Origin of the sequence: Exiguobacterium artemiae, assembly GCF_033342815.1 — a bacterium.
GTDB classification, from domain to species: Bacteria; Bacillota; Bacilli; order Exiguobacteriales; family Exiguobacteriaceae; genus Exiguobacterium_A; species Exiguobacterium_A artemiae_A.
Genome location: NZ_JAWPEN010000004.1, coordinates 56,736 through 172,078 on the forward strand (window position 1 = coordinate 56,736; position 115,343 = coordinate 172,078).

Genomic DNA, 115,343 nt, shown 5'->3' on the forward strand with positions numbered 1-115,343 from the left:
ATAAGCATGCCAATACACCACTTTACGTACACGTCGAAACGACGAACGGGGCATATGCAACACACCAGGATCCGACATTCCACAGTGCCGGCATGTTTTTCCGTAATGCCGAGATTACGTATGAACTTGGACTGATCACCGGAAACGGTCCTTACCGGATCGGTCTGAAACTGGCCCACGGCTGGTTGTATGGTGAAGGATTAACTGATTATGAATTTGCAGGCGATCAATTGTTGATTGCCGGACACGACGTTGAAGGACGCCTTGCGATTGCCTTCGAACTCAGTCCGACTCCATTCGCGCAAGGCGCAGAGGAGGTAGAATAATGGCGTACAACGAACAAGATCATCTTCTCGTCATCTTCCCTCACCCGGATGATGAAGCGTTCAGCTCGGCTGGAACGATTATTGAACATGCAGAGAATCGTGGACCTGTCACGTATGCCTGCCTGACACTCGGTGAAATGGGACGCAACATGGGACGTCCTGTCTTTACGAATCGTGAAGAGCTCGCGACGATCCGCAAACGCGAACTGATTGCCGCTTCGGAAAAGATGAAGATCTCCGACTTACAAATGTGGGGACTTCGCGACAAGACGGTCGAATTCGAAGACGAAGCAATGCTTGCTGAGCGGATCGGCGAATTGATTGCGAAAACACAACCGACACGTGTGATTTCGTTTTATCCTGGTTACGCCGTCCATCCGGATCACGAAGCAACAGCCCGTGCCGTCGTCCGGGCACTTCGCGCGATTGACGAAAACGAGCGGCCTGAATTTTTAGCTGTCGCCTTCGCTAACAATACGCGTGACGAACTCGGTGAAGGAACGTTTGTCCATGATGTCAGCGCCTATACCGATCAAAAAATCGCTGCCCTTCAGGCACATGCTTCCCAAACCGGCGGCTTAATGAAAGTCATCTCGGAAGACTCGAATATCCGTGATCTGCTCGTCAAAGAGCGGTATTATCATTATCCGTTATGATTCTTTTCACCCTTGAGCGCACTGTCGTTCAAGGGTGCTTTTTTTTGTCTCGTGAAATCCTTGATTGTCAGTCGACTTTTAACCCGCCTTCTGCTAGTGTGAATAGTTGAGACTGTGTCTCCGGAGTTCGTAACCTCCTCCGTCACAAAAACTAGGAATGGAAGTGTATCCAATGAAAAATGAACGTGCTCTTGTCGTCTTCAGTGGCGGTCAAGATTCGACGACCTGTCTGTTTCAGGCACTCGCCGACTATTCAGAAGTTGAAGTCGTTACCTTCAACTACGGACAACGTCATGCCGCAGAACTCGATGTCGCTCGCGAAATCGCATCTGAACTCGGTGTGAAGCATCATGAACTCGATCTCTCACTCCTCAGTCAATTGACAAGCAACTCTTTGACTGACCACTCACAATCGATCACGACAAACGAAGACGGGCTTCCTTCTACCTTTGTAGACGGCCGAAATCACCTGTTTCTGTCCTTCGCCGCCGTCCTCGCTAAAGGACGCGGCATCCGCCATATCATTACCGGTGTATGCGAAACAGACTTTTCCGGTTATCCCGATTGCCGTGATTCCTTCATCAAGTCACTGAATGTGACGCTTAACCTCGCGATGGACTATCCATTCGTGATTCATACTCCGCTCATGTGGCTCGACAAAAAAGAGACCTGGGCATTAGCTGATTCGCTCGGCGCGTTTGATTTTGTCCGCGAACGGACATTAACGTGTTACAACGGAATCATTGGAGATGGCTGTGGCGATTGCCCGGCTTGCGAATTACGGAAAAAAGGCTTAGATGCCTACATCGAGGAGGTCCAACACACATGAAATTCAACTACGAAGCACCCGAAACAGTCGAGCGCCCGACCGGCGACTCGCTTATTTATACAAAATCACGTGTCATGATCGTCAAAAAATTGACGTTTGATGCGGCGCATCACCTGTATGACTATGATGGCAAGTGCCGCGCCCTGCACGGCCATACGTATCACGTCGATCTCGGCATCAGCGGATTCCTGGATCACCGCGGTATGACACTCGACTTTGGCGATTTGAAGAAAATTTTCAAAGAGCATCTCGAACCGTTACTCGATCACCGTTACTTGAATGAGTCGCTTCCTTACATGAATACGACGGCTGAAAACATGTCGGCCTGGATTTTTGAAACACTCGGCAAACACTTGCCGGATGAACGCGGTCTTCGTGTCGAGTTCGTCAAACTGTATGAAACACCGACTGCTTTTGCAGAAGTCCGCCGCGAATGGATGCTTGAGTCATGAGTCAATTGAAGAAAATACCAAAGATTCCGGTTCTTGAAATCTTTGGTCCGACCTTTCAAGGAGAAGGACGTTCAATCGGCCAAAAAACGATGTTCGTCCGGACCGGCGGCTGCGATTATTCCTGCGCTTGGTGTGACTCGGCATTTACTTGGGACGGATCGGAGAAGCCGGATTTACTGACAGCAGATGAAATCCTGGTACAACTCGATGCCCTCGGTTCATACGGGCATGTCACGATTTCCGGTGGTAATCCGTTGTTGCACGCCTCGATTGGAACCCTCGTCGATGCGCTGAAGAGCCGCGGCATCACGATGTCGGTCGAAACACAAGGTTCTTACTGGCAGAACTGGGTTCTTGATATTGAAGACGTCACCATCAGTCCGAAACCGCCGTCAAGCGGAATGACCGTTGACTATGACCGTCTCGATGTCTTTTTCAAGCGGTTGCCGGAGCAGCAACGGGCTGTGAAGATCGTCATCTTTGATGAGGCCGATCTTGATTTTGCCGCTGCCATCTCTGACCGCTATGCCTTACAAACGCTGTACCTGTCACTCGGTAATCCGGATCCTGCGGAAGAAGGCACGATTGCTCCACGGATGTTATCTGATTTAAAAACTTTATGGGAACGCGTTGCAGCTGACGAACGATTTAATCACGCACGTGTCCTTCCACAACTACATGCCCTCGTTTTCGCAAACGACCGCGGCGTTTAAGGAGATTAATTATGCGTCCAGAAGATTTAAACGATTTGTCCTTACTTGGTCAAAAGTCGGTTCCTTATATTTTTGAATATCAGCCGGAAGTGCTCGAAGCCTTCCCGAACCGTCATCCTGAAAATGATTACTTCGTTAAATTCAATGCCCCTGAATTTACAAGTCTTTGCCCGATTACGAATCAACCGGATTTTGCGACGATCTATATCTCGTATATCCCGGATGAAAAATTAGTCGAATCCAAATCACTAAAACTTTACCTGTTCAGTTTCCGCAATCACGGTGACTTCCATGAAAACTGTATCAATGTCATTGGAAAAGATCTCGTCAAACTGATGGAGCCCCGTTACCTTGAAGTATGGGGAAAATTCACACCACGCGGCGGAATTTCGATTGATCCGTATTACAACTACGGCAAACCGGGTACGAAATATGAACAGATGGCAGAACACCGTCTCTTCAATCACGATTTATATCCAGAAACAATCGATAACCGCTAATGCCAAAAATCCTCTTCCATCTGTTGGTGGAAGAGGATTTTTTTCTTGTTAACTGGATGGTAAATCGATGATTTTTTGATCTTCTTCCTGTTGAAGAATCATTTGCGCCGGCCAAATGTCACGCAGTAAATGTTCGTACGGAACACCCAGAACCCTTGCCAACCGTTCAATCATCGAAAAGGATGGATGGGCCAGGCTTCGTTCAATCCGATTCATCATTTCCGATGTCGTGTCCGTCAGCTCGGCAAGCTGTTCGAGCTCTATGCCCTGCCGGTTCCGTAACGTTCGAATTCGTTCTCCATAGTTTGTCAGAGGACCAATCGATTCACTCATGATTTCGTCTCCTTTTTCCAAGCACCTGACGCTCCGCTTTCGTTCCTGTTAACTTATTCCCGATTTTCATTTTTCAACACTCCTTCCATTTATAATATTCATTATCTGAAATATAATTTCAAAAAAATCATAAAAAAGAACTAGCTTTTTAAAAAGTTATCGCTTACAATTTTAGGTGCAAGCGGTTGCATTAATCGCTTACATTTTTTGCACTGATTATACAGATAACAGATACATAGAGGAGTGAGACCACATGAAAAACAAGATTTCATTTGATTTCTGGCAAAAGCTAGGAAAAGCGTTAATGGTAGTCATCGCAGTCATGCCAGCTGCCGGAATCATGATCTCGATCGGGAAGTTGATCGGGATGTACGGTGGCGACATCGTATTGATGCAAACGGTTGCAAGAATCGTTGAAGATTTAGGTTGGGCCATCATTACTAACCTCCACGTCCTGTTCGCCGTTGCCATCGGTGGATCGTGGGCAAAAGAACGGGCCGGCGGTGCATTCGCCGCATTGCTTGCATTTATTTTGGTCAACCGTGTTACAGGTGCCATCTTCGGCGTCAATTCGGCGATGCTGGCGGATCCAAAAGCAACTGTCACATCTTTACTTGGTTCTGATTTAATCGTGAAAGATTATTTCACTTCTGTCCTTGGTGCTCCGGCGCTCAATATGGGCGTATTCGTCGGAATCATCTCCGGTTTCCTCGGAGCCGTACTCTTCAATAAATTTTATAACTTCAGCAAGCTCCCTGATGCACTTGCTTTCTTCAACGGTAAACGGTTTGTACCATTCGTCGTCATCGGCGGGTCTGTCGTTGCTGCGTTCGTTTTATCACTCGTTTGGCCGTTCGTTCAGGGATTACTCAATGACTTCGGACGCTGGATTGCGACGTCACGTGATACGGCACCGATCCTTGCTCCGTTTGTCTACGGAACACTGGAACGTCTGCTCTTACCGTTTGGTCTTCACCACATGCTGACGGTTCCGATGAACTATACGGAGCTCGGAGGAACGTATAAGATTTTAACAGGTGCGGCCCAAGGTTCGACCGTCGCAGGTCAAGATCCGTTATGGCTCGCCTGGATTACCGATCTCGTTAACCTAAAACAAGCCGGTAACACACAAGGATACAACGATTTGATCAACAGTGTCGTCCCGGCACGTTTTAAAGAAGGACAAGTCGTTACTTCTCTTGCTTCACTGATTGGTGTCGCGGTTGCCATGTACATGTCAGTTGATGAAGACAAAAAGAAAGCTTATAAACCGGTCTTCCTATCTGCCGGTCTTGCCGTTTTCTTAACAGGTGTCACAGAGCCGATCGAATTCATGTTCATGTTCATCGCACCTGTCCTTTACGTCGTCTATGCTGTCTTAACAGGTGTTGCCTTTGCGTTAGCTGACGTCATGCATCTTCGGATCCATGCGTTCGGAGCGATTGAATTGCTGACACGGATTCCGCTGATTGCAAAAGCGGGACTGATCGGTGACTTGATCCGCTTTATAGGTGTCTGTATCTTCTTCTTCTTCTTGAACTTCTTTACATTCCGTTTTGTTATTAAAAAGTTCAATTATGCAACACCAGGCCGTAACGGAAACTACTTGGATGATGTCGTCGTTTCGGACAATACTCAAGCTGCGAATGAAGCGGCCGTAACAACCGATCAGTCACAAGCATCACGGATTATCGGATTACTCGGTGGTCAATCGAACATCGAGGAAGTCGATGCTTGTATGACACGTTTACGTGTCACGGTCAAAGATCCAAGCCTCGTCGCTCCGGAATCGGATTGGAAATCCAACGGTGCACTGGGGTTGATCCTAAAAAATAATGGCGTGCAAGCCATTTACGGTCCTAAAGCAGATGTCTTAAAATCAGATATCCAAGATCGAATCGGCGCATAAACCAGATGATTTAGGGTAAATAAGAAAAGGTGAAGCTCTTCTTGAGTTTCACCTTTCTTTATTGAAAAACAGGAGGATCAACCCATGCGATTACTCACATTAAACTGCCATTCTTGGCAAGAAGCTGATCAACTCGAGAAACTTGATCAAATCGTCACGCAAATCATTCAACAGGATTATGATGTCATCGCCTTACAGGAAGTCAGTCAACTGATGGACACGCCTGTTCTGTATGACAATATCCGTGAAGATAATTTTGTCTATCTGATTCAACAAGCTTTGGCTAAACAAGGTTTCGATTATTCGTTTGTCTGGGACTTCTCGCATATCGGATACGATGCGTATGAAGAAGGTCTTGCCCTCTTGACGAAACATCCCATTTTAAAATCGGACAGTTATTACATCAGCCGCAGTCAGGATACGATGGACTGGAAGTCCCGCAAAATCGTCCGGGCGACGATTGATCTCGACGGGACACCAATCACCTTTAATTCCTGCCATCTCGGCTGGTGGGAAGATGCGGATGAGCCGTTCAGCGAACAGTTCAACAATCTGATTGCCCGCATGGATCCTTTGGAATGGACGATGTTCATGGGAGACTTCAACAATGATGCATTGGAACGTGAGACCGGTTATGACTATATGATGCAACGCGGCCTTCATGATGTCTTTTTGCTGGCACAGGAAACCGTCGGCATCGAGACGGTCGAAGGAAAAATCGATGGTTGGGAAGAAAATCAAAAAGGATTACGTCTCGACTTGGTCTTATCGAATCGAAAAATTGATGTCGATCGTGTCGGAGTCGTCTTTGACGGTGTTTTCGCACCGGTCGTTTCGGACCACTTCGGAGTCGAAGTCGATATCTCGATTCAAAAAGAACCCATTTAACGGTTGACAACGCTTTCTTTTCTTTTTATGATGAGAACAACAAGTCAATAGTGCGGATTGTGACAGTACGGCTGGCAAGACCGATTCAGCATCTCGTTCGTGGAGATGCTGTTCGGTCTTGCCTTTTTTTGTGCCTTGTTTGCCGCACGCCTTTCCTAAAGGAGGAACTCAAGATGGATTACAAACAAACTGCAGCCCGTGTCCTTGAACTCGTCGGAGATCGGGAAAACATCATTACCGCCGCCCATTGCGCGACACGCCTTCGTCTTGTCTTACACGATGAATCGAAAGTCGATCAAGCTGCACTCGAAGATTTAGACGGTGTCAGCGGTGCATTTTCAAGTTCCGGTCAATACCAAATCATCTTCGGAACCGGCACGGTCAACAAAGTTTTCGCTGAATTCGCCCCGCTTGCCGGTGTGAAACTGGACGGTGAAGAACCGCTTGATGTCAAAAAAGCCGCTTCGCAAAAATTAAATCCGTTTGCCCGTCTCGCCCGCTCCTTATCAAATGTCTTTGTACCGTTGATTCCGGCCATCGTCGCTGCCGGTCTGTTAATGGGACTGCTCGGCATGATCAAAGCCTTCGGTTGGGTGAGTGGTGACTCGGCCATCGTTCAACTGCTCGATATGTTCTCGTCCTCTGCCTTCATCATCTTACCGATTCTGATCGGTTTCTCGGCGGCCCGTGAATTCGGAGCGAATCCGTACCTCGGTGCCGTCATCGGTGGAATCATGACCCATCCGTCGTTGTTGAATCCATGGACACTCGGAAACAGCGAACCGGAAGTGATGCATTTCCTCGGCATGAACATTGAATTGATCGGCTATCAAGGAACGGTCTTCCCAGTCCTCCTGACAGTTTGGGTCATGGCAAAAATCGAACAGCAGGTCCGCAAACGGACACCGGAAACACTCGATCTTCTCGTCACACCGTTCGTAACGATTCTCGTAACGGGATTCCTCGCTCTGATCGTCATCGGGCCGATTGGAACGTTGCTCGGAAAAGGGATCTCATTTGTACTCGTCTTCTTCTATGAGCAATTCTCGGTCGTCGCCGGTCTCCTGTTCGGCGGTCTGTACTCAACAATCGTCATTACGGGGATGCACCACAGTTTCCATGCGATTGAAGCAGGACTCCTTGCCGACAAGAGTATCGGTAAAAACTTCTTGCTCCCGATCTGGTCGATGGCGAACGTCGCTCAAGGCGGAGCCGGTCTTGCCGTTTACTTCATGACGAAAAACGTTAAACTCAAAGCACTCGCTCTCCCATCTGCATTTTCCGCGTTTCTCGGAATCACGGAACCGGTCATCTACGGGGTCAATCTCCGACTCGGTAAACCGTTTATCGGTGGCGCAATCGGCGGTGCAATCGGCGGTGGATACGTCGTCTTGACGCAAGTCGCAGCGAACGCTTACGGATTAACGGGTATTCCGATGATTGCCATCGTTGCGCCGCTTGGGGCTTCGAATTTGATCAACTACCTCGTTGGTTTTGCGATTGCTGTCGCAACAGCTTTCGTTTCTACCGTCATCTTGATGCGTCTCGATGCACGCAAACAAAAACAGACGGATTTGGCTGCTTAATTAAAAAATGCGACCCCTTGAGAATCCTCTTCGGGTCGCATTTGTCAGTTTTCCTAGATTGCCGATAACCCGTATAATGGAAGTAGAAAGGAGGTAGTCAGACTGATCATTCATAAAGTACTCAATAACAATGCTATTGTCACAAAGGAACAAGGTCAGGAACGGATCATCATGGGACCGGGCATTGCTTTCGGCAAGAAAAAGAAGGATCCTGTTGATCCGACGAAAATCGAAAAAATGTTCATCCCGTCTTTTGAGAATGCTGAACAGTTCAAGGAAATCCTGACGACGACACCACTCGATATCATCGATTTGTCGGAACAGATTATTTCTTATGCAGAAGGCGAACTGAAAACACCTTTTCATGACTACATTCATGTCAGTCTGACCGATCACCTCGCCCATGCCGTCCGTCTGGCCCGGGAACAACTGGTCGTCCACAACCGGTTGGCGGAAGAAATCCGGTTGCTGTATACTGCCGAATATCAGATTGGCGAATGGGCCGTCGCCCATATCGAACAAAAGTTAGCTGTTTCCTTACCAAAAGAAGAAGCCGCGAACATCGCGCTCCACTTGTATAATGCGCGTCAACGGCATCCCAACATGGCAACCGCCCTGCAAACGGCGACGTTACTAAACGAGTTGCGGGAACAAATCGAAGCCTTTTTCGATCAGACGATCGAAACGACGTCGATGACCTATTACCGGTTCTTCACCCATATGAAACTCGTCTTAGCCCGGATCGAACAAGGGCAAACGTTGCATGATATGGATGATGTCATCTTGTCTGCCGTAAAAACGCGGTATACGGACGCCTTCCGCTGTGCGGAAAATATGGCTGCCTGGTTGGAACAGGAACTGCAGACGACTGTGCCGCAATCCGAAGTTGGCTATATGGCCCTTCATGTAGAACGGATCCGGCCAGATTTTGAAAGGGGTAAATCACATGAAAATTTATAGTCTTGGTGAAGCACTGATCGATTTAATTCCACTCGATGCCGATAATGTAACATTCCAAAAAAACCCGGGTGGTGCTCCGGCCAATGTCGCCGTCGGATTAGCGCGGCTCGGTGCCGACAGTTATTTCCTCGGGTCCGTCGGTGACGATTCGATGGGACACTTTTTGAAAGATACACTCCACCATTACGGTGTGAAGACGGATCACCTCGTCTTTGATCCGGAGCATAAAACCGGCCTTGTCCTTGTCACGAATGCCGCCGACGGTGAACGGTCGTTTGAATTCATCAACAGTTACCGGGCAGATATGAGTTTTCATGAAAAAGATATTCCGGATTCCCTTGCAGAAGCGGATCTCCTGCACATCGGATCGATCTCCTTGATTTCCGGAGATGCGGTCGAAGCAACACGGCGGGCGATTGAAGTCGCAAAGTCGAATAATGTCCCCATCTCTTACGATCCAAACTTACGTGAATCGTTATGGTCGGACTTAGATGCCGCCCGTTCCACGATTCGTTCCGTCTTACCGGATGCTCAAATCGTGAAACTGGCGGAGGAAGAACTGACCTTTTTAACGGGACAGACGAATCTGGATGAAGGAGCTGCCGAGTTGCTCGCAGAATATCCGATCCGTTTGCTCGCTGTGACACGCGGCGCAGAAGGTTCTCTGATTTATACCGACCGCTCGATGGCTGAAATTCAGGCGATTTCGGTGGATGCAATCGATACGACGGGCGCAGGCGACGCCTTCATGTCCGGTCTCCTGCATCAATGCGCCATCCGCTCGTTTTCGTTTGACTGGGATGAAACAGAATTACAGGATATCGGTCGATTTGCTGCGATTTCCGGAGGACTGGCGGCATCCGTCAAAGGCGCCATGGCCGCCTTGCCGACGCTTGACGAGGTTTCACGACGGTTGACGTAACATATATGAGAAGACATCAAACCCGCTCCCCTGTCCAATCAGACAGAAGAGCGGGTCTTTTTTTACTGTGCAGATATGAATTCCCGGATCACCTTCAACGTTTCATCCTGTTGTGCTTTTGACGTCAACGGACTGTCATTGTCTCCTTTTTGTTTTCCATACATCCCGAAGTTTGCATGGTTCCCGTCTTTGATCAAATGAAAGACCGCATCGGAGCGGACATCCTGTTTGCTGTCCTCAATATCCTTGACCGGTAACACCCCATCCCGTCCACCGTAAACGGTTAGCGATGGGGTATCGATGGCATCAATCGGATAAGAAGCCAAAAAAATCATGCCTTTGATTTTCGGACTGTCTTCCAAAATCGTTGAGGCTGCGCTTCCGCCTAACGAATGTCCGATCAAATACCAACGTTTGATTTTCGGATGATCTTCGATGATCGATAATCCTTTTTTAGAGTCAAGCAGCGCAATATTAAAAGGTAATTTCGGAAGCGCTACGTAATATCCTTCTTTCGCTAATTGATGACCGAGATAACTGTACGCGGCAGGATCCACTTTTGCACCTTGATAAAAAATGAACCCTGTTTCACTCGTATCATCTCCGAATTGATAACCTTGTCCGACCGGTTCACCGAGATATTGCTGCGCTTCTTTTGTTGGATTGTAATCAAATTGAGCCCAAATCATGAATGCTGCAACTAAAATCCCTACCAGAATCAGTAAACTGATGCTGATTCGTTTTAACCATCTTTTCATATTCATCCCTCCTCTTTTATGATACCCAATCTAATGTGCAAAATCACATATGAAAGCATTGTTTTGAATTTTCAGTTAATGTAAGCGTATCTATCTCTTTTTCAATATTTGGTTTAAGATTAAAAAAGCATCCGTTATTCGAAAGGGGAATCATTTGTTTTGCCACGTACTGTTGTCTCCACGATTCAGTGGTTTTTGTTTATTATTTGTACTAACATTGCCCCGCCACTTGCGATTGCCGCCTCATTTGAACTATCAAGTGCAGATACCCTCGCTTTCCTCTCTCGTTGTTTATTCGTTTTTGCAATTTTGAGTCTTGTTCAGGTTTTATTCGGTCATCGTCTGCCGATCATGGAAGGGCCTGCCGGTATTTGGTGGGGAGTATTCGCTCTTTATTCTTCCATCGGGATCACATTGTACGGCAGTTACTCCAATACGTTACAGTCTCTTGGTTTTCTCCTGATCTTAAGCGGGATTATCTGCATCATCCTGACCCTGACCGGGGTACTTCGCCGCCTCGTTCCTTTGTTCACACCACAGGTCATCGGTGTTTACATGTTACTGTTATCGGCTCAATTATCCGGTTCGGTCATGAAAGGACTGCTGAATATCGAAGATGGAAAGATTCAGGTGCTTCCTGCCGTCATTTCTGTCTTAACGGTCATCATCTCACTCTACTTGGAACGCAGCGACCGGTTACGTCAGTATGCTTTATTGATCACCCTGCTCGTCGGTTGGAGCATGTTTGCTTTAATCGGTCGTGCCGAGATGCCGACATTTGACGGTCCATTCTTCACCTTCCCTGATTTGATGCCGTTCGGTGGCATTCATCTCGATTGGAGTTTGCTTCCGACAGCCCTGATCATCTCGTTATTACTGATGACAAACGTCTTGGCGAACATCAAAGTCATTGAACGAATCATCAGCGCAAAACGTGGAGAGAAGGTCAAAGGACAAGTGGCGACTGCCGGTGTGACTGCCGGAATCGGACAGATCTTCGCAGGAATGTTCGGAACAGTTGGTCCTGTTGCGATTTCCGGGACAGCCGGTTTCATCGCCTCAACAGATAATACGGACCGCAAAGCCTTTGCGATCGCGAACGTTGTTTGTCTGTTCCTCAGCATCGTCACACCGTTCGTCGGACTGATTGCTAAAATCCCGGTCGCTGTCGGATACGCGATGGTCGCTCCGATCGTTGCCGGTATGGCCATCATCGGTGTGACGGAAGCTTCACGGGAATTGAACCGTCAGACCGCGATGATTACGGTCGGCTTACCGGTTCTCGTCGGAATCGGTGCCCTGCTCCTTCCGAAAGGCGCCACTTCCGATTTACCTCCGCTCGTCACGACATTGATGTCGAACGGTCTCGTACTCGGAACACTCGTCGCCCTGCTTGCTGAATCACTGCGTCATATCCGAACGAATGATTAAAAAAAAGACAGCTGATTTTGGAAGGAGTTCTTCCAAATCAGCTGTCTTTTTCGTGGATATTTCTTAACGAATACCACGCATATATTTCTGAAGTTTTGGTGCGAATGCAAACAGGATAATCCCGAGAACGATCGCAACGAGTCCGGTAATTCCGAAGTACGCCACTTCAGTATCCGCTCCGTAATATTTTACGATTTGAGCGTTGACGGCTTGTCCGGTCGCATTCGTCAAGAACCACAGACTCATTGTCTGTGCCGAGAAAGCAGCCGGTGCCAATTTCGTTGTCGCTGATAATCCGACCGGTGATAAGAACAACTCACCGATGACAACGAGGAAGAAGCTGAGCGCAAGCCAGAGTGGGCTGACCGTCGTATCCGTTCCAAACAATAAGCCGGGTAACATCATGACGATGAACGACAAGCCGGCAAAGACTAAACCAAACGAAAACTTCTGCATCGTCGTCGGCTGACGATCGCCGAGCTTCACCCAAAAGCTTGCAAATACAGGTGCGAGGACGATGATGAACAATGGATTCAATGACTGGAAGAAGGCCGGTTCCAGACCAAAGCCGAGGAACGAAAGATTTGTCCGTTCATCTGCAAAAATCGAAAGCACGTACGAACCCTGTTCCTGAATCGCCCAAAATACTGCAGCAGCAATGAAGAGCGGGATGTACGCAAGCAGACGCGAACGTTCGTCATCCGTAATCTTCGGACTCCGCAGCATAAAGGTGAAGTAAGCAATCGGAATCAAAATTCCAAGGAATGTGACCATGAGTGTAAAGCGGCTGATCGTCAAAAGTCCTGTCAGCGATGCAATCGTACCAAGAACCGCAAGTGCGATAATGACAACCGCTGCAATCGTAAAGAACCGTTTCCGTTCGTTTCCTTCAAGCGGATTCAAGACGTATGTTCCCGCTTGTCCCAGGTTCTTTTTCTTCGTCAAGACGAAGACGATCAGACCTAAGAACATTCCGATTGCGGCAAGTGCAAAACCAGCGTGGTATCCGGCTGAGTCTGATACTTTACCAACAATCAATGGTGCGAGAAATGCACCGGCATTGATCCCCATGTAGAAGATACTGAATCCAGCGTCACGACGGTTATCCGTTTTGCTGTAAAGATCACCGACGATGTTCGAAACGTTTGGTTTCAAGAACCCTGTTCCGATGACGATCAGTCCCATCGAGATGAACAATGCCGTGATTCCGGCCGGTAACGCGAGGACGATGTGTCCGAGCATGATGAGCACGCCGCCGTAGAAAACCGTCCGGGAAGTTCCGAGCAGTCGGTCAGCGACCCAACCACCGATGATTCCGGACATGTAAACCAGTGATCCGTAAACCGCCATGATCGATGCAGCTGTCGGTTTGTCGATTCCAAGACCACCGTTGGCAACTGAATCATACATGTAGAAGATAAGGATGGCACGCATCCCGTAGTAGGAGAACCGCTCCCAAAACTCAGTAAAGAATAACGTGAACAGTCCTTTTGGATTTCCAAAGAATCCTTTTTGCGGAACAGTCTTGTAGACCTGATCGCGATCAAACTCTGCCATATGAACGGCTCCTTTCGTCTACCCTCGATCTGTGTACGTTGTCCAATCTTTTTCCCGCTTTCCCCAAACGATAAGCATGAACGAACCAATTGAACGCAAATACACTGTTTTGCCTGAATTGTCTCACTTCTTTTTTTGTTTATGAGACAGCACTATATCATTCAACCGTAAATCATTTGATGAGTCAAATATTAATTTCCGCCCATAAAAAAAAGAGTGACACGAAAAATTCGTTCACTCAGGTCTGCATCTCTTTTGATTCCACAATCGTCACGCCCGGTGGTTCATGCAAGGTATGATGAATCATCGCCTGTGCGACCTTTGCCGCTTCAATCGGTGCATACGGACTGCGCCGCAACAAGGGGCGTAATACGGTCGACACCCGGGCCGCCGCCTGTTCGCCGAAACGGAACTCGTCCCGCTCTCCTAATAACAATGAAGGTCGGAAGATCAGCAAGGCATCATAGCCGAGCACACGTAATCCGTTTTCCGCATCGCCTTTCACACGGTTATAAAATGTTTTCGCATTCGGATGGGCACCGAGTGCTGAAATCAAGGCGAATCGAGTGGCTCCGAGATCAAGCAATTCCCGCCCTGCCTCGATCGGATACGTGTAATCCACGAGACGAAACGCTTCCTGGGATCCGGCCTGTTTAATCGTCGTCCCCAGCGCACAGTAGACGTGGTCGACTTCCGGTAATTCGATTTCCGTCACATGATCAAAATCAATCACCCATTCTTCGAGTTTCTGATGAAATCGATTCATCGGACGACGTACGAGAACATGTACTTCCTGATACGCATCATGCGCCAATAGTTGATCGACCAGCTCCTGCCCCACTAAGCCGGTCGCGCCTAAAATAGCTGCTTTCATCATCCATCCTCCTCTTGATTTTCACGTTGCCCGATCGGTAAGAAATAGGATCGATTTCCCGTGATCCGTTCACCTGCCCGCACTCCGACAGCACTCGGTCGCCCGCCAAGCACAAACACACCAAACATGTATGCGACTTCTGTTTCATCTTCTAATGGCCACATCGGTAATTCCTGATACCGCTGATACACGGCCGACTGATTACTGAATGAACGTTGTTCGTTGCTAAACAGAACCGTTCCGTCCCCTTGACGGACGGTCACGGTATCCCCTTCCCGTCCAAAAATCGGTTTTTCGACGAAAGCTTGATGCTGACGTAAAAACGGCTCCGGACTCAAATAGGTCGGCAGGAAGTACTCCTCAATGACCTCATGATCGCGCCCGGTCAAATAAGGATGATTCGTTTCATGTAACAGCCAAATCAATGCCAGGACCGACTTCGCCTGCATCAAGAAAGCCGATGGTGGATTAATGATTTCAAGCAGCCCCATCTCGACGAGCTGAAGCAATAAACGTCCGAGCTCTGTTCCGTCTTCATCACGGTCGAGTAAAGCCATCTCGATCGGAAACGTCTGCCTGTAAAGAATATCGATTCGTCGTCCCTGCTGGTCATACAATCCATCTTCTGCTCGTATCTCAAGTTCGTCAAGAGGACAGTATGTAGCACCGGCAACAAATTGTTGCAGATACTCTGTCGTCCACCGGTCTTCGATGTTGTCTCCGTGTGAAGTAAACACGACATGCGGATTTTCGAGATGGATCCGGTGGCTTGCCGCCTTCACCGCACGATCAACGCTGTCCGCCAACTGTTTCGCCTGCCCGTCATTGTACGATCCCAATCCCACTTTCCGTGCAATCCGGTCGTTGACTTCAAAACATTCCTTGATGAACGTCGGCGTATCCGCATTCCATTCCATGACCGATATCCGATTGCCTGTGACAATGAAATCAAAACGGCTGATGACCGATAAAGGCCGCATCGTCTGCAACCGTAAAAAGGACAGGGCAGCTTTCGGAAAACCGAGTTCAATCAATCCGTCGTCATCCATCGTCCAAAGAATCGGAATCACTTTTTCAAAGATGGTATAGGCTTCCCGAGCCGCCATGCGCAAGGCTTCGATCGTTTCTTTCGGAACAGGCATCACTTCTGCCAAGGCATACGTTTCACCGTCGAGCACATCCCAAAAAGCGTCAATATCCCCGTAGAGTTCCTGCCGTGTCCTCATCCGCCGAAGAAGCCGGACGACGATCCCGTCCCAAATCCTTTCGTCTTGCTGTTATAACTTTTGACGTCTTTTGACCGGGGTGTATACCCTTTCGTCCGCATCGCACTATGCATCAAGGCACGTGAAGCAAAATAACTTCCTCCCCAGTAAAAGAACCCGGAGTGTGTCGAACTTGAATCATCGCAATACCAAACACCTTCATCATTATCATATTCATAATCGTCACAATCCGGATCATCCGGACGCTCCGCTTTTGCATTATCCGATCCACACCCGCTGAGCGTCGTTCCGACCAACAATGTAGCTGCAAGTGTCGCCTGTTTCATCCAACTCACATCGCATACCCCTTTCATCACAATTTGTTATTCTAAGTATACGCTTTTTCCAGCAAAAAAGTTTCTAAGTCGTTCCGGAACTTTTTTCGTTAATGCCAGTAGAATAACGAAGAAGACTTGAGGAGGAATTCAAATGTCACTTGCCTATTATGTCGAAGATCAAAATGAATTTAAATCCATTTATCAATACAGCCGTTTCGCCATTGACCCGGAAGAAATCATTGCGCATCAACTCTGCGAATTCCATATCATCGAAGGGCACTTATACGAGTTGCGGTCCAATGAAATGGACGGGGAATATGACCAGTTGATTGTCGATCATGTCGAGGCTTCCCCCCGTGATCCGGCGGACCGTGTCTATCCGCCGCACCAGATTCATCTCGAGTTCCGGCGCTTCCAGGCAGGCGGTTCACATCCCGTCATCAAGACAGTGACAGTCCCGAATCATATTCAGGCCATGCGCTTTTTGGTCAAAGATAAACTGAGTGTACCGGATCACGGGGTCTTTGAGCGGGACAGCTGTGAAGTCGATTTAGACCGAAACTGTTACGTGATTTATTTAGGTGAAGAAATCATTTAATGAAAGAATTAAGTATAGTTCGTTTTCAAGACACGTTTTTTTTGGCATACTAGAGGATAAGAACGAATTAATCGAGGTGAACACACATGAGCGAACAACCAAAAAAATTGTCTCTTCAAGAAGCAATGATTGAACAATTAAAAGCAAAAAAACAATCACAGACAAAACGTCCGACCGGTTTGCGCGGAACAGAAACAAAACAAATGACAAGCCAAAAAACGAAAAAAACGAACAACCAGAAAAAACGGACAGGCGTCTAATTGAATTCGTGAAATAAGGGAGTAACTATGAGTATTTTAACGGTATCAAACTTAAGCCATGGTTTTGGCGATCGTGCGATTTTCGAAGATGTCTCGTTCCGTCTGTTAAAAGGGGAACACATCGGTCTCGTCGGAGCGAACGGCGAAGGAAAATCGACGTTCATGAACATCATTACTTCGCAGCTTGAACCAGACGAAGGAAAAGTCGAATGGGCAAAACACGTTCGGGTCGGCTATCTGGATCAGCACGCTGTTCTTTCCAAAGGACTCACGATTCGTGATGCCTTAAAGGGAGCATTCCAATACTTGTTCGACATCGAGCAGGAAATCAATGATCTGTATACAAAAATGGGTGAAGTCGAACCAGACGAACTCGAAAAAATGTTAGAAGAAGTCGGGGTCTTACAAGACATCTTGACGAACAATGATTTTTATACGATTGATGCGAAAGTCGAAGAAATTGCACGCGGTCTAGGTCTTGATGAGATCGGTCTCGATCGTGATGTCCAGGAACTGAGCGGCGGACAGCGGACAAAAATCCTGCTCGCGAAACTGTTGCTCGAAAAACCAGACATCCTGTTACTCGATGAGCCGACCAACTACTTGGATGTGCAACATATCGAATGGTTGAAACGTTACCTCAATGATTACGAAAATGCGTTCATCTTGATTTCACACGACATTCCATTCTTGAATAGTGTCATCAACTTGATTTACCATATGGAAAACCAAGGACTCAATCGTTACGTCGGTGATTACGACAACTTCCTGACTGTCCATGAGGCGAAGAAGAAGCAACATGAGTCGGCCTTCAAACGTCAACAGCAGGAAATTTCCGAGCTGAAAGACTTCGTCGCCCGAAATAAGGCCCGTGTCTCGACACGGAACATGGCGATGTCGCGTCAGAAGAAACTCGATAAGATGGATGTCATCGAACTCGCGCAGGAACGTCCGAAACCTGAGTTTCATTTCCAGACAGCCCGGACACCAAGTAAGTTGATGTTCGAAGCGAAAGGACTTGTCATCGGTTACGATGAGCCGCTTTCCCGTCCGCTTGACTTGATGATCGAGCGCGGTCAAAAAATCGCGTTGCACGGAGCGAACGGTATCGGGAAGTCGACTTTGCTGAAAAGTCTGCTCGGAGAGATTCCTTCGGTTTCCGGTACAGTCGAACGCGGGGAAAATCTTCACATCGGCTACTTCGAACAGGAAATTAAAGAAAAAAATTCGAATACGTGTATCGAAGAGATCTGGGGCACATTTCCTTCTCTGACACAGCAACAGGTCCGGGCCATGCTCGCGAAATGCGGTCTGATGACGAAACACATCGAATCGAAAATCGAAGTGCTCAGTGGTGGGGAAAAGGCGAAAGTCCGTCTTTGTAAATTGATGAACACGGAATCCAACATTCTGGTTCTCGATGAGCCGACTAACCACTTGGACGTCGAAGCAAAAGAAGAACTCAAACGGGCTCTTCAGGAGTACAAAGGAACGGTTCTGTTGATTTCACACGAACCTGAATTTTACGAAGCCGTCGCAACGGATTTATGGAATTGTGAATCGTGGACGACAAAAGTGTTCTAAAGTTAAACACCATCTGACGGAAGGTCGGGACTCGATTTTTAGATCGAGTCCCGCGTTCCGTCTTTTTTTGTGTTCTCATTTAATTCATAGACTTAATCATTGCCTTGTTCAACGATTTGTATCAAACTAAATGGCAGATGCAACTTTTTCTGAAGGAGTGGATGTCATGGAAACGATTACTAAAAAAGCCAACTTATCATTACTCGAACTTCCGAGCGGTGGAGAGGAGTCGTTATTTTGCCGGCTTTATTCCCCGGCACTTGCCGCTCCCGCTCCACTCATCGTTCTGTTCCATGGATTCCCCGGAAAACAATTAAACATGGACTGGGCGGTTCAATTACAAAACCTCGGCTTTCATGTCCTTGTGACGTCTTACCGCGGAACGATCGGCAGTCCGGGAGCATTTCGTTTCCAACATGTCCTTGAAGATGCGACTGCCATCATGCAACATGTCATTTCTCCCGCCTTTACGCAAGCACACGATATCTCAGCCGATCAGATTTCAATCGTCGGCCACAGTATGGGCGGCTTTGCCGGACTCCACGCATTCGTCGATGTTCCGGACATTGCGCATTACATTGGAATCTCTCCATTCAACTTCGGTTTGATCGGTCAACTGGTACTCTCTTATCCGGAACATGAAGAGGCGTTACAAGATGTCTTGAGCCGTGGTGCCACGTTCCTGTCGCACACGGACGGTGCTACGTTACTCGATGAATTAAAACAACATCATGCCCAGTGGAACCTGTTATCACTGAAAGAACAACTCGGAACACGTTCAGCCCTGCTTGTCACGTCGGAGCGGGATGAAACGTCCATCAAATCACTTCACCATGACTTGCTTCAGGATGCGAGCGCCTTTGAACAAATCATCGTCGACAGTGACCACAACTATATCGACAATCGGGAAGAGGCCTTTGAGGCCTGGACGACCTGGTTAAGACAACGTTAAAAAACAAGCATCCTCATTTCACGAATGAGGATGCTTGTTTTTTAGGTGCTGCCGTTTTTGGCCGGATTTGCATCCGGTACAAAATCAGTGTGAACAGTGTCAGTGTCGAACAGGCGTACCAGATGGTCGTAAAGAGTGTTCCGGTATCCGTTCCGATGAAGATGCCATGAAGCGTCATCAAGAGCCAGGCCGGAAGGACAAGCCAGTGCGTTAATTTCCATAATGTCTTTCCGAGCGTCTCTTTCAAGAAATCGGAAGTCACCAAAACAAATCCGAACAGGTAGAGGCTGATCGTTCCAAATGCATTCCAAAGCGGCTCATATGAGGCTGTTCCCGGAACCAGAATCTCCAGTAAGCTCAGAGGGGCATACGTATCGACAATGATCAATGTCGCATGAAGTACAATCGCCAGTAAGCCGGCCCAGCCACTGTACAGATGAATGTTGTGCAAACGGGCTTTTTGTTTTTTTAAGGCCGGGAACGAACCGAGTAAACCGGCTAATACCGATAATGTCAAAAAGAAATGTCCGGTCAGTCCGCTCAAACGAATCATCGTCCATGTTGAAAATAACCATTTCATCCAGTCCATATGGCTTGTCCTCCTTTCTCTTCCGCAACCATTTTTCCGGATGCATCCATCAACAACAGCCGCCCGTTCGGAAACCATTTGAACAGTTTGTCCTGTCGTTCGGCTTCTGTCATCTGAAAAGCCAGTTTCGTCATTACTTCTGCCTCATAGAGCTGTGGAGCGGATGCCGTGACTTGGACGAACCGGCTTTCAATCGGGCGCCCTGTCTTGCCGCTTAATAAATGGTGATTCGTTCTCTCGCCGACTTTCCAGGAACGATACAGCCGGCTTGAGGTCGCTACCGCCCCTTGCCGTAAACGGACTTCCGCAATTTCCGCTTCCGTTCCGGGATCCGTAATGGCAATTTTCCACGGCTCACCATCGGACCAGGCGATGACATCCCCGCCCGCTTCAATTAACCCGCGCGGCTGATTCTTACGTAAACGCTGGGCAACCATCATCGCAGCCGCTCCTTTGCCGATTCCACCTAAGTCAATCGTTCCTCCCCCGACCCGGGTCACTTCGCATCCCTCCACTAAAAATGGACTGATTTCAGGCGGCAGATTCATTTCTGATTCAACCGCCCGGCGGAAGGGAAATGATCGGTCGTAACCGTTTGCGCGTTGCTGATCGAGTAAGAAGGGAGAAAAATAATGTTCAGTCTGTTCAAAATAACGGATTGCCCGCTGCAACAGTCGTGCAAGCGGTAACGATACTGTCAGCGTCTGCCCAATCAGCAGTTGATTCAACTGACTGACTTCGCTGGACGAACTGAATCGTGACCATTGCCGGTCCACATAATGAAAGAACTGCTCGATGTCCTGCCATTCCTTTTCTTCAATCCTTTGGTTCGTGATAAAACGAATGTTATTATGCATTGAATAGAGTTGCCGCTCCATTTCGTTTCACCTCCTATTTCGAATGACTGGACTGGCCGTCACTTCCGCCGCTCGGTTGATTAAATCCGGAAGAATCGTTGCTTTGCCAATTGCCGTCATCACCGTCATCCTCTTCGTTGTAATATCCGTTTTCATCATCCGACTCTCCCCATTCATCGTCATCACCGTTAGACGGTTGGCTCGGGATTGTCGTCTCGTTTGAATAAGAATCTCCCGTGTTGACGGTATTCGCTGGCTGATCATTTGTCGCAACGGTCAACTGACCAATCGCAAGCCCTAAAAAGACACTGCTGCTCAGTCCCACAATCCATTTCGCGAACGGTTTCGGTTTCACATTTTTCCTCTCCTCTCGTTTCCTGTTATCTTTACTGTATCGATAAAAACTGACAACTAGCTGATGACAACTGTGGGATAATAAGAAAAAACAAACCGGGAGGAACAAGGATGCGGATTTTGATTGCAGAAGATGACAAGCGGCTTGCCAAAATGTTGCGGCTCCATTTGGAACGTGCCGGCTATCAGGTCGATGTGGCTCATGACGGACTCGAAGCCATCGAGCAATGCCAGACTTTTCGTTATGATTTATTGGTCCTCGACTGGATGATGCCACATAAAAGCGGGATTGAAGTGGCGACTGAATTACGTGGGGAACGTTTCGAAGGCGGGATTCTGATGCTGACGGCTCGTGATACGGAAATCGATTTGGTACACGGACTGGACAGCGGTGCCGATGATTATCTCGTGAAACCCTTTCAGGCAAACGAACTGTTAGCACGCCTCCGCGCCTTGAGCCGGCGTCAGAAAAAGGCATTCGTCTCGACTGTTTCGTATCAAGAACTTGAACTTGATATCGCGACTCAGACGATTTCCTATGCCGGTCAGTTACTTGAGCTGACGCGCCGTGAATTCGAATTTCTATCGCTGTTGCTCCGCCGCCCGGAACAGGTCATGGGACGAGAGCTGATCATTGAAGTCGTCTGGGGAATCGGCGCAGATATCACCGATAATGCCCTCGATGCACTCGTTCGGCTCGTCCGGAAAAAGCTCGATGCTGCCGGTGCACCGGCTTTGATTCAAACGGTCCGCGGATTCGGTTATCGGCTCGGAGGTCCTCATGCTTGAAACCATTCGAAAACGGCTGACGCTACTATTCAGCGGAACGTTTTTACTGTTGTTGATTCTGATTTTAGTCGGGGTGTACTTCACGACAGCCCGGCTGCTCGATCAAACGGAGCTGAACCAATTAAAGTCGGTCTCCGACCGTGATCTGTTTGAACGGATTGAACATGGAGAAGACCGGCTAATCCGCAATCCGATTTACTTTCAGATTATGAATCCGGACGGATCAGTCCGCTACACGTCGCTTCCTGACGACTTACCGGCGAAGACCCTTCAACGCTTTATGACATCGGACGAAGAAACTCAAAAAATCGAATTCGACGACCGGCATTATCTGCTTTATCAACGGGATAATGATGAACAGGGAATAATTGTTCTGATGAAAGACATCTCTGCCACACAGGATACACTCCAGCGCCTGATCGCCATGTTAGCCGGTATCACGATTCTGTCGACCCTCGTCTTGATGGGTCTCAGTTATGTATTAGCCGGCCGTTCCGTCGTTCCGGTCCAGCAAGCATTTGACCGGCAACGCCGGTTTACATCGGACGCTTCCCATGAATTGCGGACGCCGCTGACGATTTTATACAGCGGCATCGAGTTACTCGAGACCGAGCCGCTCAGTACGGAAGGAAAAACCATCTTATCGGATTTAAAGGCAGAGACAGCCTCGATGCAGTATTTAGTTTCTGATTTACTGTTATTGGCCCGTGAAGGTCAACCCGGTTCGATGAGCCCCGTCGATTTAAGTACGCTCGTCACACAGACTTCTGAACGGTTTAAACATACGTTGGTCGAAAGGACATTGTCTTTATCTGTCGCGCCGAATCTGTTGATCAAGGGCGATCCTAACCAGTTGATCCGTCTGTTGACGATCTTTCTAGAAAATGCTGCTGCCTACAGCGATGCTAATATTGAAGTTTACCTGCAACAGACGTCAACCGATGTTCGATTAACCATCGCTGATCACGGAATCGGCATTCCACCGGAAAATTACGATAAGATATTTGAACGGTTCTTCCGCGGTGACCACTCTCGCCATGGTACCGGAACCGGGCTCGGGCTCGCCATCGCCAAATCGATTGCCGATGCACATCAAGCCACTATCTTTGTTGAATCCACACCCGAAACCGGAACACGCTTCACGATTCTTTTTCCAATTTCTTAATGACCGTCAGCTAACTGTCAGATAACCCGGTTAAAGTAACAGTATGTTCCATTACTTATCAAGGAGGTTATCTTATGTTAGGTGGCGTACCGCTTCATCCCCTGCTCGTTCATGCACCGATTGCTCTTTTACTGTTCGCAACACTCTTATTACTGTTCAGTTTCAAATGGGTCCAGTTAAAATTATTTGTCCTCATCACGTTATTTGCCGGTCTGCTGTCCGGCGTCGCAGCGTATTTATCGGGTGACGGGGCAGAAGAATATGCAGAAACCAATCTGAGCAGTGCAACACACGCGGCCATCTCGAATCATGAAAATTTCGCCTTGTTCAGCCTCGTTGCCTTTGGAATTGCCTTTGTCCTCCTGTTGCTCGGCTACCGTTCCAACAAAAAAACAATGCTTATGCTAAGCCTGCTCGTCGCAATCGTCGGAAGCGGTTTACTCGCTTATACCGGTCATCTCGGCGGACAAATGGTATACGCCAAATAAAAAATCCCCTTTCCTCCAAGATCCATGGAGAAAAGGGGATTTTCACTTACTTACTTATTTATGATGATCACGGCCCGGACGGCGGTTGCTCGAGCGGCGTGTGTTACCGCGGCCTTCCGCCGGTTTTTTCGTTCCTTTGCTTTGATCGTGTTGTGCACGAATCATTTCATCCGAAAGTTCGACGACAATCGGTGTCACTTCGACACCCAGTTCGCGTTCCATATCACGGAAACTGCGGCCGTCGCGTGGGGTAACGATTGAAATCGCTACGCCGTCGTTTCCGGCACGGCCTGTCCGGCCGATCCGGTGAACGTAACTTTCGGCATCATCCGGTAAATCGTAGTTGAAGACGTGTGTGACACCCGTCACGTCAAGACCACGTGACGCGACGTCCGTCGCAATCAGGAATGGTGTTTTTCCTTGATAGAACTTCGCCATCGCCTTTTCACGTTTCCCTTGTGTCAATCCGCCGTGCAATTCATCCGTCGCATATCCCTGCATCTGTAACTCTTCGTTCAGCTTACTGACGCGGCGTTGTGTCCGGCAGAAGATGATTGCGGCATACGGACGCATCTCGTCAAGCATCGTCCGGAGTGTCGCTTGTTTCCGGCGATCCGTCGTTTCGACGACGAACTGCTCGATGGCATCGACTGTTACTTTTTCAGCCTCGACTTGGACTTCAATCGGATCACGCAAATACGTTTTCGCGAGTTGCTCGACTTTTTCCGGCATCGTTGCTGATAACATGACGAACTGACGATCAACCGGTGCTGCTGCGATGATATCTTCGATTTCCGGTAAGAATCCGATTTGTAGCATCTGATCCGCTTCATCCAGGACAAGCGTCTTCAATTCACTCAAATCAAGTGTTCCCCGACCGACGTGATCCAAAATCCGACCCGGTGTCCCGATGATGATTTGTGGCATGCGGCCAAGACGTTGAATTTGTTTAAAGACATCCTGTCCACCGTACACAGCAAGCGCACGGATATCTTCCATGTTCCGGATTAACTTGTGTGTTTCATCTGCAATCTGACGCGCGAGTTCACGTGTCGGTGCGACGATCAACGCTTGGACCGTTTTGCTTTCTAAATCGATTTGTTCGAGAATCGGCAGAAGAAACGCCAGTGTCTTCCCTGTACCGGTTTGCGCTTTTCCTATTAAATCACGACCGGCGAGCAAATGCGGAATCGCCTGCTCCTGAATCGGCGTCGGTTGTTTAATGCCTTGTTTTTGTAATTTCTTGATCCATTGTTCTTGAATGTGTAGTGCTTCAAATGTTGACATAGTATCCTCCTAAAAATTATCCACAGAAAAAAGCTGTGGATAACCTGCTTCGAATCGACAAAAACAGTTATCCACAGCCGTGCTTTTTCTAGTATACACAATTTACGCGTTTGTTGCTTCCTGTTTTAACTTTCGATCGAGTACAAATGTCCCAAATGGAATGAACGAAGCAATAAAGGCGATCCCTGCTTTTACAAACGACCAACGATATTTAAATTTAACGACAGCAAGCCATAACGCATACATGACGAACAAGACACCATGCATAGCTCCGACGACGGAAACGGCTTCCGGAATGCCTGCCATATATTTTAACGGCATGGCAATCAACAGTAAGACTAAAAATGAAATACCTTCTAAAATCGCAATCAATCGAAATTGACCTAACGTAGTTCCTAACATCCCGTCACTCCTTTTTTCTGGTTCCTGTCTTTAGTATACGGGACGCCCGTCAGTCTGTGACCTGTGTCACAGGATTGTCAGATTTCGAGTGGGCGAAGACGGGCTTCAATCTCTTGGCGCTTTGGCTCAAGGAACGGTGGAAGTGCCAATGTCTCTCCGAGCGTTTCGACTGATTCATCGGTTGCAAATCCCGGCGTATCCGTCGATAACTCGAACAAAATATGATTCGGTTCGCGGAAATAAAGTGCTTGGAAATAATGACGGTCGACTTTCCCTGAGTTTGGCAGACGATACTCGTTCAGCCGTTTTACCCATAAGTCATACTCTTCGCTGTTCGGAACACGGAAGGCCACATGATGAACACCGCCGCGACCGAGACGTTCCCGGTCGAGATCCGGTCGCGCCTCGAGGTGCACTTCTGCCCCGATTCCGCCTTGCCCCGTCGAATAGACATCAATCTCCGCAAAGTCACCGGCAAGAGACGGATAACTGCCGATTTTCTTAAAGCCGAGGACTTCCGTTAAGACGAGGGCTGTCGGTTCCGGATCATTGACTGTCAACGTCACGGCGCCTAAGCCGACAATCGCATGTTCAGCTGGAATCTCATCGTGTTTCCACGGGACGCCACCTGCGACACCTTGTTCCCCGTTCTCTGCGACGAGAATCAAGCGGGTTCCCTCCTGATCACGAAACGCCAGTGTCTGACGTCCGGCCCGTTCAACAATCGCATCATGGTCGACGCCTTGTTGCGCAAAACGCTTTGCCCAAAACGTCAGGGAGTCTGTCGTTTTGACGCGAAGTGATGTCGACGAGATACTCGATGCGCCCGGGACACCGGTTCCTAAGTGCGGAATATCAAAAAACGTCAAATCTGTTCCCGGATTTCCTTCTGCATCCCCGTAAAACAAATGATAAGACGTCGTATCATCCTGATTGACGGTTTTCTTGATCAGACGCATCCCAAGAACTTGTGTATAGAATTGATAGTTCCGTTCTGCCATTCCTGTTAAAATGGATACATGATGAATGCCGAGTAATTCCATATGTGCCACGTCCTTTTCTGAATGAATAGTTGGTACCGTCAGTATATCTCACATATATCTTGAATTCAAGATATTAACTCATTAAAAAAATCGCCCCTTCGAAAAAGGACGATTGAAAAGTTGAGATTAGAGTTTTACGACGTTAGCAGCTTGTGCTCCACGTGCGCCTTCAGTGATTTCGAATTCAACTTCTTGACCTTCGTCAAGTGATTTGAAACCTTCACCAGTGATTGCTGAGAAATGTACGAATACGTCTTCTCCGCCTTCAACTTCGATGAAACCGAAACCTTTTTCTGCGTTAAACCATTTTACTTTACCTGTGTTCATGGGAACAACCTCCAAAAATAAATTACTTAATACATATGCCTCGCATATGAAAGAAATTCATTATTGTCCCGAAATACATGGAGCGACGAAAAGATTGTTCGTGACGCAATGTGAATCAGTAGTGACAATAACAATATTAAGCTAACGTCAGTATAAAATGATTGCGCTTTAAAAGTCAAGTTGTCTGACCAATAAATTTCCAATTGATTCCACTTTTCAAGCAAAAAAGCAGGTTCGGAATGATCCGAACCTGCTTCTGTTTATTAACGGTGGATCCAGACAGCTCCAGCAGAGTTATCTTTCGCTTCACCGATGACTTGAATTTTAAGACCATTGTTCGGGAGCAGTTTTCCTGCATCCGGAATCAATTGATTGATATACGATTTAGAATCATCAAACTTCGTCACACCTGCAAGTCCTTTGTAATCGTAAAGACCACGTGATGGCGAATCGATGAGCCATGCTGGTGCTTTATCGAAGCTGAAAGCCGCATCCGCGATTTGATAACGTGTGCTTCCTGCAACGACTGGTTTCCCTTTCAGAGTTCCGACGATTGCTTCAGGGTGCGAATCGACGACACCGAGGAATCCTTCACCTGGGTGAACGCCAACCCAGTTGTCCGTGAAGCTGCTGTCAGCATACCAAACGACAAGACCTGTGTTGTATTTCACGCCACGTGCATACTCAAGCGCTTTATCTGATCCTGCATAGTTCCGCCACTCGAGGTAGTATGCGTTATCCGCATAGCTGAAACCGTCCGAAGCAACGAAGCCATCTAATTTGAATTTCGGAGTACCTTCTGCATCGTCTTCAAAGACAACTTTTCCGTCGACTGTCAATTTCGCGTTATCCAGTGCGAATCCGTCGAGGGCAAGACCGGCATCCCCTGTGTAGTCGAATGTCAATGTGACCTTTTTACCAGCAAATTCGCTGAGGTCATATGATTTGTCGACCCATGCACCTTTTGAAGACTCAGCGCGTTGATCGCCGTCTGTATCTTCATCACCGATGACATCGATAACTTTTGAGACGCCGCCAGCTGTCGCTGTGACTTTCAAGAAGTCATAATCGAATTCGACATCAAAGTACGCTTTGTAATCGAACTTCGCTGATGTCGCAGCCGTCAAATCGAATTCCGGAGATGTCATTGACGTGTGGAGATCATTTCCTTTTGTGCTGTAGTAATATTTTTTACCGAAAGCCGGTGCGATGCCTTTAACCGGTTTTTTCGGAAGATTAACTTTGATGATGCCAGGGTTTTTCGATTTCGTTACACTTTGGTCAAGGTACGAAGCCGTTCCTGCTTTTGAAAGTGAATCAAAGTCAACGTTTTGGATGTTGGCCCAGTTCCCGCCCATGACGTTTTGGAAGAACTCTTTGTTTTGTGGTGAGAAGCTTGTCGGTTCTGCTCCGGCAATGTTCCCGTTCCAGCTACCGCCGCTCATGATCGACCATGAAGCAACCGGCTCTCCTTGACCTGTGTACTGTGTATCATACTCATCCGGAAGTCCAAGATCGTGTCCGAATTCGTGTGCGAAGACGCCGACTGCGCCGTCTTCCGGTTGAACTGTGTAATCGAAGGCTGCCATCTTGCCGCCCCAGTTTGTAGAATTTGAAGTTGTGTTTGCAATAGGGTAAACACCATCAAGCGTCCAACGGTGTGACCAGATTGCGTCGTCGCCGAGCGTACCGCCGCCTGCTTCTTGTCCTGTTCCGGCATGAAGAATCATCAAGTGATCAACAAGACCGTCCGGCTCATTCAGGTTGCCGTCACCGTCCAGATCGTACTGATCGAATTGATCGTACTCTGCCAGGTTAATGCCGGATTTTACTGCTGCATTCAATGAATCTTTAACAAGACCACGTGGTCCTTTTGCGCCCGGAAGGTTATCGTTGCCGCCTTTCGGATTGTCTGAACCATAATCTTTTGCCGTACCCGGTACTGTTAACCAGTTCGACACTTTCCCATCGACAGAATAGCTGCCGCCGGATTGTTCTTCATAATATTGTTTAAACGTTTTGACCTTATCACCGTTGAACAGTTCGAATTCCTTATCCCCGAACATCAAGTCTTGATAATGTTTTTGGTTGAAGTCTTTCGAATACATGTAGCCCGGCTCTTGGACGACATTGTTGTGTTTAAAATCACTGTATTCAACGAGCAAGACCAGTACTTTATCCGTCCGAGTAGAACCGTTGTAAGCTGCTTGTTTGGCTTTATCGACTTTGACAAACCCATCTTTTTTACCTTTTTTGTAGTTATTGTGATTTTTAGCGAGTTGTTTCGCTAATTGATCTTTTTGTTTCGTTAAGAAATCTTTTGTTTTCTGATCGAATTTTGCTTCTTTTTCCGACTCATGATCATGATTGGCTTCCGGTTTCCCGTTCGCCTTTTTATCAAGATACTTTTGAACGGCTTTTTGTTTTTCAGCTGCAGATGCAGCTTTTGAGACGACCCCACGCTTTTCGAGCACTTTTAATAACCGATCCTGATCGACCGTGTTTAAATCCATCGGTGCACCAGCGACTGCTTTTTCAGCAGCTTCAACAGATTTTACCTTCCCACCAGGTAAAACTGGACCAACGGCAAATGCAGCTGCCGTGATTCCGGATAAGACCGCTAAGCTAAGCTGTTTCTTTTTTCCCACGTGAACTGACCCCCTATGTAGTAGTGAAAAGCATGACTGAGATAACTTTTCTGAATATTCAAATCATATATTGTTTTAGTTGCTTAATCAATTACTTTTAGAACAATTAGTTCTTTATAACTATACCTATTTTTGGAATTTAGTTCATTTTTACGGAAATCGACCGATATTAATAATAAACGTTCATTAATCCTTATCCTCATTTTTTAAAAGTGAGAAGATTGTTGATTCCTTCTCGCGATACGCTACATACATGATCCAATCCTAAAGGAGGCACCTTATGACACCTCTCCAAAAATTCGAACGGCAACTTTTGAAGAACTACTTAATCGGATCCTTTGTCGCTGTTTTCGGCGTCGGCTGTTTGTTCATTTTCGAAACACTGACTTTCGACGTACGGGAACGCGCGATCTTGCTGGCAATCATGACCCTCTCGGTTGTGTTAATGTTCAGCTTTGAATACATGGTCTACCGAAAACATATGCGACCGCTCTATCAATTCTTTCAAACACCTGTACCAAGTCAGGAGCAGCTTGCTGCGGCGTTTCGGACAACTCATCGTTTTCCGTTACTGACCATTAAACGGATCCTCGGACCGCATTTCCTGGGATTGTCGATTCCTTCATCTTCCTTAACGGCACTCGCCATTCATTTCGACTGGCTCGAAATGCCCTATTACCTGATCGGTCTTGCTTGTTTTGGTGCCGTTCTCGTCGCCATTCTCCATGCGCTGATCGAATTTTTCCTGACGTATCGTGTGACGGAATCCATGTTGGCGGAACTAACCGTTCAATCTCAAACATACGGGGATGGTGCGCTCACATTAACGAAAAAAGACTTCATTAGTCTGCGCCAAAAAATGTTGATCAGCACACTGATCATCGGTGTGTTCCCGATCCTGTTATTCGTCCTTGCTTCTGCTGTCCAGCTGACAGAAAACGAAAGCCTGCGTTCTTACTGGAGTTGGTCGACGTTAATTTTAATCGTCATTCTTTGTCTCGCGACATTTTGCAGTTTGCTTCTATATGAAAATATTCAAAAACCGATTCTGGCTTTACAAGAAGGAGTCGCGCAGATTGAATCAGGCCAATTGAATACGATTGACAACCCTTTTTCCGATGAGTTCTCTCAACTCGTAGGCGGCTTCAATTTGATGGTCGAAGGGATTCAAGGGCGCGATCAGGAAAATGAGCAGTTGCTCGACAGCCTGTTTACTTTGTTTGCTGCAACACTCGATGCCCGGGATCCCTATACCGCCGGACATTCCTTACGTGTTGCGGAATATTCGGTTGAGATTGCCCGGGCCGCCGGCTTGGCCGACGATCAAGTCGAGCTGTTGCGTAAATCTGCTCTTTTACACGACATTGGAAAAATCGGAATCCGGGATGATGTTCTCTTGAAGGAAGGACGCTTAACTGGTGAGGAATTCGATAAAATCAAACAACACCCCGTCATCGGCGTGCATATTTTATCGCAAGTTCATCTCCCGGAGAAGTTACAACCGATTCTTCCTGGGGTAAAGTACCATCACGAGCGTTACGATGGGAAAGGTTATCCAGAAGGTTTGGCGGGAGAATCGATTCCTGTCTTCGGACGGATCATGGCGATTGCTGATGCCTATGACGCGATGACATCCGATCGACCTTACCGGAAAGGAATGCCCGTTGCGAAAGCACTCGCCATTTTGGAAGAAGGCCGCGGGACACAATGGGATGCTTCTTTCACACAATTGTTCCTTGATTTGAAGAGACCTTCCGTCATCACTGCCTCTTGACTCTCATGAAAGGAGTTTCTTATGCATCCTAAAATTGTCGATCGCCACGAATTGTATGTTGTCGGACTTGGCTTGACGTGCGAAGAAAATGAATTGCATACCCTGATGCCGGAACTGTGGCGCGAGTTTTCACGCCGTTCGCATGAGATTCCTGCTGAACCCGGAAGTTATCCACTCGATTTGTCACTTGGACAACGCGGAACCAAACATATGCAGTGTATCGGTCTTCCTGTCGCGTCACTTGACCAGATTCCTAAAGGGATGAAAGGACATCATATTCCTCCGGCCCGTTATATTTTCTGGAAACATGAAGGTCCCGATATTGAGATTTGGAAATCGTTTGAAAAGATGCAACGCTTTGCGCAGAAGCAAGGTATTACACTGGATCCACTGAATTTTAAAATTGACGAGACACGTGACAATACACATCATCTCTATCAACGCATCCTTTAAAACCGCTTTCTAGAGCGGTTTTTTTGCTGTTTTGTTCAATTCCCTTAGGTGACTTAACTATTCAGTCCGGGTATTAAGTACTATATTCAGAAAATTCTAATTAATGCAAACGGCTTATTCTCGTTTCATCCTTTCTTTGGCATAGTTAGACTCAACCCAAACAAGGAGGCGATTTATTTTGAAAAAGTTTCTCGCTACATCGCTTGTCGCAAGTGTACTTGTCGTTCCTACAGTCGTCGGAGCAGAAGGTCTTCAAACTGGTAAACTGACGAAAGCTTCATCAGCACCAGCTGCATCAATCGTTAAAGAGTACGTGAACAAAAAAGGTGATTTCTCTGTCCAGGATGTTCAAAAAGATGGATCATCTAACATCGTACGTCTCCAACAAGAAGTGGATGGCGTCCCGGTCTTCGGTAGTGTCGTCGTCGGTAACGTTGCGAAAGACGGTACTTTGAAAGCAGTCGTCAATGATGCAATCAACGTCAAAGGGAAACCTGGCCTCGCTAAAAAAGCATCACTTTCTGAGAAAAAAGCAGTTAAACTTTATCAAAAAGCCATCAAGGCAACAGAATTCGAAGTAGCTCCTAAAGCAGAACTCGTCATCTATCCAGTTAAAGACGATGCGGTCTATGCTTACAAAGTTACATCTACTGTCCTCGCCGGCAAAGAGCCGTCACGCTGGACTTACTTCATCGATGCCAATTCAGGTAAAGTGCTTAATAAATATGACCAACTCGCTCATGCAAAACCAGTCAACACTGTTACCGGAACGACTTCTGTCGGTACAGGTACGACGGTCCTCGGAACGACTGCCACTTTCAACACAGTGAAGAGCGGTTCTTACTACTACTTACAAGATTCGACACGCGGTAAAGGCATCTACACATACGATGCGAAAAATCGTAACACGCTTCCAGGTTCGCTTTGGGCGGATCTCGATAACCAATTCAATACAACATATGATCGTGCCGCTGTCAGCGCGCAAGTTAACGCCGTGAAGACATATGACTTCTACAAAAACACTTACGGCCGCAACAGTTATGACAATGCAGGTGCTGCACTTAACTCTTCTGTCCACTATTCAACAAGCTACAACAATGCGTTCTGGGATGGAACGAAGATGGTCTATGGGGATGGAGACGGTTCAACATTCACGTACCTCTCTGGCGCACTTGACGTCGTTGCGCACGAATTGACGCATGCCGTCACAGAGTACACGGCTGGACTCGTCTACCAAAATGAATCGGGTGCCATCAACGAAGCGGTTTCCGATATCATGGGAACAGTTGCTGAGTACTCAGTCGGATCGAACTTCGACTGGCTCGTAGGAGAAGACATCTATACACCTGGTGTCAGCGGTGACGCACTCCGTTCAATGTCTAACCCGGCTGCTTACGGCGATCCGGACCACTACTCAAAACGCTACACAGGTACACAGGATAACGGTGGTGTCCACACGAACTCAGGTATCGTCAACAAAGCCGCTTACCTCCTCGGTAACGGTGGAACACACACTGGTGTCACAGTCACTGGTGTCGGCGTACCGAAACTCGGCGCAATCTACTACCGTGCCCTCAGCGTTTACTTGACTCCGAACTCGAACTTCAGCTCGCTTCGCGCAGCAGTCGTTCAATCGGCGAAAGACCTTTACGGTTCAACAAGTGCAGAAGCAACAGCAGCAGCGAAATCATTTGATGCTGTTGGCGTCTACTAAGAAAACTTCCTCCCAAGGATTTTCGACCTCCCGAGTCTATCGCTCGGGAGGTTTTTTTGGTCAAAAAAAAACGATCTGTCAACGACAGACCGTTCCGGTTTACTTCCCAGGATCACGTGCGAGACGAAGTCGCGTTGATCCGTTGTCCGGGAAAGCTTTCAGTTGCAGTTTTTCACCTTGGTACCATGTTCCGTAACTCGTTTCAACGACCGGTTGACCTAAGGCCGACAGACCGGAAGCCGATGCATTCGTCCAGTCGATTGCTTCGACGATTCCGTCGGAGACGACAAGCAGATAACCCGCATTTGAGAAGTGATACGTGTTGACGGCGTCTTTTTGTGTATTTCCAAGCTTACCGTACTTCGCTTCAAATTTTTCAAGCGGTTGCCCGAGGTATTGTTCCGGCTTCTCGATCGGTTGATTGGCAACGGCTTGGGATAACGTCTCAAGCAAGGTCTTGTCTTTGACTGACGACGGAACATCCATCCGGACATCTGTTTCCGGAATATAACCTTCGACCGCATCATTCAATTTTAAGTGAACCATCCCGTTTTCCGCATCTACAATTTCATAGACATCCCCTAAATCAGCTTTGTAAATCACACTGCTCCTGTTGGCATCTTGATAGACATCCGCAAAAGGACGTGTGACCCATGCAGCTTGGCTGATTTCCGGTTTATCCGCTTTTTTCTTCGGTTTCTTTTCTTTTTTCTTTTGCTCGTTCGACGCTGATTTTTTCGTATCTTTCTTGTCTTTCTCTTGCTCGCTTCCGACCGCTTTAGGGGACTCGACGGTCGACGTCGCTTGGCTGGCATCATTCGTCGACACCATGTAACCCCATCCTCCGACAATCAGCACGGTTGCCAAAATACCACCAAGCGCAACGCTCCGGCGATTCCGTTTTTGCTTACGGCGCTCTTTCCGGGATAACCGGTCCTGTTCCTTCTGTTGTTCATTTTGACTCATCTATTGTTCCTCCTGAATTGATCGCGACACTTTTTTAATCACTATACCACCGAATCCTGTACCGACAGTGGTTAAATTTCGATGACAGTTCTGCCTTGGTGGGTTCCGTCAAGAAGTGACGCGACGACGTCTGAAATCTCCCGTAGACTTTTCGTCTCCACCCGTTCACGAATCGGCAGTTTCCAGTCATTCGTCAGTTGATGCCACAGTCGAACCCGTTCAGCAATCGGAAGTTGAACAGCATCAATTCCGATCAAGCGAACCCCCCGTAGGATAAACGGATATACAGTTAACGTCATTTCAGCCCCGCCGACGTTGCCGCATGTCGTGACGACGCCCCCGTATTGAACATAACGAATGATGGAGGCAAGTAACGGTCCTCCGACCGTATCGATGATTCCGGCGTACGTCCCTTTTTTCAGCGGGCGGGTCGTCTCATCCAAAAACGATTGACGGGATAACACTTCCGTCACACCTTCCTGTTTCAACCGGTCGGCTTCCGCTTCTTTTCCGGTAACCGCATGAACGGTGAATCCGAGTTTCAACAGAAGCATAACTGCAGTACTGCCGACTCCCCCCGTTGCACCGGTCACGAGAACCGGTCCGTGTTCCGGCTTGACCCGCTGCATCAGTTCGTCAACCGACTGGGTGGCTGTTAATCCTGCTGTCCCGTAAGCCATCGCTTCAAAAGTCGTGACTCCATTCGGCAACGGTGTGATCCAGTCTCCCGGAACGCGTATGTACTCTTGAAAACCACCGGACGTATTCATGCCAAAATCAAAACCGTTGACGACAACCGCCTCGCCTTCTTGAAACCGCGGATCGGTCGACGTGACGATATGACCGGCTGCATCGACTCCCGGCGTATGCGGATATTCTTTCGTCACTCCGTGGTTCCCGGAAACCGACAGCGCATCTTTATAGTTGATGCAGGAATAGTCGACGCGAATCAAAACCTCCCCTTCCGGTAAATCGGCAATGTGCTTCGTTTCGAGTGCTCCCATAAATTCCCCGTCCTGTTCCCGAACGACGAATGCTTTAAATGTCTCTTTCATCTTCCAGTCCTCCTTCATGAATGACTTCCAGTAAGTTATACCCAAACACTGTCCCGGGCATACCTGTTCTGATTGGATGGCTATAAAAAAACCATGAATGCCGAAGCACTCACGGTTTTTGGCGTCTGACGAAAGGAAACTGGTTTTCCGCAGGTAGTCACGAGTGACAGGTAAACATGTCATCGGTCCGTGGTCATGGGTGTGCCGTGGCCGTCGAGATTCCCGATTGGAAGAGGTTTGTGTCAAAGCGCCGTCCTTGATCAGGAGTCTCACCTGATCAAGGCTTACATATAACGTGTCCCGTCAAAATCAATCTCTGTCCGGTAATTGGCGGCATTGATTGCATTGGAAACCCGGTGCGCCGAGCGCTCGATTTCCTGCGCTTTGATCCGGTACGCATCCGGATCATACAAGGCATGCCGGATGACCGTCGTTCCTTCGAATCCATACTGGAATTCGCGTTTCGGACGGGCCGCAAGTTCCTGGAACTGAGTTGCTTTCGCCCGGAGCTGCGTCGCCAGTTCAATCGCTTCCACGAGCGGCATTTCACCTTCCGTCGTCTCGATCATCGTCGACAAGTTCGCTGCGTACACTAACCGGTCGAGTGTCCGCATATCCCGTCGGACTTCATCCATCGCTGACTCGACATCCAGTAATGTACGGTCTTGACCAGTCGGCAAAGCCTCACCTTTTTCAAGATCAACAAATGCAATCCGGTCCACTTCTTCGACCAGCTGTTCGAGCTGTTTCCGTAAGATACTTTTCAGTTTCACAGCATCTGCTAAGTACATCTCTTCAGTCCCCCCGTTTCTTGATACCGTTCTTCTAACCAGTACGCCTTACCGGTCGGAAAAGTTTCACTTCAATTGTCCGAGATAAGCGGAAAAGTCTTGCTCGATGTCGGTCAGTACCGTTTTTGTCACATCAGGCGATTGGTTCGGATCATAGCGGACCGTCTCGTACAGCTGTTGCAATTCAGGTGACGGCTGAAAACCGATTCGGGCAAACCATTCCCGGAACGACTCCGTTTCCCGGCGTTTCAGTTTTTGCGGGAGGTGACGATTAAACAGGACAACCTGTTGCCGGACCTGTTCGACCGGTAAAGGCGGCAGTTCGTCTTCTAGATTCACTTCTGCGGAATGTTTTTTGGTTCGAACTGGACGCGGGATTCCCTCATCTTCAGTAGAGTCCCACTTCTTCCGTTTCCGGAAACGCCGGCCGATCAGAATCAGTAAGATCACCCCGGCAAGACCAGTTGCGACCAGCAGATACGGAAAACCGCTCTCGTCTTCTTCGCCTTGACCTTTTGAGAATGGATGAAATCCTAGTAAAATGATCTTTTCTTTCCTTGGCTTTCCGCCCTTTCCTTTTTCATCTGTTTTATATCCATATCCGACTTTTCCAGGCAATAGTTCCTTTTTCTTAAACAAGTACGACCACCAAAACGTCAACGGTTCAGATTCACAGTTGCTTACACAACTCGGCTGCTGACCGCCACCCGGAAACACTTCGACTTTTTGCACAGCACTGTACCCTGCCTCAGCCAACGGTTTGATAATACCCAGTCCTAAAATGACCATACCTATCAAAATAAGCAATCGACTTCGAAAACGCATGTCCTCACCTCGTTAATGTCATTTTTATCCATTATATACGAGTCCAACCCTAATTATCGGAATTTTTTGTTTTTTACAGAAAAGAGCTTGAATCCAGAGTGGGACGGGAAAAGGAAAGAAGTGATTTTTAGAGAGGGGTTTCAAGTATGTTGAACTTAGATCATACACATGATCCATATCAAAACGGACAATTGATTGCAGAATATACAGAAACAAAATCAAATCAAGAGGCCGTCTTCCGGGCGGAGCAATTGATGAAAGACAGTTCATTCGTCGCGCCGCGCCGCACACCTCATCCGAGCCGGTATCTCCGGTCCTTGATTTCGCCGCTCTTTTTGACGGATCGGGATAAACATATCCTTCCGTTGACAAAAGCGTTCGTCAGTGAACAGGATGAAATCCGGCCCAGCTGGTTCGGACGGCTGACGTATGAATTCGAGCAATTGATCAGTAACGTCGAAAAAGTCGATGTCAAGGACTATGGGGCGGTCGGTGACGGCGTGACCGACGATACGCTCGCTTTTAAGGAAGCACTCGCGGACGGACACCGCCAAGTTCATGTCCCGACCGGCACGTATCTCGTCCGCGGCATCCGCCTGCCGAGTTATACGATTTTGACCGGGGACGGAAAAGGACAGACGATTTTAAAACTGCATGACGCGGCACCGAAAGGACGCCGTTTGATTACGAATCAAAATTACTTACTCGGTAACCATCACCTGCTCGTCGAACGGATGACGCTGGATTGGAACATCGAGCGGATCGGCGACGCCAAAAAAAGTAGCACGTGGGGCAATCATTCGAGTTGCTTGACCTATGCGCACGTGACGTACGGGTGGGTCTTTGACGTCGATGCGGTCAATCCGGGACTACACTGCTTTGATATTTCAACTCCGTACTACAACTATAACGGTGACGGGGCACGGGCCAATCTCAGCAGTTCGTTCATCTGGTTCGACGGTCTGACGGGATCCGGATTTGGTGACGACGGGATTACGACCCATCACAGTGACCATCTGTTCATCTCGAACTGTTTCATGCATGACCCGAGCGGTCGTGCCCATGCAGCCGGCTTCTCGAACTCAAACGGGATTGAGATTGATGACGGTTCCCGGGATGTCTGGTTATTTAACAATGCGACGACCCGCTGCTTCGGCGGTCTTGAAATCAAGGCGCACGCGACGTCATCTGCCGCATCGACCGTTAAAATCGTCGGGCATCTGTCTGTCGATGATCACCGGTCATTTAACTTCCGTCATATCGGTCATCATCAAGCGACGGATCCGACGTCCCAAACGGCATACAACATCATTGCGACCCGGCTGATTGCCCAGACACCGCAATATACGCCGCTGTATCAAAACTCGAAGCCACGGGCTCTTATCGTCTCTGCCTATCGAAATGTCGTCATTCACGATTTCACGGTCCTCGGTGATCCGTATTATGATTATCAGGAACAGCCGGTCATCGGGATTCAATACAAAGCCCGAAACGTCACATTGAGTCAGGTCAAGATGAGCGGCTTCCGTCAGGCAAAAACGGATATCCAGATCTTCGGCGGAGACAACCGGGCAGAAGACGTCCGGCTGATTGATGTCCGGATTGAAGATTCGGCCAAACACGGCATCACGATCGGTCCGAACATCGAGCGGATCCGTCTGGCGAATGTCGCCATTAAAGGGGACGGAACAGTCGGTCTGAACGCCAAATCCGAGCCGGAACTGGAACGGTTTATTGCGACCGGCTACAAAGTACCGGTCCGGACGCATGCTACATCAGGCTAATCCACTAAAATAAGGCTGCTTCGACAAAAGTCGAAACAGCCTTATTTTCATTGTGCCCGAAGATAGGCAAGAACGCGTGTATCAATCGACCGATCCGTCTGTTCCCGCATCTCGAAGTTTTCCGTATGCAGATACGTCCGGAACGCTTCCGCAAACGAGCCGCGGTACCCGAGTTCAAGCAGCTTATCCATCAACTCCGATTCGAGCGCATCATCAATCGGTTTGATTTCTTCCGGCTTACTTGGTTGTAAATAGAGTGTATGCAACTGATAAATCCGTTCCAGTTCCTGGATCGGACTCGCGTGATCATCGACGCGCAGATCAATGTAACGATCATTAAATCCACCGTAACCGCCACCTTCTTTGACGACTAACAGTGCTGCCGACTGCATGCCCCGCGAGTCTCCGCCTGCCGCCTGCCCGGCTGCGAGCGCGCGCAGTAACCGTTCTGCGAGCGGTCCTTCCGTCGTCTCGAACACCCGGGCCATCTCCTTGACCGTATTCCCATCAACCAGGATATTTCCCTGTGCCGCAAAGTGCTTTCCCGCGATACCGCCGGCCCAGTCGTTGCATCCGTCACCTGTGAACGTCGCGCTCTTACCCGATGCATCCACGATTCCGACTTGGCGATCGGCCCGTCCTTCATCCGCTTCCGTCAAGCGTTTCAATACTTCGTCCGCCGACTTACCTTCTTCAATCATTCGCAACCCTTCCGGTCCATAGGCTGTATTCGCAAACGATTGTGTCGCAATTGCGCCAACACCGGCTTTCGCAAACGGTACGGCACTGCCAACTGCTAAAAATTTAGATTGAACCGCTACACCCCAAGCCTGTTCTTTTTCACAATACCCAACGATTGAATATGTCATCTGTCTAAAATCCCCCTTGATTGTCATACGTATCCGTTCGTCGTAGGAATTCCCGTTTCCTGCATGTGAAAAACCTTCCGTTCATTTCGAACGAAAGGTTTAAAACGTACTTATTGAATTCCGAGGACGACTGCAAGCAGTAATGCACCACATGCCAGGACAATCCAGATCGCAAACAGTTTCCAGACGAATCGTAACCATTTTTCGTACGGAATACCCGCAATCGCCAGGAACGCCATCAAGTGCGCACTCGTTGGGAAAATCATATTCGTCAAACCGTCACCGTACTGAAAAGCGAGTACTGCGACTTGCCGCTCAATACCGAGCAAGTCAGCAAGCGGCGCCATGATAGGCATCGTCGTTGCCGCCTGACCGCTTCCGGACGGGATAAAGAAGTTCGTAATCAACTGGACGACGTACATCCCGATTACGGCAAGGGACGTCGGTAACTGACCAACGGCATTCGACAAACCGTAAATCACGGTATCAATGACCCGCCCATCTTCTAAAATGACGACGATTGCCCGGGCAAAACCGACGATCAAGGCACCAAACGTAACGGCCTTGGCTCCGTCGATTAAACTTTCGAATGTCCGATTGACGCCCATCGTCACGATTCCTGCGAGTAAGCCGATAATCAGGAACGAAGCCGTCAGTTCCGTCAAATACCAACCCCACTCAAAGATACCGATGACGTTTAGGGTGATTCCGCCAACAAGCACAACCAAAACAAACAGGTGTTTTTTCGAAAATCGAGAAAAAGTTGTTGCTGTCTCTTCTTTTCGATGTTTCTCCAGATCATGTACCAGACTCTGTTCCGGATTTTTTTTGACCTTTTGTGCATAGTTCATGACATACAGAATCGTCACGACCAAAAAGACAAGATAAACTGCCGTCCGGTAACCGAGTCCACTGAACAGCGGCACTTCCGCAATTGACTGCGCGACGCCGACCGTAAATGGGTTCAGCATACCTCCGGCAAAACCGACGGCGGCTCCGAGACTGACAATCGCCGCACCCGTCATCGCATCGTAACCAAGGGCACGTGCCAACATGATGCCGATCGGGACGAAGATAATGGTTTCTTCCGCCATTCCGATTGTCGCACCGGCAACGGAAAAGACGAACATCGTCATCGGGATCATGATATGCCCTTTTTGACCGAACCGATTAATTAATTGATTGATGCCGGATTCAATCGCGCCCGTTTGCCGGATGATTCCAAACACACCACCGACCAAAAAGATGTAAAAGATAATGGCGGCACCTGCCTCCATCCCTTTTGGAATGGCTTCAAACAAACCGAAGAAATTGACGGGTGCAGATTCAACTGCACGATACGTCCCATCAATGACGACCGTTTGTCCGTCCTGCTTTTCGCGGTCAAACTGACCGGCCGGTAATGTATACGTCAAGATGACTGCAATCAGTAAAATTCCCATGATAATCGCGTACGTGTGAGGCATCTTGAAGAAGGAGCGCTCCGAAGCATCTGCCTGTGGTTTTCGTTCATTCATCCATTTGCCTCCTGACATACCTTTAATTTTTTAAGTCTCTTCAAAGATAATGCCCTATTTATGGAAAAAATAACAGTCTATTTCGTCATTTAATTTTTTTGTAATATATTAAATCAATGAGAAAAACAAAAAAACCCGACCGCAGTCAGGTTTTTCGGATGTAATTTACGCGTTAAATGATTGAACATCAAGCGGTTTCGCAAGCGCTGTTTGTGCAAATGCCACGAACTGCCCGAAATGTGCGCTCGTGTTATGGGATTCGATTGCTGCCTGATCTTCCCATTTTTCAATCATCATGAAGACATTTTCATCTTCCGTGCTTTGGAACAGGTCATAGCTGATATTGCCCGCTTCCAAGCGTGATCCTTCGATCAACGTTTTAGTAGCTTCTAAAAACTCTTGACGTTTTACTGGTTGTACTTCTAATTTTGCTTCAATGGCGATCATTGGAAAGCCTCCTCTAAAATTTCATTAACTCAAGTATCGTAGCACCTTCCTTTCCCATTCTCCATTAAGATGCTTGGACGATTAAGGAAGTTATATTTCGGGTAAAAAAATGTATCATTTTTACATCAGAGAGGAGTTCATTTTATGAACGTCGAGACTTTTTATTTTGAGGATGACGGCGAAATCCCCAACAATCCTAATTTACCTGTACTTATTTATCGACATGTTTTTGAAGATCCTTCTTCTATTGAAGAGACGTTTCATACCCACAACTGGCAGAACAGCTGGGTGGACGGGATTTTTGATTTTCACCATTATCACAGTGTCGCCCACGAAGTCATCGGTATTCTCGAAGGACATGCGAGCATTCAATTAGGCGGACCGCTCGGAAAAACCTTTACGTTGACGGCCGGCGATGTCGTTATCCTTCCTGCCGGTACGGGCCACAGGGCTTTACACACAAGCCGGAAGTTTCAAGTCGTTGGTGCCTATCCTAAGGGACAGGACTACGATACCTTAACCGGTGATCCGTGTGAACGACCGGATAACCTGAAGCGGATTGCCCAGGTTGAACGTCCCGAGACAGATCCTGTTTATGGCCAACATGGACCGTTACTCGAGCACTGGTAATGGCGTCTGCTTTCCTTTAATCGGAAAGCAGACGTTTTTTTCTGTTACATCAGTGGTAAACCCTACTATTGTGCTTTTTAAAGGAGGAATTGAGATGAATGAGACAGAACGGACCGTCATACTGGCGGCACTGAAACAAAAGACCGTCACGCTTCCGGATCAGACACATGTCCGGGCACTTGGTCAAGGAACATGGCGGATGGGAGAAGATCAAAGTAAACGCCAAGCTGAAATCGAAGCGTTGCATGTCGGACTCGACAGTGGGATGGAATTGATCGATACAGCGGAAATGTACGGGGAAGGAGCTTCCGAACAACTGATTCGCGAGGTACTGAAAGAACGGCGTGACGATGTGTTTCTCGTCTCGAAAGTCTACCCGCATAATGCCGGTGGCGAAAAATTACGGGCTGCATGCGAACAGTCGCTCAAAAATCTCGGAACGGATTACCTTGATCTCTACCTCTTGCACTGGCGCGGCAGCATTCCGCTTCAGGAAACGGTCGACGGGCTCGAGCAGTTAAAAGCAGAAGGTAAAATCCGTCGCTGGGGAGTCTCAAACTTTGACGTCTCCGATATGAAGGAACTGTTGTCACTTCGTAACGGCGACCAGTGTGCCGTCAACCAGGTGCTGTATCATCTCGGTTCACGCGGCATCGAATACGAATTGATGCCGCTGTTAAAACAACACGGAATTCCTGTCATGGCGTACTGCCCGCTCGCGGAAGGCGGCGATTTACGGGAACAACTGCTGGATCATCCGACCGTCGAACGTCTTGCAGAAGAACACGGTGTCAAACCGGCACAAATTCTACTGGCCTGGGCGATTCGCAGCGGCGATGTCATCGCGATCCCGAAAGCCGGACAGGCTAAGCATGTCGAAGAAAACGGAAAAGCAGCGCTAGTTGAGTTAACGGACGAAGAATATGCAGCGCTCGATGAAGCATTCCCGGCACCCACTAAAAAAGAACCACTTGATATCGTTTAAGGAGGAACAGTCATGAACAAATCAGTCAAACTTGGAAAATCCAATTTAACGGTCAATCCAATCGGTCTCGGAACGAATGCGGTCGGTGGACACAACCTGTACCCGAACCTCGATGAGCAAGCCGGTCGTGATCTCGTCCGTGTCGCTTTGATGAACGGCATTAACTTCCTCGACACGGCTTATATTTATGGTCCGGAACGTTCGGAAGAATTGGTCGGCGAAGTGTGGAGCGAAACCGTGGAACGTGAAGAAGTCATTCTCGCGACAAAAGGAGCCCACCAACTGGTTGACGGAAAAGTTGTCATGAACAACTCACCCGAATTTTTGAAACAAGCGGTCGAAGACAGTCTGAAACGTCTGCGGACAGATTACATCGATTTGTATTACATTCACTTCCCGGATGAAGATACACCAAAAGATGAAGCCGTCGCGGCGCTTGCTGAGCTGAAAGCAGAAGGGAAAATCCGGGCAATCGGTGTCTCAAACTTCTCGCTCGAGCAATTAAAAGAAGCCAATAAGGACGGTCATGTCGACGTCTATCAAGGCGAGTACAATCTATTTAAACGTGACGCCGAAAAAGAGATTTTACCGTATATCCGCGAACATGGCATTTCATTCGTACCGTACTTCCCGCTTGCTGCCGGTCTGCTTGCCGGAAAATATGATGCCGAAACGAAATTTGATGATCTTCGGAAAAATGATCCACTGTTCCAGGAAGATGTCTTTAAAGATAATCTGGCAAAAGTCGACTTGTTGCGCCCGATTGCAGAGGCAAAAGATGCCGAAGTCGCGCATATCGTCCTCGCCTGGTATTTGGCACAGGACGGCATCGATGCCATCATTCCGGGGGCGAAACGGGCCGAACAGGTCACGGATACAATCCGGACACTCGATGTCGAACTAACGGAAGACGAAATTCGTCAAATCGATCAAATCTTCAGCTGAGACCAAAACACCACGCCAGAAGGACATGGCGTGGTGTTGCTTTGAGCAGATTAAGCGAAAATCTTCGGGAAGGCTCGTATGATAAAGAAACAGGAGGCGATTACTATGAAACATCATTTTCACCTGACAGCGGACTGGCCCGGCAACCGCAATGACGTCGGACAAATCGAGACCGGCGAATTAAAAACGAAGATTTCGATTCCGGACGCAATGGACGGTCCCGGTGTCGGTACCAATCCGGACGAAATGTTACTTGGCGCGGCAGCAACCTGTTACATCATCACACTTGCTGCGATGCTGGAACGGAATGACATTCCGAAAGTGTCACTGACGATGGAATCGGAAGGAATCGTCGACGTCACGAACGGTGTCTTTACGTATGATGCGATCGTTCACCGCCCGACACTGATTCTGCCGGCAGAGACCACCGAAGCGAACCTGACAAAAGCACGCCGTCTGGCTGAAAAAGCAGAAGGATCGTGTATGATTACGCGGGCATTGGCCGGTAATGTGAAGGTTTCGTTAGAGGCGGTCGTGGAGTTGGAAGCCTGAGGATTCTTTTCGATGTATGCTGATACAGTACGACTTCATTTCTTTATTGAAATGAGGTCTTTTACTTTTGATTAGATTCTTGCTGCACAATTTTCAGTTCCTTCGTATACTGAACTTAGTTTGGAATTTACTGGAGGTCATCAGATGTCATCGTTTCAAGAAAAATTACGCAGTCAAAACACTGAATCTCATCCTTTTGAAAAAAGCTCTCCGATTCAACCGGCAGATTATACCGCCGAATTACTGACACACTTAAATGAGCTCTTCTATAAATCGATTGTTGAACTTCAACGCAATCAACTGACCGGGGAAATGATTGAAACCACAAACCGTTGGCTCTCTGCATTAGATGAGCCGCTTTTGGTTGCGCCCTTGCATCGTGAATTAACATCTCCTACTACGACATCTGTATATTATGAAAAATCATTAAGAGCATGGGATTTAATTGCACCGGGACAGGAAAATCAGGAAAAACTGTTGCATCACTTGATCGATGAATTATCAACAGCCCAATCCGCCGACTGGATGGTCAGCTTTACACGCCATTCCGGGATTCAGGCATTGGTCCCCTCACTTCAAGAAGCGGAACGCATCCAAAAACCGATTCGTATTTTAACTTCATTTTATATGAACATTACAGAAGCCAAGGCATTGCGTACCCTGATGCAATTTAAAAATATCGAGATTAAAATTTACGAACCGATTAAAAAAAATCAGGCTTTCCATCCAAAAGCTTACTTATTTACGCGGGAAACTAATTTACATAGTGCGATTATCGGTTCATCCAATTTATCAAAGTCTGCTTTAACCAACGGACTGGAGTGGAATGTTCGAATTCCCCATTCTCCTCTCACGTCTTTAGTTTCTCAAGCGCAAACTCTTTTTAATAATCTCTGGAGCAGTAACGAAGCCATTCCCTGCACTTCAGCAATTTTAGATCAATATGAACAACACCATTTAGACTCTCCGAAAATCAAACAGTTTATCGTCAATGACCGCGTTGCAGAACCGCTTGTTGAATACGAAGTAATTCAGCCAAATGAGATGCAGCTTCCGGCTTTGGAACAATTACACCGTTTACGGTTAAAACAACAAACAAAAGCCATGGTCATCGCAGCAACGGGAACAGGAAAAACTTATTTGGCTGCCTTTGATGTGAAACAGTTTGATGCCAAACGTGTTCTATTCGTTGCCCATCGTGGAAAACTGTTATCTCAAGCTGAAGAAACATTCAAAAAGATTTTCACAGATGGCGATGCTACTTTTGGTCGTTATCAAGCAAATCAAAAAGATCTTGATAAACAATTTATCTTTGCGACAATCCAAACGTTTTCAAAAGAAATTCATTTGGAGCAGTTCGATCCAAACACATTTGATTACATCATCATTGATGAGTTCCATCATGCCGCTTCAGAATCGTATCAAAAAATTCTCAACTACTTTACACCGCAGTTTTTACTCGGAATTACGGCAACGCCGGAACGAATGGACGGTCTCAACATCTTTAAGTTGGTCGACCACAATATCGCGTATGAAATTCGATTATATGATGCTCTGGCCCAAGACTTATTAACACCGTTCCATTACTTTGGTATTCAAGATGATGAAGCGATTGATTATGAAGCCATTCCACAAAAAAACGGGTTATACATTGAAAAAGATTTAGTGGAAGCACTCGAACGTTCATCTCGAACAGAGTATATTCTTGAGATGATGACTAAGTTTGGTCACAGCGGCGCAAATCAAGTTGGTCTTGGTTTTTGTGTCAATATTGATCATGCCGAATACATGGCTGCTGAGTTTAACAAGCACCAGATCGAGTCATTGGCTATCACAAGTAAACAAACGGAAGCAGAACGGGAATACGCCATTCAACGGCTGGAAGATGACCGGGATCCGCTATCGTTTATCTTTACCGTTGATCTTTTCAATGAAGGTGTCGATATCCCTAAAATCAACGTCATGCTGTTTTTACGTCCTACGGAATCGCCGACGATTTTTATCCAGCAACTCGGTCGCGGTCTACGGAAACATGAATCAAAAGAGTACGTCACCATTTTAGACTTTATCGGCAACAGTCAACGCGCTTTTGTGGCACCGCTTGTGTTATCCGGCCAACAATCTTTCCATTCGATTGACCGTTATCATGTCGCAAACGCGGTTCAAAACCATTTCCCGATTTTGCCTGAAGGTTCCTTGGCAATTTTGGATCGTGTGACAGAGTCCTTTATCATTGAACAAATGAAAAAAATCGAGTTTTCGGCCAGTAAACAGTTACGTGAAAGCTACCAGCGTCTGATAACTATGATTGGCGACACGCCATCACTAAACGATTTGGTGACACATCCGGATGCACCGGCCATTGAAACGATTATTCAACAATGGAAAAGTGTCCTGCGATTAAAACAACTGGAAAAAGTAGCAACCGATGAAGAAGTGGCTTTGTTGCTTAATCCGGATACACGACGTGTTCTTCAACATATCGAAAGTTGGTTCCCGATCCGCGAACCGTTCAGCTTATTGATGATTCAATTGTTGCTCACCCAGCAAAGCATTTCCGCTGATGATGTCATTCAATCGACCGCAACCCGCTTTGCCGTTTCACCGGAAGCCTCAACACATCGTTTGCCTTTGATTCAGCATTTGTTTAATCGCTGGTCTACTTCTTTAAAACACGATCGGATTATTTTGCTCGTTGAATCTGCCGCTAGTGAATATGCCTTCTCGGAAGAGATGACCCGGGTTTTAGCATCGTCACCAGAGTTAGTCGACTATTTGCAGGAGCTGATTCAAGCTGGTCTCCACTCATTTGAGCAACTTTCCGGAGGCGAAAACTGGTTGACTAGCTCTCAATCGCTGATTTCGAGAATGACATACAGTCGTTCTGTCATCCAACGATTATTACAATCTCCAAGCCAGGAAGGCTCATGGCGTGAAGGAGTCGCACAAGCCGGAGACGATTATGTATTATTCGTGAATTTACACAAAAATGAATCGATTGAAGATCAGTTGAATTATCAAGACTACTTTATTGATAAAGATCATTTCCATTGGCAATCCCAAAGTATTGCTACAGCTAACGGAAAAGCAGGAGAGTTGTACCGCCACCACGAAGCACGCGGAATCAAGATTCATCTGTTTATCCGCAAGGCTGAAAAAGAACAAGGCCGGTCCTTACCGTTTACGTACTTCGGTGAACTGATTCATAAACACAGTCACGGATCTAAACCGATTAATGTTGAATGGATTTTAAAAGAACCTTTAACTAGCGAAGAATTTATTTCGTGGAAAAAGCTTTCATAATTTTTTCAACAGCTGGCACATCAGCCGGCGCCCAGTTCAAAGAATTTAACTGTTTGACGGGTACCCAGCGTAATTCGGCATGTTCCAGTGCTTCCGGTGCACCCGATACAATCCTTGATTGAAAAGTCGATAACTCAACAATCACTTTTTCATATTCATACCGTGTCGTTTCAATGTGATTGCCTACTTGAATCGTACAATTTAACTCTTCCTGAATTTCGCGGTAAAGAGACTCTTCAGGACGTTCACCCGGTTCGATTTTTCCACCCGGAAACTCCCAAAGGTTCGGTAATGACATGACAGGACTGCGAAGAGCACACAGAATTTCGTTTTTTGAATTAGTCACTACTGCACCTACAACGGAAATTGTCTTTTTTGACATGCTGTTCATCCTCTCTTTAATCAATCATTTATGTCTATCCTAAACTACAACTCGTGAAAAAGGATCACTTCTTTCATGCGACTCCTACAGGAAAAAGCGCAGGAATCTGCGCTGTCAGAGACAAATAAGACCCGATTCTCGATTCCATGGAATCGAGAATTCTGGCTTATGTCTCGCCTGAGGAAAGCGCATGGAAAAGAAGCGATTCTTTTTTTACAAAAGTTATCCACACACTAACAGCTATTTGGGTCAATCTTTTTTTATTCAAATTATCCACATGTGGATAACTTTCCATATGCTATACTTTTACTACTTATCCACAATTAGAAATGAGGAAATCGTGTGCCACGTGAAATCTATCCGGTTGTCGTCAAAGCGACAGCCATCGAACAAATCAAAGACGGACAACCGCTTCTGTATAAAGAACTGTTCCAAAAGACCAACCATCTTAAAGAAGCCGGTGCCTTGCTCCGGTTGACAACAGAAGATAAAGAATACCTTGCGACGGGTTATTTTGGCAAGCAGGAAAAAGGGATCGGTTGGTTACTGACGACTGATGAACTGCAAGACATCGACGAAACCTTCTTCAAAGAAAAAATCGAGGTTGCCCTCGATCGTCGAAATGATTTTTTTGAGAGTGATTTGATTGATACGTTCCGGGTCTTTAACGGTTCAGGAGACGGAATCGGCGGCCTGACAATCGATTGTTTTGATCACCATTATCTGATTACGTTTGAAAACGAAGGGATCTATTCTTTTAAATCTGATATCATGTCTGCCCTTGAATCCCTTATTCATTTTAAGAGTATTTACGAAAAACGGGCTTTCCAGATTGATGGACAACCCGTCAAAGGCGACGATTTCTTAGCCGGTGAACGCGGTGATTTCCCGGAAGTCCTGCAGGAAAACGGAATCCCTCTGCTGTACCATTTGGATGCCGGTATGCGCACCGGACTCGATATCCAGCAGCGCCAGCTCCGTTCGATCGTCAAAGAACATGCCGCAGACCGATGTGTCCTAAATCTGTTTTCTGATACCGGTACGTTGACCGCCTCGGCGTTGCTCGGTGGTGCGACTGAAACAACGAGTGTCGATTTCTCGACCCGGAGCCGTAATAAGACAATCGAACAACTCGAGCTACATCAACTCGATCCCGCAACACAGACCATTCTCGTGCAGGACGCGTTTGACTATATCGATCAAGCCGACAAAAAAACACGCTTTGATTTCGTCATCGTGCATCCGCCGACATTCGTCAAAACACAAGCCCGTCATTTCCGGGCAGAAGTCGATTTAACTGCTTTGATTCAACAAACGATCCACATGACACATCGCGGCGGTTTATTGCTGATTACGACAGACTGTCCCTTATTCGACCAAGCCCGCTTTATGAAGATGGTCGATCAAGCATTTAAAAAGTTACGTCAAACGTATGAAATCGTTTGGGAAAGCACTCCTTTAGAAGACTTCCCGGAACATGCTTCTTTAAAAGAAGTAGCTTCAAAATCCGTCTTGGTCCGGCGTAAATAATCATATAATTAACAATTCTGCTGATGAAAAAACCATCAGCAGAATTTTTTTGGGATTAAAAGGAAAAGTAAAATGAATATCGAATCATTATTCTTAGGAAAATGAGCTTCCCTTTAAAGGACACTTATCTTTCCGAAATGTGACCGCTGATCAAAGGTTTGATAGGCCGCATTCAATGCATCAAGCTGACGCGGCACCTGCTCTTCGATCACAAGATCGATGACTCCATCCGCGACGAGTTGTGCGACTTCCGCCAGATGCTGCTGTTGACGTACCATTTCTTCCTTTTTCCCTTTCAGTAATGGAAGAGCAACAAAGACGGCTTCGAGCGTCAGTGCTTTACTGTGCATCGGTGTCAAATCCTGTGTCGTCCGGGTGGCGATTGAAATAATTTTCCCGCGTTCCTTCGCCAGGATGAACGACTCCTGCAAATGACCTCCGCCGACGGTATCAACGATGACATCGAATCCATCATGACCAAGACGCGCTAATAATTGTTCGGCTGACTCATCCCGGTACCGGTGCGGGCGAATACCGTGTTCTTCTAACCACGTTGCCTTCTCATCACTTGAAGCACTCGCTGTCACGTCACATCCATAATGTTTAGCCAATTGTCCGACAAGGTGACCGACTCCCCCCGTCCCACCTGCTACATACAAGCGCATCCCCGGATGAACGGCTGCCCGCTCCTTCAACACTTCCATTGCTGTCAGACTGATGACCGGCAGACAACCTGCTGTAGCAATGTCCAGATTCTCCGGTCTGAGTACAGCCATCTGTTCCGGAACCAACATTTGATCTGCCAGTGCTCCGGACCGGTTACCGAGTCCGCCGCCAAATGCGATGACGTGATCGCCGATAGAAAAAGACGTCACACTCTCTCCGATTTCAATGATCGTCCCCGTCACATCTCCCTGGAGAATTCCAGTTACAGGAGCTGCCGCCACATGACCAAAAAACATTTTGGTATCCAGTGGATTCAAGCTCGTTCCTTCCACGATAATTTTCAAATCATATTTTCCTAATTGTTCGAGTGTGACGTCTTTTTCTGTTAACGCAGCGTCTTTTCCATACTGTTCCACGACATATGCTTTCATAAAAAATCCCCCTTTTTTCAAATCAGCTTATCTTGTTTCAGAATACTCTAACATTCCTACTTCATGCTATGATGAAGCTACCTTAACTCAGAAAGGACGTTTTTGCTTTGAAACATGATTTGATTCGTCGCTTGACTACATATGCGAAAATCGATACACAGTCTGACTATGCCAGTACGACCGTCCCGACAACCGACGGACAATGGACACTCGCCCGTCTGCTTGTTGAAGAACTGAAGGAAATCGGCATGAGTGATGTGACCGTCGATGAAAACGGATATGTCATGGCGACTCTTCCTGCCAATACCGATGCGGACATTCCGACAATCGGATTTTTAGCCCACCTGGATACGGCGACTGATTTCACGGGAACAAACGTTAATCCGCAAATCGTTGAAGGATATGACGGGGAAGACCTGGTGCTTAACCCAACGATTCCTGTCATCCTGTCCCCAAAGGATTTTCCGGCACTAAAAAACTATGTCGGGCATACGTTGATGACGACAGATGGTACGACATTGCTCGGCGCAGACAATAAGGCCGGTATCGCCGAAATCATGACTGCGATGCATCATCTCCTCACGCACCCGGAAATCAAACATGGTCGGATTCGTGTCGCTTTCACACCTGATGAAGAAATCGGACGCGGTCCGCATCATTTTGACGTCGCTGCTTTTGATGCGAAATTTGCATATACGGTTGACGGCGGTCCGCTCGGTGAACTTGAATATGAAAGTTTCAACGCAGCTGCTGCAGAAATCGTCTTCCACGGAACAAACGTCCATCCGGGTACGGCGAAAGACAAGATGGTCAACTCGCAAAAACATGCGATGGCTTTCCAGAACCGGTTACCGGGCGATGAAGCCCCTGAATTTACTGACGGTTTCGAAGGATTCTTCCATTTGATTTCGTTTGATGGTTCAGTTGAAAAAACGACCGTCCATTACATCATCCGCGATTTCGACCGCACGAAGTTCGAAGCCCGGAAACACTTTTTGACGGCTTTGGTCGAAGAATGGAACAAGAAATACGGGGCAGGCAGCGTCGAAATCAAACTGAACGATCAATATTACAACATGCGCGAGAAAATCGAGCCGCATATGGAAATCGTTGATATCGCACATGCTGCGATGGAATCACTCAGTATTACACCGATCATTAAGCCGATTCGCGGTGGTACGGACGGTTCGCAACTGTCGTACATGGGACTCCCGACACCGAACATCTTCACAGGTGGCGAAAACTACCACGGGAAGTTTGAATTCATCTCTGTCGACAACATGGTCAAAGCGACAGAAGTCGTAGTAGCGATTGCCGAGCGATTTGCTCAGTCAGCAAAATAAGACGGTATAACGAAAGCAGATTCTCGACATGAGAATCTGCTTTTGTTGTGCTCCATATTTTTTTGTTCAGACGATAGATAAACTTTATTAAAAAATTACAGTTCACTTATTTTTCTTCTGTTGTTGTTTGTTGATCCGGAATCGGTAATTGGACCATACTGCCTGATCCGCTGACCAACGGTGATTTTCCGTCCCACTTCTTGACGGCTTCGTACTGAATCATCTCTTCGGTTAATGTTTTCTGTAATTCTTTTTGGGCTTTCGCCAGCCCCTGCGCTTCGATTAAACGCGCATCCGCTGCTCCCTTTGCTTCTACGCGCAGGCGTTCTGCTTCTGCTTTCGCAATCGCAAGATCCGTCTTCTTTTTGTCGAGCTCTTGTGACGCTTTGACACGCGCATCAATCGCTTCCTGCGTTTTAGCATCCGGTTTCGGTGCTCCAAGTGCCACGTCTTCGATGATGAAACCAATCTTTTTGACGTCTTCGGCAAACTGTGTCTGAATGTTCGTCGAAACCGTTCCCGATTGCTCCCCGAATAACTCAAGGACGGTGACTTTCGAAATCTGTTCACGGGACGCATCATAAAGGCGTTGTTTTAAGTAACCGGCTGCAATCTCATCAATTTCAATCGGACCAAATTTATTAAAAACTTCCGTCACCTGATCTGGTGAGACCGAAAAACTGTACGTAAAGTCGACGACGATATTTTTCCCGTCCTTTGTTGCCAGTGTCATATTGTCGAGCGATTTCGTCTGTGTCCGGATTGGATACTCGGTGACACGTGTGATCGGCGACACGATGTGCCATCCTTGCGACAGGGTCTCGTCCTGGACACCGCTTGACGGTTTATAGACGACCCCGACCTGTCCGGGTTCGATTTGTTCGACGATGAATGGTGTCATCGCAAGAAGTGCGACGACGATTACACCTGCGATGATCATCGACGGCCTGATACGTTTTTTCGGTTTGATTTCTCTCATTTTGAGTCTCCTTTATCAATTTTATCTTGGATATACTTATACAGTTCAATGGCCAGCAAGACGATCAGTGCAAAAAATAATAACGTAAAAAGTGTTGCCACGCCGTCCTCCTCCTTCATGAATGTTCTACCTACTCTTACGCTTCCTGTTGGAAAATGTTTCATTTTGTTTAAAACCACGGTTGCTAAATTTTGCAATCCGGTCTAAGATGTAAAGAACTTTGTCCTTGAAACGAGACGTATCATTTTGTGGTACACTCGTAACAGCACATCACACACTAGAAACGAGGGTTCATCTCTATATGATTACAGTACAAAACGTCGGTCTCCGCTTTGCGGACCGTAAATTATTCGAAGACGTCAACATCAAGTTCACACCGGGCAACTGCTACGGTCTCATCGGTGCAAATGGTGCCGGTAAATCAACATTCCTTAAAATTCTTGCCGGTGATATCGAAGCCCAGCAAGGAGACGTCATCATCACGCCGGGCGAACGCCTTGGTGTCCTTCGCCAGAACCACTATGAATATGAAGAGTTCCAAGTCATCGAAACCGTCATGATGGGTCATAAGCGTCTTTATGAAGTCATGAAAGAAAAAGATGCTATCTATATGAAAGAAAACTTCTCGGACGAAGACGGCATGCGTGCTGCCGAGCTCGAAGGTGAGTTCGCAGAAATGAACGGATGGGAAGCGGAGTCGGAAGCAGCGATGCTTTTGCAAGGTCTCGGTATTAAAGAGAATCTGCATACGAAAACAATGGCTGAACTGACAGGCGGAGAGAAAGTTAAAGTCTTGCTTGCCCAAGCATTGTTCGGTAAACCAGACATTCTGTTGCTCGATGAGCCTACCAACGGTCTTGACCTAAAAGCCGTTAAATGGCTTGAAGAATTCTTGATCGGGTTTGAAAATACGGTCATCGTCATTTCCCACGACCGTCACTTCCTCAACAACGTTTGTACGCATATGGCCGATCTCGATTACGGGAAAATCCAACTGTATATCGGAAATTATGATTTCTGGTACGAATCAAGTCAGCTTGCTTCACGTATGGCAGGCGACCAAAACAAGAAAAAAGAAGAAAAAATCAAAGAACTTCAAGCCTTCATCGCCCGTTTCAGCTCGAACGCTTCCAAAGCGAAACAAGCAACATCACGGAAAAAGTTGCTTGATAAAATCACACTTGATGACATCCGTCCGTCTTCACGCCGTTATCCGTTCGTCGGCTTCACGCCGGAACGTGAAATCGGAAACGATCTGTTGATCGTCGACGGCATTTCGAAAACAATCGATGGTGTCAAAGTTCTTGATAATGTCCGTTTCTCGTTAAACAAAACGGATAAAGCCGTCTTCATCAGCCAAAATGACATCGCGATCACGACACTCTTCAAAATCCTGATGGGTGAGATGGAAGCGGACAGCGGAACATTCAAATGGGGCGTCACGACATCACAGTCGTACCTACCAAAAGATAACTCTGCTTTCTTCGAAGGCTCGGATAAAACGATTCTCGATTGGTTGCGCCAGTATTCGCCGGCCGATGAGAGCGATACGTTCCTCCGTGGTTTCCTCGGCCGGATGCTCTTCTCCGGTGAAGAAGTCATGAAAAAAGCGTCTGTTTTATCCGGGGGAGAAAAAGTCCGTTGTATGTTATCCAAAGCGATGCTCAGCGGCTCAAACGTTCTTGTCCTCGACGATCCGACGAACCACTTGGATCTCGAATCGATCACAGCGCTTAACGATGGATTGATTGCTTACAAAGGTGCGATGCTCTTCAGCTCGCATGACCATCAGTTCGTCGAAACGATTGCAAACCGCATCATCGAATTGACACCAAACGGTATCGTCGATAAAGAAACGACATACGATGAATACCTCAACAATGAGTCTGTTCAACAACAGTTATCAGCGTTGTACGCAACAAACTAATTCCATCAACAAGAGACCGGTCCTAGCGGATCAGGTCTCTTGTTTTGTAAACTGAAGATATACAGACCAAACAAAGGAGGAAGTCATGTGCGGCATCGTGCCTGTGCAGCTCTAATCGAAGACGGTCAGATTCTGATGGTCCGGATTGAGACTAAAAAGCAAAGTTTTTGGACCTTACCGGGCGGCGGCCTCAACACCGGTGAAACATTCGAACAGGCCGTTGTTCGGGAAGTCGAGGAAGAGATTCACTTGAACGTCCGCGTCATCCGACCGTTGTATACGAAAACCGATTCGTCCGGAACAGAAGTCTGCTTTCTCGTCGAACGTGTTGATGCCGCGGCTCCTTTACTCGGACACGATCCGGAACGACCGCTTCATCAGCAGATCCTGACCGGGATGGACTGGCGTTCTCTTGCTGAGATGAAAGAGGATATACAAGTTTCCGAAGTATTGACTGCTTTGAATAAGACACCGTCTCTCCTTTTGTAAATGAAAGATTAACCAAGTGAAATGAAACTGTCCTGTTATGTTTACATCCTCTTCATAATCAACTGATTAAATGAGAAAGTAGCAAGATAACAAACAACTTGGAGGAACTTATCATGAAACGAACACTTATCGTCGGTCTATCCGCAGCTGTCCTGTCATCGAGCCTGATTCCAACATTCGCTGATGCCCATACATCCCATGCAGCACGCGATATCAAGAAAGTTGAGTTTCTATCGATGGATGCACCCAATACAGTCAATGAAATGGTCAAAACATATACAGAAGCGAAAGTGAAAGTCACGTACCAAAACGGAAAAACGGAAATCAAGCCGCTCGATTACAATCAATTGTTCTTATCACAGGATAAAATCGTCGAAAATAAAGGCGCCATGATTGCTGCCGGAACACCCATCGATGTCAACGGTGATCCGATCATCGACCGGAGCGTTCCCGATAAACCGGAAGCCTTCGTCTCTGACGCACCGGATTCAAACAGTCTGCTTGAAGTCCATGGGAAAAAATATATGGTCTCACACTTTGAATATGATTCAATCGACAACGCTGGAAACGAGGTCAAGGGATTACCGGCCTCGATGACGTTGACAGAAGTCGTACAGGATAAAAAGACAGGTAAACTGGCTGTCAAAAAAGCAAGCAAAATCGATTTCAAGAACGTTAACGGTCTCTGGACACCATGTAACGGTTCAACGACACCATGGGGAACACATCTCGGTTCGGAGGAATATGAACCGGATGCCCGGGCTTTCGAGTCGGATCCGACCTCTTCTGCTTATAAAGAAGTCAATGCCTTCGCAGAACGTTACTTCGGAACAAAAGAAAAAGCGAATCCTTATTTCTACGGCTTCACACCGGAAATCTCGGTTGACCGCAAAGGAAAATCATCGGTCGTCAAGCACTACAGTACCGGTCGTTTCTCACACGAAATGATGCAGATTCTCCCGGATCAGAAAACGGCCATCTTTGGCGATGACGGTAACAACACGATGATGTTCATGTACGTCGCCGATAAAAAGAAAGACTTCTCACAAGGAACGCTGTACGCTGCCAAGTTCAATCAAACGAAAGCAACCGAAGGCGGTGCCGGGGATCTCGAATGGATCAAGCTCGGACATGCATCCGATAAGGAAGTAAAACGTTTAATCGACAAAGGAACAAAGTTTAGTGACATTTTTGAGACAGCTGACGTTCCAACACCAGGCTTTAAAGCAGTCAAGACAGCTGCCAGCAAAAAGGTCGAGTATCTGAAGCTGAAACCAGGCAAGGAAAAAGAAGCGGCCTTCCTCGAATCCCGTCGTTACGGTGCTTTACTCGGGGCAACGTCTGAGTTCAACAAGATGGAAGGCATCACGGTGAACGCACAAGACAAAAAAGCCTATATCGCACTCTCTTATGTTTCCGGCAGTACGGAAAAACAAGATGGTGCCGTTCAGGATGATATTCAGCTGGAAAAACGCGAATCCGGTGCGACGTTTGAAATCGACCTCGGTCGCGCTAAAGGCATCAACAGCCGCTATGTCCCGACGAATATGCAAGCCCTCGTCATCGGTGAGGATTTAGCGAAGCCGGATGCCTACGGCAACACAGCGAATCCGAATCTTGTTTCAAATCCGGATAACCTGGCCTATTCCGCAACATCGAACACACTCTTCATCGGTGAAGACAGCTCGTTGCACACGAATAACTTCGTTTGGGCATACAACTTGAAAACGAAGAAGCTCTCACGGATTCTGTCCGTTCCGGTTGGGGCTGAAGCGACAGGACTCCGGTCACTCGATCGTGTCGGCGGATACAGCTATCTGCTCAGTAACTACCAGCATCCGGGTGAAGGATTAAACGGAAAGCAGATTACAGCCGTTGATCCGAAGAAACTCGAACAAGCGATGCAGGAAGGCATCGGCATTCAAAAAACAGGTGGTGTCGGTTACTTGTCCGGTCTCCCGACAGGTCAGAAATCGTATTCTCACCGGTAAATCACAATAAGAACTTAGCAAAAAGCAGGCAGTGGATACTTTTAATCCGCTCCCTGCTTTTTTAGTTTCATAAGCCGGCTTTTTCGATTATGTGCGCAACTGATTGGCTTCCTGTTCCACACGTCGGAGTAATTCCTGCACGATCTTTTCCGTTTCCCGCTCGCCGCCAAGCGACAGCAGGCTTCGTCCGACGAAATTAGCCCCTTCGTTTTTCCCGGTATAAATCAACTGACAGCTCGTTTCGTCAAGCCGCTTTAACGTAAACGTCATCTCGAGCTTAAAGATTTTAGCAAGCGTAAAACCAATCGTATTTTGCTTGAAATCCTGTTCATTCCGATAGGCAAGATCCGTCACGATGTACGTCTCCAGCCGATTTCCCTGCATATACGTTTGCCGGTACGTCGAACCGACGACCTCCGGCTTCCGTTCAATCACTTCATGCTGGACGACACCCGGAATCAGGCGTTGCAACCGGTCATGATCAAAGATATGCCAGGCTTCCTCGATTGGGACATCAAGCCTTTTTTCTTCATGCCACGTAATCATCCGAATACCTCCTTTTACTGAAAAATACCCTGATGTGTGCAGTTCTAACTTCCGACGGCACACATACAGGGTATTCGGCTTATTTGAATCGGTTCGTGATGATCATTTTACCGTTTGACGTTCCAGTGCAGCACCGAGGAACTTCGCCAGTTCGAGCATACCGAATTTACCGGCCGCCGCTTCCGCGTCCGAGTTGTAATTCGTATTCGTATTGACGTCATACGTATAAATCGTCCCGTCCGCATCCTTGATGAACTCAATCCCGGCAACCGCAATCTGATTCGCCTGCAGGAATGCTTCATACTTTTGAATGATCGGATCATTAAATCCGTCGACGACTTTAAACTTCATCGGTGTTTGTGGTGCTTCTTCCCCAACCGGGCAGAACAGGTCGTCAATGACACACGCATCTGCCGGGCACAATTCGAATCCTTCCGACGTATCGACTTGGACCGCGTAGACAAACTTCCCGCCGACGAATTCACAGCGTGTAATATACGGCTCCGGTGCCTGAATATATTCCTGGATCAATGTGATACCGTCGACCGGCTCATCAAACGTCGGACCGTCAAGATACGTCTCAAGTGCCTCAATCGAATGGAACAACTGGACACCAAGCCCTTTTCCGGCGCGGTTGTGTTTGGTGATGAACGAAGACACCCCGATATTTTTCGCCGCTTCGACGATTTGATCGCGTCCGACGGCAGCCGTCGTTTTCGGCACCCGGATTCCGGCTTTGCGAAGTGCCGTATACTGATTGATTTTACTGACTTCAAGACGCAGGGCACGTGTTCCGTTGAAGACGGTCCGGTCATGTTCTTCGAGCCATGCCAGGACCCCTTCCGTCAGTTCCGGTGCATAACGGTGACCGCGTGTGTGCGACGATGCACTCATCCGGCTGTAAAAGACACCTTCCGGCGGCACTTCATCAAGCGGAACCTGCCCTTCGTCGAGGTGCCATTGTTCATACGGCAGTTCCAGTTCCTCCAGTCGTTTGATCAGATGATCCGTCCATTCCTGATTTTCGTGTAAGATATGAATTTTTGTCATTTGATTTGACCTACCTTTCGTTTTTCTTCGACGAGCGGCATGACGTCGCGCGCGAAGCGTTCCATTTCTTCCAGTTGCGGTGAGAATTGCAGGAGCAACAGGGTGACGCCGACTTCTTCAAACGCAAGAATCCGCTCGGCAATCTGTTCCGGTGTTCCGATTAAATCGGGACGGAGTCCACGGTTTGAGACCGAATAGTCATTCCGTTTCACCTGTTGTTCGAGTTGCGATTTACTGACGAAGTCGTCATAACCGGCGTATCCGGCACTGTCTTCCTTCACATCCGTAATCCGTTGCCACTCGCGCACCGCTTCTTCTTCCGTATCCCGGCAGATGATATAAGCTGCCAGTCCAAAACTTTCAAGCGGCAGTTGCCCTGTCGCTTGTCGGCGCGCCTTCATATCCTCAATCTTAACGGACACTTCTTCCACTGTTCCGCCGTGCATGACATAAGCGTCACAATGATTGACGATGGTTTGTTTGCCGGCTTCACTTTCTCCACCTGCATACAATTTGATACCCGGGCGTTGCACCGGTTTTGGATGCAGTTGTGTCTTCTCAAGCGTATAGTAGTTACCGTCAAAGCTGTACGGGGAAGCGTCTGCCCATAATCCTTTCATGATCGTGACAAACTCTTCCGTCCGGGCGTAACGTTCGTCGTGAGCCGTGAAAATACCGTTGTACTGCCGGGCTTCTTCTTCCCACCAGGCCGAAACGACGTTTAGCGTAAACCGTCCGTTGCTGAGCTGATCGATGTTCGCCGCCATCTTCGCGGTCGTCGCCGGATTATGGAATCCCGGACGGACGGCTGTCATGATTTCGAGACGCTCCGTTGTTGCGGCAATCGCCGCTGCTGTCGTCCAGGCTTCGAGACTTGGTGCTTCAAGCCCTTTGATGTCATTTAAGTTTAATTCCGCAATTAGTGTCGTCGAAAACCCGATTCGTTCTGCCGTTTGCGCGACCTGTTTCGCATAGTCGAACGTCGCCGGCATCTGTTCGTCTTCAACATTTCGTAACCATCCGCCAAAAATCGGTAACCAAAATCCATACTCCATCCGTTATGTCCCCCTTATAAAAAAATCGCTCTTCTCGAAAATCGAAAAGAGCGACGGATTGATCATGTCTGCTCTTATCTTCAAAGGAAAAATTCCTTTTAGGAAGTAGCACCTTCCGCTACGCGCGGGGTTGCTGAAGTGTCTTCGGGCCGTTCCCTCGACTTCTCTTGATAAGAATTATTGGAATTATCGTACACTTTTTAGCAGAGTAAAGCAACCATTAAACCTTGTTTTCCAATCGGAATTAATAACAGTATTAAAAAAGGACGAGAGCCAGGCTCTCATCCTCATGGTCTTAATATGGGGCAACAAACGTCGATTGTTCGACAGGTGCTTCTTCACCGCGGATACGGTCATAAAACTTCGCGAGTGTGACGCTGAAGTAAGGGCCAACCCATAGGAAAGCGATTCCGATGGTAATCAAGCCGAGCAGGAACCAACCAATGAATGAGAGGACGAGCATAAATGCTTCCATTTTATGTCCGTCCATCATTTGACGTGAACGTGTAATCGCATCCAAAATCCCGATTGAAGGTTCATCCCGTAAAATATAAAACGTCATTAGATACGAAAATGACTTGATAATACCCGGGATGATGAATAGCAAGAACCATAAACCAAGGAAAATACTTTGGACAATCGAAAGACCGACTGCCTTTAAGAAAATTTTGTATGGCTCAAATAAATCAACGATTTTTGCCTGTTCTTTCCGAGCGACAGACATCGCAAGCCATGTCCAACCAATCGCAAGTGGCAGCAAGAGAATGTTCAGTAAGAAACCGATCAAATCAATCGCTTGAATATCTTCATTCGCATCAGAAGAAAACATCGTCGGGATACTTTGAATGATGAGAAACAGTAAAAACATAAGTGCCATGAAGACCCAGCGACCACTGAGCGCTTCACGGGCGGATAATTTTAATTCTTTAATCATGGAGATCCTCCTCAAAATAAGTTCTATCCTTATTTACGGCTTATGAAGAGAGGAGTTTCACCTTTTTCAGGATTTTCCTGTTTTTAACTGATTTAAGCGTGCTTTTTCAAGTTGGCGCTGGCATGCCGTATACAACGAACGTCGTCCGTCGAGCCGCTCCATCGCAAACGAAATATCATGTTTCTTTGCCTGCGCGATGACGTGTGCTGAAGCCGCATGGGATACCCGGCTCGTCACGACGACAATCGCATCGGTCTTTTTCGCGAGACTGGCAATCTTCTTCGCTGATTGGGCATCACCCGACAGATGAATCAACTCGATACCTGTTTTTTCAAAAAATGTCCGATAGACCGGTGCTTGCTGTTCATTGCCGACGATGACGAGCCGCATGCCTTCAAATGGTGCAAAATCAAGTGGTTCCTTATCGAGGAAGTCGATGGGCTGCCCCGGTACGGACGTCGTGACGAGTGGTGTCAACGGTCGGGATTTCTTTTCACGAATCCGGCGCGTTTTCTGCTCTTGTTTTACTTTCGACTTTCGTTTCATTTGCTTCAGATAGCGTCCCGATTTTTTGACGGCTGATCCGTGAGTCGGTTCAACTGACGAAGGCCCTGGTGTGGTTGGACTGTTCGACGTTTCTAACAGTTGTACCGTCGGTTCTTCATATTGGAACGGATACTTCCAGGCAATCGTCAATGTTTCCGGACGACCTTTCCACATGACGAGATCGACGAGCTGTCCTTCTTTCAGATGGAAGAATCGCATGTCTTCAACCGGTGTGGCGTAATAAAAGGACTTACCCGTCTCATCCTTTAATGGTCCTTCGACCGTCGATTCAATGATGCCATGATTTTTAACGATACATTTTTCAAAAACGATTCGTTCAGACAGTGGCTTCATCCGGTCAGTCGCGACAACAGCCATCACTTCAAGTGTCGTCCGGCGGGAGTCCTGATGTACGACTTGGACACGGATTTCCATTCCATGTTCAAGGTTCCATTGCCGGATTTCTGTTTCCGAGATATGACTGTTCGGCCATTCCCGTAAAGAACCACCTTTTAATTCACGCACAAACGTATAGGCGTAACGTTGTTCGATGACAGGATTGATCTGTGCAGGAGGAATGACAGATTGTTCGAATGTGACCTCTTCTTCTGGTTCGCTCCACGCGATGTCCGGTTTTGCGGAGGGTGTATAGTAACGCGACATCTGCACCCATTCATCGACTCCCCGGATTTCCTCGAGCAGTAAGTCCCATTCTTCCACCGTTTCGACTACTTTCATTTTACCGGCGACTAACGTCTTCGCCTGTTCTACGATTTGTTGCATCATCTTCAACAACCCCTTTGCTTTTTTTCAACTATAGCAAGGGGCTGTCGGTTAGGTTGGTCAAAAAAAGACCTGGTTATTTTTTTGGATATGGTTAGGCCTTTATTTCGATTGACGGATCACCGAGCCGGTATTTTTCGACAGAGACAATCAAAATCGTGATGATGACAAGTAAAAACCAGGACGATAATTTCCCGAAGTCGACCAGCTCCCATCCATCCTCCTGATTCGGATACACCCATCCCTTAAAAAAGGTTACGATGTTTTCCGCCAGCCAGATGAACCAGGCAATCAATCCAAACGAGAGGGTAAGCGGCATCCGGTAGACCGTTTCATCCAGTCGGAAATAGACCCAGGACTTATAAAAGACGAGAGCGACAATCCCCATCAAAATCCAACGAAAGTCAAACAACCAATGATGGGTAAAGAAATTGGCGTACACGAGCAGACCGGTCGCTAAAGCAAACAGTGGCCGGGGAAACTGCGTAATGCGGAGATCAAAACGGCGAAATGCCTGACAAATGTAACTGGCGACGCTCGCATACATGAAACCGGCATAAAGCGGAACACCCAACACTTTGCTGAAGGCGTCTTCCGGATAACTCCAGGAGCCGACCTGGACTTTAAACAGCTCCAGTCCGAGTCCAATCGCATGGAATATTAAAATCAATTTAAACTCTTCTTTCGTTTCATAACGCGTGACAAGTAAAACGATTTGTACGAGGAGACACCAGATCAGGAGCAAATCGTAGCGGGCAATCGGCTCCGCCGGCAGATAACGGGAGGCAGCAAGTGCCAAGAAAATCGCGACCGGAAACACACAACAGATGGCCTCAAGGTATGTAAAACGGAAAAAATGGCGGATTTTTTGCATGGACGGACCTCCTTTTCATTAGTATACGGATCAGCAGAACGGATTCCCTCCATCTCAAGATGGAAAATATCGGATTCGCTTTAGTTTCTTTCCTCAAACATGGTACAGTTAATGAATCAATTTGATTTTGAAGCGAGGTGTCTCCCATCCATGAAGCAGATCATCCAAACGTCTTGGCTGTTCCGTTCCGTTCTGAAATGGGCATTATTCTTATTCGGTCTTTTTTTACTCGCTGTCGGTTCATCGATGATGATCACGGCACAACTCGGCGTCTCGACTTGGGATGTTCTGCACCTTGGTCTGCAAAATAAAACGCCGTTTTCCGTCGGCACGATCATTCTTCTCGTCGGGCTGTTGTTGGTGTTCGTCAAATACTTGCTCGACCGGATTACACCGCAGATCGGTACACTCGTCAACGCGATTTTTGTCGGCGTGTTCATGAATCTCGTTCTCGGTTCCGGCCTCCTGCCCTCTTTCTCCTCGCTTTGGCAGAATACACTATGGCTGATTGCCGGCATCTTCATCATCGGGATGGGCGCGGGACTGTACGTCGCTGTCGGCTACGGAGCCGGACCGCGGGACGGACTGACCCTGACGCTCGCTGAACGGTTCGGTACATCCATCCGGATGATGCGGACATTCATGGAAATCACCGCTTGCGGGATCGGTTGGTTGCTCGGGGGACCCGTGTTCTTCGGAACGATTTTATCGATTTTCCTGATTGGTCCGTTCCTGCAGTTTTGGTTAGGGCATTTCCGCCGGATGATTGCAGCGATTGATGCCGGTACGATTCCCCGCAAGCAACAAAAAATTAGTTAAGTCGTCTGACTCGATACCATTTCACCTGAAATGGTATCTTTTTTTGTGGATGAAGCATATTAGTTGCGGCATGAAAGCAGACACGTTATATTCGTTTACATATCAATCTTTGATACGTCAAGGATTTTTCGAACGAAGGGAAGGATGTGATGAACTTGAGTATTTCCTGTACTGAAAAAGGACGACTGATTTATGCACTCGTCTCCGTTAATAAGACGATTGCTCAAAAATTCGATCTCTGTACGGACGGCTTCAGCCAAACCCGGATGGACTTATTAGCGCAACTCGAGGTCGACACGACCATCAGTCAAAAAGAGTTGCAACAACGCGTCAATGTTGATAATGCAGCCGTGACACGACATTTAAAACACCTGGAAACGAAGGGCATGATTGAACGTGTCCGTTCCGCAACCGATAACCGTGTCATTCTCGTTTCGTTGACGGCAGAAGGCGCTACACGAATCACCCGGTTACGTCAGCAAAAAGATGAATTCCTCGAACAACTGCTTGAAGGATTCACGGCAGACGAACAGCACCAGCTGGCACAAATGATTCAACGCATTGAAACAAATGCCCTTACCTTACCTAAAACAACTGTTAATTAAAAAGGAGACTTTCAAATGACTACACAAACTGCAACTGACTTCATGGAAATCGTTAAAGGACGCCGCTCGATCCGCAACTACGACACAAACGTCAAAATCTCAAAAGAAGAAATGACACAAATTCTTGAAGAAGCGACGCTTGCTCCGTCTTCTGTCAACATGCAACCGTGGCGTTTCCTCGTCATCGACAGCGAAGAAGGAAAAGCAACACTCGCCCCGCTCGCTAAATTCAACCAGGTACAAGTCGAGACATCATCTGCTGTCATCGCTGTCTTTGGTGACATGAAAGCAATCGATCAACTTGAAAACATCTATGATACAGCCGTTGAAAAAGGACTGATGCCGCAAGAAGTCCGCGATCGTCAAGTACCTGCCATTCAAGGAATGTATGAAAATGTACCGGCAAGTGCACTGAAAGACAGCATCTTGATCGACTCAGGTCTCGTCTCAATGCAATTAATGCTCGTTGCCCGTGCACACGGTTACGATACAAATCCGATTGGCGGTTATGAAAAAGACCAAATCGCTGAAGCGTTCGGCATGGAAAAAGATCGTTACGTACCGGTTATGCTTCTTTCAATTGGGAAAGCCGTCGACGCTGGTTATCCGTCAGTTCGTCTGCCAATCAACGATATCGCAGACTGGAAATAAGCAGTACCCGTATCCATCCAAAAAATAGAGAACAAAGAAAAGGGAGATTATTACTATGACAACTCAAACAACTACAGACTTTATGGAAATCGTTAAAGGACGCCGCTCGATCCGCAACTATGACACAAACGTTAAAATCTCAAAAGAAGAAATGACTCAAATTCTCGAAGAAGCAACACTCGCTCCATCTTCTGTCAACATGCAACCGTGGCGTTTCCTCGTCATCGACAGTGCAGAAGGAAAAGCGACGCTTGCTCCACTCGCTAAATTCAACCAAGTGCAAGTCGAGACATCATCTGCTGTCATCGCTGTCTTCGGAGACATGAATGCTGTCGACAGCATCGAAACAATCTACGACATGGCTGTTGAAAAAGGCTTAATGCCGCAAGAAGTCCGCGATCGCCAAGTACCTGCCATCAAAGGCTTCTACAGCCCGGAAGATACAGATACGCTTCGTGACAGCATCCTGATCGACTCAGGTCTCGTCTCGATGCAATTGATGCTCGTCGCCCGTGCACACGGTTACGATACAAACCCGATCGGCGGCTACGAAAAAGATCAAATCGCTGAAGCTTTCGGTATGGATAAAGACCGTTACCTTCCTGTCATGCTCCTTTCAATCGGAAAAGCAGTTGACGCCGGGTACCCATCTGTTCGTCTGCCGATCAACGACATCACAGACTGGAAATAATCGTTTGAAAGCTCCGGATTCCTACTTCAGGAATCCGGTTTTTTTGTATACTGACAAAAAGGAGCTGATCCAACGATGTATGATGTGACGATTATCGGTGCCGGTGTCGCCGGAATCTTTCTGGCACACGAACTGATGGCACAAGGTCAGACGGTCCTGTTGATTGACGCCGGAAAGTCGCTTGAACAACGGACAACAAAGGAAGCCTATCTCGGCTTTGGCGGGCTCGGAAAATCGGAAGGAAAATACAACTATTCTGCCGGATTCGGTGGTGAACTCGCTGAGAAGCTGGGAACAGAGACGATGCTTCGTCTGATGCAACAAGTGGATGATATCCTTTGCCGTTACGGCGCGAATGAGGTCGATACCTATTCGACCTCCAATCCTGAGCTCGCAGCCCGGGCACGCGCTGTCGGTCTTGATACGATTGAAACGACGGTCCGTCACCTCGGGACCGGCTTATCGGAACGTGTCTTACAGCGCTTTGAAGCCGCCCTTCAGAAGCAGGTCACCTTTCGTTACGAGACGCTCATTGAACGGATTGAAAAACAATCAGATGGATTTCAGCTTACAACGGCCCGCGAAACGTTTTTAAGTCAGCGTGTTGTGTTCGCAACCGGACGTTCCGGTACTGACTGGATGCAGACGCAACTGCGGATGCTTGGACTCACTCAAGACAAAACACGCCTTGATCTCGGGATTCGGATCGAGCTGGAGGAAACCGCCTTCCGGACGCTGTTACAGGACACGTTTGAAACGAAGCTCGCCTATCCCTCAACCGCCGGAACGGCAGTCACGTACTGCATGAATCCAAAAGGACGAATCATCCGCAAACATCAGGAAGGTCTTGTCATGCCGGACGGTCAGAATTTCCGGGAACAAGCGTCCGGAACGACCAACTTGAACTTTACACTGTTTTTACCCCGTTATTTTGCAACACTTGCAGAAGCAAATCAGTTTGCTGCTTCCGTCATCGGACGGATCAATCAGGGAACAGACCGGATTGTCGTGCAACGACTCGGTGATTTGCGTGCAGCCTGTCCTACTTCCTCAACTGATCTTGCCGAAAACAAAATCAGACCGACTTTGGAAGCGACTGCCGGCCACCTGATGGAGGAAGTACCGGAAACCGATATTACCGTTCTGTTGGAATTCCTCAATCGGCTCGAGCTCCTTCTCGAAACACCGCTTTCTCCCGATACGCTGCTGTACGGGATGGACGGAAAGTTTTATGCCCCGGTGCTGTCGACGTCCCGAGTCTTCGAAACAGATATCAATGGGCTCTATGCAATCGGCGATTGCTCCGGCGTGACCCACTCATTGTCGCAAGCAGCTGCGAGCGGACTTTATCTCGGACAACACCTGACACAAAAAACAGCTGTCTTAAGAGAATAAGATCTCTTAAGACGGCTGCTTGCGCTTATTTTTTAAACGCTTCGTATACTTTCAGCTGTTTGCCTTTAACTTTTGTCGTCTTCATCGCCCGCAGGACGAGCGGACCTTTTCCGTTCAGGATTTCCACGTACGTGACCGTATCCTGAATCGTGATGATTCCGATATCTTGCGCGGTCATCCCTTCGATTTTCGCAATCGTTCCGACGAAATCAACGGCACGCAGTTTCTTTTTCTTCCCGCCGTTAAAGTACAGTTTCATGATATCGGCGTTGAGCTGCTCCGTTTTTGAAGCCCGGACATCAGCTGTCGTGATTTTTTCTTCAAATGCATCGGCTGTCCGGATCAGTTCCCGTTCAGTCGGTGCTTGGCGTCTTTCGATCGCCTGACCGCGGTACTGCTCGACTTCACGGAGAAGACGCATATCCGACTCCGTCACCAAACTGATGGCTTTTCCGAGTGCTCCGGCACGTCCTGTCCGACCTGTCCGGTGCACGTAACTTTCTTTTTCAACCGGCATATCGTATTGGATGACGTGTGTGATGTTTTCAATATCAATCCCGCGGGCTGCGACGTCTGTTGCGACGAGGTAACGGAACTCACCGGCCCGGAAGGCTTTCATGACGGCGAGACGCTCGTCCTGTTCCATTCCACCGTGAATTTTTTCGACCGGATAATCCATCGATGCCAGTCCTTGGGCGACGAAATCAACATGTTCTTTTGTCCGGCAGAAAATCATGCACCGGTCCGGGTTTTCAACGACGGTAACGTCTTTGAGAACGGCAAACTTCGTTTTATCCGTGACCTTGATATAGCTGTGTTCGATTTCTGCGATTTCCGTTGCCTTCGTCGTGATTTCAACTTGTTTCGGTGACTGCATGTAACGGTCGCTCAACTGATGAATATCTTGAGGGAACGTCGCTGAGAACAGCATCGTTGTCCGTTGTTTCGGCAATTGTTTTAAAATCGTATCCACTTGATCGAGGAAGCCCATGTTCAGCATTTCGTCCGCCTCGTCAAGGACCAGATATTTCACTTTTTCAAGCGATAACGTGCCCCGCTCCAAGTGATCAAGCACTCGTCCCGGAGTTCCGACGACGATGTGTGTCTTCTGTTTCAGTTCTGCGATCTGTCCGCGGAACGGTTGTTTCCCGAAGACAGCTGTTGCTTTAATCCGTTTATAACGGCCGATGTTCATGACATCTTCCGTGACTTGCAGAGCCAGCTCGCGTGTCGGCGTCAAAATCAATGCCTGTGGTTTGTTTTCTTCCCACTCGACGAGTTCGCAAAGGGGGATCCCGAATGATGCTGTCTTCCCGCTGCCGGTCCGTGATTTGACGATGATGTCTTTTTCCGACAAGGCGACCGGAATGACGGCTTGCTGGACATCGGTCGGTGTATGATAACCGAGCTGTTCGATTGCTTCTAGAATCGGTGCACTGAGTTGAAAATCAGTAAATGGTTTTTTGGACATAAGAATACCTCATTTATTTTATAGTTTATGTTTAAGTTAGATTTGTTAATCAGACGTGACCTCTCATTATGCGCTACTTTCAGCAGGACGTCAAAAGAGCTTCCCGTCAGAGTGACAGGAAGCTCCACTTGCTTATTTTGCTGCGACTGTATCTTTTTTGATTTGTTTACTGCGGAGCTGACCACATGCAGCATCGATATCCGTACCGTGCTCAAGACGGACACCACAGTTGAGACCGTTCTTTTTCAACGTGTCGTAGAACGTTGAAATATCTTCCGACGTACTGCGTTGGTATTGACCGTGCTCGTCGACCGGGTTATACGGAATCAAGTTGACATAAGTCAAATGACGTTTGTCTTCGAACAATTTCGCAAGCTCGATCGCTTGGGCTTTCTGGTCGTTGACACCACGTAAAAGGATGTACTCGATCGTGATTTTCCGGTTCGTCGTCTTGACGTAGTAATCGATGGCAGGCATCAATTTCTCGAGCGGAATGGCACGGTTGATTTTCATGATTTGTGTCCGGAGTTCGTTGTTTGGCGCGTGTAACGAAATCGCCAGGTTAACTTGAAGTTTTAAATCTGCGAATTTGTAGATTTTATCTGCGAGTCCACTTGTCGATACCGTGATGTGACGCGCACCGATTGCAAGACCGTTGTGATCCTTGATGACGTTCAGGAAATCGACCATGTTGTCAAAGTTATCAAACGGCTCACCGATACCCATGACGACGACGTGGCTGACACGCTCTTCTTTACCGACAGCATCGAGGTGATGCTGAACGTTCATGATTTGCTCGACGATTTCTCCGGCCGAGAGATCACGGCTCTTCTTAATCAAGCCACTTGCGCAGAAGCTACAGCCGATGTTACAGCCGACTTGCGTCGTGACACAGACAGACAGACCGTACTTATGACGCATCAGAACCGTTTCGATCAGGCTGCCGTCATATAATTTGAAGAGGAACTTGATCGTTCCGTCTGCTGATTCCTGTTTAACGGCTTGCGTCATTGAATTAATCGCAAAACTCTGATCTAACAACTCAAGGCAATCCTTGTTGACATTCGTCATTTCTGCGAAAGTAGTGACACGTTTACGATACAACCAATCCCAGACTTGTTTTGCTCGGAACGGTTTGTGACCTTGATGCGATAACCATTCAGTCATCTGCTCAAGTGTTAATCCATAAATGGATGGTTTATTCATTAGTGAGACCTCATTTCTTTTTCCAGAACTATAACATTCCTTTATCTTAGTAAAAATCAGCCGCTTACGCAACGTTCAAATCCTAAATGTTCACTTTCTGTAAATTTTCACGTTCACTTTGGCTTGTTTTCCGGTCCGGTTGTGTCAAATCGACAAACTGCGCTTCCGGAAACTGACAAAGGCACCGAGATGGAATAAGAAACTGATAGTCGCCAACAGCAGGAGATGCAAAAAGAAGTGGTGGGTCCCTTCCAATAGTTGTTGTGTGTTGAACAAACTGAAAATTGATCCGTAACACATCCATTCCGTTTTTTCACTGAGACCGGATCCGATCGTCAGGACGATCGACAGCACAAGCACACCGCCGGCAATCGAAAAGGCGCGTCGTTCATCATCAAACAGGGTCGCAATGCATAAGGTAAATCCACCGATGGCATACAGCAAGAATAGCGCGTTTACTTGAAAGCGGACGAGCGTCATCCCGTCAATCGAAACTCCGGAAACAAACCAGTCGGCCATCAGTAAAACGAACGTATTACATACTACAAGACATGTACTGGCAAGAAACATGACAATCATCGCTGATGCCGTATATTGATGACGCGTAATCGGCGCTGCCAGATATAAAATCAGTTCACCGTTATCAATCGGCCGTGCCAGCAAACGCGCAGCAAGTGACAATAAAAATAAAGACGCGATGATTTGAAAAATCAGCCCGTAATAATTGCCGCCCAGTAAATCAAGCACATTATCAAAACCGGTGATCTTATCGTACTGGAAAGCTTTCAAGACTTCCGGCGGCAGTGCCTGCAGTTTCGCTTCGAGTAACCCAGTCTTCATCATTGACGGGTAAAGTGCAGCAAGCATCAAGAGATACAGGCTTGTCCCGACGGCATAAGCTGTGATCGGTTTGCCGTTATGCTTGAGCAAAGACCAAACGATCGTCATCATGATGGTTCCTCCTCACTATAATAATGTAAGAAGACGTGTTCTAAATCATCTGCTGAAGTTTGAATCGCCCGGACATCGTATTCAGTCAACAGACGAATGATTTGATTTAATGTCCGTTCGTTACCCGTAAAGAAGGAAACATGATTTTGAAACCGTTGACTTCCGATCTGAAGCGCAAACTGTTCAGCATGTGCCTCGAGACCAAATTCAATCGTGTACTGTTTGCGGCTCGACCGGACCAATTCATGAATGTCTGCTTCGATGATGATCCGTCCTTCTTTAATGAGCGCTGCCCGGTCACACGATTTTTCCATCTCCGGAAAATGGTGTGAACTCATTAAAATCGCTTTGCCGCGCTGCCGTTCCTTGTCGACCAGACTTAAAAAGCGTTCCTGCATCAACGGATCAAGTCCGCTCGTCGGTTCATCGAGCAGATAAACGGGAGCATCCTTCATGAAACAACCGACCAATGCCAACTTTTGTTTCATCCCTTTCGACATTTTCCGGATTTTCGTTTTCGTTTCAAAAGGAAACTGCTCGAGTAACTCCGACTGACGTTCCGGTTTACTTTGGTGGAGTTGTTGCATTAAATGCAGAATCTGTTCACCCGTAAAATCACCGGGCAGATTAATCTCCCCCGGTAAATAACCGACGATTCGTTTTACTTCCTGAGACTGCTTCCAACAGTCGTATCCACCGATCGTCGCATGACCGGAGTCTGCTTGAATCAATCCCATCAATTGTCGGATCGCCGTTGATTTCCCGGCACCGTTTGGTCCGATAAAACCGAACACCATGCCCGGTTCAACCGTAAAGCTGACATCAAATAAACCTCGTTTCGGCGCAAATTCTTTCGTCACATGTTGTAAATGAATCATCCGAATCGCCTCACTTTTTGGGGTGGTTGCTGTTAGTACCTTATACCCGTTTTGGTACTTCTTGGGACAAATCCACCCGATAAATCACGAATCGTTCGTCGTGATTTTTTTCAAAAAGTTCTTTCAGACGGACTTCCTCCACCTGCTCGAAAATCGTCTGATGTTCGAGATAATACCGGTATTCGTCCGCCGGATAATACAAAATCAAATCAAGCGGTCGGGGCCGCTTTTCAACGGATGCCAAGATCTGATCAACGACCTTCATGAAGATTTGAACGGAAAACGGATTAAAGAAGTAACATTTTGTCGCGTCATCCGGAATCGGATAGTTTTCCGCATACGTATGTTCAAAACGAATGCTTCCCTGACGTCGCTTCATTTTTTTCATGTAGGCCGCTTGATTCCTCAAAGCGTCTTCATAAAACTGTCCGTTCATCTCGACACCGATGACGGAACAATCAAACCGGTCATGCAGATAAAAGTTCAACCGTCCTTTTCCACAGCCGAAATCAATGACCGTGTCCGTGTAATCGAAAGGATAGACGGCACACAACTCTTCCAGCGCTGCATAAGGCGTCGGTTCGTACCGGTTATAATGGCTGAACGCATTGTAAAGATGCTGCACATCAATCGTCTCGATGCGCAACCGTTCTTCGTACTCTTTATCATTCATGTTTGATTCCTTCTTTCAAGCATTGTTGGTTTCATCGTACTATACTATGAATGTACACATTTCATTCTATAAGGGGGATAATCCAATGATCGTCGTTACGAATCGGATTAAAGTCAAAAAAGGAATGGCCGCCGCAATGGCACCACGCTTCACCCGTCCAAGCGGTCTCGATACGATGGAAGGATTTGTTCGTGTTGAAGTGCTCTTGACGCAAGGACTCGAAGAACATGATGAAATGAACGTCAACATGTACTGGGAAGACATGAAGTATTTTGAAGCCTGGCGCAACAGTGATGACTTCAAAGCTTCCCATAAACGTCCGGAACCAACAGACGGGAAACAGGAAGAATCACCAATGCTCGGCAGTCAAATCATCATCTCTGAAGTCGCTTCTGTCAAAGAACGGACTTCTTGATACTTCATTCTAAAACAGCTTTGTCTCCTATTTCTTTTGGAGACAAAGCTGTTTTTCATCTCTTGCCCACGTAACCCCTTACTATATTGATATGGGTTTAAATTGTATGTAATACCATTATTTGTTATCATAAGTCCAATACAGAAAGAGAGAGGACTTATCATGCTGAATTCATTATCCATTTTTGAACAGGCCATTCGGGCTTTGCCGATTGATCGACCGCTGACCCGCCAAGATTTATGTGTGGACAGTTTTTTATTACAGGAGGAACAGGATTTATCCGTTTATTACTCCCCGATCGGTGAATATATCAACTCTTCCGCAAAAGTCGTTTTCATCGGGATTACTCCCGGTTTCGAACAGATGCGAATCGCTTATGAAGAAGCGGCGGATGCTTTTCATCATGGCGCGACAATCGACGAGACGGCAAAACTCGTCAAGTACAGTGCCAGTTTCGCCGGTCCGATGCGTCGTAATTTGACGGCAATGCTCGATGAACTGGAATTAAACCGACTGTTGAAGATTCCTTCAACGGCAACGTTATTTCATACGAATCAGGAACTGTTACACACGACTTCGATTCTGAGACATCCCGTTTTTTACCGTGATAAAAATTATACGGGACATCAACCGAAGATTGACCGGACACCACTTTTACAACATTATGCCTATGAGCACTTTGCGGCGGAATTAAATCAGTTATCCCACCCCGTCATTCTCGTACCATTCGGACGCGTCGTCGAATCGACGGTCCGGACATTGCTTCATCAGGGACGAATCAAAAAACATACCGTGTTGTTCGGTTTCCCCCATCCTTCCGGTGCCAACGGACATCGAAAGCGACAGTTTGAAGAAAATAAAGACTATTTGATGAAACAATTGAATTCTTACTTCAATACTTAATCAACATCCTTAATTTTTTTTTAGGAATGCGATAAAATTTTGTTATGAAAAGAATATGACTATTCTATCGATGAGGTAGAGGCGCGGTTTTAATGAGTATTTGGTCTGAGGATGACAACAAAGACGATCAAAGAAAGGTGAGACCGCCGAAGTATCGTCACGTGTCAGACATGACGATGCTGGTCGAACCGGGAAAGACCCGTTCGATTGCCATACGCATATTGTATGGAGCACTCCAATTCGGCTAAGAAAGACGCATCCAGCAAGGGTGTCGGCTTTGTTGCCGGTGCCCTTGCTTTTTTCTGTGCAACGGGTCTCATCTTCTAAAAAAGGAGGAGAAACCACAACTATGGTCAATTATTCAGATTCTATCGTCGCACTCGTACCAGCACTTGTCGCCATCGTTTTAGCGATCGTTACACGCAAAGTCGTCATCTCACTTGGTGTCGGGATTTTGATTGGTGCCTTGCTGCTTCACAGCTTCAATCCGTTGGATACTGCAGTTTATCTCGGGAAAAACATCTTCAGCCTGTTTTGGGCAGACGGTGCGTTAAATGAATGGAATGTCTTATTACTTGTTTTCTTACTATTACTCGGTGTCTTGTCGACACTGATTCAAACATCCGGCGGTGCCCATGCCTTCGGTGAATGGGCGACGACGCATGTCAAGACGGCACGTGGTGCAAGACTCGCTGCTTTCGGGTTAGGGATTTTGATTTTCATCGATGATTACTTCAACAGTCTTGCTGTCGGAAACGTCAGTCGTCCTTTAACGGACCGTCGTGGCGTCTCACGTGCGAAACTGGCGTATATCATCGACTCGACCGCTGCACCGGTCTGTGTCATCAGTCCGTTGTCCAGTTGGGGTGCCTTCATCATCTCAATCATTGCCGGTATTTTAACGACGCATTCGATTACGGATTACTCGGCGTTCAGTGCCTTCATGATGATTGTGCCATTGAACTTTTATGCTATCTTTGCTTTGTTACTGACGCTCTACATTGCCTATACGGGAATTGCTGTCGGACCGATGCGGACGCACGAGTTGCGGGCTTTACAAGGCGAATTGTTTGATTCCAACAAAGGGACACCGATGGGAATGGCGGAAGAAGTCAAGGAACACGACGGCGGAAAAGTCCGCGATCTGGTTGTTCCGATCATCGTCCTAGTCATCGCGACTGTCACAGCACTCCTTTGGACAGGTGCACAAGCCCTTGCGGCGGACGGCCGATCCTTTACATTAATCGGTGCTTTCGAAGCGACAGATGTGACACGTTCACTTGTTTCCGGTGTCGTCATCAGTTTAGTCGTAGCCTTCTTAATGATGATCGGTCGGAAGATTCCGGCACGCGATTACCGCATCAGCATTTGGGCAGGGCTAAAATCGATGTGGCCCGCTGTCGTCATCCTGTTGTTCGCCTGGACGATCATCGCAGTTATCGGTGACATGAAGACCGGGGATTACCTTGCAAGTTTCGTCAGCAAATCGATTCCTGCTTCTTACCTGCCGTTCTTATTGTTCTTGATTGCCAGTGTCATGGCGTTCTCAACCGGAACGAGCTGGGGAACGTTCGGGATCATGTTACCAATCGGAGCCGACCTGATCATGGCAGTCGATCCAAGTCTGTTATTGCCGACACTCGCTGCCGTCCTCGCCGGATCTGTCTTCGGCGATCACTGTTCGCCGATTTCCGATACGACGATTCTCAGTTCGACCGGTGCCGGTTCCCATCATATTGACCATGTCACGACACAGCTACCGTACGCGTTGATCGGCGCAGCAGTATCCGCTGTCGGTTACCTCATTCTTGGTGTCACCGGTTCATCCGTATTCGGCTTCCTCGGTGCACTCGTCGCCTTCGTGATTTTCCTTGTGATGTTGAATGTTCTGTCACGCCGCGGTGAAGTGCCGTCGCAACTTCGCTCGGAGTAAGACGAAGTAAACAAGCCATCCAAAAAAGCCGGACCTGATGAATTCATCGGGTCCGGCTTTCGTTATACGATCTTTTTATGTCAGATCATCAAGGCGCAGACTTCGTTGGCAAAGGCAACCGGATCTTCAATCGGTAACCCTTCCATCAACAACGCCTGTTGATACATCAGATTCGTGTAACGTTCAAATTTCGGACGGTCTTCCGCATACGCTGTCTCAATCGCCCGGAAGACATCATGCGACGTATTCAACTCCAGAATTTTGACCGCTGCGACATCCTGATTATTCGGCATCGCCTTCAGGATTTTTTCCATCTCGATCGATACTGCCCCATCCGTCGCAAAGCAGACCGGATGTGACTTTAAGCGGGTCGAGGCTTTCACTTCTTTAACATGTCCCGCGAGTACTTCCTGCATCGCTTTAAACATTTCGGCTTGTGTTTCTGTCGTTTCCGGCTGCTCTGTCTGTTCGATTCCGAGATCGCTGCTCGTGACGGACTTAAATTCTTTTCCGTCATAGTTGAGGAGCATTTGAATCGCAAACTCATCGATTTCTTCCGTGAAGTACAGGATATCAAATCCTTTGTCTTTGACAAGCTCGGATTGCGGCAGTTTATCCAGCCGATCCGTGCTTTCACCTGACGCGTAATAGATATACTTCTGTTCTTCCGGCATCGCGGCGACGTATTCTGCGAGCGTCACCAGCTTTTTCTCCTTCGCTGAATGGAACAGAACAAGATCTTTCACCGTATCTTTTTGCATGCCGTAGTCGTTGTAGATGCCGAACTTCAGCTGACGACCGAACGCTTGATAAAACGTCTCGTATTTTTCCCGGTCATCACGCAGCAACGCTTCGAGTTGTGTCTTGATTTTGCTTTGGATGTTCTTCGCAATCAATTTCAACTGCCGGTCGTGTTGCAGCATTTCACGCGAAATGTTGAGCGATAAGTCTTCCGAATCGACCATTCCTTTGACGAAACTGAAGTGATCCGGTAAGAGATCGCTGCATTTTTCCATGATTAAGACGCCGTTCGCATACAGTTCGAGTCCTTTCTCGAACTCTTTCGAATAATAATCAAATGACGGTTGCTCCGGAATGAACAAAATGGACTGATAACGGACGGCTCCGTCGGCACTGATATGAATGTGTTTGATCGGTGCGTCAAATCCATATCGTTTTTCCTGATAGAAGTTGCGGTAATCTTCATCCGTCAGCTCCCGTTTGTTCTTGCGCCAGATCGGGACCATACTGTTGACCGTCTTCATGACTGTCACTGACTCTGTTTCATCTGCTCCTTCGACCGGACGCTGTTCCGTCTCCTCCATCTCGATCGGATAGCGGATGAAGTCGGAGTATTTCTTGATGATGCTCCGGAGACGGTAAGGTTCTAAGTATTCATCGTAGTTCTCGTCCTCTTCGTTTGCTTTGATGTGAAGGGTGATGTCTGTTCCGACCGTCTCTTTTTCGACCTCTTCGATCGTATAGCCGTCGACACCGTGCGACACCCACTTGTAGGCGACGTCACTGCCGAACGGTTTCGTCACGACCGTCACTGTATCTGCGACCATAAAGGCAGAATAAAAACCGACACCGAACTGCCCGATGATGTCATGACCGTCTTTCGATTCATTTTCCGCTTTAAAAGCGAGCGATCCGCTTTTGGCAATCGTTCCGAGGTTTTCTTCGAGCTCGTCTTTTGTCATCCCGATTCCCGTATCGCGCAAAATCAGCTGACGTGTTTCTTTATTCGGTTCAACCGTAATTTTATAGGCATCCTTGTCGAACGTGATCGTCTCGTCCGTCAACGCTTTATAATAAATCTTATCCATGGCGTCACTGGCATTCGAAATCAACTCACGTAAAAAGATTTCCTTATGCGTGTAGATGGAATGAATCATCATTTCGAGCAATCGTTTCGATTCGGCTTTAAATTGTTTCGTTTCCATTTTCGATACCCCCTGTTCATTTTTAGCACTCTATCAACAAGAGTGCTAATTCATTTCCATTATTACGGATACGAAAACGGCTGTCAATCCTCTGCCGGATAGAATGCTTCGAATTTTTCGCGGACATGTTTTCCGATCTCCCGCAGCCCGTTCGTCGAGCCATACGTCCCATGACTTCGTCCATTTTCATCGACACGGCTGCCGAGACCGAGGAACTGTTCGCCCGGTTTAAAATGAAGTCCGATGACAGGCAAATCAAGTCCAGCCGAATACCCGAATTCAACGATAGCATCCGGATAATCGGGTAATGAGAAGGGATTTTCCCAGACGGTACTTGAATCCAGTTTCCGAAACCGGTCCGTATGCTCCCGGCCGAGTAAAATGATACCGTGCAAAGAAAATAGCGGCAGTAGTTTCATGAAAAAGGTTTGTCCAAAAACGGATTGCTCCAGTTCATGCCGCATCGAAATCGTCCCCATATACTGTTTCGTCGGGAACGGAAAGAAATCGGTATGGATGACGGACTGGAGAGAGGAATCGTACAGGGACGCACCCAGTCCGTTTAAGAATCCTTCCAGTTTTCCGCCCTGTTCTTTTCCGAACCAGGTTTTGTAGATATCTTTTTGTTTAAAATAGTCATTAAACTTACGGATGCTTTGTTCCAGATTGTCATCGGTTAGATACGTCTCTAAAGACATACCCGGATCCAGTAAAAAGAACGGTCCCGTCGAGTCAAACCGCAGCGTTCCATCCTTTTTTAAAAACTGTCCGGCGGATGGATTCGTCGCCACCGTCAACCAGCTTTTTTTAGTCGCATCACCAAACCATAAGACCGGTGTCGTTCCCTCAATCAGTTCTTCTTTCATCCGTCCATTCTTCAACTCGATCTGATACTGAACGGCTTCCGTTAAGAGTTTTTTTGCTCGTTTTAAATGTCCGGATGTCAGCGTTCTCATTCCCTTCCTGTTGCGCTTTCCTGTTTGAGTTGTTCCCTTTCCTCCAAAACGTTAGACAGTTTGATGGGTTTAGCACGATGGACGCAGGGAATGTTTCATAAGGTGAAGCACAACAACGGACATTATTTTTTTAGGAGGAGATTTTTTATGAAACGACTTGAAAACAAAGTAGCCGTCATTACCGGCTCAGCCACAGGAATCGGTCAGGCAACGGCACTCGTCTTTGCCGAACAGGGTGCGACTGTCGTCTGCGCGGACGTTGATCTTGAAAAAGCACAAGTAACGGTCGAAAAAATTAAGGAAGCCGGCGGGAAAGCAGAAGCCGTTCATGTCGATGTCTCACAAGTCGACAGCGTCAAACAACTTGCCGACCATCTAGAGTCTACATATGGAACGGTCGACGTCCTGTTCAACAATGCCGGGATCGACCAACAAGGCGGGAAAGTCCATGAATATCCGATCGAACTGTTTGATCAAATCATCGCCGTCGATTTACGCGGAACATTCTTAACGAGTAAATTCGTCATTCCATTGATGCTGAAGAACGGCGGATCAATCATCAATACGTCATCGATGTCAGGACGTGCAGCCGACTTGAATCGTTCCGGCTACAATGCTGCAAAAGGCGGCATTGCCAACTTCACACGGGCGATGGCGATTGATTATGCCCGTGACGGCATCCGCGTCAACTCGCTTTCTCCAGGGACGATTGAAACACCGCTCATCGATACACTCGTCGGTGGAAAAGAAGAAGAACAAGGCAAACAGTTCCGCGACGCCAACGCCTGGATTACTCCGCTCGGCCGTCTCGGAAAACCGCGTGAGATGGCGACAGTCGCCCTGTTCCTGGCGTCAGATGACAGCTCTTACGTCACCGGCGAAGACATCACAGCCGACGGCGGCATTATGGCCTATACGTGGCCGGGTGAAATGTTAATCGACGATAAATGGAAAACAGACGCGGAATAAACGGCTTCGGTTTTCTGTTCAGCACGGTTCCTACTTATGGAGCCGTGCTTTTTTTGTTCATTTTTGAATGGTTTGAGCCTAAGAAATTTGGTGCGCTTAAATGTTTTGGCCATTAGTTTACCTCACTGAACTACTTTTGAACGGGAAAAGTAAAACAAAGGGGGAGAATCTATGCTTACAGAATCGATTACTTATTTACAGCGTTGTTTACAAATTCCAAGCACAAATCCACTCGACGGTGAAGAGAACGTCGCCGCGTACGTCTATGATTTACTGACCTCTCACGGTATCAAGACAGACTGGATTGAAGTCTCTCCGAAACGGATTTGTCTTGTCGCCACGATTGAGGCCGGTGCTACTGCCGTTCACCCGAAAACGATCGGTTTCTCGGGTCATCTCGATACGGTACCGGTTAAAATCAGTGAATGGACAAAAGATCCGTTCGGCGGTGTCATCGAGGACGGACGGATTTACGGACGTGGTGCCTCCGATATGAAGTCCGGTGTCATGGCGATGGTCAGTATGATGATCGAATTAAATCAACGTGATGACTTGCCGAACCGTCTAAAATTGTTGATTACATCCGATGAAGAAAACGGTATGACCGGCGCCCGTCATTTGACAGAACGTGGTGACGCCGATGATTTAGACGCGCTGCTGATTACAGAACCGACGAGCGGTTTTCTCGGTTATTCGCAAAAAGGGGTCGTCGGTGTCGAAGTATCCTGCACCGGAAAAAGTGCGCACAGCTCTTCACCACAGCTCGGTCAAAACGCCATCGATGATTTGTATCGTGTCATCCGTGAAATCAAATCCGGCCGGTTTACGATGACCGATCAAAGTCACCCGGATCTTGGTCCGGTCATCGCTTCCATCACGTCGATTACAGGCGGCGAAGGTCCGAACGTCATTCCGAGTAAAGCCGCGTTTTATATGGACATCCGAACGATTCCGGGATTTGGACGGGAGCAGGTCTTACAGGCACTGGAAGAAGTGAACCAACGTCTGTCTCAACAGGACGATAGCTTTTCGATGGAGGTGACAGTCATTAAGGATATTCCGTCCTGCGAAACAGACCGTGACGATCCGTTCTTACAGATTGTCGCAGATACGATGGAATCCATCCGGCAACAGCCGACAACACGCGTCGCGATTCCGGGCGGAACAGACGGTGCGATGTTCAGTCAGGCGGCCCGAAGCTTTCCGATTGCGGTCGCTTCGTTCCACGATTTCCGGCTGGCACATCAAATCGATGAGTCAATCCCGCTGTCAGAGTATGCGGAAACGATTGAGTTGTGTACGCGTCTTGCGCTGCACTCCTATACCTGAAAAATCCTCCATCTGTTCCCGGACAGATGGAGGATTTCTACATATAAACGCCGATTGAAGCCAGGGCCTGTCCGATATAACTTTGATCGGACGCCAGAACGTGTGTCGCTTCACCGGCAAGACTCCATTTAATCCGGACGTGCCCCAGCCGGTCGTACGTCAGCTCCAATGTAAAGTCTCCTTTTTCGAACGAGATACTTCCCGGAAACTGTTCATGTACCTTAAGAAATTCATGCGCAAACCGGTCATACTCCGAAAAGCTTACCGTCATCTGATGTACTTTTTCCGCTTGATACCAGACATGAATGAGTAGCGCAGCGTGTGCCGGATCGACTTCCATGATGTGCCACGCCAACGTTTCGTCATATCCTGCAAACGAGATTATATGTTTCAACAGAATCACCTCTTTTTGAATGAATGCCTGTCAGACAGGGAATCGTTTACTATCGAATTGAAAATGAGTGTTGCCATCCTGCGAAGGGAGACTTCCGAATGAGTGATTCACAAAAAACGTTACCGACCACTCAGAGTGTCGATACCTTTTTGAGTACGATTACGCCATTGTCAAAACGGACGGACTGCGAGCAATTGCGGCAGATTTTTGAAGAAATGACGGGGGAACCAGCCGTCATGTGGGGAGAAAACATCGTTGGCTGTGGACATTACCAGTATCGTTATCCTTCCGGTCATCAGGGAGAATCGTTCCTGGTCGGATTTTCTCCGAGAAAAACGACAATCAGTCTCTATCTTGCGACCGGTGTCGATCGGGAGCAGTATCTCGCACGTCTCGGGACACATAAGAGCGGAAAAAGCTGTATCTCTATCACTAAACTAGCAGATGTTGATCTGCTTGTCTTAAGAGAACTGATTGTCCATTCGGTCGCTTTCCTCGAAAAGACGTATCCGAAGTTCTGATGTCACCAAAAAAACGTCCTTTCTTCCGCGGATTCAGCGAAGGAAAGGACGTTTCGTTTACTGTTTCAATTTAATGCCCGCTATCTGCTGTATCGATGTGACGAATGTGTTTGAGATTGACCCCGATGATGACAACAGACAGTAAGACGAACGCGCTACCGACATAAAACGGCAGGTTGGCATTATAGATTTCAGCCAATTTACCGGCCATGAATGGCGCGATGGCTGCCCCGAGAAAACGTAAGAAACTGTATGCAGCGGATGCCGTCGAACGTTCGACCGGTGCTGCATCCATGACGGCCGTCGTAATCAAGGTGTTGTTGTTCCCGAGAACTGCCCCGGCAAGAATGACACAGACGATGACGACAGCTGGTGTTTCCGTAAAGATCCCCATTAACAATAACAAGACAGCAAACAAGAGAAGCATCAGTACCATTGCTTTAATGGTGCCAAGCCATTGTTTTAATTTTGGTGCTGTTAACACGGATGTTAAAGCAAGCAACATTCCCCAGCCGAGGAAGACGAAGCCGAGTCCTTTTGCCGGTAATTTCATGACGAACGGTGCATAGGCCATGATTGTGAAGAATCCGACGTTATATAAGGCTGCGACGATTCCGAGCGTCAGTAAAGACCGGTGTTTCATGGCCTGGAACGGCGCAATCAACGAAATCTTTTTCGCCGGTGTTGCGGTTGCGACCGGTTTCGGCATCAGGAATAACAAGACGAGAAACGCAATGACCATGATCGTCGCTACACCCATGAAAGGGGCACGCCATGTGATCGAACCGAGTGTTCCACCGAGCAATGGACCGATTGAAATCCCGAGACCGACTGCTGCTTCATATAAGATGATTGCTTTCGCCGTTCCGCCGGATGACAGCGAGACGATTGCTGCAAGGGCCGTTGCGACGAACAGTGCATTCCCGAGTCCCCAACCGCCGCGTAACGCGACGAGTGTCCAGATGCTGTCGGCTTGTGATGCAAAACCGGCAACCGTAGCGATGACGGCAATCCCGAGCATCAGTGTTCCTTTTTGACCGATCCGTGAAGAAATCGCACCGGTGATCAGCATCGCAAACGCCATAACGGCGTTATAACTTGTAAATAAGAGCGTGACTTCACTTTTTGACGCTTCGAGGTTTTCGGCAATCGTCGGTAAAACCGGATTGACGAGCCCCATTCCCATGAATGCCGTGATACTGGCAAAAAATACGGCCCAAACAGCAATCGGTTGATGCAGTAAACCGTGTTTACTTTCCGCTAAGACTGTTTCAGGCGCAAGTGTTGTTGTTTTTTCAGCAAGTGCCATATGAATCCTTCTTTCTTAAATAAACTGTTTAAAGGAGTGACGGATGACGTCACCGCGACTGATGATTCCGACGAGCTTGCCGTCTTTGAGAATCGGTAATTTTTTAATTCGTTTTGCGCCGAGTGTCGCCGCAATTTCTTCCATTTCCGTTTCTGTCGTAGCTGTCACGACTTTCCGGCGTGCCATCTCCATGACCGGTCGCGTCAAGATGTGACGGACCCGTTCTTCGTAATTTTCGTCATCACCTTTGATGACATCGACATATAAAAACGTATCGACAATGATGTCTTTATGTTTGCCGATGGCTCGCATGATATCACCGTCGCTGATATAGCCGACGACTTCCTGTTGATCGTTGACAACCGGAACCCCACTGATGCCGGACGTGATAAAACGTTCAACCACCGTGCGGATCGTATCCTGTTCGTTGACGGTAATGACTGTTTCTTTCATCGATTGATAAGCTTTCATCGGAATTCTCCTTCATCAGACGCTGTAATATAAAATAAGTTCATAACAACAAGTTTCACGATACAATTAAATAACATTTATGATTGTATAATACAACTATAACCCTGTCAAGAAGCCTGCCTTTGATTGACAGAGGACAGCCCGTGCGTAATGATGAGGGCAATGAATGCTAATGAGAGGTGACAATATGTCGAATCAATCCCTGGAAACAATCGAACTGGAACTGGCGATTCTTATTCGTCGTTTAACGACGGCAACGGCCGATAATCGGAACCTGGACCGTGCTTCCTATTTACTCTTGCGCCAGTTATCCGACTCCGGTCAAGTCGGTGTCAAAACCCTTGCCCGTGAGTTGCAACTCGACGTCTCGACCGTCAGCCGGCAAGCGGCTGCGCTCGATCAGAAAAAATTAGTCGAAAAAATAAAAGACCCGACAGACGGCCGGGCCTTCTTTTACAACATCACAGATTATGGTCAACAAGAGCTCGAAATTTACCGGACAGCCCGTTTAACAAGCATCGAACGGTTATTACATGACTGGCCGGATGAAGATGCCGAGTCATTTGGTCGATTGCTGAAACAATTTAATCAGGCGTTACGGGAACGGTGAACTTCTTAGAATATGAAACAGAGGACGGATTTATATCCGCCCTCTGTTTTTTGTTTTGTATTGTCGTCAGGTATCGTCGCCTGTTAACTGATCGTTACCTTTTGTTGAATCCGTTCGATTTGCTCCGGCGTCGTCCGGCAACACCCGCCAATTAACCGGGCACCTGCTGCATACCATTCCGGGGCAATGTCTTCAAACGCTGTACACACTGCTTCACCGGACCAGGTTTTGCTGACCGGATCATACTGTTCTCCGGAATTCGGATAAACGATAATCGGGACATCCGTCAGTTGTTTCAACGCTGTGATGAAATCCGTCGCAATCGATGCCGGAAAACAGTTGGCACCGACCGCTGCCAGTTGCGGATGATCTCCTAACGCTTCCATACATTCGCTCAACGGTGTCCCTTCACTGATGTGTGTTGCGTCACGCAGGGAAAAGGCCAACCAGGCCGATTGTTCCGGAAACTCCTCGAGCAGTCGGAACAGTACTTTCGCTTCCTGCAGAGACGGAATCGTCTCAAACGCTAACACGTCCGCCCCTGCTTCAATTAACGCTTCGATCCGCGGACGATGGAATGCTTCGAGCTGTGCATCGTCGACTCCGTAATGACCGACATATTCAGATCCGTCCGATAAGTAGGCACCATAAGGACCAATCGATCCTGCAATCAGAGCGTGAGCCGCGGCCTGTCCGGTTTCCGCACGCGCCTGTTGTGCCAAATAGACGGTTTGTTTGATCAGTTCAACCGCTTCATCCTCTTTAATTCCCCGACTGCCGAATCCGGTCACGCTTGCCTGATAACTCGCGGTGATGGCGCAATCTGCTCCAATCTTAAAATAATCCGTATGGATCCGGTGAATCTGTTCCGGTTCTTCAAGCAATACCCGTGCCGACCACAGCGGGTCGTCGAGATTACTCCCGTGACGTTCGAGTTCCGTTGCCAGTGCTCCGTCCAATAAAATATAAAGCTGTTTTTTTAATAGTTGCTCAACTGGATTGTTGTTCTTTGACATCTTCCTCACTCCGTTTCCATGATGTTTTAGTCAGATGATGAACGATGTAGCAGACCGCGATAAAAGGAACACCAAAATAAAGGGCAACCCGTTGCGTCGGATCAAAGGCGATTCCGATCAAAGAAGCCAGACACATCAAAAAGGATAAAATCGGTACAAACGGATACCAGGGCGTCTGGTAGACCAAATCGCTGACATCCTTTCCTTCTTGCAGATACCGTTTGCGGAACATGAACTGTGAGGCACTGATGCTCATCCAGACGACGACGACGGCCAGTCCCGAGATCGAGACGAGCGCAATGTAGACGGAACCCGGTGCATAGACGCTGGAGAACAGGGCAAGCAGACCGCCGAGCATACTGAAGAGAACAGCACGTGTCGGTACTCCGCTCGCATTTAATTTAGAAAAGAACGGCGTAATCATCCGTTGATCGGATAAAGACCAGAGCATCCGTGAGGCGGCATAAAGACCTGAGTTCGCTGCCGATAAAATCGCTGTCAGGATAACGAAGTTCATGGTGTCTGCTGCAAACGGGAGACCGATCCGTTCGAACACGGCAACAAATGGACTTTCGAGTACTCCTTTTGAGTCGTTTGGTAAAAGAATCGCGAGCACAATGATCGTTCCGACAAAAAATAACACAAGCCGGAAGACGGTCGTTCGAATGGCCAGCGGTACCGTTCGTTTCGGATCAACGGCTTCACCTGCCGCAATCCCGATCAACTCTGTTCCGGAATAGGCAAAGTTGACGGCGAGCATGGTCATAAGAATGGCGAATGCTCCGTTTGGAAACAATCCACCCTCCGTCAAAGGAGCAAGCATCGGAGCCTGCGATCCATCAGCAAGCGGTAAAAATCCGACAATGGCCGCTGTTCCCAGGACGATGAACACTAAAATCGTCAGCACCTTAACGGCGGAAAACCAAAATTCGACTTCTGCGAACAACCGAACCGTCAAGACGTTAATCCCTAAAATCATGACGACAAATAACGCGCTGAACAGCCAGACCGGAACGTCCGGAAACCAGCGTTGCATCAATAAACCGGCTGCCGTAAACTCTGAACCGAGCGCAACTGTCCATGTCAGCCAGTAGAGCCAGGCGACGGTATACCCTGTTCCGGACCCAAGATATTTTGTCGCGTAACTGTGAAAGGCACCGGTTTCCGGCATATGTACGCTTAACTCTCCTAAACAAAGCATGACGAGATAGACGGCCAGCGCTCCGACCAAGTACGATAAAATCGTTCCGACACGCCCCGCCTGCTCCAGCGTATAACCTGTACTTAAAAATAATCCCGTCCCGATGACACCGCCAAGTGACAGCATGACGATATGCCGGGATTCCATTTTCCGACGAAACGTTCCTTCTTTCATTGCTCCTCCACACTCCTCTTTCTCTCATAAAATAAAAAACGCACCCACATGCATGGGTGCGTCGGTCGACAATAAAAAGAAGCTTATCGATCGGGTGCAACACCCGCAGGAATTAGCACAGTATCTTTCGACCTGTTGCTGAGGCTTCAAAGGGCCAGTCCCTCCACCTCTCTGGATAAGAATGTAATTTTTCATAACAGTACCAACCCCGTTCTGAATTGTCAACACAATTCAGAATTTATCATACAAAAAAAACGCCTTACACCAAATTGGTATAAGACGTCTATCGCTTATTTTTTTGCAAACAAATCGGCAGTCTTCAATGCCATCCGAACCGCTTTGCGGTTCAATGTGCCTTGTTGATGCTTCATTTCTTTTGTTTGATTGTTCAACTTGCCTTGAAGCGATTTGATTTTTTTATCTTTTTCAGCCATTTTTGCTTTATCGCGTTTTTGAGCAGCCACGATTTTTTGCTCTTCGGCCGGGAAGTATGATTCAAAACGTGAAACAGCTTCTTCAATGCTGATTCCTGTGATCGGTTTAACGACCGGGAGCAACTCTGCTTTTGCCATTTCGCGATCAAACGGAACGTTCTCCGGATAGTTCGTTTCTTTGTAGATGTGCTCTAAATCATTTGTGTTCAAGAAATCAACGAAGTTGTCGAAGTTACGTGCTTGAACACGTGTCGGGCTTTGGAAGTCAGCTGACTCAATCACATCCGACAAGCGTGTGCTGTCTGTGATGTCATTTGCCCAGATGTGTGTCAATTGGTGATAATCCGTTAATTCACGCATTCGTGCATCTTTCGGAATCAGGATACTTGGTGTTCCGGCAAGTGTTGCCGTGATGTTTCCGTGAAGACGTGCTCCGAAGCTGAAATCTGCTTCTTTCAAGAAGTCGATCCATGTCTGTGCGTTCAGGAAGAAGCGGACACGGTCATTCATGTAAGTCGGATCTGACATTTTAACCGGATAGTTCGTGACCGATAAGTCAGCAATCGGATGTGTCCCTGTGTACGTCAAACGTAACTCTTTCATCCATTGCGGGATGAAGTAATGGTTCGGGTACTCTTCCATTCCGCGTGTGATGAAGTTGAGGACGTTTTGCGGTGCGAGACGTGACGAGTTGACTCCGATCATTGAATCTTTTGTGATGTTCGTTTCACGGATCTTCAAGTCACGACCGAACGCATACATCGATGGGCAACCGATGACTTTGTGGTCGATTCCTTCACGGAAACCAAGACGCGTCAGGTATTTTGATGTGATTTCGCCGCGAAGTCCAAGCATGCTTGAGCGCTCAAGAACTGCACTGACAAACGCTTTAACATCTTCATCGAACGAGAAACCTTCGTTTAAGTTCGCTTCAAACGGTGCACGTAAACCGACACCGATGACGACGACCGGAATCTTTAATTTTTTAATTAATTTTGTATATTTACGAAGTGTCGGAACGAATTCTTTACGGAATGCGTCAGCGAGTGGAATGACATACAAATCGAAGTTCGCGTTGATCTCATCTGCACGCTCTTCTTCATAATAGTAGTAATCAGGCGTGATTGTCGTACCTTCTGTCATCAAAGTGCGGAAAATACTGTATTGATAAATCAGGTTTCCGACATTTCCTCCGATTGAGTTATGTTTCATCAAGTACTCTGCGTCGAACTGTTCAAACGGTGTCATACCCGCACGGATAATAATACGTTTCATGTAAAATAATTCCCCTCTCACTTCTGTTCTTATAAAATATATTTTGGTTTTTTAACCATCTTGTCTTTTCAAGAATAGTTGAATGCAATTCAGCAAGTCAACGAATAGCTGAAAATTACACATTATTGTGGCTAATATGTCATTTATAAAATTAGTACAACCATGTTAGATTTCCCGATATAGTAAATAGTTAAACGTCTTCTCTTGATGTACGGTAAATTTCGAGATTCGCATAGATCGCCGGCAATACGACCTGGGTTGTATCGTCTTTCGAAAGAAGTGTCCCGAACAGGTGGGCGGATTCAACTTCACTGCCCTTCTCCATGTCACGTAATAAGGACGATTTCATCGTATCCGCCATTTGTGCGATCTGTTTCTGTTGAATCTGTTCAATCTCCTCACTGAATACGGCTCCCTGCCGTTCCATCGCCGCTTTCGCTTCCGTTGCCAGGCGGTGAATCATCGCCGTTCCTTCCTCTTGCGAACGGATTAGACCAATCGAAGAGCGGAATAAGGATGTCACACCGGAAAACGTCGTGATGAACAGATACTTATTCCACATGTCGCGGGTAATCGTATCTGAATAGTTGATCGGAGCCGCTGTTCCGGTCAAATGCAGCTTCAATTCTTCCAAGCGGTCTGTCCGCGTTCCCGGCAATGGACCAAATAACAGATGATGGGACGGACTCGTCTGAAGGATACGCCCTTGTGCATCAAGCGTCGATTCAATAAAGCAGAGTCCACCCAGCACACGCTGTTCTCCAAACCGGTCCACTAACTGTTTCAAATGTGCCATGCCGTTTAAGAGCGGCAGGATGTATGTATGTTCCGAAACAAAAGGTGCGATATCGTGCAACACCTGTTCCAAATGATAGGCTTTTGTCGACAAGATGATCACATCAAAGGTCTCGTCTGCCCCTGCTTCAATTAAACGCGGCGTAAGATGGATATCACCATGCAGACTGTTAATTTCGAGTCCTGATGTTTTTAACTCCTGTAATCGCCGCTCCCGGACTAAAAATGTGACATCTTCCCCTTTTTCCGCCAATCGTGCCCCGAAATAACCGCCGACGGCACCGGCACCGACCACTAAAATCTTCATTTAATCCCCTCCATCTGACTGATTCATCACTTTCTCTTATATGCTTTCATTCTTTAGCCTATCACATCAGAAAGCAGCGATTCGGGAAAGATGACAATTTAATTAAAGCGCTTGCATTTTAGTTTCCGTCGTTTATACTACTTGTATACAAGTATACTTATCAAACAAAGTAGGTGCTTTTTTATGTCTGATCTTTTATACCCGATTAAATGGTTATCAAAAGCATCCGCCGGTGATCGTGTCGCTCATGAACTGCGGATGCGGATCATTTCCGGCAAGATCGAGAGCGGTACCGTCCTATCCGAAAACAAACTGGCCGCTGATTTTTCCGTCAGCCGGTCTCCTGTCCGGGATGCCCTGAAAGTATTGGCTTCAGAACGGATTATCCGGTTGGAACGGATGGGTGCCGTCGTCGTCGGGTTGTCCAAAAAAGACATCCAGGAAATTTATGACGTCCGACTGTTAATCGAAACGTTCGTTTTTGAACGGATCGTCAAGATGGATCGTCAGGATCTGGTCCGTGAACTGAGTAAAGTTCTCGAGATGATGAAGATTGCCATCAAGTATAAGGATGCGGATGAATTTTCGTATCAAGACGTCCTGTTTCACGAAACCATCATCCGGTCGATTGATCACGGATATGTCAGCATGATGTGGCAGAATCTCAAGCCCGTCATGGAAAGCTTCATCTTACTGTCGATGCGTCAGCGTCTCGATGAGGACATCGAAGATTTCGAGCGGATTCTCGAAAACCATGCGCTTTACGTCGAAGCCATCGAGACGGGTGACCGCAAACGGATGATCGCTTCCCTGCACCAGAACTTCGATGATGTGCAGGAAGTTGAAGACTTATGGAAATCGCAACAATTAATGTCGAAGGGAGTAGAGCCGCATGACTGAATACATGTTAGGGATTGATATCGGGACAACAAGTACAAAAGCAGTGCTCTTTACGACAAAAGGGGAAGTCGTCGGTCAAACGAATGTCGGTTATCCGCTCCACACACCGAATCGTTCGACAGCGGAACAGGATCCGGAAGAGATTTTTCATGCCGTCCTTGAAAGCATCCGGTTGATGACGAAACAACATCCGGCGGAGCAACCGAAATTCGTTGCCTTCAGCAGTGCCATGCACAGTTTAATCGCAATGGATGAACACGATCAACCGTTGACGGCCTGCATCACATGGGCCGACAGCCGGAGCGAAGTCTGGTCGAACCGAATCAAGGAACAGTACGGTTACTCGATTTATCACCGCACCGGAACTCCGGTCCATCCGATGTCGCCGCTCAGTAAGATTTGCTGGCTCGTCAAAGAACATCCGGACATTGCAGCGCGGACGAAAAAATACATCGGCATCAAGGAATTTGTCTTCCAGCGTCTGTTTGGACAATACGTCATCGACCATTCACTCGCTTCAGCGACCGGTTTATTCAACATCCATGATCTCGACTGGGATGCGGAAGCGTTACAGGTCGCAGGCATCGATGCAACCAAATTGTCGCGACCGGTTTCGACGACAACGTCCTTTACCGATTTAGCACCGGAATACGCCAAACAAATTGGCCTAGATCCTTCTACACCGTTCCTGATCGGGGCAAGCGACGGCGTCCTGTCGAATCTCGGGGTTAACGCGATCCGGAAAGGCGAAATCGCCATTACGATCGGAACGAGCGGCGCAATCCGGACGATCATCGACCGTCCGCAAACGGATGAAAAAGGCCGGATCTTCTGTTACGCCTTAACCGAGAACCATTGGGTCATCGGTGGACCGGTCAATAACGGCGGCATGGTCTTACGCTGGATTCGTGACGAACTGGCCTCGGCGGAAGTCGAGACCGCGAAACGTCTTGGTATTGATCCATATGCCGTCCTGACGAAAATCGCCGAACGCGTCCGTCCCGGATCAGACGGTTTACTGTTCCACCCGTATTTGTCAGGCGAACGGGCTCCGCTTTGGAATCCGGATGTCAGCGGTTCTTTCTTCGGCTTGACGCTGTCACACAAAAAGGAACATATGATTCGGGCCGCCCTCGAAGGTGTCATTTATAACTTGTACACTGTCTTCCTGGCGTTAATCGAATGTATGGATGGTCCGGTCACACGGATTCAGGCAACCGGGGGGTTCGCCCGTTCTGAAGTGTGGCGTCAAATGATGGCGGATATTTTCGAATCGGAAGTCGTCATTCCGGAAAGTTTTGAAAGTTCATGTCTTGGAGCCTGTATTCTCGGATTGTATGCGACAGGGGAAGTCGATTCGTTCGAAGTGGCAGCAGACATGATCGGCGATACACATCGCCATGTGCCAAATGAGGAAGCCATGCACGAATACCGTCAGTTACTGCCGATTTTCATCAGTTTGGCACGTGTTCTGGAAACGGATTATCGACGCATCGCTACGTATCAACGGGGTCTGATTCAAAAAGAAATTTAATTTAAGTTTTTGGGGGAAGTCACATGCCATTAGTCATTGTTGCCATCGGGATTATTCTGTTACTTGTTTTAATTATGGGGTTAAAATTAAACACGTTCGTTTCTTTAATCATCGTCTCGTTTGTCGTCGCTTTACTGCTTGGAATGCCGCTTGATCAAATCGTCACGACGATTGAAGCCGGTCTCGGCGGAACGCTTGGTCACCTCGCCTTAATCTTCGGACTCGGTGCCATGCTCGGGAAACTGATTGCCGATGCAGGCGGTGCGCAACGAATCGCGATGACGCTTGTCGCGAAGTTTGGGGAAAAGAACATTCAATGGGCTGTCGTTGTTGCTTCGTTCATCATCGGGATCGCGTTATTCTTTGAAGTCGGACTGGTGCTATTGATTCCAATCGTCTTCGCCATCTCACGTCAGTTGCGTGTCTCGATCCTCTATCTCGGGATTCCGATGGTCGCGGCACTTTCCGTCACACACGGCTTCCTGCCGCCACACCCGGGCCCGACTGTCATCGCCGGCGAGTACGGTGCTGATCTCGGACAAGTTCTTTTATACGGTTTCATCGTAGCCGTGCCGACCGTCATCATCGCCGGTCCGATCTTTACGAAAATCGCGAAACGAATCGTTCCGGAATCCTTTAAAAAGACAGGCAACATTGCGTCACTCGGGGAACAAAAAGAATTTAATCTCGACGAGACACCAGGATTCGGCATCAGTGTTTTCACAGCGATGCTGCCAGTTCTCCTGATGTCGATTGCCACGATTTTAACGTTATTGCAAAAAACGCTCGGTTGGGAAAGCAATTCGGTTTTATCTGCCATTCAATTCATCGGAAACGCATCGACGGCGATGCTGATTTCCTTGCTTGTCGCCATTTATACGATGGGACTGGCACGTCAGATTCCGATTAAAAGCGTTATGGATTCTTGTACGACAGCCATCACGCAAATCGGTATGATGCTGCTGATCATCGGCGGCGGCGGTGCTTTCAAGCAGGTCCTGATTGACGGTGGTGTCGGTAAATTCGTCGCTAAGATGTTTGAAGATACGACCTTATCACCGATTTTACTGGCGTGGATCATCGCAGCTATCTTACGGATTTCACTTGGTTCGGCAACCGTCGCTTCACTGACGACAGCCGGTCTCGTCATTCCGTTGCTCGGCCAATCGGATGTCAATCTGGCACTTGTCGTTCTCGCAACAGGAGCCGGCAGTTTGATCGCTTCACACGTCAACGACGCCGGATTCTGGATGTTTAAAGAGTATTTCGGATTAACCATGAAAGAAACTTTCGCGACGTGGACCTTGCTTGAGACAATCATTTCCGTCTTCGGACTTGGATTCGTCCTTCTGCTCAGTCTCGTCGTCTAAAAAAAGGAGTCGGTACACTATGCTACATTCAATCGGAGTCATCGGGCTCGGTGTCATGGGGCGCAACATCGCCTTGAACATGGCAAGCCGTCAGGAAGACGTCGCTGTCTATAACTACACACGTGATTTGACGGATGACTTAATGGCACATAACGAAGGATTGCCAGTGCATCCTTATTACGAGGTGGCTGATTTTGTTCAATCCCTAACCCGTCCACGAAAAATTTTCGTCATGGTCACGGCGGGAAGCGCAATTGATTCGGTCATCGAGTCGCTGATTCCACACCTCGAAGCAGGCGACATCATCATGGATGGTGGAAACTCGCATTTCCATGATACGGAACGCCGCTTTGATCAGTTGCAACAACACGGAATCGAATACATCGGTGTCGGCGTCTCCGGCGGGGAAGTCGGTGCGCGGACCGGTCCTGCCATCATGCCGGGCGGTACAAAAGAAGCTTACGAACAAGTCGCGCCGATTTTGACGAAGATTGCGGCACAAGTGAACGGCGATCCATGTTGCGTCTACATCGGACCAAAAGGTGCCGGCCATTTCGTCAAGATGGTCCATAACGGGATCGAATACGCCGACATGCAGCTGATCGCGGAAGCGTACAGTTTCCTCCGTGTCCGTCTTGGACTCGACGTGGAAGAAATTGCGGATGTCTTCGCGTCTTGGAATGAAGGCGAGCTGAAAAGTTATCTGATCGAAATTACAGCCGATATTCTCCGGAAAAAAGATGATGAGACCGGTCTTCCGTTAATCGATGTCATCTTGGATCAAGCCGGTCAAAAAGGGACAGGCAAATGGACGAGCATGCAATCGATTGATAACGGGATTGCTTCGTCCATCATTACGGAAGCCCTCTTCGCCCGCTATCTCTCGGCCGTCAAAGAAGAACGTGTCGCTGCTGCTTCCGTTCTCGGTGGACCGGAAGCCCGTGAGACACTCGATAAAGACGTCTGGATCGAACGGATCCGCCAAGCGCTCTACATGGGGAAAATCGCTGCATACGCGCAAGGATTCACACAGTACCGGACGTCATCCGAGCTGTATGACTGGAACTTACGTCTCGAAGAAATCGCCTTGATTTTCCGCGGCGGCTGTATCATCCGTGCCGAGTTCCTCAATGTCATCAGTGAAGCGTTTGCGAAAGACGAGTCGCTTGCGAACTTAATGCTTGCACCGTACTTCGCGGACAAAGTTCAGGACTATCAAACGTCACTGCGTCAGGTGGTCGCTGAAAGTTCATTATCCGGACTCGCTGCTCCATGTCTCAGCACATCGCTGACTTATTACGACAGCTACCGGACGGCGAACTCCAATGCGAACATCCTGCAAGCCCAGCGTGATTATTTCGGAGCCCATACGTATGCCCGGACCGATCGCGACGGAACGTTCCATACGGACTGGCAGTAACTTATACAGCTTCCATTTCCTGTTTCATTTAAGGAAATGGAAGTTCTTTTTTTGTTCACACTTTGTTTATCAGAATAGGAAATTGCAGGTTATGTCTTGACAAAACTAAGCGTCTATATGAAATTAGTATTAGATTAGAATTATTCTAGTGTGATAGATACAGTTGTTACTTTCTACTAGAACAGATTCTTAAATAGAACCCAACAGGAGGATTTTTATCATGTCTTTAATCGGAAGTGAAGTAAAACCATTTAGTGCATCAGCATTCCACAACGGAGAGTTCGTCGATCTTACAGATGCCAACCTTCGTGGAAAATGGAGTGTCGTTTGTTTCTACCCAGCAGACTTTACATTCGTTTGCCCGACTGAGCTCGAAGATCTTCAAAACCAATACGCAACACTCAAAGCGCTCGACGTTGAAGTTTATTCAGTTTCAACAGACACGCACTTTACACATAAAGCATGGCACGAAACTTCAGAAACAATCGGTAAAATCGAGTACGTCATGATTGGTGACCCGTCACACGTCATCTCACGTAACTTCGAAGTCTTAAACGAGCAAGACGGACTTGCAGACCGCGGAACGTTCATCATCGATCCGGACGGCGTCATCCAAACGGTTGAAATCAACGCAGGCGGAATCGGCCGTGACGCAAGCACACTCGTCAACAAAATCAAAGCAGCACAATATGTACGCAACAACCCAGGCGAAGTTTGCCCAGCGAAATGGGAAGAAGGTTCTGCAACACTTACACCGAGCCTTGACCTCGTCGGAAAAATTTAAGGAGCGGATTTGAGATGGCTTTAGCAGCAGATATTAAAGCACAACTCGCTCAATACCTCGATTTATTGGAAGGAGATCTTGTCCTCGCGGTCAGCGCCGGGACAGACTCCGTTTCTCTTGAGATGAGCGAGCTCGTCGAAGAAATCGCGAGCATGTCACCACGCATCAGCATCGAACAGGCGGCCTTGCCGCGGACACCAAGCTTCAGCGTCAACCGTGTCGGAGAAGAGAGCGGGATTACGTTTGCCGGGATTCCACTCGGTCACGAGTTCACGTCCCTCGTCTTGGCGTTACTCCAAGTCAGCGGTCGCGCGCCGAAAATCGACGCCGCACTGATCGACCAGATCAAAGGTATCAAAGAAACGTATCATTTCGAATCGTACATCAGTCTCAGCTGCCACAACTGTCCGGATGTCGTTCAAGCCCTAAACGTCATGAGTGTTCTGAACCCGAACATCAGCCACACGATGATTGACGGCGGTGCCTTTAAACAGGAAGTCGAAGCAAAAGAAATCATGGCTGTCCCGACAGTCTTCGTCAACGGCGAAGCGTTCGGAAACGGTCGGATGTCGCTCGAGGAGATTCTCGCGAAACTCGGTACAGGTGTCGACGCTTCTGACTTTGCGGACAAAGACCCGTACGACGTCCTCGTCGTCGGTGGCGGTCCTGCCGGTGCCAGTGCTGCGATTTACGCGGCACGTAAAGGAATCCGGACGGGAATCGTCGCGGAACGGTTTGGTGGTCAAGTCATGGATACGATGAGTATCGAGAACTTCATCAGCATGAAGTATACGGAAGGTCCGAAACTCGTGGCGAGTCTTGAAGAACACGTCAAAGAGTACGGGATCGATGTCATGAACCTTCAACGGGCGACACGTCTTGAGAAAAAAGACCTCGTTGAGCTGGAGCTTGAAAACGGTGCGGTCTTGAAAACAAAGAGTTTGATTCTCTCAACAGGAGCACGCTGGCGCAACATCGGTGTGCCGGGCGAACTTGAATTCAAGAACAAAGGGGTTGCGTACTGTCCTCACTGTGACGGTCCACTCTTCGAAGGAAAACGCGTTGCGGTCATCGGCGGCGGGAATTCCGGTGTGGAAGCCGCAATCGATCTTGCCGGTCTCGTCAAACATGTGACGGTGCTTGAATTTGCACCGGAACTGAAAGCGGACGCGGTCTTACAAGACCGTCTCGCGAGTCTTCCGAACGTCACGGTCGTTGCCAACGCCCAGACGAAGGAAATCACGGGTACGGATAAAGTGAACGGCATCACGTATGTCGAACGCGAAACAGGTGCTGAGCACCATGTCGAGCTCGAAGGTGTTTTCGTCCAGATCGGTCTTGTGCCAAACACAGACTGGCTCGGCGAAACAATCGAACGCAACAAGTTCGGTGAAATCCTTGTCGATCGTCATGGCGCAACGAACATCCCGGGTGTCTTTGCAGCCGGTGACTGTACGGATAGTGCTTACAAACAGATCATCATCTCGATGGGATCAGGGGCGACAGCAGCACTCGGTGCCTTCGATTATATGATTCGTAACTGATGATGGAAACGTCTTGCTTCGGCAAGGCGTTTTTTGATTGTAAAATCTAGTATGAACAGAATCGCTACGAACAAAAGAGAATTTTTCCCGTGCTTTTCTCGGGCGAGGCGCAAGCCGCGGCTTTTGCGACCACAGGTTTTAAAGCCGGGTCTCGCCTGCCTCTGACAGCGCGCAAACGCGCTTTTCCCCGTAGAAGTCACGGAAAATCATCTTTTAGATGTTCCTATTTCATGATTAGAAGTCAACCCGTAAACTGACCCCTATAAATTGTTCGAAATTGATACTTTTAGCTAGTCCAGTAATCTGATAGATTGAGAGTATTCAAAATCTATCATAAAGAAGGTCTGACACATGCAAAAAGCAGCACCGTATTCAAGCACTCGTACCCGGCAACTCGTCATCACTGCAATGTCGATTGCACTTGTTTTGATCACAACTCTGCTCGTGAAAATCCAGTTACCGATTGCTCCAAACGGTGGATTTGTCCATCTCGGAACAGCAATGTTATTCCTGATTGCGATTCTCTTCGGACCCCGGACAGCAATGATTGCTGGCGCAGTCGGAATGGGACTCTACGATATCCTGACTGGCTTCATGATTTGGTTCCCTGGAACATTTGTCGCACGCGGTCTTCAAGGTTTAATCGTCGGTTGGATCGCATGGTCGGGCGGACGAAACGGAAACAACGTCAAATTTAATCTACTCGGGATGATTTTATCGGTTCCTGTAATGCTCGCTGTGTACTTTGTCCATGAAGGAATTGCTTTCAGTAGTTGGACAGCTCCAGTTGGTTCAATTCCAGGTAACCTCATCCAAAACGTCGTCGGAATTCTTGTTGCGATTCCAGTCGGGATTGCCCTAAAGAAAACACGTTTCTTCCGTCAACGTGGCTAATTTCACACAAACAACCCCGCTCTCTTCAAGAGAACGGGGCTTTTTTATGCTTCCTATAATGTGTTTAACGAATCGGTTGTGCTTCCGTTAATTCAAGTGTTTTTGTTGTTTCGGCGTGGATTTGATCAAAGAGTTCCGGATTCGCGACGAGTGACGTGCCGTACGACGGAATCATTTCTTTGATTTTTGCTTCCCAACCAGGCAGTTGATCCGGGAAACACTTGGCCAGCACTTCCAGCATGACCGGTACGGCTGTTGAAGCGCCTGGTGATGCGCCGAGCAACGCTGCAACCGAACCGTCTGCCGCACTGACGACTTCCGTTCCGAACTGAAGTGTCCCCTTGCCTTGTGGTGTATCTTTGATGACCTGAACCCGTTGACCGGCAACGACGACATCCCAGTCTTCCGTCTTCGCGTTCGGAATGAACTCACGCAGTTCGTTCATCCGTTGCTCCGTCGACAGTAAGACCTGTTCGATCAAATACTTCGTCAATCCCATCTCTTTTGCGCCAGCCGCAAGCATCGTCAAGACGTTATTTGGTTTGACCGATGTGATCAAATCAAGATTTGATCCTGTCTTGAGGAACTTCGGCGAGAAGCCGGCGAACGGTCCGAATAAGAGTGATTTTTGACCGTCGATGTAACGTGTATCCAAGTGCGGGACAGACATCGGTGGTGCGCCGACTTTCGCTTTCCCGTAGACTTTCGCATGATGACGCTCGGCGATTTCCGGATTTTTACAGACGAGGAACAAGCCGCTAACCGGGAATCCGCCAATCTGTTTCGACTCCGGAATCCCTGTTTTTTGAAGTAACGGCAAGCTTCCTCCGCCGCCGCCGATAAAGACGAACTTCGCTGTATGGTGTTCAATCCGGTTGTCGCGTTCGTTTTTGACTTTGACTTCCCAACCGCCGTCGACCCGTTTCAAGTCTTCGACACCATGACCATAATTGATCTCGACATCGAGTTGTTTTAAGTGATCAAACAAAATCCGTGTCAACGCACCGAAATTGACGTCCGTTCCCGAATCGATTTTAGTTGCTGCGATCGGCTCCGGTGATGTCCGGCCTTCCATGATTAATGGAATCCATTGTTTCAGTTGTTCCGGATCTTCCGAAAATTCCATTCCTTTAAACAACGGATTAGCTGAGAGCGCTTCCAATCGTTTTTTCAGGAATGTGACGTTTTCCGCTCCTTCGACCATACTCATATGTGGAATCGGCATGATGAATTCTTTCGGATTCGGCAAAACTTGTTCTTTGACGAGGTGCGACCAGAATTGGCGCGACAGTTGGAACTGTTCGTTGACTTTGACAGCCTTGCTGATGTCGATCGTTCCGTCGGCATTTTCCGTCGTATAGTTCAGTTCGCAAAGTGCTGCGTGACCTGTCCCCGCGTTGTTCCATTCATTTGAACTTTCTTCCCCAGCACTCGCTAACTTCTCGAATACTTTAATCTTCATGTCCGGCGCAAGCTCTTTTAATAAGACCCCTAACGTTGCGCTCATGACTCCGGCACCAATTAAAATAACATCTGTTTGTTTAGGCATACTGCTCATGATATCCTTCCTATCCCCGTTTGATATTATGGACCTGTCATACCAGTTGAAAGCGCTCGTATGACGACAACTTACCTTTCCAGTATAACCCTATCACAGGTCGTTCATAAATTAAAATATCCGGTGCCTCCAGCTAAAAATAAATACACTTCCCTTGCAGCGATCATGCACATCCTGAGACATACTTTCAGAAAAAGCGGCTATATACTCTTATAGAGGAAAAAGGGGGGAACCATTTATGGCGACACGCTGGATTTTCGGTAATCAACTCAGTCAAAGCTTACCGCTTCTAACAGAAGCCGACCCAGAAGAAGATATCATCCTGATGGTGGAAGCGACATCCCGCTCAACCTGGAAGGCATATCATAAACAAAAACTGGTGCTGATTTTTTCAGCGATGCGTCATTTCGCAGACGAACTCCGGGACAAAGGATTCACGGTCGATTACCGGGAAGCCGATTCGTTTGATGAAGCGTGGAAGCAACACCAAAAGCAGTACAAACCGACACACCTCATCTACACAGCCATTACAGACGAACCGATGCGCCGTGTCATGAAAAAATTTCAGGACGCTCTCCCGAAATCCATCACCGTCGATGTCTGTTCGGATGTTCCGCTCTTTTTATTGACGCAGAACGAAGCCATCGCACTGCTTGGGGACAAACCATGGAAGATGGACCGCTTTTACAGGCAGCTTCGCAAAGAACGCAATTTGTTGATGAACGGGAATAAGCCGGTCGGCGGAAAGTGGTCGTTTGATGCGGATAACCGGAAACCGGCAAAGGACGGCATCGATTTTAACGCACCGATCCGGTTCCGTCCGGACCAGATTACACGTGACGTCATGAAAAAGATCGACACGTCGTTTACCGACCATCCGGGTCAGCTTGAGACGTTCCACTGGCCGGTCACCCGAGCAGAAGCCCAGCGCGCACTCGCCCGGTTCATCGACGAACGGCTTGAGACGTTCGGGACCTATCAGGATGCGATGCTGACGGGAGAAGATACGTTATCGCACTCCCTGCTCTCCTCGTCGATCAACATCGGCTTACTGTCACCGGACGAAGTCATTAAAGCGGCAGCGGCCGCACTGGAAGAGCAGGACGCACCGCTCAACGCTGTTGAAGGATTCATCCGGCAGATTCTCGGGTGGCGCGAATACATGCGGGCGGTTTATTTAAGTGAAATGCCGGGGTACGAACAGGTCAATGTCCTCAAACACAACCGTGACTTGCCGGACTTCTTTTGGGATGGCGAAACAAAGATGACGTGTGTCGCGGAGTCGCTGCGACCTGTCATCGAAACGGCGCACAATCATCACATCCAGCGGCTGATGGTGCTCGGGAACTTTGCTAATCTGTTTGAGATTTCCCCGCAACAGACAGCAGACTGGTTCAACGAAATGTATATCGATGCCTATGATTGGGTCGTCCTGCCGAATGTGCTCGGGATGGCCTTGCATGCCGACGGTGGTCTCCTGTCGACGAAACCGTATATTGCCTCCGCGAACTATATCCATAAGATGAGCGATTACTGCGGGAACTGTCCCTTTAATCAAAAGGATGCGCTTGGCGACAATGCCTGTCCCTTCAACGCCTTATACTGGGACTTCATCGCCCGGCACGAGGAACGGTTCGCCGGTAACCAACGGATGTCGATGATGTACCGGCAGTGGGCAAAACGGGATAAAAGCGATCAGCAGGCGATTCGTAAAAAGGCAACAGCCTTGAAAAAGCAATTGGCGGACGGACAGTTCCATCGCTGAGCTTTTCATCAACATCAAGAAAGACCCGGCTCCCTGCCTTACTTGGCAGGAAATCGGGTCTTGGTTTATTTCTTTGATGCATTACGCACTGTGACGTTCTGCTTTTTGATGTTTTTTCGTCCGCAGCTGATACAGGACAAACAATCCGATGAACCAGACCGGTGTCAGCAGAAGCGCAGGACGTGTTTCATCCGCAACCAGCATAACGATTAAAATCAGTGTGAACAGACCGAGTACAAGATAGTTAACGAATGGTGTCCACGGCGCTTTGAACGTCGATGCAGCATGTAATTCCGGTTGTGTCTTCTTGTATTTCAAGTGACAGACGAGAATAACGCCCCAAACCCAGATGAAACAGATCGCACTGATCGTCGTCACGATGCTGAACGCTTGTCCCGGAAGTAATTTACTCAGCAAGGCTCCACCCGAGACAACCAATGTCGAAACGAACAACGCATTCGCCGGCACGTGATTCTTATTCAACTTCGAAAAAGATTTAGGTGCCTGTTTTTGATTCCCGAGATTATAAAGAATCCGGCTCGTCGAGAACATCCCGCTGTTACAAGCGGATGCGGCGGATGTCAGGACGACGAAGTTGATGATTCCGGCCGCGACCGGAATCCCGATCAGACTAAACGTTTTGACGAACGGACTTTCCGTTGCGTTCAGTCCGGTCCATGGATTAATCATTAGAAGGACCAATAAGGCACCGACGTAGAAGAAGAGAATCCGTAACGGAATCTTATTGATGGCAGACGGAATGTTCTTTTTCGGATCAGCCGTTTCAGCGGCCGAGACACCGACCAGTTCAACACCGACATAGGCGAAGACGACCATTTGGAACGACAACAGGAATCCGGTGACACCGTTCGGGAACATCCCGCCATGCTGCCACAAGTTCTTGACCGTGACAGGTCCCGCATCTGTATTAAAGCCGATGACGAGCAGGACGATTCCGACGCCGATCAAGGCCAAAATCGTGACGACTTTGATCAAGGCGAACCAAAACTCGAGTTCCCCGAACAGTTTGACCGTCAGAAGGTTAAAGCCGAGCAGAATCAACAGAGCGATAACGGCCGGAATCCATTGCGGGATATCAAACCAGTATTTAACGTAAACACCGACGGCAATCACGTCGGCCATCGCCGTCATGATCCAGCAGAACCAATACGTCCAGCCGGTTACGAACGCGGCGCGCGGTCCGAGATAATCTTCCGCGATATCCGTCAGTGACTGATAACCGGCTTTTGACAACAGTAACTCTCCGAGTGCCCGCATGACGAAGAAAATCGCAATCCCGACAAGCAGATAAGCAAATACGATCGATGGACCGGCCAGCTGAATCGCTTTCCCCGATCCTAAAAACAACCCCGTTCCAATCGTTCCACCAATCGCAATCAATTGGACATGACGATTCGATAAATCCCGCTTTAATCCTTGCTGTTCCAAACCTGAACTCCTCCTTTGATGATCTCTCTGTTTCCCCCGGTCAGACTGTTCTGTCAGTCCAACAAAAAAAGAGACTGGACGGGTGTCCAATCTCAAAAAAATCATCAGAATAGCAAATAATCATTTTCCGGTCGGCAAAGCCCACACAAAAAATAAAGATTTAGTACTCTTCTGTCCTTTTGCCTGAGATTGTGAACCCTTCGGCGCCGTTTACACGGTCTCTCCAGAAGCTGCTCCTGCCATAGTGTGACCCATGACAATCATAGCTTTCTCTTTTTATTCGGTTGCTGAGGTGACATAATCACCTGAATTGTTTCTAATACTAGTAATCTTAAGATCGTTTGTCAACCGTTTTATCGAATTCTTTCATTTCTTCTTTCATAACTTGAAAGAGGATTTTCCATTCTATTACCAGAACTCTTTTATATGGTTACATCCAGAGGAGGTACTTACATTGCAGACCTATTATCTTATCCGTCATTGTGAAGCGACCGGACAAGCAGCCGATGCTCCGTTGACGGCTCAAGGTCAAAAACAAGCGCTATTACTCGCTGACTTTTTCAAATCCATTCCGGTTGACCGGATTTTATCGAGTCCATTTCAACGCGCATGCGACACTGTTTTTCCGCTTTCCACTATGTATGATTGTCCAATCGAATTGGAGAATCGGTTGCAGGAACGTATACTCAGTACTTCTTCGTTAAATGACTGGCGGGCTGACTTAAAAGCGACATTTTCCGATCTCAATCTCCGATTTCCCGGTGGTGAATCCAGTCGTGAAGCAATGGAACGGACCTCATCCGTCCTCCATGAGGCATTTCTTCATCCTGCCCGTCATACCGTATTGGTGACGCACGGAAACGCGATGGCTCTATTGTTAAAATCCATCGATTCAAATTTCGGCTATCCGGACTGGGAACAGTTGCGTAACCCGGATATCTATCGTCTCGTCAAAAATTCTGAGGGTCTGACTTACGAACGCTTGCCTTTCAATGCGTAAACAGACTGAAGAAAAAACGTCATTTTTTCAAGTATTCACCAAATGCATATGATAACTTTTTATCTATTCTTTTAACTTATGGAAAACATAAGAATTATCTATTTTACTTCCCCTTCGAACTCGACTACATTTAACGAATTGATAACAAAGTGAAGTAGTTCGAATTCCTGTCTTACAGCGATTCGGCTTAAGAAAAGAAGGGGTACATTATGTCTACACAAGCAAGTCATGCACGAAAAGGGTATTTGATGATGGCTGTTCTCTGGTTCGCCTATGCGACGTTCGCCATGAACTGGGTCGCCGGTTCCTCATTAACCCCGCAAATCACGGCTCATTTTTTCGGAGACCGGACCGTTGACCCGTTGATTTCACAACTCGTCAACTACTCGATCACGACCGCCCGTGTTTTCGCGAACATCTTGGCGGCACTGATTCTGATGAAACTGGGACCTAAAAAAGCACCGATGCTGGCACTGTTCTTCCTGATGATGTCGATCGTCGCCATTTATCTGCCGAACTACTGGGCATACACGGCAGCCCGGATGGTCATGGGGCTCGGCGGCTCGATGGTCATCGTCTACATGAATCCGGTCGTCACCCGTTACATCAGTAATCCGACGGAAAAACTCCGGATCAATGCGCTCAATACCGTCTCGTATAATGTCGGTGCGTTTGTCGTCTCGTTACTGTTTACGTTTTTTGCGACCCAATTTACGAACAACTGGCAACTGACGTTAACGATTTTTGCTGCTTTAACAGCCGTCCTGTTCCTCGCCTGGTTGATCTTCAGTGAAGAATTCGATTTGAACACGGCAAGCGACCAAAATGAAGTCGTCACGGCTTACGGCTACCGGGATGCGATCAAAGACAGCTTCTTATGGAAGTATGCGATCGCGTTCGGCGGCTTCCTGACACTGTATATTCTGTCGCTCGTCGGACTCAAACCGGTGTTTGACACGTATACCGAGTTAAACGGATCGCTCGTCAATCTGCTGGTCTCCGGCGCCGGCATTATCGGGACCTTGGTCGGTCTGAAAATCGGCAGCCGCGGGACACCACGAAAACCGATTCTTCTGATCAGCGGCTTCGTGATGATTGGCAGCTTCATCGTCACGGTTGCATTTGGCAATATCTCACCGCTCGTCTCGTATCTCTTTGCTTTCGTCTCCGGGTTTGCGATGTACATTCAGTATCCAATTTTCATGAACCTGGCCCACGAGATGAAAGGCATGACACCACAAAAGATTACCGTCTTGTTTGGCCTGTTCTGGGCGATTGCGTATGCGACCCAAACCATCTTTACGATTATTTGGAGTTACACGCTTGGTCAGATGGGTTATACGGCTTCGATGGTCGTCTTTTTCCTCAGCTGTTCGACGTACCTCATCTTTAGTCTCTTTTTACCGGAAACCAAACCGAAACAATCGGTTCCGGCTTCGAAAAAAACAGCCTGATTGCAAACAATCCCCAGTGTCGCCGGCGACCTGGGGATTGTTTATTTTTGATGCGCACCGTATTGATGCCGCAGGATGAACAGCAACCGGATCAACGGTTCATGATAGGAGATGAAGACGCCTTCCCGGATCCCGGTAATGATTTCGTCTTCCGTCGCCCATTTAACGGTTTGGACTTCTTCTTCCTGTAACGTCAAGGTCGTCAAATCGACTTCCGTTTCAATTAAGTAATAGTCGTCAAATCCGACTTCAAATGGCACCATCAACTGTGGCCGCCGTCCTTCGAATGACAGCGATAGTCCGAGTTCCTCGAACAATTCACGCTCAGCTGCCGTTTGACTCGTGTCACCCGCCGTCGCGCTTCCCCCGACACTGAGGTCCCACATGTTCGGCCAGCCCTCTTTGAACGGCTGACGTTGCTGAATCAACATCTGTCCCTGCTTATTAAACAGGCAGACATGTACAGTGAGATGGTAATCGCCGTCTTTTAATTCTGTCCCCCGCGGCCAGGTCCGGCCTGTTTTTACGCGGTCTGCCGTATAAATATCCCATCGTTCCATTTATTTCTTCCCCCTTGTCCAGTCATCTGAAAACAGCGTCGAAACCGTCTTATCGGCTTTCGCCCGGTCAAGACCTAGGACGACACTCAAAAACAGTTGTTCTGCCGTCTCGTCAAGCAGTGTCAATTCGTATTGTTTACCGAAACGGACCCAGCGTCTTTTGCCTTGCCCGATTTTATTCCCCTGATACATGACGCTGAATGTCATCGTCGCCCAGTTGATGTCGACGTGCAACTCCCGGCTGTCGATCCAGTAATTCGAAAACATCACAAATCCGGTTTTTTGAATCGTCGCAACGACGCGCCCGTCCAGTTCAATCAGGACGTGGGGTAACATACTGAACGTCTGTTTCGTCACCCGGCCGACTTCGGACCCTTCGTGCACGAGTTGCCAATTTTTCTGCATCTGGAACAATTGTCCTCTTACTTCATACACGATTTGTCCGGTTTCATCCGCAACTGTAAATCGGCGGTTCCATTCAAACGACTGTTTCATCAAAAGCTGTTTCATATCCGTTTCCTCTCCCGAGTGCTTTCTTATCACGAACTGGATTCTTCATCTTCTTTGACACAGTCAATGGCGACGACAAGCGCAATCAAAATCTTCTCGATGTCCGGATCAAAGACTTGAATTTCATAACTGTCACCAAATGTGAACCATTTTTTCTCGACGCTTCCGACGACTTCGCCGTGACGCTTGATTTCAAAATCCATATCCCACCAGTCTCCGTCAATTTCAAGATCCGCCGCATCAATCGTGTAGCGGTCCTTAAAGAACGTAAATGATTTTTCGATCGTCAGTGTCTCACCGTCAACTTCGATAAAAAACTTCGGTAACAGGCTGAGCATTTTTTTCGTGATGACAGCGACTTCCTCTCCCTCAACCGTCGAGATGGAAAAAGTCTTCGGCAGTTTCATAAAGCTGCCTTCGACAAGATAGACGTCTTGTTCCTGCTGATCTTGAATCGAAAATCGTCCCCGTAAACTGAATACTTTCTGTTTCATGTACAGTGTATGCATAAGAAATCATCCTTTCATTCATCTGATCCGTTAGGTTTGTATTCTTTTGGCAAGTGGTATCGGGATAGAACAGTCTTGTTTTACCTTATTCGACTAACGTATTTATTTTTCCCTCTTCATCGTCCCGCTGCTCCCACTCCTGAAGGAGGCACTCCCATGTCGACTGATACCATTATTTTAACGATCATCCTGACATTGATTTCACTCATCATCTTCGTTCCGTTGGCGCTTGGACTCTACCTGTGGAACATCGATCACAGACAACAGGAACATTCCATCTTACGAAACTTTCCCGTGCTCGGAAAAATCCGTTACATCCTTGAAAAAATCGGTCCTGAACTTCGGCAGTACTTATTCTTAAACAACAATGAAGACAAACCATTTTCCCGGAACGATTACAAAACAGCAGTTTTATCCGGTAAATATAATACGCGGACGATGGGATTTGGTTCCGAACGTGATTTTGAAGCAGCCGGCTTTTATCTGCAAAATGCCCTTTTTCCGACGAACCGTCAGGAACTGAGGATCGATAATCAACATAAAATCACGACTCACCTCTATCAGCTCGATCAAGATAATCTCCTGACCCGTAAAGAACACTTAGTCGAAAAGCAGATTGCGCCGTTTTTACTTCCCGCCGCTGACGCTCCGATCATTGGGGAGCATACCTGCCGTCAGCCGTTTCAAGTCTTCGGACTGATCGGTCAATCGGCGATGAGTTTTGGTGCGCTCGGTGACCGGGCGATTACGGCACTGTCGATCGGTCTCGGTCGGGCGGAAGGAACCTGGATGAACACCGGCGAAGGCGGACTGTCCGATTATCATTTAAAAGGTGACGTCGACATCATTTTTCAGATTGGACCGGGACTGTTTGGTGTCCGGACGGAAGACGGTGCTTTTTCACTGGAGGAATTCAAAAAGAAAAGTGAGCTGACGCAAATCAAAGCCTTTGAGCTGAAACTGGCGCAAGGTGCAAAAACACGGGGCGGCCACCTCGAAGGCGAAAAGGTCACGGCCGAAATCGCAGCCGTCCGGAACGTCAAAGCCGGCGTCAGCATCGACAGTCCCAACCGGTTCAACGAATTCCAGACACCGGAAGAGATGCTGACGTTTGTCGAGCTGTTGCGGGAAACCGGTGGAAAGCCGGTCGGCATCAAACTCGTCGTCGGCAATCTAAACGATCTGCACGACCTCGTCTCTTATATGGCAACGTCCGGTAAACATCCGGATTTCATCACGATTGATGGCGGAGAAGGCGGAACCGGTGCGTCGTTCCAGGAACTCGCGGATGCAGCCGGCTTACCGCTCAAATCCGCCTTGCCGTATCTGCATCAGTTGCTGGTCGCGCATGGCATACGCGACCAGATCAAACTGTTTGCTTCCGGAAAACTGATCAGTGCCGATAAGATTGCCGTCGCCTTAGGGCTCGGCGCCGATTTCGTCAACATCGCCCGCGGCTTGATGTTTAACGTCGGTTGTATCCAGGCGCAAGTCTGCCATACAAACCACTGTCCGGTCGGAGTCGCGACGACCGATCCGAAACTCCAGCAAGCGTTGATCGTCGATGAAAAAAGTTTCCGCGTGACGAACTACATCATCTCGCTCCGGGAAGGGTTATATAATCTGACTGCCGCTGCCGGTCTGAAGTCGCCGACCGAGCTGTCGGCAGACCACATCATCTACAAACAACAAAACGGCCAGGTCATACCCGCCACCTCGTTGATTCATTATCCGCAACAGCCTCTTTCCTGAACCATCCGCTTGCACTTTTTCCTTATTACGCTTAAAGTGTATAGTTGATGAAATTTTAATTGAGCAAAACGAATTACCTTAAGGAAAGGGTTTTATATACGATGAAAAACAACTTTTGGCAGGACCTGCCACGACCATTTTTTGTACTTGCCCCAATGGAAGATGTCACGGACGTCGTTTTCCGTCACGTCGTCGCGAAAGCAGCGCGACCGGATGTCTTCTTCACTGAATTTACGAATACAGAAAGTTACTGTCACCCAAAAGGGAAACAGAGTGTCCGCGGACGCCTTGAGTTCACGGAAGATGAGCAGCCGATGGTCGCCCACATCTGGGGCGACAAGCCGGAATATTTCCGTGAGATGAGTATCGGAATGGCGGAAATGGGCTTTAAAGGAATCGATATCAACATGGGTTGTCCGGTCCAGAACGTCGCCGTCAACGGAAAGGGATCAGGACTGATCAACCGTCCCGATGTCGCCGCTGAACTGATTCAAGCAGCAAAAGCCGGCGGTCTGCCGGTCAGCGTCAAGACACGACTCGGCTATTCGAAAGTCGAGGAGTGGCACGACTGGTTACGTCATATCCTTGAGCAGGACATCGCCAACCTGTCGATTCACCTGCGGACGCGTAAAGAAATGAGTGCAGTCCCGGCCCACTTCGAACTGATTCCGGAAATCAAGAAACTCCGCGATGAAGTAGCACCGCAAACGCTCTTGACGATCAACGGAGACATCAACGACCGTCAACATGGTCTTGAACTCGTCGAACAGTACGGTGTCGACGGCGTCATGATCGGACGCGGGATTTTCCATAACCCGTTTGCGTTCGAAGTCGAAAAGAAAGACCATTCGAGCGAAGAATTGTTGGGTCTGTTACGTCTGCAACTCGACCTACATGATCAGTATTCAGCTGAATTCGAGCCGCGTCTCTTCAAACCGCTCCGCCGGTTCTTCAAGATTTATGTCCGCGGTTTCCGCGGGGCGAGCGAACTGCGCGCCCGTTTGATGGACACGAACTCAACGGATGACGTCCGGGCATTGCTTGACGAATTCGTCGAACAAGAAGGCATTCACGCTGTTAATTCGTTTTCGATTTAAGGATTTGAATTGAACATGTAAAAGAGCAAGGCATCGCGCCTTGCTCTTTTTTTGGCGTTAGTTCACTTCCGCTTCCAATCGAATCTTTAAACAGGTGAATTCAAACGGTGTGTCACCGTTTATCCGTTCCAGCCTCCGTTTCCCGACCCGCCGATCGAGCAACGCAAAACCGCGGATGAAGGCATGGGGATGGCTCAACGCTTCGTCAATCGAGAGCGTCGGGTACAGCAGCAAATCCTGTTGTACGTTGTAATTGGCATGCCATCCTTCTTGCTCCAACTCATGTTCAATCTGCTCATATAATTCACGAGATGTTTTATACCAGTCCGATTGAAAAATCTCCACCGTGATTCGCTCCGGCTTTTGGGGCAATCGAGCCTTCGCCAACGCATAGCGACGGTCTACTTCGTGCGTAAAACGTAAATCCTCCGCCCGAAAAATTTCTTCCCCATCCAGCGTCATCCAGATTCGGGCTTCACCGTCATGAAAATGCCGGTCGACTGTCGCATAAAGATCGAGACGTGGTCGAAGTGACGGCGCGACGAATGATAGCATCTGCTTTTTCATTTTTGAGAATTGCATCGGGTCCTCCTTTAAAACGCGTTAAACACCAGGCAGCAACTGACTGCCTGGTGTTTAAGTTTACCCGTTTTTCATATGGAACGATTCCGTTAACGTAAAGGTGATGTTTTTGAGCTCAAGCCCGCCAAGTGCAAAGTACAGCTTGAAGTAGTTGTGCGGATTAAAGACGAAGACGTCTTTCGTCTGCGTCACCCATTCGCCGTTTGTCCCGTTAAACGTAAACGTCGCGACCGGCATGTTGTTCGCAAACAACGTCACCGGCATCTGTGCCAGTTCCCCGGCATAGGACCGGGCTTCAAACGTGACGTGGTACATGCCGGTTTCTTCCGCCGTCACGGCGAAGACATGGCTGCTTCCAGTCGACGTGTCGAGTTCATCAAACACGATCGGGACACCGCTTTGAAGTTGCTGATGCGTCACGGCCTGTTCGTTCAAATCATCTGCCTCTTCCGGTAATCCGGTGACGTCGACTGTCGCTTCCTGACCAAGTGTGCGCTCCATGACCGGTGACCGCAGGATGAACTGACAGATGTTCGCCGCACTCCGCAACAATTCTGCCCGTGTCAACGTCCCGTCCGCAAGCGATGACAGTGTATCATCCTCAAACGGATTCGCCCCCGGTTCTCCAACGACCATGTAAAGGTCATTTTGAGAACGGACCATCGTCGCTGTCTGTTGCCGGTTGGCTTCCGTTTCTTCGGTATTGATCTTCGCCCACCAGTCGGTCATGACGACACCGTCAAAGCCCCACTCGTCACGGAGAATCCGTGTATTCTGATCGTACAATCCAGCCGTCCACAGACCATTGACAGCACCGTATGTCGTCATGATCGCATACGCTTGTCCCCGTTTGACGGCGTGCTCAAATCCTTTTAGATAAATTTCCCGTAACGCCCGCTCCGAGACGATCGAATCGAGATCGTGACGATGGAATTCCTGATTGTTGGCACTTAAGTGTTTGAGTGTTCCGGTCACGCCGACCCGGTGCATCCCGTCGAGCTGGGCGACGGCCATCATCCCCGTTAAATGCGGATCTTCCGAGAAGTATTCGAAGTTCCGGCCGTTGAGCGGATGACGATGGATGTTCATCCCCGGTCCAAGCAACGTGTCGATGCCGTTTTTCCGGAGTTCAAGCCCTGTCATTTCAAATAAGTCGGCCACCAGATCGACGTTGAACGTTGACGCGACGAGCGTTCCGTTCGGCAGTGAGAAGGCTTTGGTTCCGATATCCATCCGGATGCCGGACGGACCATCGGCACAGCAGGCCGCCGGAATCCCGAACGCTGTCAACCGGTCGGTGACACCGCCGAATGCTGCCGCCGTACCCGGCGTGACGCGCGGGGAATTCATCCCTTCGCCGCGGACGATTGCTGCCAAATCCTCATCCGACAACTGATCAAGGAACACATCGAGTGACGTCTTCTCTTCGTAGACGTCCTTCAGCGTCAGTCCCTGGTTGTCCGAATACGTGCGTGCTGCCGGTCGTTCGGCTAAACGGCGGGCTTCCGGATCAATCGTCCGAAGTGGTGTCGCTTCATACGACACGTCATATCCGGTCTCTGTCTGTTGCGGCTTCAGCCGGTCGAATGCCGTGACCGGTGCCATGTTTTCACTTAATGTCTCCATGACACGTAACGTCTCAATCGTTTGTGTCGCTACATGCACCGATGTCCGGACGTCCGTTCCGGCGTACAGATGATAGGCCCCTGCTTCGATGACGTAAGACGATTTATGCCCCGTCGCACCGGCGTCATCGTAACTCGCATATTCCGTCAGCGGAACGGTCAGCGTCAACGTTTCCTGTTGGCCCGGTTCAAGCTGTTGCGTTTTCGCAAACGTCACAAGTCCGCGTGCCGGATTGCCGAGTTGTCCCTGCGGTTTTTCAAGATATACCTGGACGACTTCTTTCCCGCTGTGCGCTCCTGTATTCGTGACGGTGACGGTTAACGTGACCTGTTGCTCCGTCATGTCGACCTTGTCAGTTACGACATCAAACGTCGTATACGATAAGCCGAATCCGAACGGATAAAGAACATCGTCTTTCGCAAACGTCTCGAAATAACGGTATCCGACATAGATGTCTTCTTTGTAAATCGCCCGGTCCTCATGGCCGAAGTACGGTGTTGACGGGTATGCATCGAGGGAACGGACAATCGTATCCGGCAGTTTTCCGGATGGTGTGACTGCTCCCGTCAAGAGATCGACCAACGCGTTGCCGCCTTCCATTCCGCCTTGCCATCCGTACAGGATCGCACTCGGACTGAAATCAAGCGCCCACTGCATGTCGATGACATTTCCGACGTTTAATAAGACGACGGTCTTCGGGAACGCTCCCGAGACTTTTTCGATCAATGTCAATTCGACGTCCGTCAGCAGGTAACTGCCGGGATCCGCTGTATTATCGCGGTCTTCACCGGCCGTCCGGCCAATCATGATGATGGCAACGTCCGATTGCGACGCTGCGTCTGCGACGACTTCATCCGTAACCGGCATTTCTTCCTGTGACCATGGTTCCGCCGCCCAGCCTTCGCCTTTATCAAACGGATGATCTTTCAGCCAGACTTCATAGACGTCGAGCAACGACTGGTTTACCGTCACATCCGGATGTTGTTGCAACGCTTCGAGCGGACTTGTCACGTGCGTGACGTTGACCATTCCGCCGGACCCCGTTCCGCTTTTGTAATAGTTGAACTGATTGCGTCCGAACACCGAGACTGTTGTTCCCGCAGGCAGCGGCAACGTCTGTTTGTCATTTTTCAGCAGGACCGCTCCTTCTGCGACCGTCTGCCTTGCCAGTGCCGTATAGGCGTTCCAATCTAATGTATATGTCGTCATCGATTTATCCTCCTGTTGGTTGTGTAGTCGCAAACCGTTTCTTCAGACCGTTTGCAATTTCCGTGATGCAGTCTTCCGCTTGCGGATACTGCCCGAGCTTTTCGATAAAGGCATGATCCATGCCGTTGTATTGAATCCGTTTTGTTTTGACGCCTGACCGCGCGAGTTTTCGTCCGTACGCTTCGCCTTCGAGACGGAGGTAATCGTATTCCGCCGTGATGATCAATGCTTCCGGCAGTCCTGCCAACTTGTCGCTGAAGAGCGGAGAGACATGTGGATCCTGGACGTCCGTCGTCCCTTGCAGGTACAACCGGTTCAACAGTCCATCCGTGTCTTCAAGGGCTGTGACGATTCCTTCAAGGAGTTTCCGGTTTTCATTCATCTCGTATGCGTCAAGACGCCAGTTGAAATCATCCGTCGGCAGAGCCGCGAGATTGACGACCGGATAGAGCAGGATTTGGTACTGGATCATCTCAGTCTGTTGTTCGCGGTCAAGCAGGGCACAGACCGTCGCTAAGTTCCCGCCGGCACTGTCGCCGGCTACAGCCAGTTGTGTACGGCTGATTCCGAGCTCTTCCGCCTGTTCATAAACCCATTTGACGGCCGTAAAACAGTCGTTCAGACCGGCTGGAAATGGATGTTCCGGTGCGAGTCGGTAATCGATCGAAATCACGACGACATTCGCTTGTTCCGCCAACAACCGGCAAGGATGTTCAACCGGTTCAAGCGTTCCGCCGAAAAAGCCGCCGCCGTGGAAATAGACAACCACCGGTAATGGTTCCGTCGACCGGGGACGATAGATTCGTGCCGGAATCGGTTGTTCCGCACTTGGAATTATGATGTCTTCCGTCGTGATGTCTGTCGTTGTCAGGTCGGTGTTGACCCACCCCATCCCGGCCCGCGCTGCTTCGAGTGAAAAAGGACCGGCCGGTGAACTGTCCTGCTGTTGCTGCATCATGACTTCTAAAACGCGCGAATCAAGTACGCCGCTTTCCGGACGGTCCGGCACCGGTTTGATGACGACTTCGACACCATCCTGCCGTTCGCCGGTCTTTTTTTGCGCTAACCGGTCGACCAATTGCTGATACTTATGTCCCATGTTTCTTCCTCCTTTTATCGAATTCCTGACGTGCTTATAAGAGATCATTCATTTGTAAAAATAAGTATCGAAACCGCTTTCGTAAATAATTAAAAAAATATCGGATATCTCTTTTCGTTAAAAGATACCGCTTACAAAACCAATCATACGCATCTTTATCCGATTAATCAATCATTCTGGATGATTCAAAAAATGGCACCCGTCTTTCGTGTACTTTCCCTGTCGGAATGACGCGAAACGGGTGCCTTTTGAGTTAACTTAAAATATTTTCTTCCGAAACGAGCGTGAATCCGTCGATGACGGTGTCTTCCTCGACTTCAATCAACAGACATTGTTTGCCGTTGTAATTGACCTGCTTGATGTACTTCAAGTCTTGCGCACTGACCGAGATGTTCGCGACTTTTGTATTGATTTTAATCGATTTCGCTTCATAGTTCGGGACAATATTACTTGCCTTCATTTCGTATGTCGTATCATCGATGACCGTCTTGAAGGCCCGTTCGACCTGTTCCGTACTGACGTCTTCGATCCCGCTCGCTTTTAAGACCCGTTCGACTTCTTTGACGTCAAGCATCGGGATGTCTTCCGGTTCGTCCTCTTTTTCGTCTTCTGCGACAAGTAGATGATTGACTTCCTCATAGACGCCGGCGAGCGTTTTCGAGTCGACCGATTCGCCGATGACGAGTTTGACGATTTCTTCAAACACCGCTTTG

The 115,343-nt window shown here is 48.1% G+C and carries 110 protein-coding genes and 4 riboswitches (2 of these 114 cut by a window edge); of the genes, 57 read left to right on the plus strand and 53 right to left on the minus strand.

The features are described 5' to 3' along the window. From R7V76_RS05825 to queF, 6 genes are all read left to right on the plus strand, one after another. A protein-coding gene (locus R7V76_RS05825) for a YojF family protein (RefSeq protein ID WP_318091563.1) crosses the window boundary here: on the plus strand, positions 1–326 show its 3' portion. It extends 40 nt beyond the left edge of the window; 326 of the gene's 366 nt are visible here — the last part of the coding sequence; the start codon falls outside the window, past its left edge; the stop codon is at positions 324–326. After that, complete coding sequence (gene bshB2 / locus R7V76_RS05830; protein WP_290828097.1) at positions 326–982, plus strand: bacillithiol biosynthesis deacetylase BshB2; 657 nt, start codon at positions 326–328, stop codon at positions 980–982. The genes R7V76_RS05825 and bshB2 overlap by 1 nt, the downstream gene beginning before the upstream one ends. Positions 983–1,154: 172 nt before the next feature. After that, positions 1,155–1,811, plus strand: coding sequence for a 7-cyano-7-deazaguanine synthase QueC (gene queC, locus R7V76_RS05835; RefSeq protein ID WP_114596671.1), 657 nt, complete (start codon positions 1,155–1,157; stop codon positions 1,809–1,811). Continuing rightward, positions 1,808–2,263 (plus strand): 6-carboxytetrahydropterin synthase QueD, encoded by a 456-nt coding sequence (gene queD, locus R7V76_RS05840; protein WP_012371768.1) that lies wholly within the window; start codon positions 1,808–1,810, stop codon positions 2,261–2,263. The genes queC and queD overlap by 4 nt, the downstream gene beginning before the upstream one ends. Then, positions 2,260–2,976, plus strand: coding sequence for a 7-carboxy-7-deazaguanine synthase QueE (gene queE / locus R7V76_RS05845; protein WP_318091565.1), 717 nt, complete (start codon positions 2,260–2,262; stop codon positions 2,974–2,976). Before queD ends, queE begins: the two co-directional genes overlap by 4 nt. A gap of 11 nt (positions 2,977–2,987) precedes the next feature. Beyond that, on the plus strand, positions 2,988–3,476 hold the full coding sequence (queF, locus tag R7V76_RS05850) for a preQ(1) synthase (RefSeq protein WP_012371770.1): 489 nt from the start codon (positions 2,988–2,990) through the stop codon (positions 3,474–3,476). Between the two features lie 48 nt (positions 3,477–3,524). Here the strand turns inward: queF and R7V76_RS05855 are convergent, their stop codons facing one another. Next, positions 3,525–3,809 (minus strand): helix-turn-helix domain-containing protein, encoded by a 285-nt coding sequence (locus R7V76_RS05855; RefSeq protein ID WP_290828092.1) that lies wholly within the window; start codon positions 3,807–3,809, stop codon positions 3,525–3,527. A gap of 253 nt (positions 3,810–4,062) precedes the next feature. Here R7V76_RS05855 and R7V76_RS05860 point away from each other — a divergent pair, with 253 nt between their 5' ends. From R7V76_RS05860 to R7V76_RS05880, 5 genes are all read left to right on the plus strand, one after another. After that, complete coding sequence (locus R7V76_RS05860; protein WP_290828091.1) at positions 4,063–5,718, plus strand: PTS transporter subunit IIBC; 1,656 nt, start codon at positions 4,063–4,065, stop codon at positions 5,716–5,718. An 84-nt stretch (positions 5,719–5,802) separates the two neighbouring features. Next, on the plus strand, positions 5,803–6,606 hold the full coding sequence (locus R7V76_RS05865) for an endonuclease/exonuclease/phosphatase family protein (protein ID WP_318091566.1): 804 nt from the start codon (positions 5,803–5,805) through the stop codon (positions 6,604–6,606). Positions 6,607–6,779: 173 nt separating this feature from the next. Beyond that, positions 6,780–8,192, plus strand: coding sequence for a sucrose-specific PTS transporter subunit IIBC (locus R7V76_RS05870; protein ID WP_290828089.1), 1,413 nt, complete (start codon positions 6,780–6,782; stop codon positions 8,190–8,192). A gap of 108 nt (positions 8,193–8,300) precedes the next feature. Beyond that, positions 8,301–9,152 (plus strand): PRD domain-containing protein, encoded by an 852-nt coding sequence (locus R7V76_RS05875; protein WP_318091674.1) that lies wholly within the window; start codon positions 8,301–8,303, stop codon positions 9,150–9,152. Further along, positions 9,139–10,074: a carbohydrate kinase family protein gene (locus R7V76_RS05880; protein ID WP_318091567.1), complete on the plus strand. Its 936-nt coding sequence runs from the start codon at positions 9,139–9,141 to the stop codon at positions 10,072–10,074. The genes R7V76_RS05875 and R7V76_RS05880 overlap by 14 nt, the downstream gene beginning before the upstream one ends. 62 nt (positions 10,075–10,136) lie before the next feature. Here R7V76_RS05880 and R7V76_RS05885 read toward each other — a convergent pair whose 3' ends face one another. Continuing rightward, positions 10,137–10,832 (minus strand): alpha/beta hydrolase, encoded by a 696-nt coding sequence (locus tag R7V76_RS05885; protein ID WP_318091568.1) that lies wholly within the window; start codon positions 10,830–10,832, stop codon positions 10,137–10,139. Positions 10,833–10,991: 159 nt separating this feature from the next. Between R7V76_RS05885 and R7V76_RS05890 the strand changes: the two genes are divergently transcribed. Then, positions 10,992–12,263, plus strand: a complete 1,272-nt coding sequence (locus R7V76_RS05890) for a purine/pyrimidine permease (protein ID WP_318091569.1) — start codon at positions 10,992–10,994, stop codon at positions 12,261–12,263. 63 nt (positions 12,264–12,326) lie between these two features. On the opposite strand, the gene R7V76_RS05895 is transcribed toward R7V76_RS05890, so the two are convergent. The 4 genes from R7V76_RS05895 to R7V76_RS05910 form a co-directional block, all read right to left on the minus strand. Further along, positions 12,327–13,820: a peptide MFS transporter gene (locus R7V76_RS05895; protein WP_290828082.1), complete on the minus strand. Its 1,494-nt coding sequence runs from the start codon at positions 13,818–13,820 to the stop codon at positions 12,327–12,329. Between the two features lie 238 nt (positions 13,821–14,058). After that, positions 14,059–14,694, minus strand: a complete 636-nt coding sequence (locus R7V76_RS05900; RefSeq protein ID WP_290828080.1) for an NAD(P)H-binding protein — start codon at positions 14,692–14,694, stop codon at positions 14,059–14,061. Next, entirely contained in the window at positions 14,694–15,920 is a 1,227-nt protein-coding gene (locus R7V76_RS05905; RefSeq protein WP_318091571.1) for a glutathionylspermidine synthase family protein, read from the minus strand. The genes R7V76_RS05900 and R7V76_RS05905 overlap by 1 nt, the downstream gene beginning before the upstream one ends. Beyond that, a complete protein-coding gene (locus R7V76_RS05910; protein WP_012371783.1) occupies positions 15,917–16,246 on the minus strand; it encodes a hypothetical protein in 330 nt (109 codons plus the stop codon). The genes R7V76_RS05905 and R7V76_RS05910 overlap by 4 nt, the downstream gene beginning before the upstream one ends. A 142-nt stretch (positions 16,247–16,388) precedes the next feature. Here R7V76_RS05910 and R7V76_RS05915 point away from each other — a divergent pair, with 142 nt between their 5' ends. The 4 genes from R7V76_RS05915 to R7V76_RS05930 all read left to right on the plus strand — a co-directional run bounded on the left by R7V76_RS05915 (position 16,389) and on the right by R7V76_RS05930 (position 19,631). After that, positions 16,389–16,835 carry a hypothetical protein gene (locus tag R7V76_RS05915; RefSeq protein WP_214767574.1) on the plus strand — a complete coding sequence of 149 codons (447 nt, stop codon included), beginning with the start codon at positions 16,389–16,391 and terminating at the stop codon, positions 16,833–16,835. Positions 16,836–16,921: 86 nt separating this feature from the next. Then, positions 16,922–17,095 carry a hypothetical protein gene (locus R7V76_RS05920; RefSeq protein WP_012371785.1) on the plus strand — a complete coding sequence of 58 codons (174 nt, stop codon included), beginning with the start codon at positions 16,922–16,924 and terminating at the stop codon, positions 17,093–17,095. A gap of 27 nt (positions 17,096–17,122) precedes the next feature. Next, the gene (locus R7V76_RS05925) at positions 17,123–18,679 is read left to right on the plus strand and encodes an ABC-F family ATP-binding cassette domain-containing protein (RefSeq protein ID WP_012371786.1); all 1,557 of its coding nucleotides are present in this window, start codon (positions 17,123–17,125) and stop codon (positions 18,677–18,679) included. A 166-nt stretch (positions 18,680–18,845) separates the two neighbouring features. Continuing rightward, positions 18,846–19,631: an alpha/beta hydrolase family protein gene (locus R7V76_RS05930; RefSeq protein WP_318091572.1), complete on the plus strand. Its 786-nt coding sequence runs from the start codon at positions 18,846–18,848 to the stop codon at positions 19,629–19,631. A gap of 13 nt (positions 19,632–19,644) precedes the next feature. Here the strand turns inward: R7V76_RS05930 and R7V76_RS05935 are convergent, their stop codons facing one another. The 3 genes from R7V76_RS05935 to R7V76_RS05945 are packed head-to-tail and all read right to left on the minus strand — an operon-like array spanning position 19,645 to position 21,432. Beyond that, positions 19,645–20,220, minus strand: a complete 576-nt coding sequence (locus R7V76_RS05935) for a hypothetical protein (protein ID WP_318091573.1) — start codon at positions 20,218–20,220, stop codon at positions 19,645–19,647. Then, entirely contained in the window at positions 20,208–21,098 is an 891-nt protein-coding gene (locus R7V76_RS05940) for an FAD:protein FMN transferase (RefSeq protein ID WP_318091574.1), read from the minus strand. Before R7V76_RS05940 ends, R7V76_RS05935 begins: the two co-directional genes overlap by 13 nt. A 13-nt stretch (positions 21,099–21,111) precedes the next feature. Then, entirely contained in the window at positions 21,112–21,432 is a 321-nt protein-coding gene (locus tag R7V76_RS05945) for a hypothetical protein (protein ID WP_318091575.1), read from the minus strand. 110 nt (positions 21,433–21,542) lie between these two features. Between R7V76_RS05945 and R7V76_RS05950 the strand changes: the two genes are divergently transcribed. The 3 genes from R7V76_RS05950 (at position 21,543) to R7V76_RS05960 (ending at position 23,873) form a co-directional block, all read left to right on the plus strand. After that, positions 21,543–22,220 (plus strand): response regulator transcription factor, encoded by a 678-nt coding sequence (locus R7V76_RS05950; RefSeq protein ID WP_318091577.1) that lies wholly within the window; start codon positions 21,543–21,545, stop codon positions 22,218–22,220. Continuing rightward, positions 22,213–23,385, plus strand: a complete 1,173-nt coding sequence (locus R7V76_RS05955) for a sensor histidine kinase (RefSeq protein WP_318091579.1) — start codon at positions 22,213–22,215, stop codon at positions 23,383–23,385. The genes R7V76_RS05950 and R7V76_RS05955 overlap by 8 nt, the downstream gene beginning before the upstream one ends. A 74-nt stretch (positions 23,386–23,459) precedes the next feature. After that, entirely contained in the window at positions 23,460–23,873 is a 414-nt protein-coding gene (locus R7V76_RS05960; RefSeq protein ID WP_012371793.1) for a DUF2231 domain-containing protein, read from the plus strand. Between the two features lie 54 nt (positions 23,874–23,927). On the opposite strand, the gene R7V76_RS05965 is transcribed toward R7V76_RS05960, so the two are convergent. From R7V76_RS05965 to R7V76_RS05985, 5 genes are all read right to left on the minus strand, one after another. Next, complete coding sequence (locus R7V76_RS05965; protein WP_318091580.1) at positions 23,928–25,160, minus strand: DEAD/DEAH box helicase; 1,233 nt, start codon at positions 25,158–25,160, stop codon at positions 23,928–23,930. A gap of 102 nt (positions 25,161–25,262) precedes the next feature. Further along, positions 25,263–25,562, minus strand: coding sequence for a DUF3817 domain-containing protein (locus R7V76_RS05970; RefSeq protein ID WP_012371795.1), 300 nt, complete (start codon positions 25,560–25,562; stop codon positions 25,263–25,265). Positions 25,563–25,639: 77 nt separating this feature from the next. Beyond that, on the minus strand, positions 25,640–26,605 hold the full coding sequence (locus tag R7V76_RS05975) for a ring-cleaving dioxygenase (protein WP_318091676.1): 966 nt from the start codon (positions 26,603–26,605) through the stop codon (positions 25,640–25,642). A gap of 126 nt (positions 26,606–26,731) precedes the next feature. Further along, on the minus strand, positions 26,732–26,932 hold the full coding sequence (locus R7V76_RS05980; RefSeq protein WP_012371797.1) for a cold-shock protein: 201 nt from the start codon (positions 26,930–26,932) through the stop codon (positions 26,732–26,734). Positions 26,933–27,195: 263 nt separating this feature from the next. Continuing rightward, entirely contained in the window at positions 27,196–29,580 is a 2,385-nt protein-coding gene (locus tag R7V76_RS05985) for an immune inhibitor A domain-containing protein (RefSeq protein WP_318091581.1), read from the minus strand. Between the two features lie 280 nt (positions 29,581–29,860). Between R7V76_RS05985 and R7V76_RS05990 the strand changes: the two genes are divergently transcribed. The 3 genes from R7V76_RS05990 (at position 29,861) to R7V76_RS06000 (ending at position 33,521) form a co-directional block, all read left to right on the plus strand. After that, on the plus strand, positions 29,861–31,354 hold the full coding sequence (locus R7V76_RS05990; RefSeq protein WP_318091582.1) for an HD domain-containing phosphohydrolase: 1,494 nt from the start codon (positions 29,861–29,863) through the stop codon (positions 31,352–31,354). A 21-nt stretch (positions 31,355–31,375) separates the two neighbouring features. Then, entirely contained in the window at positions 31,376–31,807 is a 432-nt protein-coding gene (locus R7V76_RS05995) for a GyrI-like domain-containing protein (protein ID WP_318091584.1), read from the plus strand. Positions 31,808–31,985: 178 nt separating this feature from the next. Next, positions 31,986–33,521: a M4 family metallopeptidase gene (locus R7V76_RS06000; RefSeq protein ID WP_247858045.1), complete on the plus strand. Its 1,536-nt coding sequence runs from the start codon at positions 31,986–31,988 to the stop codon at positions 33,519–33,521. Between the two features lie 99 nt (positions 33,522–33,620). Here the strand turns inward: R7V76_RS06000 and R7V76_RS06005 are convergent, their stop codons facing one another. The 4 genes from R7V76_RS06005 to R7V76_RS06020 form a co-directional block, all read right to left on the minus strand. Further along, positions 33,621–34,487 carry a hypothetical protein gene (locus R7V76_RS06005; protein WP_318091585.1) on the minus strand — a complete coding sequence of 289 codons (867 nt, stop codon included), beginning with the start codon at positions 34,485–34,487 and terminating at the stop codon, positions 33,621–33,623. Positions 34,488–34,558: 71 nt separating this feature from the next. Next, positions 34,559–35,542, minus strand: a complete 984-nt coding sequence (locus tag R7V76_RS06010) for a YhdH/YhfP family quinone oxidoreductase (protein WP_318091587.1) — start codon at positions 35,540–35,542, stop codon at positions 34,559–34,561. A 284-nt stretch (positions 35,543–35,826) separates the two neighbouring features. After that, positions 35,827–36,333, minus strand: a complete 507-nt coding sequence (locus R7V76_RS06015) for a hypothetical protein (RefSeq protein ID WP_318091588.1) — start codon at positions 36,331–36,333, stop codon at positions 35,827–35,829. Positions 36,334–36,399: 66 nt separating this feature from the next. After that, positions 36,400–37,158: a hypothetical protein gene (locus R7V76_RS06020; RefSeq protein ID WP_318091589.1), complete on the minus strand. Its 759-nt coding sequence runs from the start codon at positions 37,156–37,158 to the stop codon at positions 36,400–36,402. 146 nt (positions 37,159–37,304) lie between these two features. Between R7V76_RS06020 and R7V76_RS06025 the strand changes: the two genes are divergently transcribed. Continuing rightward, positions 37,305–38,942, plus strand: coding sequence for a glycosyl hydrolase family 28-related protein (locus R7V76_RS06025; protein WP_318091590.1), 1,638 nt, complete (start codon positions 37,305–37,307; stop codon positions 38,940–38,942). Positions 38,943–38,989: 47 nt separating this feature from the next. Here R7V76_RS06025 and R7V76_RS06030 read toward each other — a convergent pair whose 3' ends face one another. The 3 genes from R7V76_RS06030 to R7V76_RS06040 form a co-directional block, all read right to left on the minus strand. Continuing rightward, on the minus strand, positions 38,990–39,811 hold the full coding sequence (locus tag R7V76_RS06030) for a DUF1028 domain-containing protein (protein WP_214767236.1): 822 nt from the start codon (positions 39,809–39,811) through the stop codon (positions 38,990–38,992). A gap of 110 nt (positions 39,812–39,921) precedes the next feature. After that, positions 39,922–41,328 (minus strand): YfcC family protein, encoded by a 1,407-nt coding sequence (locus R7V76_RS06035; protein ID WP_318091591.1) that lies wholly within the window; start codon positions 41,326–41,328, stop codon positions 39,922–39,924. 165 nt (positions 41,329–41,493) lie between these two features. Continuing rightward, a complete protein-coding gene (locus R7V76_RS06040) occupies positions 41,494–41,775 on the minus strand; it encodes a putative quinol monooxygenase (protein ID WP_318091592.1) in 282 nt (93 codons plus the stop codon). Between the two features lie 144 nt (positions 41,776–41,919). On the opposite strand from R7V76_RS06040, the gene R7V76_RS06045 reads away from it, so the two are divergent. From R7V76_RS06045 to R7V76_RS06065, 5 genes are all read left to right on the plus strand, one after another. Continuing rightward, positions 41,920–42,405 carry a cupin domain-containing protein gene (locus tag R7V76_RS06045; RefSeq protein ID WP_318091593.1) on the plus strand — a complete coding sequence of 162 codons (486 nt, stop codon included), beginning with the start codon at positions 41,920–41,922 and terminating at the stop codon, positions 42,403–42,405. A gap of 94 nt (positions 42,406–42,499) precedes the next feature. Continuing rightward, positions 42,500–43,390: an aldo/keto reductase gene (locus R7V76_RS06050; RefSeq protein ID WP_251136010.1), complete on the plus strand. Its 891-nt coding sequence runs from the start codon at positions 42,500–42,502 to the stop codon at positions 43,388–43,390. Between the two features lie 12 nt (positions 43,391–43,402). Next, positions 43,403–44,335 (plus strand): aldo/keto reductase, encoded by a 933-nt coding sequence (locus R7V76_RS06055; RefSeq protein ID WP_290828050.1) that lies wholly within the window; start codon positions 43,403–43,405, stop codon positions 44,333–44,335. Between the two features lie 105 nt (positions 44,336–44,440). Further along, a complete protein-coding gene (locus tag R7V76_RS06060; protein WP_290828048.1) occupies positions 44,441–44,887 on the plus strand; it encodes an OsmC family protein in 447 nt (148 codons plus the stop codon). 144 nt (positions 44,888–45,031) lie between these two features. Further along, positions 45,032–48,190 (plus strand): DUF3427 domain-containing protein, encoded by a 3,159-nt coding sequence (locus tag R7V76_RS06065; protein ID WP_318091594.1) that lies wholly within the window; start codon positions 45,032–45,034, stop codon positions 48,188–48,190. Here the strand turns inward: R7V76_RS06065 and R7V76_RS06070 are convergent. After that, a complete protein-coding gene (locus tag R7V76_RS06070; RefSeq protein WP_114596704.1) occupies positions 48,165–48,572 on the minus strand; it encodes a (deoxy)nucleoside triphosphate pyrophosphohydrolase in 408 nt (135 codons plus the stop codon). The two genes, R7V76_RS06065 and R7V76_RS06070, sit on opposite strands and share 26 nt — an antisense overlap. 342 nt (positions 48,573–48,914) lie before the next feature. Between R7V76_RS06070 and R7V76_RS06075 the strand changes: the two genes are divergently transcribed. Further along, positions 48,915–50,102, plus strand: a complete 1,188-nt coding sequence (locus R7V76_RS06075) for a class I SAM-dependent rRNA methyltransferase (protein WP_318091596.1) — start codon at positions 48,915–48,917, stop codon at positions 50,100–50,102. Positions 50,103–50,215: 113 nt separating this feature from the next. On the opposite strand, the gene R7V76_RS06080 is transcribed toward R7V76_RS06075, so the two are convergent. Further along, the gene (locus R7V76_RS06080) at positions 50,216–51,199 is read right to left on the minus strand and encodes a zinc-binding dehydrogenase (protein WP_318091597.1); all 984 of its coding nucleotides are present in this window, start codon (positions 51,197–51,199) and stop codon (positions 50,216–50,218) included. A 107-nt stretch (positions 51,200–51,306) separates the two neighbouring features. Here R7V76_RS06080 and pepT point away from each other — a divergent pair, with 107 nt between their 5' ends. Further along, a complete protein-coding gene (gene pepT / locus R7V76_RS06085) occupies positions 51,307–52,542 on the plus strand; it encodes a peptidase T (RefSeq protein ID WP_131973528.1) in 1,236 nt (411 codons plus the stop codon). 106 nt (positions 52,543–52,648) lie between these two features. On the opposite strand, the gene R7V76_RS06090 is transcribed toward pepT, so the two are convergent. Then, positions 52,649–53,521, minus strand: coding sequence for a prohibitin family protein (locus tag R7V76_RS06090; RefSeq protein ID WP_131973529.1), 873 nt, complete (start codon positions 53,519–53,521; stop codon positions 52,649–52,651). A gap of 301 nt (positions 53,522–53,822) precedes the next feature. On the opposite strand from R7V76_RS06090, the gene R7V76_RS06095 reads away from it, so the two are divergent. The 3 genes from R7V76_RS06095 to R7V76_RS06105 all read left to right on the plus strand — a co-directional run bounded on the left by R7V76_RS06095 (position 53,823) and on the right by R7V76_RS06105 (position 57,928). Continuing rightward, a complete protein-coding gene (locus tag R7V76_RS06095; protein WP_290828041.1) occupies positions 53,823–55,448 on the plus strand; it encodes an ABC-F family ATP-binding cassette domain-containing protein in 1,626 nt (541 codons plus the stop codon). Positions 55,449–55,535: 87 nt separating this feature from the next. Further along, positions 55,536–55,937, plus strand: coding sequence for an NUDIX domain-containing protein (locus R7V76_RS06100; protein WP_318091599.1), 402 nt, complete (start codon positions 55,536–55,538; stop codon positions 55,935–55,937). Between the two features lie 113 nt (positions 55,938–56,050). After that, positions 56,051–57,928: an alkaline phosphatase PhoX gene (locus R7V76_RS06105; RefSeq protein WP_318091600.1), complete on the plus strand. Its 1,878-nt coding sequence runs from the start codon at positions 56,051–56,053 to the stop codon at positions 57,926–57,928. Positions 57,929–58,015: 87 nt separating this feature from the next. On the opposite strand, the gene R7V76_RS06110 is transcribed toward R7V76_RS06105, so the two are convergent. From R7V76_RS06110 to R7V76_RS06135, 6 genes are all read right to left on the minus strand, one after another. Continuing rightward, positions 58,016–58,474 carry a hypothetical protein gene (locus R7V76_RS06110; RefSeq protein ID WP_318091601.1) on the minus strand — a complete coding sequence of 153 codons (459 nt, stop codon included), beginning with the start codon at positions 58,472–58,474 and terminating at the stop codon, positions 58,016–58,018. Positions 58,475–58,576: 102 nt separating this feature from the next. Then, positions 58,577–59,524 (minus strand): ATP-grasp domain-containing protein, encoded by a 948-nt coding sequence (locus R7V76_RS06115; RefSeq protein ID WP_318091602.1) that lies wholly within the window; start codon positions 59,522–59,524, stop codon positions 58,577–58,579. Continuing rightward, on the minus strand, positions 59,521–60,579 hold the full coding sequence (locus tag R7V76_RS06120) for an LLM class flavin-dependent oxidoreductase (protein ID WP_318091603.1): 1,059 nt from the start codon (positions 60,577–60,579) through the stop codon (positions 59,521–59,523). Before R7V76_RS06120 ends, R7V76_RS06115 begins: the two co-directional genes overlap by 4 nt. Before the next feature lie 71 nt (positions 60,580–60,650). Then, a riboswitch (SAM riboswitch) is annotated at positions 60,651–60,756 on the minus strand. Between the two features lie 118 nt (positions 60,757–60,874). Next, complete coding sequence (locus R7V76_RS06125) at positions 60,875–61,513, minus strand: DUF975 family protein (RefSeq protein WP_318091605.1); 639 nt, start codon at positions 61,511–61,513, stop codon at positions 60,875–60,877. 66 nt (positions 61,514–61,579) lie between these two features. Continuing rightward, positions 61,580–62,845 (minus strand): DUF2325 domain-containing protein, encoded by a 1,266-nt coding sequence (locus tag R7V76_RS06130; RefSeq protein WP_318091606.1) that lies wholly within the window; start codon positions 62,843–62,845, stop codon positions 61,580–61,582. A gap of 91 nt (positions 62,846–62,936) precedes the next feature. Further along, positions 62,937–63,716 (minus strand): DUF817 domain-containing protein, encoded by a 780-nt coding sequence (locus R7V76_RS06135; RefSeq protein WP_318091608.1) that lies wholly within the window; start codon positions 63,714–63,716, stop codon positions 62,937–62,939. A gap of 150 nt (positions 63,717–63,866) precedes the next feature. Here R7V76_RS06135 and R7V76_RS06140 point away from each other — a divergent pair, with 150 nt between their 5' ends. The 5 genes from R7V76_RS06140 to R7V76_RS06160 all read left to right on the plus strand — a co-directional run bounded on the left by R7V76_RS06140 (position 63,867) and on the right by R7V76_RS06160 (position 67,877). Beyond that, positions 63,867–64,535 carry a YczE/YyaS/YitT family protein gene (locus tag R7V76_RS06140; RefSeq protein ID WP_318091609.1) on the plus strand — a complete coding sequence of 223 codons (669 nt, stop codon included), beginning with the start codon at positions 63,867–63,869 and terminating at the stop codon, positions 64,533–64,535. Between the two features lie 149 nt (positions 64,536–64,684). Further along, positions 64,685–65,140 (plus strand): MarR family winged helix-turn-helix transcriptional regulator, encoded by a 456-nt coding sequence (locus tag R7V76_RS06145; protein WP_290828028.1) that lies wholly within the window; start codon positions 64,685–64,687, stop codon positions 65,138–65,140. A gap of 15 nt (positions 65,141–65,155) precedes the next feature. Continuing rightward, positions 65,156–65,791: a nitroreductase family protein gene (locus R7V76_RS06150; RefSeq protein ID WP_012371831.1), complete on the plus strand. Its 636-nt coding sequence runs from the start codon at positions 65,156–65,158 to the stop codon at positions 65,789–65,791. Positions 65,792–65,846: 55 nt separating this feature from the next. After that, the gene (locus R7V76_RS06155) at positions 65,847–66,482 is read left to right on the plus strand and encodes a nitroreductase family protein (RefSeq protein WP_012371832.1); all 636 of its coding nucleotides are present in this window, start codon (positions 65,847–65,849) and stop codon (positions 66,480–66,482) included. Positions 66,483–66,557: 75 nt separating this feature from the next. Continuing rightward, positions 66,558–67,877, plus strand: coding sequence for an NAD(P)/FAD-dependent oxidoreductase (locus R7V76_RS06160; RefSeq protein ID WP_318091611.1), 1,320 nt, complete (start codon positions 66,558–66,560; stop codon positions 67,875–67,877). A 25-nt stretch (positions 67,878–67,902) separates the two neighbouring features. On the opposite strand, the gene R7V76_RS06165 is transcribed toward R7V76_RS06160, so the two are convergent. The 5 genes from R7V76_RS06165 to R7V76_RS06185 form a co-directional block, all read right to left on the minus strand. Continuing rightward, entirely contained in the window at positions 67,903–69,348 is a 1,446-nt protein-coding gene (locus tag R7V76_RS06165) for a DEAD/DEAH box helicase (RefSeq protein WP_318091612.1), read from the minus strand. A 132-nt stretch (positions 69,349–69,480) separates the two neighbouring features. Beyond that, positions 69,481–70,554 (minus strand): 23S rRNA (adenine(2503)-C(2))-methyltransferase RlmN, encoded by a 1,074-nt coding sequence (gene rlmN, locus R7V76_RS06170; protein WP_290828021.1) that lies wholly within the window; start codon positions 70,552–70,554, stop codon positions 69,481–69,483. 144 nt (positions 70,555–70,698) lie between these two features. Continuing rightward, positions 70,699–71,505 carry an ABC transporter permease subunit gene (locus R7V76_RS06175; RefSeq protein ID WP_318091613.1) on the minus strand — a complete coding sequence of 269 codons (807 nt, stop codon included), beginning with the start codon at positions 71,503–71,505 and terminating at the stop codon, positions 70,699–70,701. After that, on the minus strand, positions 71,502–72,383 hold the full coding sequence (locus tag R7V76_RS06180; RefSeq protein ID WP_318091615.1) for an ABC transporter ATP-binding protein: 882 nt from the start codon (positions 72,381–72,383) through the stop codon (positions 71,502–71,504). Before R7V76_RS06180 ends, R7V76_RS06175 begins: the two co-directional genes overlap by 4 nt. Positions 72,384–72,423: 40 nt before the next feature. Then, positions 72,424–73,056 carry a methyltransferase gene (locus tag R7V76_RS06185; protein ID WP_318091616.1) on the minus strand — a complete coding sequence of 211 codons (633 nt, stop codon included), beginning with the start codon at positions 73,054–73,056 and terminating at the stop codon, positions 72,424–72,426. Between the two features lie 85 nt (positions 73,057–73,141). Here R7V76_RS06185 and R7V76_RS06190 point away from each other — a divergent pair, with 85 nt between their 5' ends. From R7V76_RS06190 to R7V76_RS06200, 3 genes are all read left to right on the plus strand, one after another. Next, positions 73,142–73,471 (plus strand): heme oxygenase, encoded by a 330-nt coding sequence (locus tag R7V76_RS06190; RefSeq protein ID WP_318091617.1) that lies wholly within the window; start codon positions 73,142–73,144, stop codon positions 73,469–73,471. Between the two features lie 162 nt (positions 73,472–73,633). Further along, positions 73,634–74,374: a uracil-DNA glycosylase family protein gene (locus R7V76_RS06195; RefSeq protein ID WP_318091618.1), complete on the plus strand. Its 741-nt coding sequence runs from the start codon at positions 73,634–73,636 to the stop codon at positions 74,372–74,374. Between the two features lie 68 nt (positions 74,375–74,442). Next, a riboswitch (Lysine riboswitch) is annotated at positions 74,443–74,618 on the plus strand. 105 nt (positions 74,619–74,723) lie between these two features. Next, entirely contained in the window at positions 74,724–76,307 is a 1,584-nt protein-coding gene (locus R7V76_RS06200; protein ID WP_318091619.1) for a Na+/H+ antiporter NhaC family protein, read from the plus strand. 80 nt (positions 76,308–76,387) lie between these two features. On the opposite strand, the gene htpG is transcribed toward R7V76_RS06200, so the two are convergent. Together htpG and R7V76_RS06210 are read right to left on the minus strand one after the other, a co-directional pair. After that, positions 76,388–78,253 (minus strand): molecular chaperone HtpG, encoded by a 1,866-nt coding sequence (gene htpG / locus R7V76_RS06205; RefSeq protein WP_318091621.1) that lies wholly within the window; start codon positions 78,251–78,253, stop codon positions 76,388–76,390. Positions 78,254–78,336: 83 nt separating this feature from the next. Further along, a complete protein-coding gene (locus R7V76_RS06210) occupies positions 78,337–79,209 on the minus strand; it encodes a hypothetical protein (RefSeq protein ID WP_318091622.1) in 873 nt (290 codons plus the stop codon). A 147-nt stretch (positions 79,210–79,356) separates the two neighbouring features. Here R7V76_RS06210 and R7V76_RS06215 point away from each other — a divergent pair, with 147 nt between their 5' ends. Together R7V76_RS06215 and R7V76_RS06220 are read left to right on the plus strand one after the other, a co-directional pair. Continuing rightward, positions 79,357–80,178, plus strand: a complete 822-nt coding sequence (locus R7V76_RS06215) for an SDR family oxidoreductase (protein ID WP_318091623.1) — start codon at positions 79,357–79,359, stop codon at positions 80,176–80,178. Between the two features lie 171 nt (positions 80,179–80,349). Continuing rightward, positions 80,350–81,507, plus strand: coding sequence for an ArgE/DapE family deacylase (locus R7V76_RS06220; protein ID WP_318091624.1), 1,158 nt, complete (start codon positions 80,350–80,352; stop codon positions 81,505–81,507). A 37-nt stretch (positions 81,508–81,544) separates the two neighbouring features. On the opposite strand, the gene R7V76_RS06225 is transcribed toward R7V76_RS06220, so the two are convergent. Then, a complete protein-coding gene (locus tag R7V76_RS06225; RefSeq protein ID WP_318091626.1) occupies positions 81,545–81,901 on the minus strand; it encodes a hypothetical protein in 357 nt (118 codons plus the stop codon). A 98-nt stretch (positions 81,902–81,999) separates the two neighbouring features. Here R7V76_RS06225 and R7V76_RS06230 point away from each other — a divergent pair, with 98 nt between their 5' ends. After that, a complete protein-coding gene (locus tag R7V76_RS06230) occupies positions 82,000–82,422 on the plus strand; it encodes a DUF1801 domain-containing protein (RefSeq protein WP_188004934.1) in 423 nt (140 codons plus the stop codon). Positions 82,423–82,492: 70 nt separating this feature from the next. Here the strand turns inward: R7V76_RS06230 and R7V76_RS06235 are convergent, their stop codons facing one another. Together R7V76_RS06235 and R7V76_RS06240 are read right to left on the minus strand one after the other, a co-directional pair. Next, entirely contained in the window at positions 82,493–83,731 is a 1,239-nt protein-coding gene (locus R7V76_RS06235; protein WP_131973547.1) for an MFS transporter, read from the minus strand. 15 nt (positions 83,732–83,746) lie between these two features. Further along, positions 83,747–84,202 (minus strand): CBS domain-containing protein, encoded by a 456-nt coding sequence (locus R7V76_RS06240; RefSeq protein WP_131973548.1) that lies wholly within the window; start codon positions 84,200–84,202, stop codon positions 83,747–83,749. A 187-nt stretch (positions 84,203–84,389) separates the two neighbouring features. Between R7V76_RS06240 and R7V76_RS06245 the strand changes: the two genes are divergently transcribed. Next, positions 84,390–84,812: a MarR family winged helix-turn-helix transcriptional regulator gene (locus R7V76_RS06245; protein ID WP_114596736.1), complete on the plus strand. Its 423-nt coding sequence runs from the start codon at positions 84,390–84,392 to the stop codon at positions 84,810–84,812. Between the two features lie 83 nt (positions 84,813–84,895). On the opposite strand, the gene mmuM is transcribed toward R7V76_RS06245, so the two are convergent. From mmuM to R7V76_RS06265, 4 genes are all read right to left on the minus strand, one after another. Further along, positions 84,896–85,828, minus strand: coding sequence for a homocysteine S-methyltransferase (mmuM, locus tag R7V76_RS06250; RefSeq protein ID WP_318091628.1), 933 nt, complete (start codon positions 85,826–85,828; stop codon positions 84,896–84,898). Then, complete coding sequence (locus R7V76_RS06255) at positions 85,803–87,203, minus strand: amino acid permease (RefSeq protein WP_318091629.1); 1,401 nt, start codon at positions 87,201–87,203, stop codon at positions 85,803–85,805. The genes mmuM and R7V76_RS06255 overlap by 26 nt, the downstream gene beginning before the upstream one ends. A gap of 80 nt (positions 87,204–87,283) precedes the next feature. Further along, positions 87,284–87,385, minus strand: a riboswitch (SAM riboswitch). Between the two features lie 108 nt (positions 87,386–87,493). After that, positions 87,494–88,912 (minus strand): polysaccharide pyruvyl transferase family protein, encoded by a 1,419-nt coding sequence (locus R7V76_RS06260; protein WP_290827990.1) that lies wholly within the window; start codon positions 88,910–88,912, stop codon positions 87,494–87,496. 190 nt (positions 88,913–89,102) lie between these two features. Then, entirely contained in the window at positions 89,103–90,014 is a 912-nt protein-coding gene (locus R7V76_RS06265; RefSeq protein WP_318091630.1) for a ketopantoate reductase family protein, read from the minus strand. A gap of 183 nt (positions 90,015–90,197) precedes the next feature. On the opposite strand from R7V76_RS06265, the gene R7V76_RS06270 reads away from it, so the two are divergent. From R7V76_RS06270 to R7V76_RS06300, 7 genes are all read left to right on the plus strand, one after another. Beyond that, positions 90,198–90,914, plus strand: coding sequence for a GntR family transcriptional regulator (locus R7V76_RS06270; RefSeq protein WP_290827986.1), 717 nt, complete (start codon positions 90,198–90,200; stop codon positions 90,912–90,914). Then, positions 90,907–92,448, plus strand: a complete 1,542-nt coding sequence (gene gntK / locus R7V76_RS06275; RefSeq protein ID WP_318091631.1) for a gluconokinase — start codon at positions 90,907–90,909, stop codon at positions 92,446–92,448. Before R7V76_RS06270 ends, gntK begins: the two co-directional genes overlap by 8 nt. A gap of 23 nt (positions 92,449–92,471) precedes the next feature. Beyond that, positions 92,472–93,818 carry a GntP family permease gene (locus R7V76_RS06280; RefSeq protein WP_318091632.1) on the plus strand — a complete coding sequence of 449 codons (1,347 nt, stop codon included), beginning with the start codon at positions 92,472–92,474 and terminating at the stop codon, positions 93,816–93,818. A gap of 19 nt (positions 93,819–93,837) precedes the next feature. Beyond that, positions 93,838–95,238 carry a decarboxylating NADP(+)-dependent phosphogluconate dehydrogenase gene (gene gnd, locus R7V76_RS06285; protein WP_318091634.1) on the plus strand — a complete coding sequence of 467 codons (1,401 nt, stop codon included), beginning with the start codon at positions 93,838–93,840 and terminating at the stop codon, positions 95,236–95,238. Positions 95,239–95,458: 220 nt separating this feature from the next. Continuing rightward, positions 95,459–96,022 carry an alkyl hydroperoxide reductase subunit C gene (ahpC, locus tag R7V76_RS06290; protein ID WP_012371860.1) on the plus strand — a complete coding sequence of 188 codons (564 nt, stop codon included), beginning with the start codon at positions 95,459–95,461 and terminating at the stop codon, positions 96,020–96,022. 14 nt (positions 96,023–96,036) lie between these two features. Further along, positions 96,037–97,566, plus strand: a complete 1,530-nt coding sequence (ahpF, locus tag R7V76_RS06295) for an alkyl hydroperoxide reductase subunit F (protein ID WP_318091635.1) — start codon at positions 96,037–96,039, stop codon at positions 97,564–97,566. Positions 97,567–97,917: 351 nt separating this feature from the next. Then, positions 97,918–98,460, plus strand: coding sequence for an ECF transporter S component (locus R7V76_RS06300; RefSeq protein WP_318091636.1), 543 nt, complete (start codon positions 97,918–97,920; stop codon positions 98,458–98,460). A 64-nt stretch (positions 98,461–98,524) separates the two neighbouring features. Here R7V76_RS06300 and R7V76_RS06305 read toward each other — a convergent pair whose 3' ends face one another. After that, a complete protein-coding gene (locus R7V76_RS06305) occupies positions 98,525–100,018 on the minus strand; it encodes a malate:quinone oxidoreductase (RefSeq protein WP_290827976.1) in 1,494 nt (497 codons plus the stop codon). A 238-nt stretch (positions 100,019–100,256) separates the two neighbouring features. Between R7V76_RS06305 and R7V76_RS06310 the strand changes: the two genes are divergently transcribed. After that, the gene (locus tag R7V76_RS06310; protein WP_318091638.1) at positions 100,257–101,783 is read left to right on the plus strand and encodes a cryptochrome/photolyase family protein; all 1,527 of its coding nucleotides are present in this window, start codon (positions 100,257–100,259) and stop codon (positions 101,781–101,783) included. 81 nt (positions 101,784–101,864) lie between these two features. Here the strand turns inward: R7V76_RS06310 and R7V76_RS06315 are convergent, their stop codons facing one another. Then, the gene (locus R7V76_RS06315; protein ID WP_318091639.1) at positions 101,865–103,232 is read right to left on the minus strand and encodes an amino acid permease; all 1,368 of its coding nucleotides are present in this window, start codon (positions 103,230–103,232) and stop codon (positions 101,865–101,867) included. Positions 103,233–103,393: 161 nt separating this feature from the next. Beyond that, a riboswitch (glycine riboswitch) is annotated at positions 103,394–103,469 on the minus strand. A gap of 217 nt (positions 103,470–103,686) precedes the next feature. Here R7V76_RS06315 and R7V76_RS06320 point away from each other — a divergent pair. Continuing rightward, positions 103,687–104,232 carry a histidine phosphatase family protein gene (locus R7V76_RS06320; protein WP_318091640.1) on the plus strand — a complete coding sequence of 182 codons (546 nt, stop codon included), beginning with the start codon at positions 103,687–103,689 and terminating at the stop codon, positions 104,230–104,232. A gap of 209 nt (positions 104,233–104,441) precedes the next feature. After that, the gene (locus R7V76_RS06325; RefSeq protein WP_318091642.1) at positions 104,442–105,686 is read left to right on the plus strand and encodes an MFS transporter; all 1,245 of its coding nucleotides are present in this window, start codon (positions 104,442–104,444) and stop codon (positions 105,684–105,686) included. A 41-nt stretch (positions 105,687–105,727) separates the two neighbouring features. On the opposite strand, the gene R7V76_RS06330 is transcribed toward R7V76_RS06325, so the two are convergent. The 3 genes from R7V76_RS06330 to R7V76_RS06340 are packed head-to-tail and all read right to left on the minus strand — an operon-like array spanning position 105,728 to position 107,265. Further along, positions 105,728–106,246 (minus strand): NUDIX hydrolase, encoded by a 519-nt coding sequence (locus tag R7V76_RS06330; RefSeq protein WP_318091643.1) that lies wholly within the window; start codon positions 106,244–106,246, stop codon positions 105,728–105,730. After that, positions 106,247–106,756: an LURP-one-related/scramblase family protein gene (locus tag R7V76_RS06335; protein ID WP_318091644.1), complete on the minus strand. Its 510-nt coding sequence runs from the start codon at positions 106,754–106,756 to the stop codon at positions 106,247–106,249. Positions 106,757–106,785: 29 nt separating this feature from the next. After that, positions 106,786–107,265, minus strand: coding sequence for an LURP-one-related/scramblase family protein (locus tag R7V76_RS06340; protein WP_318091646.1), 480 nt, complete (start codon positions 107,263–107,265; stop codon positions 106,786–106,788). A gap of 156 nt (positions 107,266–107,421) precedes the next feature. Between R7V76_RS06340 and R7V76_RS06345 the strand changes: the two genes are divergently transcribed. Both R7V76_RS06345 and R7V76_RS06350 read left to right on the plus strand, forming a co-directional pair. Continuing rightward, positions 107,422–109,017, plus strand: coding sequence for an FMN-binding glutamate synthase family protein (locus tag R7V76_RS06345; protein ID WP_318091648.1), 1,596 nt, complete (start codon positions 107,422–107,424; stop codon positions 109,015–109,017). Positions 109,018–109,118: 101 nt separating this feature from the next. Next, positions 109,119–110,114, plus strand: a complete 996-nt coding sequence (locus tag R7V76_RS06350) for a tRNA dihydrouridine synthase (RefSeq protein WP_026831617.1) — start codon at positions 109,119–109,121, stop codon at positions 110,112–110,114. A 57-nt stretch (positions 110,115–110,171) separates the two neighbouring features. Here R7V76_RS06350 and R7V76_RS06355 read toward each other — a convergent pair whose 3' ends face one another. The 4 genes from R7V76_RS06355 to R7V76_RS06370 all read right to left on the minus strand — a co-directional run. Further along, on the minus strand, positions 110,172–110,696 hold the full coding sequence (locus tag R7V76_RS06355) for an SF0329 family protein (RefSeq protein WP_318091649.1): 525 nt from the start codon (positions 110,694–110,696) through the stop codon (positions 110,172–110,174). Between the two features lie 60 nt (positions 110,697–110,756). Next, positions 110,757–113,531 (minus strand): glycoside hydrolase family 3 protein, encoded by a 2,775-nt coding sequence (locus R7V76_RS06360; protein ID WP_318091650.1) that lies wholly within the window; start codon positions 113,529–113,531, stop codon positions 110,757–110,759. Between the two features lie 4 nt (positions 113,532–113,535). Then, the gene (locus R7V76_RS06365; RefSeq protein WP_318091652.1) at positions 113,536–114,630 is read right to left on the minus strand and encodes an alpha/beta hydrolase; all 1,095 of its coding nucleotides are present in this window, start codon (positions 114,628–114,630) and stop codon (positions 113,536–113,538) included. Positions 114,631–114,883: 253 nt separating this feature from the next. Beyond that, positions 114,884–115,343: the end of a DUF4317 domain-containing protein gene (locus tag R7V76_RS06370; protein WP_318091654.1), read on the minus strand. The gene runs 737 nt beyond the window's last position; only the last 460 of its 1,197 coding nucleotides appear in the window; its start codon lies beyond the right edge, outside the window — the gene reads right to left on this strand; its stop codon occupies positions 114,884–114,886.

Bases quoted from the DNA above. Each gene is read 5' to 3' on its own strand.
- htpG (WP_318091621.1), bottom strand. From the start codon at position 78,253: ATGGAAACGAAACAATTTAAAGCCGAATCGAAACGATTGCTCGAAATG.
- queF (WP_012371770.1), top strand. From the start codon at position 2,988: ATGCGTCCAGAAGATTTAAACGATTTGTCCTTACTTGGTCAAAAGTCG.
- R7V76_RS06260 (WP_290827990.1), bottom strand. From the start codon at position 88,912: ATGAAACGTATTATTATCCGTGCGGGTATGACACCGTTTGAACAGTTC.
- R7V76_RS06220 (WP_318091624.1), top strand. From the start codon at position 80,350: ATGCTTACAGAATCGATTACTTATTTACAGCGTTGTTTACAAATTCCA.
- R7V76_RS05895 (WP_290828082.1), bottom strand. From the start codon at position 13,820: ATGGCAGAGTTTGATCGCGATCAGGTCTACAAGACTGTTCCGCAAAAA.
- rlmN (WP_290828021.1), bottom strand. From the start codon at position 70,554: ATGAATAAACCATCCATTTATGGATTAACACTTGAGCAGATGACTGAA.
- R7V76_RS06335 (WP_318091644.1), bottom strand. From the start codon at position 106,756: ATGAAACAGCTTTTGATGAAACAGTCGTTTGAATGGAACCGCCGATTT.
- R7V76_RS05995 (WP_318091584.1), top strand. From the start codon at position 31,376: ATGCATCCTAAAATTGTCGATCGCCACGAATTGTATGTTGTCGGACTT.
- R7V76_RS06355 (WP_318091649.1), bottom strand. From the start codon at position 110,696: ATGCAATTCTCAAAAATGAAAAAGCAGATGCTATCATTCGTCGCGCCG.
- mmuM (WP_318091628.1), bottom strand. From the start codon at position 85,828: ATGTCAAAGAACAACAATCCAGTTGAGCAACTATTAAAAAAACAGCTT.
- R7V76_RS06080 (WP_318091597.1), bottom strand. From the start codon at position 51,199: ATGAAAGCATATGTCGTGGAACAGTATGGAAAAGACGCTGCGTTAACA.
- R7V76_RS05975 (WP_318091676.1), bottom strand. From the start codon at position 26,605: ATGGAATTACTCGGCATTCATCATGTATCCATTTTAACAGGAATGGCA.
- ahpF (WP_318091635.1), top strand. From the start codon at position 96,037: ATGGCTTTAGCAGCAGATATTAAAGCACAACTCGCTCAATACCTCGAT.
- R7V76_RS06305 (WP_290827976.1), bottom strand. From the start codon at position 100,018: ATGAGCAGTATGCCTAAACAAACAGATGTTATTTTAATTGGTGCCGGA.
- R7V76_RS05990 (WP_318091582.1), top strand. From the start codon at position 29,861: ATGACACCTCTCCAAAAATTCGAACGGCAACTTTTGAAGAACTACTTA.
- R7V76_RS06340 (WP_318091646.1), bottom strand. From the start codon at position 107,265: ATGCATACACTGTACATGAAACAGAAAGTATTCAGTTTACGGGGACGA.
- R7V76_RS06280 (WP_318091632.1), top strand. From the start codon at position 92,472: ATGCCATTAGTCATTGTTGCCATCGGGATTATTCTGTTACTTGTTTTA.
- R7V76_RS06245 (WP_114596736.1), top strand. From the start codon at position 84,390: ATGTCGAATCAATCCCTGGAAACAATCGAACTGGAACTGGCGATTCTT.
- R7V76_RS06145 (WP_290828028.1), top strand. From the start codon at position 64,685: ATGAACTTGAGTATTTCCTGTACTGAAAAAGGACGACTGATTTATGCA.
- gntK (WP_318091631.1), top strand. From the start codon at position 90,907: ATGACTGAATACATGTTAGGGATTGATATCGGGACAACAAGTACAAAA.
- R7V76_RS06300 (WP_318091636.1), top strand. From the start codon at position 97,918: ATGCAAAAAGCAGCACCGTATTCAAGCACTCGTACCCGGCAACTCGTC.
- R7V76_RS06155 (WP_012371832.1), top strand. From the start codon at position 65,847: ATGACAACTCAAACAACTACAGACTTTATGGAAATCGTTAAAGGACGC.
- R7V76_RS06185 (WP_318091616.1), bottom strand. From the start codon at position 73,056: ATGAATGATAAAGAGTACGAAGAACGGTTGCGCATCGAGACGATTGAT.
- R7V76_RS05980 (WP_012371797.1), bottom strand. From the start codon at position 26,932: ATGAACACAGGTAAAGTAAAATGGTTTAACGCAGAAAAAGGTTTCGGT.
- R7V76_RS06150 (WP_012371831.1), top strand. From the start codon at position 65,156: ATGACTACACAAACTGCAACTGACTTCATGGAAATCGTTAAAGGACGC.
- R7V76_RS06215 (WP_318091623.1), top strand. From the start codon at position 79,357: ATGAAACGACTTGAAAACAAAGTAGCCGTCATTACCGGCTCAGCCACA.
- R7V76_RS05950 (WP_318091577.1), top strand. From the start codon at position 21,543: ATGCGGATTTTGATTGCAGAAGATGACAAGCGGCTTGCCAAAATGTTG.
- R7V76_RS06190 (WP_318091617.1), top strand. From the start codon at position 73,142: ATGATCGTCGTTACGAATCGGATTAAAGTCAAAAAAGGAATGGCCGCC.
- R7V76_RS06175 (WP_318091613.1), bottom strand. From the start codon at position 71,505: ATGATGACGATCGTTTGGTCTTTGCTCAAGCATAACGGCAAACCGATC.
- R7V76_RS06330 (WP_318091643.1), bottom strand. From the start codon at position 106,246: ATGGAACGATGGGATATTTATACGGCAGACCGCGTAAAAACAGGCCGG.
- R7V76_RS06325 (WP_318091642.1), top strand. From the start codon at position 104,442: ATGTCTACACAAGCAAGTCATGCACGAAAAGGGTATTTGATGATGGCT.
- R7V76_RS05900 (WP_290828080.1), bottom strand. From the start codon at position 14,694: ATGAAAGCAGCTATTTTAGGCGCGACCGGCTTAGTGGGGCAGGAGCTG.
- R7V76_RS05925 (WP_012371786.1), top strand. From the start codon at position 17,123: ATGAGTATTTTAACGGTATCAAACTTAAGCCATGGTTTTGGCGATCGT.
- R7V76_RS06035 (WP_318091591.1), bottom strand. From the start codon at position 41,328: ATGAATGAACGAAAACCACAGGCAGATGCTTCGGAGCGCTCCTTCTTC.
- R7V76_RS06230 (WP_188004934.1), top strand. From the start codon at position 82,000: ATGAGTGATTCACAAAAAACGTTACCGACCACTCAGAGTGTCGATACC.
- R7V76_RS06025 (WP_318091590.1), top strand. From the start codon at position 37,305: ATGTTGAACTTAGATCATACACATGATCCATATCAAAACGGACAATTG.
- R7V76_RS06105 (WP_318091600.1), top strand. From the start codon at position 56,051: ATGAAACGAACACTTATCGTCGGTCTATCCGCAGCTGTCCTGTCATCG.
- R7V76_RS05920 (WP_012371785.1), top strand. From the start codon at position 16,922: ATGAGCGAACAACCAAAAAAATTGTCTCTTCAAGAAGCAATGATTGAA.
- R7V76_RS06055 (WP_290828050.1), top strand. From the start codon at position 43,403: ATGAACAAATCAGTCAAACTTGGAAAATCCAATTTAACGGTCAATCCA.
- R7V76_RS06065 (WP_318091594.1), top strand. From the start codon at position 45,032: ATGTCATCGTTTCAAGAAAAATTACGCAGTCAAAACACTGAATCTCAT.
- R7V76_RS06180 (WP_318091615.1), bottom strand. From the start codon at position 72,383: ATGATTCATTTACAACATGTGACGAAAGAATTTGCGCCGAAACGAGGT.
- R7V76_RS06310 (WP_318091638.1), top strand. From the start codon at position 100,257: ATGGCGACACGCTGGATTTTCGGTAATCAACTCAGTCAAAGCTTACCG.
- R7V76_RS05885 (WP_318091568.1), bottom strand. From the start codon at position 10,832: ATGAAAAGATGGTTAAAACGAATCAGCATCAGTTTACTGATTCTGGTA.
- R7V76_RS06240 (WP_131973548.1), bottom strand. From the start codon at position 84,202: ATGAAAGCTTATCAATCGATGAAAGAAACAGTCATTACCGTCAACGAA.
- queE (WP_318091565.1), top strand. From the start codon at position 2,260: ATGAGTCAATTGAAGAAAATACCAAAGATTCCGGTTCTTGAAATCTTT.
- R7V76_RS06265 (WP_318091630.1), bottom strand. From the start codon at position 90,014: ATGAAGATTTTAGTGGTCGGTGCCGGTGCCGTCGGCGGTTATTTCGGG.
- R7V76_RS06365 (WP_318091652.1), bottom strand. From the start codon at position 114,630: ATGGGACATAAGTATCAGCAATTGGTCGACCGGTTAGCGCAAAAAAAG.
- R7V76_RS06060 (WP_290828048.1), top strand. From the start codon at position 44,441: ATGAAACATCATTTTCACCTGACAGCGGACTGGCCCGGCAACCGCAAT.
- R7V76_RS05930 (WP_318091572.1), top strand. From the start codon at position 18,846: ATGGAAACGATTACTAAAAAAGCCAACTTATCATTACTCGAACTTCCG.
- R7V76_RS06350 (WP_026831617.1), top strand. From the start codon at position 109,119: ATGAAAAACAACTTTTGGCAGGACCTGCCACGACCATTTTTTGTACTT.
- R7V76_RS06005 (WP_318091585.1), bottom strand. From the start codon at position 34,487: ATGAGTCAAAATGAACAACAGAAGGAACAGGACCGGTTATCCCGGAAA.
- R7V76_RS06135 (WP_318091608.1), bottom strand. From the start codon at position 63,716: ATGCAAAAAATCCGCCATTTTTTCCGTTTTACATACCTTGAGGCCATC.
- R7V76_RS06360 (WP_318091650.1), bottom strand. From the start codon at position 113,531: ATGACGACATATACATTAGATTGGAACGCCTATACGGCACTGGCAAGG.
- R7V76_RS05940 (WP_318091574.1), bottom strand. From the start codon at position 21,098: ATGGAGCGGCAACTCTATTCAATGCATAATAACATTCGTTTTATCACG.
- R7V76_RS06010 (WP_318091587.1), bottom strand. From the start codon at position 35,542: ATGAAAGAGACATTTAAAGCATTCGTCGTTCGGGAACAGGACGGGGAA.
- queC (WP_114596671.1), top strand. From the start codon at position 1,155: ATGAAAAATGAACGTGCTCTTGTCGTCTTCAGTGGCGGTCAAGATTCG.
- R7V76_RS05955 (WP_318091579.1), top strand. From the start codon at position 22,213: ATGCTTGAAACCATTCGAAAACGGCTGACGCTACTATTCAGCGGAACG.
- R7V76_RS05905 (WP_318091571.1), bottom strand. From the start codon at position 15,920: ATGAGGACACGGCAGGAACTCTACGGGGATATTGACGCTTTTTGGGAT.
- R7V76_RS05960 (WP_012371793.1), top strand. From the start codon at position 23,460: ATGTTAGGTGGCGTACCGCTTCATCCCCTGCTCGTTCATGCACCGATT.
- R7V76_RS05965 (WP_318091580.1), bottom strand. From the start codon at position 25,160: ATGTCAACATTTGAAGCACTACACATTCAAGAACAATGGATCAAGAAA.
- R7V76_RS06070 (WP_114596704.1), bottom strand. From the start codon at position 48,572: ATGTCAAAAAAGACAATTTCCGTTGTAGGTGCAGTAGTGACTAATTCA.
- R7V76_RS06160 (WP_318091611.1), top strand. From the start codon at position 66,558: ATGTATGATGTGACGATTATCGGTGCCGGTGTCGCCGGAATCTTTCTG.
- R7V76_RS05880 (WP_318091567.1), top strand. From the start codon at position 9,139: ATGAAAATTTATAGTCTTGGTGAAGCACTGATCGATTTAATTCCACTC.
- R7V76_RS06195 (WP_318091618.1), top strand. From the start codon at position 73,634: ATGCTGAATTCATTATCCATTTTTGAACAGGCCATTCGGGCTTTGCCG.
- R7V76_RS05910 (WP_012371783.1), bottom strand. From the start codon at position 16,246: ATGAAACAGGCGACACTTGCAGCTACATTGTTGGTCGGAACGACGCTC.
- bshB2 (WP_290828097.1), top strand. From the start codon at position 326: ATGGCGTACAACGAACAAGATCATCTTCTCGTCATCTTCCCTCACCCG.
- R7V76_RS06050 (WP_251136010.1), top strand. From the start codon at position 42,500: ATGAATGAGACAGAACGGACCGTCATACTGGCGGCACTGAAACAAAAG.
- R7V76_RS05915 (WP_214767574.1), top strand. From the start codon at position 16,389: ATGTCACTTGCCTATTATGTCGAAGATCAAAATGAATTTAAATCCATT.
- R7V76_RS06095 (WP_290828041.1), top strand. From the start codon at position 53,823: ATGATTACAGTACAAAACGTCGGTCTCCGCTTTGCGGACCGTAAATTA.
- R7V76_RS06110 (WP_318091601.1), bottom strand. From the start codon at position 58,474: ATGATTACGTGGCATGAAGAAAAAAGGCTTGATGTCCCAATCGAGGAA.
- R7V76_RS05970 (WP_012371795.1), bottom strand. From the start codon at position 25,562: ATGTTAGGAACTACGTTAGGTCAATTTCGATTGATTGCGATTTTAGAA.
- R7V76_RS06015 (WP_318091588.1), bottom strand. From the start codon at position 36,333: ATGTACTTAGCAGATGCTGTGAAACTGAAAAGTATCTTACGGAAACAG.
- R7V76_RS06045 (WP_318091593.1), top strand. From the start codon at position 41,920: ATGAACGTCGAGACTTTTTATTTTGAGGATGACGGCGAAATCCCCAAC.
- R7V76_RS06255 (WP_318091629.1), bottom strand. From the start codon at position 87,203: ATGAAAGAAGGAACGTTTCGTCGGAAAATGGAATCCCGGCATATCGTC.
- R7V76_RS05865 (WP_318091566.1), top strand. From the start codon at position 5,803: ATGCGATTACTCACATTAAACTGCCATTCTTGGCAAGAAGCTGATCAA.
- R7V76_RS06120 (WP_318091603.1), bottom strand. From the start codon at position 60,579: ATGGAGTATGGATTTTGGTTACCGATTTTTGGCGGATGGTTACGAAAT.
- R7V76_RS06090 (WP_131973529.1), bottom strand. From the start codon at position 53,521: ATGAGAGAAATCAAACCGAAAAAACGTATCAGGCCGTCGATGATCATC.
- R7V76_RS06115 (WP_318091602.1), bottom strand. From the start codon at position 59,524: ATGACAAAAATTCATATCTTACACGAAAATCAGGAATGGACGGATCAT.
- R7V76_RS05870 (WP_290828089.1), top strand. From the start codon at position 6,780: ATGGATTACAAACAAACTGCAGCCCGTGTCCTTGAACTCGTCGGAGAT.
- R7V76_RS05855 (WP_290828092.1), bottom strand. From the start codon at position 3,809: ATGAGTGAATCGATTGGTCCTCTGACAAACTATGGAGAACGAATTCGA.
- R7V76_RS06345 (WP_318091648.1), top strand. From the start codon at position 107,422: ATGTCGACTGATACCATTATTTTAACGATCATCCTGACATTGATTTCA.
- R7V76_RS06130 (WP_318091606.1), bottom strand. From the start codon at position 62,845: ATGATGCAACAAATCGTAGAACAGGCGAAGACGTTAGTCGCCGGTAAA.
- queD (WP_012371768.1), top strand. From the start codon at position 1,808: ATGAAATTCAACTACGAAGCACCCGAAACAGTCGAGCGCCCGACCGGC.
- R7V76_RS06125 (WP_318091605.1), bottom strand. From the start codon at position 61,513: ATGATTAAAGAATTAAAATTATCCGCCCGTGAAGCGCTCAGTGGTCGC.
- R7V76_RS06140 (WP_318091609.1), top strand. From the start codon at position 63,867: ATGAAGCAGATCATCCAAACGTCTTGGCTGTTCCGTTCCGTTCTGAAA.
- gnd (WP_318091634.1), top strand. From the start codon at position 93,838: ATGCTACATTCAATCGGAGTCATCGGGCTCGGTGTCATGGGGCGCAAC.
- R7V76_RS06235 (WP_131973547.1), bottom strand. From the start codon at position 83,731: ATGGCACTTGCTGAAAAAACAACAACACTTGCGCCTGAAACAGTCTTA.
- R7V76_RS06165 (WP_318091612.1), bottom strand. From the start codon at position 69,348: ATGTCCAAAAAACCATTTACTGATTTTCAACTCAGTGCACCGATTCTA.
- R7V76_RS05860 (WP_290828091.1), top strand. From the start codon at position 4,063: ATGAAAAACAAGATTTCATTTGATTTCTGGCAAAAGCTAGGAAAAGCG.
- R7V76_RS06200 (WP_318091619.1), top strand. From the start codon at position 74,724: ATGGTCAATTATTCAGATTCTATCGTCGCACTCGTACCAGCACTTGTC.
- R7V76_RS06270 (WP_290827986.1), top strand. From the start codon at position 90,198: ATGTCTGATCTTTTATACCCGATTAAATGGTTATCAAAAGCATCCGCC.
- R7V76_RS05935 (WP_318091573.1), bottom strand. From the start codon at position 20,220: ATGGACTGGATGAAATGGTTATTTTCAACATGGACGATGATTCGTTTG.
- R7V76_RS06210 (WP_318091622.1), bottom strand. From the start codon at position 79,209: ATGAGAACGCTGACATCCGGACATTTAAAACGAGCAAAAAAACTCTTA.
- R7V76_RS06020 (WP_318091589.1), bottom strand. From the start codon at position 37,158: ATGCGTTTTCGAAGTCGATTGCTTATTTTGATAGGTATGGTCATTTTA.
- R7V76_RS06030 (WP_214767236.1), bottom strand. From the start codon at position 39,811: ATGACATATTCAATCGTTGGGTATTGTGAAAAAGAACAGGCTTGGGGT.
- ahpC (WP_012371860.1), top strand. From the start codon at position 95,459: ATGTCTTTAATCGGAAGTGAAGTAAAACCATTTAGTGCATCAGCATTC.
- R7V76_RS06040 (WP_318091592.1), bottom strand. From the start codon at position 41,775: ATGATCGCCATTGAAGCAAAATTAGAAGTACAACCAGTAAAACGTCAA.